This window comes from Sedimentitalea arenosa (assembly GCF_016428585.1).
In the GTDB taxonomy this organism is placed as follows: domain Bacteria; phylum Pseudomonadota; class Alphaproteobacteria; order Rhodobacterales; family Rhodobacteraceae; genus Sedimentitalea; species Sedimentitalea arenosa.
Genome location: NZ_JAELVR010000003.1, coordinates 1 through 110,682, shown reverse-complemented (window position 1 = coordinate 110,682; position 110,682 = coordinate 1). Strand labels below are relative to the sequence as shown.

Genomic DNA, 110,682 nt, shown 5'->3' with positions numbered 1-110,682 from the left:
TCGCAGAACTTGCGCGACCCGCCGCCGGGGGCCGGAATGGCGCGGATCTCGGTGCCGTCCTGTTCCAGCAGCTTGGCAAAGATCGCGAAGCCCGAGCCGCGGAAATGCTCCGAGCAGTCCTGCATCTTGATCGGGTTCCTGAGGTCGGGCTTGTCGGTGCCATACCAAAGGGCGGCGTCGCGATAGCTGATCTGCGGCCAGACCCGGTCGACCTTGCGGCCGCCGCCGAACTCTTCGAACACGCCCGCCAGCACCGGCTGGATCGCGTCGAACACGTCCTGCTGGGTGACGAAGGACATTTCCATGTCGAGCTGGTAGAAATCCGTCGGGCTGCGGTCGGCGCGGGGATCTTCATCGCGGAAACAGGGCGCGATCTGGAAATACTTGTCAAAGCCGCTGACCATGATCAGCTGCTTGAACTGCTGCGGCGCCTGCGGCAGCGCATAGAACTTGCCCGGATGCAGGCGGCTGGGCACGAGGAAATCGCGCGCGCCTTCGGGCGACGAGGCGGTGATGATCGGCGTCTGGTACTCGCGGAACTTCTGGTCCCACATGCGGCGGCGGATGCTGGCCACCACGTCGCTGCGCAGGGTCATGTTCTTCTGCATCGCCTCGCGGCGCAGGTCCAGATAGCGATAGCGCAGGCGGGTTTCCTCGGGATAGTCCTGGTCGCCGAAGACGATCAGGGGCAGCTCGTCCGCGGCCCCCAGAACCTCGAGCTCACGCACATAGACCTCGATCTCGCCGGTCGGCAGCTTGGGGTTCACCAGTTCGGGATCGCGCGCCTTGACCTCGCCATCGATGCGAATGCACCACTCGCTGCGCACCTTTTCCAGCGCCGTGAAGGCGGCGCTGTCGCCGTCGCACAGCACCTGCGTCACGCCGTAATGGTCGCGCAGGTCGATGAACAGAACGCCGCCATGGTCGCGCACGCGATGCACCCAGCCCGACAGGCGGACGGTCTCCCCGACATTGGCGGCGGTCAGATCGGCGCAGGTGTGGCTGCGATAGGCGTGCATGAGGTTCCCTCCAAGGGCGTTTGGCTGCGTCGGGCCGATACACATTGCCTGAGAGGGGAAGTCAAGAGAGGCCGCGGGTCAGCTCGAACCGGCAGGCCCGCGCGCCCTGCGCGCAGCAGGCGGTTTCGCGGCAGACGGCGTCGCCATGCACCAACACCTGATACAGTCGCGCAAAGACCGCCGCGTGCCAATCACAGATCGGGCGGTCGGCCAGTTCACCGCGCACGACCGGATTGTCGCAGATGTCGAAACAGGTGGGCGAAATCACGGTAAAGCCCCCCGATCCGGCAAAGGTCCAGGCATGGCGGTCGATCGCCTTGGCCAGCAGACGGGCCGCAAGCGGCGCGGGCAGTGCCTTCAGCAGGATCTGTGCCGCGCGGGGAATGCGGTGGGCCAGTATGTAATCGGCGGTCCCGGTCCCCGCCTCGCTCAGCAGCGCCGCCGCCCGGTCGGGCAAGGCGCGGCGCAACTGCTGATGCAGCCGTGCGGCGGGGGCCTCGTCGATCATGGTGGTGCCGTCGGGCACCGTGACGTCGGCGGCCTGCAAAAGCTGTCCGCGCAGCGCAGGGCCGCCTGCGCGGTCCAGCACGGGCAGCAGTTGCAGGATCGCATTGGGGCCGATCAGGCCGGTGTCAGACATCTTCCATCTGCTGGGCGCCGCCGCCGCAGGCTTTCACCTCGGTTCCGTCCCGCCCAGAGGCGGGCAAGCCGGTGTCGGGCATCTTGAACGCGCGTTCTTTGGCGCGTTCCTTGCCCTGCGCGCGGATCGCTTCACGCCGTTCGGCGGCGCGGGCGGCCTTGTCGGCACTGGCTTCCCAGTCCTCCATCTGCGCCTCGGCGATGGTGCGGGTCTCGTCGAAATGGAAATCAAGCTTGTTCTTGGATTGCGGCCCGGTGTAGCCGACCTTGCCCAGATCATAGAAGGTGCGCGCGAATCCGGCCTTGGCGAAGGCCTTCAGACACCCGAGCAGGTAGCGCCGGCGGAACCCGGTGCCGCGCCACGGGTAATGAAACAGCGCCTTCTTCATGTAGAAGCGGCGGTAGTTGTTCATCACCCCGTCGAGCAATTCGCCCCGCTCCATCGCCTTGGGCTTCATGATCGGGGTGACGAAATTGTAGCGGGAGAAATCGAACACCTCGACCTTGTCCTTGAGTTCCTGAAACAGCGGCGTGAAGGGCCAGGGCGTGTACATCGCCCAGTTGGCCAGATCCGGCTGCCAGTCCCAGGCCATCTTGTAGGTCTCGTTCAGCGTCTCGGGCGTTTCGTTGTCCAGGCCCACGATGAACTGCGCCTCGACCAGGATGTCAGCCTCGCGCAAGAGGCGGATCGCTTCCTTGTTTTCCTCGACCTTGGTTTCCTTGTTGAACTGGTCCAGCTTGAGCTGCGCCGCCGCCTCGGTGCCAAGACTGACATGCACCAGCCCCGCCTCGCGGTAGAACTTCAGCAACTCCTTGTCGCGCATGATGTCGGTGACGCGGGTGTTGATGCCCCATTTCACCTTGTCCGGCAGGCCGCGCGCGATCAGTTCCTCGCAGAACTGGATGAATTTCTTGCGGTTGATGGTGGGTTCCTCGTCCGCGAGGATGAAGAAGCCGATATCCTGCTCCCGGACCAGCGTCTCGATCTCGTCGACCACCTTCTTCGGGTCGCGCACGCGATAGTCGCGCCAGAACTTCCATTGCGAGCAGAACGAACAGGTGAACGGGCAACCGCGCGCCATGTTCGGGATGGCGACGCGCGTGTTCAGCGGGATGTAGATGTATTTCTCCCATTCCAGGATGGTCCAGTCCGGGTTGATCGCATCCAGATCCTTGACCGTGCTGGCGGCCTGCGTGGCGACGATCTCATCGCCATCGATGAAGGCCAGCCCCTTGATCTGGCGCCGGGTCTCGGGCCAGCCCCCGTCGCGGATGGCGCACATCAGATCGCGACAGATCTCCTCGCCCTCGCCGCGCACGATCACGTCGATCCAGGGCGCCTCGCTCAGGACCTGCTTGTACATGAAGGTCGCATGGACCCCGCCCATCACCCGCACCGCGTCCGGACAATGGAGCTGCGCCAGCCGCAACACCTCCTCCGCCTTGTAGATCGATGGCGTGATCGCGGTGACCCCGACCACGTCGGGCTTCAGTGCCGCGATCTGCTCGCCCAGCGCCCCGTCCTCGATATCGTTGGTCATCGCATCGATGAAATGGATGTCGTCGAACCCGGCCGAGCGGAGATGCCCCGTCAGGTAGGCGACCCAGGCCGGCGGCCAGCTTCCCGCGATCTCGGCCCCGCCCGAGCGATAATTGGGGTGAACGAAGAGAATACGCATGGCTGACCTCCCGGATTATCAACTCAGGATGACACACTATATGTCACTTAAACTTGACACATATCAAATCGAGAGGGGGAAAGCCGACCACGGCGGGGCCGCGGGCGGGTCGAAAGCTCCTGGCCTTCTCCTTGGGCGGTCATCGGCTCGGCAGCCTGTACCGCCCCGAAAGAAAAACGCGAAAGGGTTTCTTCTTGGTTAAAATACGGCCGCCGGAGGCGGAAAACATGCGTTGCGCCAAAGGAGTCTTCTTGCCTCCGGCGGCCGTATTTGCGCCAAGAAGAAAACAGCCGTGCCAGCGCGCCGGTAATCCCCTTGCACCTGCGTGGCCCATCCCTATAACGCAGACAATTTGTGCGCGCCCGGGGGCGGCGCGCCGACTCGCCATCAAAAAGGGGCCGCGCCATGCCGAAGAGAACCGACATCCAGTCGATCATGATCATCGGAGCCGGACCCATCGTCATCGGACAGGCCTGCGAGTTCGACTATTCCGGGGCACAGGCCTGCAAGGCGCTGCGTGAGGAAGGGTATCGGGTGATCCTGGTGAACTCGAACCCCGCCACGATTATGACCGACCCGGGCATGGCGGACGCCACCTATATCGAGCCGATCACCCCCGAGATCGTCGCCAAGATCATCGAGAAGGAGCGCCCCGACGCGCTGCTGCCGACGATGGGCGGACAGACCGGGCTGAACACCTCTCTGGCGCTCGAAGAAATGGGCGTGCTGGAGAAATTCGGCGTCGAGATGATCGGTGCCAAGCGCGAGGCCATCGAGATGGCCGAGGACCGCAAGCTGTTCCGCGAAGCGATGGACCGGCTCGGCATCGAAAACCCCAAGGCGACCATCGTCACGGCCCCCAAGGGCGCGAACGGCAAGAAGGACCTGGCCGAGGGCGTGCGCCTGGCGCTGGAGGCGCTGGAGGAGGTTGGCCTGCCGGCGATCATCCGCCCCGCCTTCACCATGGGCGGCACCGGCGGCGGCGTCGCCTACAACCGCGACGATTACGAGGCGATCTGCCGGTCGGGCATGGATGCCTCTCCCGTGGGCCAGATCCTGATCGACGAGAGCCTTCTGGGCTGGAAGGAATACGAGATGGAGGTGGTGCGTGACACCGCCGACAACGCGATCATCGTGTGTTCCATCGAGAACGTCGATCCGATGGGGGTGCATACCGGGGATTCGATCACCGTCGCCCCCGCACTCACGCTCACCGACAAGGAATACCAGGTGATGCGGAACCACTCGATCGCCGTGCTGCGCGAGATCGGGGTCGAGACCGGCGGCTCCAACGTGCAATGGGCGGTGAACCCGGTCGACGGGCGCATGGTGGTGATCGAGATGAACCCGCGGGTCAGCCGCTCCTCGGCGCTGGCGTCCAAGGCCACCGGTTTCCCGATCGCCAAGATCGCGGCCAAGCTGGCAGTGGGCTACACGCTGGACGAGCTGGACAACGACATCACCAAGGTGACGCCGGCGAGTTTCGAGCCGACCATCGACTATGTCGTCACCAAGATCCCGAAATTCGCTTTCGAGAAGTTTCCCGGCTCCACCCCCGACCTGACCACCGCGATGAAATCGGTCGGCGAGGCGATGGCCATCGGGCGCAGCATCCACGAGAGCCTGCAGAAGGCGCTCGCCAGCATGGAATCGGGCCTCACCGGGTTCGACGAGGTCGATATCCCCGGCGCACCCGACAAGGCCGCCGTCATCAAGGCGATCAGCCAGCAGACCCCCGACCGGATGCGCACCATCGCGCAGGCCATGCGCCACGGGCTGGGCGATGACGAGATCCACGCCGTCACCATGTACGACCCCTGGTTTCTCGCCCGCATCCGCGAGATCGTCGACACCGAGGCGCGGCTGAAGAAGGACGGCCTGCCCACCGACGAGGACGGGCTGCGCGCGCTCAAGATGATGGGCTTCACCGACGCCCGGCTCGGCCACCTCACCGGCCGCGACGAGGCCAACGTGCGCCGGGCGCGCCACAACCTCGGCGTCACCGCCTGCTTCAAGCGCATCGACACCTGTGCCGCCGAGTTCGAGGCCCAGACCCCCTACATGTACTCCACCTACGAAGCCCCGATGATGGGCGAGGTCGAATGCGAGGCGCGCCCCAGCGCCCGCAAGAAGGTGGTGATCCTGGGCGGTGGCCCCAACCGCATCGGCCAGGGCATCGAGTTCGACTATTGCTGCTGTCACGCCTGCTATGCCCTGACCGACGCGGGCTACGAGACCATCATGGTCAACTGCAACCCGGAAACCGTCAGCACCGATTACGACACCTCCGACCGGCTCTATTTCGAACCGCTCACCTTCGAGCACGTGATGGAGATCCTCCGCGTCGAGCAGGAGAACGGCACCCTGCACGGCGTCATCGTGCAGTTCGGCGGCCAGACCCCGCTGAAACTCGCCAACGCCCTGCAGGACGAAGGTATCCCGATCCTCGGCACCACCCCCGACGCGATCGACCTCGCCGAAGACCGCGAGCGCTTCCAGCAGCTGGTGCAGGGGCTCGGCCTCAAGCAACCCAACAACGGCATCGCCAGCACCGACGCGCAGGCCATCGAGATCGCGCAGCAGATCGGCTTCCCGCTGGTCATCCGCCCCTCCTACGTGCTCGGCGGCCGCGCGATGGAGATCGTGCGCGACCAGGCCCAGCTCGAACGCTACATCTCCGAGGCCGTCGTCGTGTCGGGCAAGAGCCCGGTGCTGCTCGACAGCTACCTCGCCGGCGCGGTCGAACTGGACGTCGACGCGATCTGCGACGGCACCGACGTGCATGTCGCCGGCATCATGCAGCATATCGAGGAGGCCGGCGTCCATTCCGGCGACAGCGCCTGCTCGCTGCCCCCCTACTCGCTGCCCGACTCGATCCTGCAGCAGATCCACACCCAGACCCACGCGCTCGCCCGCGCCCTCAACGTGGTCGGGCTGATGAACATCCAGTTCGCGGTCAAGGACGGCGAGATCTACCTGATCGAGGTCAACCCCCGCGCCAGCCGCACCGTGCCCTTCGTCGCCAAGGCCACCGATTCAGCCATCGCCTCCATCGCCGCGCGCATCATGGCCGGCGAAAAGCTGGCCGACTTCCCGATGCGCCCGCCCTATGACGTCGATGCCGATTACGACACCGTGCTGCCGCTGGCCGACCCGCTGACGCTGGCCGACCCCAACATGCCCTGGTTCTCGGTCAAGGAGGCGGTGCTGCCCTTCGCCCGCTTCCCCGGCGTCGACACCATCCTCGGCCCCGAGATGCGCTCCACCGGCGAGGTCATGGGCTGGGACCGCGACTTCCCCCGCGCCTTCCTCAAGGCCCAGATGGGCGCCGGCATGTCGCTGCCCACCGAGGGCTGCGCCTTCCTGTCGATCAAGGACGCCGACAAGACCCCCGACATGCTGGAGGCCGCGCGCATCCTGACCGATCTCGGCTTCTCCATCGTCGCCACCCGCGGCACCCAGGCCTGGCTCGAAAGCCAGGGCATCGCCTGCTCGGTCGTGAACAAGGTCTACGAAGGCCGCCCGGACATCACCGACATGATGAAGGACGGCGACGTGCAGCTGGTGATGAACTCCACCGAGGGCGCCCAGGCGGTCGAGGACTCCAAGTCGATCCGCACCATCGCGCTGTTTGACAAGATCCCCTACTTCACCACCGCCGCAGGCTCCCACGCCGCCGCCCTGGCGATCAAGGCCCAGGCCGAGGGCGACGTGGGGGTGAAGGCCCTGCAGGGGTGAACGGACATGTCGAAAGCATTTTTTGTCACACCAATTGGAAGCGATGAAAGCCCGGAAAGAAAACGCGCCGACAACGTTATGGAACATGTTTTGTCCCCTGCAATTGGCGATACGTTTGATATCCTCAGAGCAGACAAGATTGTAAAGCCGGGATCTATTACTCAAGACGTAATCGAAAACGTTTTTGAGTCCGATTTGGTTATTGCGGACCTAACCGGGTTGAATGCGAATGTTATGTATGAGGTAGGAATTCGGCATAGCTTCAATCGCCCGATCGTTCAAATCGCTCAGACCGGTGAAAAACTTCCATTTGATATTGCAAGTGAAAGAACTGTATTCTTTGACATTACCAATCTGAGCAGCGTTGCTTCAGCGAAAGAACAGATAAGAAGCGCAGCGAGCGCGGCTCTTTCGAGCGCTGATGAATATGTCGGCCCTATACAGCGCGCACTGAACACAAGCGCTGTATTTAGAGACGCTGGTGATGTTGGCGCAGCGATTGAAGCACTTGCCTACCAAATGCAGTCCTTGGCGGAGAACTACTACTTCCCTCAATCAATCGTCGAAGGCGACCGTCAAATAGATCATTTGTATTCCCTGTTTTCTGGCCTGCAACCTTATGAAGCTGATCGACTTCTTGATAAACTGAGAAAACTGTAGATGAGTGTTCAGTATTTCTTCTCGTAATCGGCTTTGCATGGAAATTCTTTCACGATCATGAGGTATGCCCTTTCAATCTTCTTCGATACTGGTCATGCTCACGCATGCTACAGAAACAGTCCATCGCCCTTGCCGACGTCCGCGTTCCCACCAAGAGGGCCAAGACGTTGGATACGGCCAAGGTGCAGGCGCTCGCGGAAGACATGATCGAAAATGGCCAGACGACGCCGATCCAAGTGCGAAGTGATGGCGCCGGCTTCATCCTGGTTGAGGGGCTGCACCGGCTCGAGGCCCTGCGCGCGCTGGGGGAAACCTCGGTCGCAGCCTATCTCGTGCAGGCCCGCCTGCACTGATCGCCGCTAGTCGCCGCCCGAGGCGTCCAGCAGCTTCGCCATGTCCCCGAACTCCGGGCGGTCGCGGTCGGCCCAGCGGTTGTCGCGGAATTCGGTCATCGTTTCCCCGCCCTCGATCAGCCCGGCCAGGCGGGCGTGCATGAAGGTGCGCAGCACGTCGTTCATCCGCGGCTGGTAGCCCGGCCCCAGCGAGCGGAAGAACTTCAGCACGTCCTGGTCGATCCGCATGGTGATCCGCGTCTTGTGGTGGCTGCGCTCGGTATAGATCTGCTCCCATTCCGGCGGGATGCGCCGCAGGTGGTTCAGATGGGTGTGCAGGTCGTATTCCAGCCGCTCCAGCGCCTCGGCGACGTAATAGGCGTTCTCGGCCTGGCGCCGGGTGCGTTTCGGTTTCATCGGGGCGGTGGCGGTCATCTCGGTCTCCTCGCTCTGGGACGCGCCCGACTCTGCGACGAAAGGGTTAACAAGCGGATGCACCACCGGTCTGCACGGCGTATGCACGCGATCTGCACGCTTGGCACACCCCCGTTTGACTTGACCTTGCGGGCGCTTTGGGTCCACATCTGCGGACCTGCGGAGGAGCCTTTCATGCACACACCCGCCATCACCGGCACCGGGGTGTTTACCCCCGATCTGACCATCACCAACGCCGAGCTGGTCGAGGCGTTCAACGCCTATGCCGACCGGTTCAACGCCGAGAACGCCGCCGCCATCGCCGCCGGCGAGGTCGAGGCCAAGGAGCATTCCAGCGAGGAGTTCATCGTCAAGGCCTCGGGCATCGAACAGCGCCATGTCATTGACAAGTCAGGGATTCTCGATCCCGCGGTGATGCACCCCCTGCTGCGCCAGCGCTCCGACGACGAACCCGCGCTGATGGCCGAGATGGGTGTGGACGCCGCGCGCAAGGCGCTCGCCGCCGCCGGGCGCGACGCCTCCGAGGTCGACCTCGTGATCTGCGCCGCCTCCAACATGGAACGCGCCTACCCCGCCGTCGCCATCGAGATCCAGCAGCTGCTGGGCGCCGGCGGCTTCGCCTTCGACATGAACGTCGCCTGCTCTTCCGCCACCTTCGGCCTGCAAGCCGCAGCCGACATGATCCGCGCGGGCTCGGTCCGTAAGGCCTTGGTTGTAAACCCGGAAATCTGCTCGGCCCATCTCGAGTGGCGCGACCGCGACTGCCATTTCATCTTCGGCGACGTGGCCACCGCCGCCCTCGTCGAACGCGCCGAGGATGCCAAGGGCCCCTCCTTCGAGATCGTCTCGACCCGCTGCGCCACCGAGTTCTCCAACAACATCCGCAACAACAACGGCTTCCTGCGCCGCTCGCGCCCCGACGGCGTCAAGGACCGGCGCGACATGCAGTTCATGCAGAACGGCCGCAAGGTCTTCAAGGAAGTGCTGCCGATGGTCAGCGCCCATATCGCCGGCCACATGGCCGATGACGGGATCGACGCCGGCGACCTGAAACGGCTCTGGCTGCACCAGGCCAACAAGACGATGAACGACTTCATCGGCAAGAAGGTCTTGGGCCGCACGCCCGAACCCGGCGAACAGCCCAACATCCTGCAGGATTACGCGAACACCTCCTCGGCCGGCTCGATCATCGCCTTCTCGAAATATTCCGACGACCTGCAGGACGGTGACTACGGCCTGATCTGCTCCTTCGGCGCGGGCTATTCGGTCGGATCGGTGCTGGTCAAACGCCACGCCTGAGCGGCGCACCGGACAGGACGTGGCGCGCGCTAATAGGCGCGCCTTTCGGCGGGGCGGTTACACGCATTCGGCCTCGAGGTTCAGCTTCATGTCGATCAGAACCTGCTGCAGCAGCAGGGTTTCCCGCAACAGGCGCTTGGCCTCGTTGAGCGAGATCGACCCGTCCCTTATCGCCTGATGGTACTCGCTCATCAGCATCGCGAACCGCTGAATCAGGGCGATCACGTCGGAATTGACGTTGCCGTTGCCCGGAGTGTTCGGGTGGCGATCGTCGTAGGACAGGGTGATCTTGCCAAAATCCGCCAGCGCCCCCGTCACATGCGGATAGGACGATACCGCCTCGAGCCTCGCGACAGCATCGACCGGAATGAAACGCTCGGCGTGTTCGTCATGGTCCGAATAATAGCGCCCAAGCGTCGCCTTGGACTTGCCGGTGATCCTGCAGGCCGCTTCAAGACCCACGTCCTTGACCAGCGCCTCGGTGTGCATTTTCAGGTAACGGCCACTATGATCCACGCCGAGTCCTCTCCTCTGCGCACCCGGCCGGTCGCGACGGGGAACCCGGCGCTTCTTTTCCCATTCCGCAGCTTAGGGCGAAATGTCATCCTTCCGCCATACCCCCGGGAAGAGGGTCGTGAAGAGTACCGGGCGGCGTGTCGCCCAGTCTGCCGGGCGGCGGGCGTGTATGAGCCCGCTGCCACTCCGGCAATCGGCCGTCTTGCGCGGCGCGCGGGCCGCGCTTAAACCCGCGCCATGGCAAAGCTTTTCTTCAACTATTCCACCATGAACGCCGGCAAGTCGACGGTTCTGCTGCAGGCCTCGCACAACTACCGCGAACACGGCATGCAGACCTATCTGCTCACTGCGCGCGTCGACGACCGAGCGGGGCCGGGGCGGATCGCCTCGCGCATCGGCATCGGGTCCGACGCCGATGTCTTCGCACCGGGCGACGATCTTTTCGCGATGGTGCAGGACCGTCTCGCACAGGGTCCCGTCTCCTGCGTTTTCGTGGACGAGGCGCAGTTTCTCGAGAAGGCCCAGGTCTGGCAGTTGGCACGCGTGGTCGACGACCTGAACCTGCCCGTCCTCTGCTACGGGCTGCGAGTCGACTTCCGCGGCGAGTTGTTCCCGGGGTCCGCCGCGCTGCTGGCCATCGCGGACGAGATCCGCGAGGTGCGCACGATCTGTCGCTGCGGGCGCAAGGCGACCATGGTGATCCGGCAGGATGCAGAGGGGCGCGCGCTGCGCGATGGCGCGCAGGTCCAGATCGGCGGGAATGAAACCTATGTCTCGCTCTGTCGACGCCACTGGCGCGACGCTGTGGGCGACCGCCCCCAAACCCAGGGAACCGAGGACTGAACTGTCGCGTTGGGTTCCTGATGCGCCTAACAGCGCAAGAAAGGAGTCCGAACCATGAGACTGCGTTACTACATGATCGTTCTGACCACGCTCTGCGTCGCAGGCGCAGCCATCACCGCCGCGCTTGCAATGGGGTTTGTCGGTTGGCCCGCCTTCGCCGTGTCCGGTGCAACAGGCCTCATCGTCGGCGTGCCGGGAGGCATATGGCTCGCCCGCCGGATCAAGAAAGACGACCCGGCCTGGAATCAACGTCGCGACGAACCGCGACCGCTGCGTGACGCGTAATTGCCTGCGGCTGGCGGATCAGTGCATCCGCCCGCCCTTGGGAACCGGGCCGTCCGGTCCGATCAACACGATTTCTCCCGTCGCGTCCGGCAGCCCCAAGACCAGAACTTCGGACATGAACGGTCCGATCTGGCGCGGCGGAAAATTCACCACCGCCATCACCTGCTTTCCGACGAGCGCGTCGGGTGTGTAATGGGCAGTGATTTGCGCGGATGTCTTGCGTTCGCCGATTTCGTCTCCAAAATCGATCCACAGCTTGATGGCCGGCTTGCGCGCTTCCGGAAAGGGTTCTGCGCGCAGTACTGTGCCGACGCGAATGTCCACCTTCAGAAAGTCCTCGAACGAAATCTCAGCCACGAGACAGCTCGCGCGCACGATCTGTCGCCGCCTTCACAGCCCGGTTCAATAGAGACGGGAAGCCGGTGTCCTCGTCCATCAGAACCTCGAGCGCGGCCTGCGTCGTCCCGTTCGGGCTGGTGACATTTACGCGCAGCTGCGCAGGGTCTTCCTCGGCGGCTTCGGCCAGCGCGCCGGCTCCGGCCACCGTGGCCTTGGCCAGTTTCATCGCCATCTCCGCCGGCAACCCCTGTGCCTCGCCGGCCGCGGCCAACGTTTCGATCAGGTGAAAGACATACGCCGGACCCGAACCGCTCACCCCCGTGACCGCGTCGATCTGCTCCTCGCTGTCAAGGCGCACGGTCTGGCCAACCGCCGACAGCAGCATCTCCGCCATGTCGAGATCCGCGCCGTCTGCCACCGCATTGCCGACCAGCGCGGTGATCCCGCGCCCGACGGCCGCCGGCGTATTGGGCATCGCACGCACGATGCGCGCACCCTCTCCCAAGGCCGCTTGAAATGCCGAAATCGGTGTGCCGGCGGCAACCGAGATGAAGACCGTATCGCCGCCGAGCGAGGCCAGCGCAGGCAGCGCATCCCCCATCATCTGCGGCTTGACCGCGATCAGCACGAGGGCCGGATCGCTCGGCAGGTCCTCGTTCAGGTGCAGCCCCTGGGCCTTGACCCAATCGGACGGATTCGGGTCGATCACCCAAACCGCGGTCGCAGGCAATCCCCGGTCGAGCCAACCGGCCAGCAAGGCCGAGCCCATCTTGCCGCAGCCCAGCAAGACAAGCCCACGCGCGGCAAGGTCCTTGATGTCCATGAAAACGCCCCTCCCCTCTTCGGTTCAGGGCTCAGGTTTACGCCCGCCCGTAGGCCTCTGCAATGGCGACCTGTATCGCCTCGCGCGGAGTCTGGTTGCCCCAGACAAGAAGCTGGATCGCCGGGTAGTAGCGCTCGGCACTCAGAACGGCGGCGCTGATCATCGTGTCGATCTGATCGGGCGTGGCCATCTGCCCGCCGCTGAGCACCAGCCCATAGCGATAAACCATCAGCTTCTGCTCGGCCCAATAGGTGAACGCGCCAGCCCAGCATTGATCGTTCATCTCGTTGATCAGGGCGTAGAGCCCCGACATCTTGTCCTCGGGCGGGTCCATCTCGAAGGTGCAGATCATCCGCAGCGTTTCGTCATAGCCCGACCAGGCAAGCGTGATCGAGTATGTGCGCCACTGCCCCTCGACGGCCATGGCGATTTGATCGTCGCCGATGCGATCGAACTCCCAATCGTGATCGGACGCGATATGTTCCACGATATCGATCGGGTGAATGTCGTCTTCCAGATACTGCTCGGAAAGGGCCATGATGCCACCTCACTGATCTCTAGCGAAGGGGACTGTGCAGCGCCCCTAGCGCTAGCTGCCTGCTCTACAGACCGGGGCGATCCCCCGTGCCCGTACAAGATATGGTGCGCCGCCAGCTCTAGTCTGACAACCCCCTATTTCGGGGGGAGCCGCAATAAGTTGTGGACACTTTGTATATTTGCCCAAAATCTCGTCTGTCTTCGCGCCTGTCCATACGCAAGGCGCGCAACGACCTGATCGTCGTTGCGCGCCTGCAAGAGCTTGGAAATTGAAATGGCGCGGCAGCGCCGCCTTGGGATCAGGCCTTGGGCTTGGGTTTCGACTTCGGCGCCGCTTTTGCCCTGGGAGCGGCTTTCGGCTTGGCGGACGCCGCCTCCAGCGCGGACATGCGGGCGGACAGCGCCTCGTTCTCCTCCCGCGCTTTCTGCGCCATCGCGCGCACCGCGTCGAACTCCTCGCGGGTGACAAGGTCACGGTCGGCGAGCCAACGGTCGAGCAACGATTTCATCGCCGTTTCCGCCTCGTCGCGCGCGCCTTGCGCCACGCCCATGGCATTGGTCATCAACTGAGAAATGTCGTCGAGTATCTTGTTGCGGGTTTGCATCTGGTATCTCCGTTCCGTGTTGCCTCCAATATGGGGAGGAACGGCCCGCCGGACAAGGTTGACTTCCCCGCCGCAGCAGAGGCATTGAAACGCCCATGCAGGCCGCACTCCGATTTCCCGATCTTTCACCCGATATCGTCTCGATCTCCGTCTTCGGGGTCGACCTGACGCTGCGCTGGTATGCGCTGGCCTATATCGTCGGCATCCTGATCGCGTGGCGGCTTGCGGTGATCGCCACGCGGCGCGTGCAGCTTTGGGCCGACAACACCCCGCCGATGCGGCCGGAGCAGGTCGAGGACCTGCTGACCTGGATCATTCTCGGCGTGATCCTCGGCGGGCGGCTCGGTTTCGTACTGTTCTACCAACCGGCCTATTACCTGCAGAACCCGATCGAGATCCTGCGCATCTGGCAAGGCGGCATGGCCTTTCACGGCGGCCTGCTGGGGGTAGTGATCGCGTCGTGGCTCTACTGCCGGCGACATGCCATTCCCGTTCTGCCCGCCGCCGACCTGATTGCCCACACTGTCCCCGCTGGTTTGTTGCTGGGGCGGCTCGCCAATTTCATCAATGCCGAGCTTTGGGGCCGCCCGACCGACCTGCCATGGGGCGTCATCTTTCCCGGCGCCGCGGCGCAGGATTGTCCGGGTGTTGTCGAAGGCCTCTGCGCCAGGCATCCGTCACAACTTTACGAAGCGGTGCTCGAGGGGCTTATTCTCGGCGCAGTCCTTCTCTGGCTGGTCTATCGCCGGGACGGGTTCAAGCGGCCGGGGCTCGTCTCGGGCACGTTCTTTGCGGGCTACGGACTCGCGCGCTTCCTCGTCGAGTTCGTTCGCCAACCGGACGCGCAATTCATCGGGCCGGGAAATCCACTGGGCCTCGCATGGCAGATAGGTGGGTATGGTCTGACCATGGGCCAGTTGCTGTCGCTGCCGATGATCGCCCTCGGTCTCTTTCTGATCCTGCGCGCGAAACGGCGCGGCACTCCATGACCCTGAAGGATCAGATCGTCCGGCGCATTCGCCAGGACGGGCCGATCAGCATCGCAAGCTACATGCGCGACTGCCTGCTGCACCCGACGCTGGGCTACTACACCAGCCGCGCCCCCTTCGGCGCCCAGGGAGATTTCATCACCGCGCCCGAAATCAGCCAGATCTTCGGCGAGGTGATCGGGCTCGCACTGGCGCAGGCCTGGATCAGTCAGGGACGTCCAACGCCCTTCACCCTCGCAGAGCTGGGCCCGGGACGCGGCACGCTCATGGCCGACATCCTGCGCGCCACACGACTGGTGCCGGGCTTTCACGACGCCGCACGGCTTGTGCTGGTCGAGGCCTCCCCCGCTCTGCGAAAAGTGCAGGCCGAGATACTGTCGCCCCATGCGCCGACCTGGTCCGAACAGGTCGAAGACCTGCCTGAGCGTGCTCTTTTCATCGTCGCAAACGAGTTTTTCGATGCGCTGCCGGTTCGCCAGTTCCTGCGCGCGGGCACAGGGTGGCGCGAACGGCGGGTCGGTGAAAAGGGCGGCGATCTTGTCTTCGGCTTGGGTCCGGCAGGCCCACAACCGACACTGACGCATCGGCTGGACGATACGGCCGAGGGCGATCTCGTCGAGACCTGCCCGTTGGCGGCCGAGGTAACAACCATACTCGCCGAGCGAATCGCGGCCCATGGCGGAGTCGCGCTGATCCTAGATTACGGCGACTGGCGCTCGCTCGGCGACACGCTACAGGCGGTGGCCGCCCATGAAACGGTCGATGCGCTGGATAAACCTGGACAGGCGGATTTGACCGCGCATGTGGATTTCGAGGTGCTGGCCAACGCCGCGCGGCGGGCGGGTTGCGCCCATACCCGTCTGACTCCGCAAGGTGTTTTCCTCGAACGACTGGGGATCACCGCCCGGGCCCAGGCCTTGTCCAAGGGATTGACTGGCGAGGCGCTCGACCAATTGGTCGCCGCACATCGCAGGTTGACGCATCCCGATGAAATGGGAAACCTGTTCAAGACCCTCGGGATCTTCCCGGCAGAGGGCACACCGCCACCCGGACTGGACCCATGACGCTGGAGATTCTCACCGCCGACCCCCTGTTGCCGCTTCGGCACGGGTTCTTCACCCGTCGCGGCGGCGCCTCATCGGGCGTGTTTTCGGGGCTGAATTGCGGCACTGGATCGTCCGACCAGAGCGAGGCCGTCTCGATCAACCGCGCCCGCGTCGCCGACGCGATGCAGATCTCACCCGATGCGCTGGTCGGGGTGCACCAGGTCCATTCGCCCGATGTGGTGACCGTGACCGAACCCCTTGTCGAGAAACCACGCGCCGACGCGCTGGTGACGGCCACGCCGGGGCTCGCCCTGTCGGTCCTGACGGCGGATTGCCAGCCGGTACTCTTCGCCGATCCCGAGGCCGGCGTGATCGGCGCGGCCCATGCGGGCTGGCGCGGCGCACTGGACGGGGTGCTCGAGGCGACGCTCGACGCAATGGAACAGCTGGGCGCGCGTCGCTGCGAGATCACGGCAGTGATCGGACCGACGATCAGCCAGCGCGCCTACGAGGTCGGCCCGGAATTTCTCGATGATTTTCTGTTGGATGACCCCGAGAACAGCCGGTTCTTCGCCGGCGGTACCGGCGACCGGATGCAATTCGACCTGCCGGGGTTCGGTCTGCACCGATTGCGGCGCGCCGGCGTCGGACACGCGGAATGGACCCGCCATTGCACCTATTCCGATTCCGCCCGTTTCTATTCCTACCGCCGCAGCACCCATGCGAAGGAGGCCGACTACGGGCGGCTGATCTCGGTCATCTGCCTTTGACGTCGTCCGCCCGTTAACCAGAGATACGGCCAATTCATTGACAATTTGACCGGAATTCGAGAAGTATTGTCGCCATGCAGACAACGTTCGCGTCAGTCTGCGTTGTCGGTGGGGGCCGACGCAGGTTCGACCGACTTTTCAAGGGCCGACCGAAATGACACTCCCAATCCCGCTGAACACGGCCTCGCGTCGCGCGATCCAGAATCACCCGGCTGGCATGGCCGATCCTGCAGCGCTGCGGGCTCAGCCTCGACCGCAATTGCGCCGCTATAGCGTATGGTCTCTGCTGCCCGGTGGAACGCTGGCCGAAACACGGCGCATCGCCCCGGCCCTGCCGATCTTCGAGGACGCATTCTGCGCCTTCTCGCGCGGCTCAATGGTCGAAACAGAGGCCGGCGCCGTGGCGGTCGAGGACCTGCTGCCGGGGGATCGCATCGTGACCCAAGACGGCGTGCAACCGCTGCTCTGGAAGGGCAGCACGACGCTCGTGCCCGGGCGTTCGGAAACGCAGGGGCGCAAGCGGCATCTGGCCCGGATCATGGCCGACGGTTTCGGTGTCCAACGCCCGATGTCCTGCGTGATAGCCGGCCCATCGGCGCGCCTGCTCCATACGCCGCCGCATCTTCGGGCGATGTGCGACGGCGCGCAGATGCTGACCCCGATACAGGAGTTCATCGACGGAATGACGGTGATCGAAACCGCCCCGCCCACGCCTGTCGAGCTGTTTCACCTGGGTCTCGCGCGGCACGCCGCGATCCGCGTCAACGGGCTGGAGTTCGAGACCTATCACCCCGGCCCCAACGCCGCGCGCCTGCTGAGCCAGGCGATGCGCCCGGTATTCCTGAGCCTGTTTCCGCATGTCGATCAGCTGTGCGATTTCGGCCCTCTCGCGTTCGCGCGGGCTGGCGATGGACAGCATGATGCGGTAAGCGCCTAGGCGCTCTTGCTCAGCCGGTCTTCGAGAATGTCGAACGGCACGCCGGGTTCATCCTTGGCGCGCCGGATCACGAGGGACGTCTTGACGCTGGCCACGTTCGGCGTGGTCAGCAACTCACCGGTCAGGAAACTCTGGAAACCGCTCAAGTCAGGCGCGACGCATTTCAGGATGAAATCCACCTCGCCGTTCAACATGTGGCATTCACGGACCAGCGGCCAGTTGCGGCACCGCTCCTCGAAGGCGCTCAGTTCCGCCTCGGCCTGGCTGTCAAGCCCGACCATCACGAAGACCTGCACCTCAAAGCCCAGTTCGCGCTCGTTGACATCCGCATGATAGCCCTCGATCAGCCCGGATTCCTCGAGCGTGCGCACCCGGCGCAGACAGGGCGGAGCGGAAATACCCACCCGCCGCGCGAGTTCCACGTTCGTCATGCGCCCGTCGGCCTGCAACTCTGCCAGGATCTTGCGGTCGATCGGGTCTAGGCGCGTCATAGCCATTTTCTGCTCCCCCGGAATTTGCGTTTGTTATATCAGCGGCGCGGGCATGCGCAATATTCTTTCGCATCCGCGCAACAATCTGTTCAAGCCGTTTGATGAATTGCACCACCCAAGATCGGGGGTTCAAGTCGGCAGACGCCGTGGATATATGCTCAATCCGACAGGCGCGCACGCACCCGCCTGCCACGGCGCGAGAAACGGGGGAAGACATGGCCGAGACACGGCATACCAAAGTTCTGATCATCGGCTCCGGCCCCGCCGGATACACCGCCGGCGTCTATGCCAGCCGCGCCATGCTGCAACCGCTGCTGGTGCAGGGAATCGAGCCCGGCGGCCAGCTGACCACGACCACCGAGGTGGAGAACTGGCCAGGCGACACCGAGGTTCAGGGCCCCGACCTGATGGTGCGGATGGAAGCCCACGCCAAGGCAATGGGCTGCGAGGTGGTGAGCGACATCATCACCGATCTGGACCTGTCAAAGCGCCCCTTCACCGCGCAGAGCGACAGTGGAACCGTCTACACGGCTGACGCCGTGATCCTGGCGACTGGTGCGCGGGCCAAGTGGCTCGGTCTGCCGTCGGAGGAGAAGTTCAAGGGCTTCGGCGTGTCCGCCTGCGCGACCTGCGACGGCTTCTTCTATCGTGGACAGGAGATCGTGGTGATTGGCGGCGGCAATACGGCGGTGGAAGAGGCGCTTTTCCTGACCAACTTCGCGAGCAAGGTGACGCTCGTCCATCGCCGCGACGAGCTGCGCGCCGAGAAGATCCTGATCGACCGGCTGATGAAGAACCCCAAGATCGAACCGCTCTGGTTTCACACGCTCGACGAAGTGGTCGGCACCGAAAACCCGTTGGGCGTCGAAGCAGTGCGGGTCAAGCACGTCAAGACCGGCGAAATCACCGAGATCCCCGCCAAGGGCGTGTTCGTCGCCATCGGCCACGCGCCCGCCAACGAGCTCGTCAAGGACGTGCTCGAGACCCACATGGGCGGCTATGTCGTGACCAAGCCCGACAGTACCGAAACCAGCATCCCGGGCGTCTTCGCCGCGGGTGACCTAACTGATCACAAGTATCGCCAGGCGGTGACCAGCGCGGGTATGGGTTGCATGGCGGCGCTCGAAGCCGAGCGTTTCCTCGCAGAACAGGACGGTTGATCCCGCGCCGAAAACATGGCGGCAATGCATCCGATGCATGGCCGCCACAATTCCCTTGAGAACAAGCAGTTTTGTCCATCTGAAGGCAGAAATCCGCGCCGAGAGGGCCCAAACGGGCAAAACCTGATTTCCATGGCTGGACTTTGGCGACCCAGCAGAGTTATGCCGCGCCCGACCGGGGCCGCCGGCACCCGTCTCTTTTCAAGCATCCAGGAATAGTCTCGATGACCATGCTCGCAAATCTCGCCCCGATCCCCGAACTCTATGTCTCCTATGACAGCGCGCAGAAGCTGAAGGTGGATGCCGGCGACCTGAAGAGCCATGACCTGACCCCGCGCCAGATCTGCGATCTGGAACTGTTGATGAACGGTGGATTCAACCCGCTCAAGGGGTTCCTGAGCGAAGCGGACTATGACGTCGTCGTGGAGAACATGCGACTGGCCGACGGCACGCTCTGGCCGATGCCGATCACGTTGGACGTGTCCGAGAGCTTCGCCGACGGGCTGGAGATCGGCGAGGACATTGCGCTGCGTGACCAGGAAGGCGTCATCCTGGCGACCATGACCGTGACCGACCGCTGGCTCCCGAACAAGTCGCGTGAGGCCGAGATGGTGTTCGGTGCGGATGACGTTGCGCACCCCGCCGTCAACTACCTGCACAACACCGCCGGCAAGGTTTACCTGGGCGGCCCCGTCACGGGCATCCAGCAGCCGGTGCATTACGATTTCCGCGGCCGCCGCGACACGCCGAACGAGTTGCGCGCCTATTTCCGCAAGCTGGGCTGGCGCAAGGTCGTGGCGTTCCAGACCCGCAACCCGCTGCATCGCGCACACCAGGAACTGACCTTCCGCGCCGCACGCGAGGCGCAGGCCAACCTGCTGATCCACCCGGTGGTCGGGCTGACCAAGCCGGGCGACGTCGATCACTTCACCCGCGTGCGCTGCTATGAGGCGGTGCTGGACAAGTATCCGGCCGCGACCACCACGATGTCCTTGCTGAACCTGGCCATGCGCATGGCCGGTCCGCGCGAGGCGGTCTGGCACGGGCTGATCCGCAAGAACCACGGCTGCACCCATTTCATCGTCGGCCGCGACCATGCCGGCCCGGGCCAGAACTCGGCGGGCGAGGATTTCTATGGCCCCTACGATGCACAGGACCTGTTCCGCCAGCATCAGGACGAGATGGGCATCGAGATGGTCGACTTCAAACACATGGTCTATGTGCAGGAGCGCGCCCAGTATGAACCCAATGACGAGATCGAGGACAAGGACAACGTCACGATCCTGAACATCTCGGGTACCGAACTGCGCCGCCGCCTGGCCGAAGGGCTGGAAATCCCGGAATGGTTCAGCTTCCCCGAAGTCGTGCAGGAGTTGCGCCGCACCCGTCCGCCGCGGTCCCAGCAGGGGTTCACCGTGTTCTTCACCGGTTTCTCGGGTTCGGGCAAGTCGACCATCGCCAACGCGCTGATGGTCAAGCTGATGGAGATGGGCGGCCGTCCGGTAACGCTGCTGGACGGTGATATCGTGCGCAAGAACCTGTCGAGCGAACTGGGCTTCTCAAAGGAGCATCGCGATCTCAACATCCGGCGCATCGGCTACGTGGCCAGCGAGATCACCAAGAACGGTGGCATCGCCATCTGCGCGCCGATCGCGCCCTATGCCGCAACGCGTCGCGCCGTGCGCGAGGATGTCGAAGCCTATGGCGCCTTCGTCGAGGTCCATGTCGCGACCAGCATCGAGGAATGCGAGCGCCGCGACCGCAAGGGACTCTACAAGCTGGCACGCGAGGGCAAGATCAAGGAGTTCACCGGCATCTCCGACCCCTATGACGTGCCGGAAAACCCCGAACTGCGGGTCGAGACCGAAGGCACCGACGTGGACAACTGCGCCCACCAGGTGCTGCTCAAGCTGGAGAACATGGGCCTGATCGCGGGCTGACCCGGTCGCATCCGAACGTGAACGGCCCGGCGGACACCCTTCGCCGGGCCGTTCACGTCTTGGCAAGACTGTCGCGGATCACCTCGACAGCGCGGCGCTCGATATCCGCATATTGGTCCAACTGCGGCTGGATCGCTCTGATCCGCGGCAGGCGCGCCTGGAAATCGCTTTCGGAGGCGGCGTGCACGGCCCGGCGCACATCTTCCTCGCTGACGCATTGTATGATGCCATCCGGGTCGATGAACCTGTCGAGATTGGGACAGCCCCAATAGATCGGTACCGTGTCGCAAAACACCGCATCCAGAAGCTTTTCGGAGAAGTAATTCGCTTCGCGGACGTTCTCGATCACGATGGAATAGCGGTATGGCGCCAGCCCATCGGATTTCTCGTCGAACGGCGTGTAACCGCGCCCCATCACGTCGACCTCCTGCCCGCTGTCGCGCACCCAATCGACCACGGCGTGGCGCAGCTTGTGCCCGGTCGTGTCCTTCTTGGAGGATGCGATGAGAGAGATCATCCGGCTTTTGTCGCGCGGCAGGTCGCGCCAGTTCGGCACCCATGTGGTGCCGTAGGGAAAGAATATGCCGTTGGGGATATCGGCCAGCAACTGTTCGTTGAAGCTGAGCACGCGATAGAAGCGCCGGTAGGTCACCCGCAGCAGGGCGAGGTGCTTGGCGTGGATGACCGACGGCTCGCCCAATACCAGCGAGATCTGCGCACGGGTCCCGCGCCGTGGGTTCAGGTGATGCATCGTCTTGGGAAAGCAGATCAGGTGGTCGGAAGGCAGCAGGTCGCCGACCGTGCGCCCAGTCAGCCGTTCGGGGCACCCGAGCGGCCAGTTCACCTCGGCAATAGGCTTGCGGCTGAGGTCCCGTCCGAGGTCGGTACCATAGGGAAGGAATCCGATGGCCGGCGCGGACGCGGTCATTGGCCAGCCTCTGGCAGATCGATCTGCCCGCGCATCAGCACATAGGCGCGCCCGGCGACCTTGATGCCCGTCATGGCATCGCTCGGGCCCAGTCGTGTGACACGCGCCTGCCCCGGACGGTCCATCCAATGGCCCTGTTCGGCGACGAAGCTGTCCTTCTCCATCAGGCCATGGTGCCAGAGATAGGCCGCCATCGCGCCCGTGGCGGACCCGGTAAACGGGTCCTCGGGCGGACTCGGCGGGGCCAGCAACAGGCGCGAGAACGTATCGCCCTCGCTGGTCGCACCGTTCAGCGTGACCAGGAACGGCTCCAGCAGATCAGTGCCATCATGGCCAAGGTCGCGCGCCAGATCGCGAAGCGCATCGACGTTCAGCCGCGCCGCGCGCAGATCCCCCTGATCGCGCAGAACCGTGACGCAGAACGCCAGCCCGGTCGATACAAGCTGCGGCGGCGTGAGGATCGCATCAGGCATTAGCCCGACCACGTGAGCGACGCGCGCCGGGTCGGGCGTTGCGCCGAAAACCGGTGCGACCTGTGTCATCTCTATCAAGTCGCCATCAAGGACGACCCGCACCAGCCCCGCCCCGGTCTCGAGCACCAGCGAGTCGCCCTTGACCAGCCCGCGCGCGCGCATCGCCGCCACGGTGGCGACTGTCGGATGCCCGGCAAACGGGATCTCGCGGCTGGCGAGGAAATAGCGAACACGGATGTCAGCGACATCGGACGGGCCGGTGAACGTGCATTCCACCAAGGACGTCTCGCGCACGACGTTCATGCAGGTCGCGGCATCAAGATCCGCACCGCCATGCACAACGGCACAACCGTTGCCACTGAAGGGTCGGCTGGTGAAGGCATCCACCCAATCGAAATCGTAAGACGCCATGGCGGCCCCCGATGGGTCGGACGAACCGCCCGGTTAGTGTCAGTGCACCGCGACGGGCGCGAAGTCGTGTTGACGTGCCAGCACGAAGGCCATGCGACGGTCGGCGACCAGCGCAAGCTGTTGCCCATCCGAGGAATGCACCGCGTAGAGGTGGCTGAGTTCGCCCGCCTCGGCACGCACTTCCTTCGGCAGATCGGCTACGTCCACCGTCTTGACGTAGACGATCGGCTTGTCCGTTTCGCTGAAATTGAATGGTGTGTCCATGACTTACCCCTTCCTGATGTTGATCGTCTGCACGACCGTTTCGGGCACGGCCCGGGTCAGGTCGACATGCAGCAGACCGTTCTCCATGATCGCTTCTCCCACCTCGACACCGTCGGCCAAAACGAACATGCGCTGGAACTGGCGCGCGGCAATGCCCCGGTGCAGGAAAATCCGGCCGTCACTGTCGTCGGACTGTCGGCCCCGGATCACCAGTTGCCGATCCTCGACCGTGATCGACAGGTCTGTTTCGGCGAACCCCGCCACGGCAAGCGTGATGCGATAGGAATGATCGGACGTCTGTTCGATGTTGAAAGGAGGATATCCGTCGTTGCCGGACTTGGAAGACCGTTCCAGCAGACGTTCCAGTTGCTCGAACCCGAGCAGGTGCGGGTATGAGCCCAGAGTGAGTTTCGACACGTTCCTAGCGTCCTTTTTCCATAAAGCGACGATACGCGCGGGCCCCGTTTCGGCGACCCGGCAGAAGAAATATGGGAAGAAAGTTCCGTATTCACAAGGTCTAGGCGAAAACATCTTATCCGCGTATCCTGTCGGTTCAGCATGCAGCGATTCCGGGGGCTTGCCGATGAATGTCCAATCCGATCTGTCAATGAAGACTGACGAGGTGCTCAAGGTCGAGCTGGAAGTGTTCCGCCGCCAGCACCGGGATCTGGACGAGGCGATTGCCGCGCTGGTCGATCGCGGGACGGCGGATCAGCTCACGCTCAAGCGCCTGAAAAAGCAGAAGTTGTGGCTGAAGGACATGATCGCCATGATCGAGGACAGGCTGACCCCGGACATCATTGCCTAGCGGCCCGATCCGGCTATAGTGCGCGCTCTTTCGGCAGCAGGGGCAAGGGCATGGCGGAACTTCGGGTCGGGATCATCATGGGGAGCCAGTCGGACTGGGAGACCATGAAGGAAGCTGCGTTGATGCTGGACAATTTGGAGGTGCCCTACGAGACCCGTATCGTCTCGGCGCACCGCACGCCGGACCGGCTGTGGGAGTACGGTCGCAGCGCCGTGCAACGCGGATTGCAGGTGATCATCGCCGGCGCTGGCGGTGCGGCGCATCTTCCCGGTATGATGGCATCCAAGACCCGGGTGCCGGTGATCGGCGTCCCGGTGCAGACACGGGCCCTGTCCGGCGTCGACTCCCTCTATTCGATTGTCCAGATGCCGCGCGGTTTTCCCGTCGCGACCATGGCCATCGGCGCGGCCGGGGCAGCCAACGCGGGACTGATGGCGGCAGGCATTCTGGCTCTGTCCGACCCCGCGCTGGCGGACCGGCTGGACACCTGGCGCGCCAACCTGTCGGCCTCCATTCCCGAGGAGCCGCGCGATGAGTGAGCCACTTTCCACCGGCGCCGTCATCGGCATTCTCGGCGGCGGCCAGCTTGGCCGCATGCTGTCGGTCGCCGCGTCGCGGCTTGGCTTCCGCAGTCATATCTACGAACCGGGCGCCAACCCTCCCGCGGGACAGGTCGCCGACCAGGTAACGACGGCCGCCTATGATGACCGCGCGGCACTGGCGCGTTTTGCCGAGTCGGTCGATGTCGTCACCTACGAGTTCGAGAACATTCCAACCCGCGCGCTCGATCTTCTGGAAACCCATCGCCCGATCCGCCCAGGTCGCGAAGCTCTGCGGATCAGCCAGGACCGGCTGACCGAAAAGACTTTTCTGCGCAAACTCGGGCTCACCACCGCGCCCTTCGCGGGTATCGTCGATATGGGTGACCTGAAGGCCGCCCTCAAGCAGATCGGCACGCCGGCGATCCTCAAGACCCGGCGGCTTGGCTATGACGGCAAGGGGCAGGCCCGGCTGCTGCGACCCGAAGACGCCGCGAACGCCCTGATCGCAATGGACGGCGCGCCGGCCGTGCTCGAAGGGTTCGTCGATTTCAGTCACGAAGTCTCGGTGATCGCAGCCCGCGGCCTGACCGGAGAGGTCGCCTGTTTCGACCCTGGCGAAAACGTGCACCGCGACGGCATCCTGCGCACAACGACGGTGCCGGCAAAGCTGACCCCCGCGCAACGGACAGATGCGATCCTGCTGGCTGCGAACATCCTGAACGCGCTCGACTATGTCGGTGTGCTGGGCGTCGAACTCTTCGTCACGCCGCAGGGCCTTGTTGTGAACGAGATCGCGCCCCGGGTGCATAATTCCGGGCACTGGACGCAGAACGGCTGCGCGGTAGACCAGTTCGAGCAGCATATCCGGGCCATCGCCGGCTGGCCGCTGGGCGGCGGTCAGCGCCACGCGGACGTGGTGATGGAAAACCTGATCGGCGACGACATGGACCGGGTGCCGCAACTGGCGCGCGACCCGGACACCGCCATCCATCTCTACGGCAAGGCAGATGTCAAACCCGGCCGCAAGATGGGTCACGTCAACCGGATCAAGCGCTCCGTCTGAGACGGACCGGCAGGCGGTCACCAGACCGCCTGCGCGCAGCGGCGAGGGCGCGCCGTGCCCGAGCCGCTGCGCCCGTTTCCCAACGCCGTTTCACGCGATGAAGCGGCGCGCGATGTCCCCGGCCATGTAGCTGATACGCCCGCCCGACAGCGTGGTGGCGACCCGCCCGGTGTCCTCCTCCAGCACCACCAGATCGGCGCGCAACCCCGGCGCAAGCCGCCCGCGATCGCCCAGTCCCAGAATCCGCGCGGGCCCGTCCGAGACCAGCCCCCAGGCATAAGAAAGATCGCATACACCGCTGCGCACCAGCATCAGCGCCGCACGGCGGGGCGAGGGGTAGTGGTAATCCGAGGCCAAAGCATCGCAGAGCCCCATCGCGACCAGGTCGACCGCGCTGACATTGCCTTTGTGCGACGCACCGCGCACGGCGTTGGGCGCGCCAAGGATGATTGAATCCCCACCACTGCGCGCCTCTTCCGCGGCCGCGAGGGTTTCGGGGAACTCGGCAATCCGCACGCCGCGCCCCCGCCAAGTGGAGCGCGTTGCCGCATCCGGATCGTCATGGCTTCCCATCCGCACCCCGGCCCGCGCCAGTTCGGCGGTCAGGCCGTCGAGCGCGGTTTGAACCGCACCCGAGGCCGCATGCATGTCGAGCAGCATCTCGAAATGCCGCTCCGGATTGCGGCCTGCCTTGAGCGCCTGACCGGTCAGGCGCAGCGGGCGCTTGCCCTGCGCCAGCCGGTCATGTGGAAGGTGATCGTTGAACACGACATAATCCACCCCCCAACTGGCGATCCGGTCCGGTAGCTCCGCATAGGCGCCCAGCATATGCGTCTCGAACCGCAGCTGCGGGATCAACGCGGTCACGAGGCTGTTGCGCGTGGCGTGAATCGCCTGAAACACCCGGTCCGCATGATCGGGCCCGCGCAGCCCACCTTCCCAACTGTAAAACTGCGCCATGACGGCGGTCGTGATCCCGTTGGCGGCCAGTTCCGCTTCGGCAGCGATCACCCCCTGTTCGATCTCGTTCATCGCACCCCGCCGGGGCGCGAGATGACGCTCGAAGCCATCGCCATGCAGATCGACGATGCCCGGCAGCACCCAGTAGCTGCTCAGATCCACGCAGCGCCCGACCGGGCCGGACTGGATCGTCCCTTCGGCCATCGACAGGCGCTCGCGCACGAGACCGACCCCTGGCATCAGGACCTTCGCCCCGACCAGGTCGAGCGCCAGGGACGTCACCTGTCGCTCTCCTGCCCCTGGTCCTCCGGGCAGTCCCCGTCCTCGCACAACCCTTCGATGGTGCCGAAAACAGCGTCCATCCACGAGATATCGGGATTGAACCGTCCGTGCTCGATGAAATGTATAGCTTCCGCGATGACCCTTGGATTGTTCATCATGAACGTGTGCGTGACCGGCAGCTCGATATGGTCCGTCATGCCGAGAACCCGTGTCGAGCGCACCGATACCTTTCCATCGTCGGGACCTTCGATCAGCGATGAAAAGAGCGGGTTCAACGTGTGTGTTCCGGCAATCACGCCGACCGGGTAATCCACAGGCGGCAGGCGACGCGGCAGGCTGGTCGGCCCAGTGCCCAGCTGCATACCCGCCGGACCATTCAGAAGGCCGAACACCGCGAGATCGCCCAGTTCATCGACCAATTCACTGCCGTGATTGGGCGGACCCAGCATGACCACGCGACCAAGACGCTCGGGCTTCTGGCGCCAGAACCAATAGCGCACCAATATCCCGCCCATGGAATGGGTCACGAAATGCACTGTCTGATCGCCGCAGGCACTTACCGCCGCGGGCACGGTCTGCTCGGCCAACTGGGGGATCGGCATGTCGGTCGAGGGATAGCCCGGACGCACGACCTGGTACCCCCGGTCCGCCAGGACCTGCTCCATGACCGCAAAGGAGGTTTCGGTCCGCGCCAGCCCGTGCAGAAGGACGATGCAATCAGCCCAGAGCCCGAGGGGCCAGATCATCAGGATGAGGGCGAGCAGCGGTTTCATGACCGCCAGATACGCTGGTTTCAAACCGGTTGGAAGTCACTTGGCCGGGGCACGCCGTCGTCCCGACAAAACGGCGAGCGCGATCCCGCCCAACACCAGCGCAGCGCCGAGTGCAAGACGCAGACTGGCTGCCTCTCCCAACAGGATGACACCGGCAACCAGCGCGATCACAGGCACCGCCAGTTGAAGGATCGCGGCGGTTGAGGGCGTGAAGCGCGGCAGAATGCTGTACCAGAGCGCGTAGCCGAGGCCCGAGGTGACGGCGCCGGACAGCATGGCGAGGCCGGTGCCGGCAGGAGACATCGTGAGCGGCGCTCCGGTCAGCGGCACCGCCAGCGCGACCAGCGGCAGCGCGACGATGAAATTGGCCGCCGTTCCGGCCAGCGCGTCGGGTTCGGTGCGCCCGGCAAGCGTGTAGATCGCCCAACCGATCCCTGCCACGATCATGAAGGCGACCCCGGAGGGCGCGACAGCCGCGCCGCCAGCGGGCCAGAGCACCCATGCAAGCCCAGCGAAGGCGATCGATGCCCCCAGGATCTGCGCGCCCGTCGGCGGCGCACCGCGCAAGGCCGCCAGCAGGAACATGGTGATCTGCACCACTCCGAACAGAACCAGCGCGCCCAGACCTGCGTCGAGCGTCACATAGGCGCTGGAAAAGCCGACCATGTAGGCCACCAACGCCAACGCGCCCACCGCGCGGCGACGCGCAACGAGCTGCAGCGAGGCCCCGCGCATCGCCACCAAGATGCCCAGCATGACCGCCCCGGACAGGACCCTAAGCGCCGCGAAACTGGCCGCGTCGATGGCCCCGCTATCGACCGCCAGACGGTTCAGGATCGAGTTGGCCGCGAAGGCCGTCATGGTCAGGGCGGACAGGAGAAACAGCTGCATGGACATCGCTTAGCGGCTGATCTGGAAAAAGAACAGCCGGGAAGATTGGGCCGAGGACAGCGCCTCGAATTCGGCGCTCTCGATCGCTCCCACCCAAGGCGACGATTCAAAGGCCGGCGCACCAAAAAAGGGGAGCCCGTTGGCTCCCCTTCTCGGTCTCTTGGACAAGAGAGGCGTGATTACATCATGCCGCCCATGCCGCCCATGTCGGGCATGCCGCCACCGGCGCCAGCGCCTTCCTTCTGCGGCTTGTCGGCCACCATCGCTTCAGTGGTGATCAGCAGACCAGCGATCGAGGCAGCGTCCTGCAGCGCGGTGCGCACCACCTTGGCCGGGTCGATCACGCCGAACTTGAACATGTCGCCATATTCTTCGGTCTGCGCGTTGAAGCCGAACTTGGGATCGTCGCTTTCGCGGATCTTGCCGGCAACGACGGACCCGTCGACGCCTGCGTTCTCGGCGATCTGACGAAGCGGTGCTTCCAGAGCCTTGCGGACGATGGAGATGCCGATGTTCTGATCGGAGTTCGCACCGGTCAGGCCTTCGAGCGTCTTGCCCGCCTGGACCAGAGCCACACCGCCACCAACGACGATACCTTCCTGAACGGCCGCACGGGTCGCGTTCAGGGCGTCATCGACGCGGTCCTTGCGCTCTTTCACTTCGACTTCGGTCATGCCACCGACGCGGATGACGGCCACACCGCCAGCCAGCTTGGCAACACGTTCCTGCAGCTTCTCGCGGTCGTAGTCGCTGGTGGTTTCCTCGATCTGGGTGCGGATCTGGGCCACGCGGGCTTCGATCTCTGCCTTCTCGCCGGCACCGTCGACAACCGTGGTCTCGTCCTTGGTGATCTGCACCTTCTTGGCCGAACCCAGCATGTCGATGGTCACGTTTTCCAGCTTCATGCCAAGATCTTCGCTGATCACCTGACCACCCGTCAGGATCGCGAGGTCCTGCAACATCGCCTTGCGACGATCACCGAAGCCCGGCGCCTTGACGGCGGCGATCTTCAGGCCACCGCGCAGCTTGTTGACCACGAGGGTCGCCAGCGCTTCGCCTTCGACATCTTCCGCGATGATCAGAAGCGGCTTCTGGCTCTGGATCACGGACTCGAGCAGCGGAACCATCGGCTGGAGGCTCGACAGCTTCTTCTCGTGCAGCAGGATCATGCAGTCGTCGAGTTCAGCGGTCATCTTGTCCGCGTTGGTGACGAAATACGGGCTGAGGTAGCCACGGTCGAACTGCATGCCCTCGACCACGTCGGTCTCGGTTTCCAGGCCCTTGTTCTCTTCGACGGTGATGACGCCCTCGTTGCCGACCTTCTGCATCGCGTCCGCGATCTGCTGGCCGATCTCGCTTTCGCCGTTGGCGGAAATCGTGCCGACCTGGGCGACTTCGGCGCTGTCGGACACGTCGCGCGACGCGGCCTTGATGGCTTCGACGACCTTGGAGGTCGCGAGGTCGATGCCGCGCTTGAGGTCCATCGGGTTCATGCCGGCGGCAACCGACTTGAGGCCTTCCTTGACGATGGCCTGGGCCAGAACCGTCGCGGTGGTGGTGCCGTCGCCGGCTTCGTCATTGGTGCGGCTGGCGACTTCCTTCACCATCTGCGCGCCCATGTTCTCGAACTTGTCTTCCAGTTCGATTTCCTTGGCGACAGACACACCGTCCTTGGTGATGCGCGGCGCGCCGAAGGATTTGTCGATCACGACGTTGCGGCCTTTGGGGCCGAGGGTCACCTTCACCGCGTCGGCGAGGATGTTGACACCCTTCAGCATGCGGTTGCGGGCATCGGTGTCGAATTTGACGTCCTTAGCAGACATTCTTGGCTTCTCCTGATGAGTTGTTTTGGGTCAGACGATCCGAGGCGTTCAGGCTGCTTTCGCGGCAGCGCTCGACTCGATGATACCCATGATGTCGGATTCCTTCATGATCAGCAGTTCTTCGCCATCGAGGTTGACCTCGGTGCCGGACCACTTGCCGAACAGGATCTTGTCGCCTTCCTTGACGTCCATCTTGATCCGGTCGCCGTCCTCGTCGCGCGCACCAGCGCCGACTGCGACAACGATGCCCTCGGCAGGCTTTTCCTTGGCGCTGTCAGGAATGATCAGTCCGCCAGCGGTTTTCTCTTCGCTTTCCACGCGGCGCACGAGCACCCGGTCATGAAGTGGTTTGAATGCCATCTTTGCAGCTCCTTAACGCTCAAAGGTTGTTTCCATGATCCGTCGGTCAGCGGACGGATCATTAGCACTCACCCAAGGCGAGTGCCAACGCCGGATAGCTAGGGAGCGTTTCACGACCTGTCAACAGGTTCGGTCACAAAAAAACGCCCGGCAGAGCCGGGCGCTTGCGTCATAGAAATTCGGGCGCGCCGGCTGCGATTACGCCGACGTGTCAATCCCGGTGCTACAATACCAGAAATCACTACCCATCCCGCCGCAGACATCGACCCGGGGAGAGGAGTGACGAAGGTGGGCGATGCCCTGAACGGGAAATCGCTCATGACCATGTCGTCTTTCCGCTCCCCGACCGATGGCTTCGGTCAATTCCGGTCCTCCCGCAGCCTTGAAGGCCATACCGCCCGCATCCACAGGGCCCGTCGTCGGAGAATTGATCGAAATGTCGGTAGATAATGTCTGACCGACGGGCGTTGACTGGTGAAACATACCGGTGGTTGTTGCGGTCAGGGCAACATCGTCATAGCTCGGTGCCACGCTGCCAACCTGGAACGCGAAAAACAGACCCGAACCGCAAATGCGCAAACCGAAATCGCATTGCGACCCAAGCGCGGGAGACGGGTAATCGTTCAAAAGCTGGGTGTGTGTGGCGGACAATGCAGCGGATGCTCCGAAACACAGGGCAAATGCGGCACCAAGAACTCTCATCACTTCCCCCTGACCACAGCGCCAAAGCGCCGAGTTCATTCATAGGCGGAAATCCGCACTTCCCGAACGCTTTTCTCCAAAATCCCCTAAAATACTGGCCAGTTTCTACCTGTCAGAGTCGCGCCGACCGGCGGCTTCCCGCTTAGATTGCACGAACATCGCCAAACTCGGCGAATCGATTTCCATCGCGGCGAATCAGTCCGACTCATCGGCTGGCTCCCAACTGTAGGCCCAGTGCCGCAACCCTTCCGATCCGGATGGCGTAAGCGCATAGACCCCGCGGCCGATGCGTTCAAACCAACCGTAGTGATTGTCGCGCATGAGCCGGGTAGCGGCGGGAACGGCGGCGGTGCGGGCAACCTCGATCCCCCTGCTCGGGCCGTGTTCGGCCAACATCGCGGCGCAGCGCAACGCGTCCTGCCGATAGCCGGTGACAATGCCGTGCCGCGTCGCGCCCCCTGCGTTCGGATCGCCTTGCAGCCGATCGAACTCGCGCAGGAGCCTCAAAGCGCGTTTCTGCGAACGTCGCAATGATTGCTGGCCCGGATCGCACAAAACCTCGGCCATTCCATCGGCGCGCACCGTAATAAGCCCGAGACCCAAGCGACGGCACAGCGCCCGATTGTCCCGCAGCGCCCGGCGCGCCGACTTGCCGGTCGGGCGCGCCACGGCAATGTAAACCAGGTCAGTGATCGCAAGACGCGCGACCGCCTGGTGGAAGAGCGCCAATGAAAAGCGCAGTTTGAGTTCGACGATCACGGGCGGTTCTTCGCCACGCCGCGCGACCACGTCCGCAGCGCCGACCTCTCCTTTGACCTCGTAGCCCTGCCGTTCGAGCAGCGCCTTGATCGGCGGATACAGCGCCTGCTCACGCAGCGGCTGATCAGCAGGCACGGGAGTCCATCCCTGATGTCGCGGACAAGAGACGACGAACAAAGCGGCGCGGATTGTCAATACAGACGAAACGCTCAGCCGCCCGCAGCGCCCCGTGGCGGCGCGCGCACTGCGCCTCGATCTGCCTGCGATTTTCCACCGTCCGCCCCGGCCTCCTGCCAAAGTGAGCCTTGTTTTTCGCGCGCGCCGCCGTCCCGTGTCAACGCACCTGAGGTGGCTTGGCTCTGACCAACGGTCGCATCCTGCGCGACGGCGGGTGACAAGCAGACGGACGGTTCCTATAAGGCGCGCGAACGACACCCCCTATTTACAGGACGAAACGCATGACCATCCAGGTTTTCGGACACAAATCTCCCGACACCGACTCCACCGGCTCGCCCATCATCTGGGCCTGGTACCTGAACGAGGTGAAAGGCACCCCCGCCGAGGCCGTGCTGCTGGGCGAACCCAACACCGAAGCCGCGTTCATGCTCAAGCGCTGGGACCTGCCCAAGCCCTCGATCATCAGTGACGTTGCCGACGACGCTCCGGTCGTGATCGTGGACACCAACAACCCCGCCGAACTGCCTGCAAACATCAACGGTGCGGACGTGCAGGCGATCATCGATCATCACAAGCTGGTCGGCGGGCTGGAAACCAAGGGTCCGATCGACATCACCATTCGCCCGGTCGCGTGCACCGCGACGATCATGCACGACCTGATCGGCGACGACATGGGCAAGATGCCCGATCCGGTAAAATGCGCGATGCTGACCTGCATCCTCAGCGATACGCTTGAGTTCCGCAGCCCGACCACCACCCCCCATGACAAGGCCGTCGCCGAGAAGCTGGCGGGCGAACTGGGTATTTCGATTCCGGATTACGCCGAAGAGATGTTCGCTGCGAAATCCGACGTATCGTCGTTCAGCGACGCCGAGCTGCTGCGCATGGACAGCAAGGAATACGAGGTCGCCGGCACCAAGTTCCGCGTGTCGGTTCTGGAAACCACCTCGCCGGCGACGATCCTGGACCGCAAGGCCAGCCTGATCGAGTCGATGAAATCCGTCGCCACCGAGGACGGCGTCGATCAGGTGCTCTTGTTCGTGGTCGATATCCTGAACGAGCAAAGCACGCTGCTGGTGCCCAACGACCTGGTGCGCACCGTCGCCGCCAAGAGCTTCGATGCGCGCGCGGAGGGCGACACTGTCGTGCTGCCCGGCGTCGTCAGCCGCAAGAAACAGATCATCCCGAATCTCAAGGTCTGATAGACCGCACGAAGAAGCACGGAGGGCACCATGAGTGCCCCCGTCCATACCAAGGGTGCCGCGCGGTGGTCGAACCCGACGCCGATGCCGCGCGATCACCCACAGACAGAGGCCACGTCGCGGGAAGAATTGGTCCGGCGCCGGGATTGAGATAAATCCCGTCCAGACCACATCAGAACGTCAGTTTGCCTGAAGGGCTGCAGGAATGAGCACACGCGACGAGACTCCATCCCCCTCAAACCCGGCCGCAAAAATCGCCGTGGTCGTGGTCCTGCTGATCGTTGTGGCGATGGCGTTCTATGCGCTGACGGACCGGCTCGCACCCTCGTCGTCGCGGGCAAGCGTATCCGCTCATGTCGTGCAGATCGCTCCCAGGATTTCGGGCGAGGTCATCGAGGTGCATGTCAGCGACGACGCGATCGTGCAGGCCGAAGATCCGCTGTTTTCGCTTGACCGTCGACCGTATGAACTGGCCGTGCGGCAGGCCGAGGCCAACTTGACCTCGACGGTGCAGAACATCGATGCGTCCAGCACCTCGCTTCTGGCCGCGCAGGCCGAGGTGACCAGGTCGCGCAGTGCTCTCGAAACCACGCGGGCGCAGGCGTCCCGGGTCATCCGCCTGGAGGAACGCGGATACGCGTCCAAGGCTCAGGGGGACGCCGCCCGCAACGAAGTCGCCGCCGCCGAAGCCCAGCTTGCCAGCGCCGAGGCCAGCCTCGAAAGCGCGCGCAAGCAGCTTGGCCCGGACGGTGAAGACAACCCTGCAATCGCAGCGGCGCAGGCTCAGCTCGAACAGGCGCAGTACGATCTGGCATCGACCACCGTCCGCGCGCCGCACTACGGCGCGGTCACCAACGTGCTGTTGTCGGAAGGCGAGTTTGTCGCAGCCGGCAGCCCCGCGCTGACCTTCATCGACGCGGGAGATGTCTGGGTCACCGTGGATCTGCGTGAAAACCAGTTGCGCGGTGTCGAAGCAGACGACACCGTGGGGCTGTTGTTCGACGCCGTCCCGGGCAGAATCTATGGCGGTCGGGTCCAGAGCATCGCCTGGGGCATCGATCCCGGGCGCAGCAACCAGGGCAGCCTGGTGGTGAACCAACCCGCCAATCGGTGGTTCGAACCGGCCCGCCGCATTCCTGTTCGGATCGAACTGGTGCTGGACGACGGGGAAGAATTCCCTGCGGTCCGCATCGGCGGCAAGGTTCATACTGTGGTTTACGCCGAAGGCACCGGCAACCCGGTGGCCTGGATCGTCGGCCTTGGCCAGCGCATCCGATCGGTCATCAGCTATCTGCACTAGGCGCGTTCCGTGTATGTGACCCCCCGGCCCGATGTGCGCGAAGACCCGCTGTTCGCGGTCCGCCTCGCGCTGATCGGAACCCTGGGTTATGCCGCGATCCCGCTTCTGGACCCGGCCCTGCCCGCCGTGATCGCCGCCCTGCCGTTGGGCATCATCGCCGGAACCCGAAAAGCCTTTGTGCCTGTCAAGGCGCTGGCGGGTCCGCTGATCCTGATCGTTCTGGTCTTCGCGATGACGTGGCTGGTCGAACACCTTGTCCCGATGCCGGCGATCTTCCTCGGAGTCATGTGGCTTCTCTACTTCCTCGGTTTCCGAGAGATTTTGCGCACCGGCACTCCGCTTGGAATGCTGGTCATCGTGGTCGTCCTGATCATGTCGGTCATGGGGATGCACGGCACTGCGACCGTCGAAGTGCTGCGCGACGACCTGGCACTCGCCGCCCTCGTCGCTCTGGTGCTCGCCCCGCTGGTCTACGCCTTGCTGCCCGCCCACACGCGCGAGGTGCAGGTGGACAATCCGCTGCCAAGCCCCGGAAACATCACCATCGGTGCCGCGATCCGCGCGACCGTTCTGCTCGGGCTCAGTTTCTGGCTCTATTCCGTGATGTCGCCGTCCGACCTGACAATGGCGCTGGTGGCCGCGATGGTGATCGTGTTTCCAACGCGCGGCATGGTCTGGGGTGAGGCGGGACAGCGCGTCCGTGCGACCCTGTTGGGCGCGGCCTGCGCCACCTTCGTGCTGTCGGTCTTCCTGCTGTCCTCCCACCTGCCGATCCTGCTGGGTCTCATCTTCCTGATCGGGCTATGGCTCGGCAACAAGATGCTGAACGGGCACCATCCCTCGATGGTATACCAGTATGCATTCTCCGTGGCCCTGTCCCTGATCGCCGGGGCGCTTTCGACTCAAGATCCGGCCTATGCCAGCTTCACGCGGATCGTGCTGACATTGGCGGGCGCGTTTTCCGCGGCTTTCGCGGTTGCCCTTCTCGACTCCCTGCTGGGCTGGCGGGATCAGCGGTCCACCTAGTTCCCGATACCCGACGGCAGCCCGGCGATTTTCCCCGCGTGTGACGCGCATGTGCTTGACAAGGTCCCGTGCCATGCCGCATCCCCACTACGTTGGTTTCTGCCTACAGGCAGATGAAAAGGGAATGCACGACGCAGCCGCCCCCGCGACCGTGACCGGAGAGGGCACCCAAGCCACTGGCCCGCAGGCCGGGAAGGCGGGTGGCCCGCAGGAAAGCAGATGCTTTCCGGAATCCGCAAGCCGGGAGACCTGCCAGCGACACTGTACGTTAACCGGGCGGGGTGCCTCGGTGACGGGTCTGGCCATTGCTTTGCCCGCCTCCTCCCCGTCTTTCATGGCCGAAAGGTGCGAGCATGAGCGATCATCCCGACGCGGCAGCCCCCGTAGAGCTTCTGGTCTGCACCACCTGTCGGCGCGGCCAGCCGACAGATGAGGACGGGCCGCGGCCCGGCGCCCGTCTGCACGAAGCGCTGAGCCGCCGGCCCCTGCCCGCGGGAGTCCGCCTGCGCCCGGTGGAATGCCTGTCGAACTGCGACAGCGGCTGTTCGGTCGTATTCCGCGGCGGACCTGCCCGCTGGACCTATGTCTATGGCAATTTCCACGAAGAGACCGATGCCGACATGATCGCCGATGTCGTGGCCCGCTATCACGCCACCACCGACGGCCTCGTGCCCTGGCGCGAACGCCCGGTCCATTTCCGCAAGAACTGCATCGCACGCATCCCCCCGCAAGGAGACTTCTGAATGTCCGACCTGTCCAAGCTGCCCGTCACCGTGATCACCGGCTTCCTCGGCTCCGGCAAGACCACCCTGATCCGCCACCTGATGCAGAATCCGCAAGGCAAGCGCCTTGCCGTGGTGGTCAACGAGTTCGGCGATGTCGGCGTGGATGGCGAGATACTGAAATCCTGCGCGATTCCCGATTGCCCGGCCGAGAACATCATGGAACTCGCGAACGGGTGCATCTGCTGCACCGTGGCCGACGACTTCATTCCGACGATCGAGGCACTGATGGCGCTGGAGCCGCGCCCGGACCACATCCTGATCGAGACCTCGGGCCTCGCGCTGCCCAAGCCGCTGCTCAAGGCGTTCGACTGGCCGGATATCCGTTCGAAGATCACCGTCGACGGCGTGATCGCACTGGCGGATGCCGAAGCGGTGGCGGCGGGTCGCTTCGCGCCCAATGTCGCCGCGGTCGACGCTCAGCGCGCCGCCGATGACAGCCTCGACCACGAAACGCCCCTTTCGGAAGTGTTCGAAGACCAGATCTCCTGCGCGGACATCATCCTGCTGACCAAACCGGACCTCGCCGGCCCCGAAGGCGTCGCGAAGGCCCGCGCGATCATCGCCGCCGAGGCCCCTCGCCCGCTGCCGGTGGTCGAGGTCGCCGAGGGCGCGGTGGACGTGCGGGTAATCCTGGGTCTTGAGGCCGCCGCCGAAGACGACATGGATGCGCGGCCCTCCCATCATGACAGCGCCGACGATCACGAGCATGACGATTTCGACAGCATCGTCGTCGCGATCCCGGAACAGAGCGATCCCGCCGACCTCGTTGCGCGCATCGAGAAACTGGCGAACGAGCGCAACATCCTGCGGGTCAAGGGCTATGCGGCGGTCACCGGCAAGCCTATGCGCCTGTTGGTGCAGGCGGTCGGCGCGCGCGTCCGTCACCAGTTCGACCGGCCGTGGAAAGCCGACGAATCGCGGCAGGGCCGGCTGGTCGTGATCGCGGAACACGACGATATCGACGCCGCCGCGATTCACGAGATCCTGACCGGCGCGCCGGTCGCCGCCGAATAGGCTGAACCCTGGGGAAAGCGCTCCGCCGATGCATGTCGTCTTTCGCGAAAGCCACGGACTGGAAGAGACCGAGACCCCGACCGACCTGGGCCAGAGCCCGGCCGATCTGGTGGTGTTGTCCTTCTCCGACAGCGATCTCGGTGCCTTCGCGAGTGGCTGGCATCGCGGCGGCGGTCCCGACGGACGGATGCCGTCGCTTCGCCTGGCCAATCTTTCGGCCCTGAAACACCCGCTGTCTGTCGACACCTATGTCGAGCGGACCCTGACGGGCGCGAAGGGCATCCTGATCCGGCTGATCGGCGGGGTGCCCTACTGGTCCTACGGACTGCAACAGGTGCAGGCGCTGGCTCAGTCGAGGGGGGTGGCGGTCGCCGTCCTGCCGGCGGACGGGCGCGAGGACACGCGACTCGATGAGATGTCCACCTTGCCGGTCTCGACCCTGCGCCGTCTCACCCATCTCTGCGACACCGGCGGCGCGGTCGCCGCACAGGCCGCGCTGGCACAGCTGGCGCTTGCTGCGGGGCTCTATGCGGGGCCGGTGCGCGGCGCAAAGGCGCTGCCGCAGGTCGGCGCATGGACCCCCGAACACGGGCTGACTTGCCCGGTCGCGGCCTTCGCGCCGGACCCCGATCACCCGCGCATCCTGATCACGGTCTATCGCGCCTACATCACGGCGGCCGACATGGCACCGGTCGAGGCTCTGGTCTCGGCATTCCGCGCACGCGGGTTCGAGGCGGCGACCCTCTTCGCTCCTTCTCTGAAGGCACCGGAAGCCGCGGTCTGGATCGCCCGGCAGGTGCGCCATCTCGCCCCCTCGGCCATCGTGAACCTCACCGCGTTTTCCGGCAAGGGCGACTCCGGCACGTCGCCGCTCGACGCCGCCGGGGTGCCGGTCTTCCAGGCGGCGCTGGCCACCTCGACGCGTGACGCCTGGGCCGGGGCCGAGCGGGGCCTATCGCCCGCCGACCTTGCGATGCACGTGGTCCTGCCCGAGGTGGATGGGCGGATCATAGCCGGTGTCGCTTCGTTCAAGCAGCCCGGCGCTCCCGATCCGGCGCTGGAATTCTCACGCTACGCACACCAGCCCGAGCCCGACCGGATCGAAGCCATCGCCGATCGGGTGGCAGGCTGGGTCCGTCTGGCCGCCACTCCGGCGAGCGACTGCGTCCCGGCGCTCGTGCTCTCCACCTATCCTGGCAAGGAGTGGCAGATGGGCCATGCGGTCGGACTGGATGCTCTGGCTTCAACCGAAGCGATCCTGGCCGATCTGGGCCATGAGATTGCCCACGTTTCGTCGCTGGCCGAGACCCTGCCCGACGCAAGCATTGCGTGGCCGCTGGAGGACTACAAGCAGGCGCTCGCCAACCTGCCCGCGCCGCTGCGCGAAGACCTGCACACAGCCTGGGGCCCGCCCGAAGACGACCCTGCTTGCATCGATGGCCAGATGCGGTTCACCGCCCTGCGGCGCGGCAAGGCCGTCGTCGCCCTGCAACCCGAGCGGGGCGCGCCTGAAACGCGCGAGGACGACTACCACGACCTGTCGCGCACGCCGCGTCACGGCTATGTCGCCTTCTACCTCTGGCTACGCCATGCGCTGAAGGCCGATGCGCTGATCCATATCGGCGCGCATGGCACGCTGGAGTGGCTGCCGGGCAAGTCGGTGGCCCTGTCTGCCGCGTGCTGGCCCGAGGCGCTGATCGGCGACCTCCCCGTGATCTATCCTTTCATTGTCAACGATCCGGGCGAAGCCGCGCAGGCCAAGCGCAGAATCGGCGCGGTGACGCTGGGCCATGTGCCCCCGCCGCTGCGCGACAGCGGCACCCCCGAGCGCATGGCTGGGCTCGAGGCGCTGCTGGACGAGTTTTCCAACGCCGATGGGCTCGACCCGAAGCGCCGCGAACGCTTGCAGGCCGACATCCGCGCCGAGGCGCGCGCCCTTGGCGTTGAGGACGATCTGGGGCTCGACCGCGCAACCTCTACCGCCGAGGCGATCACCCGGATCGATCGCTTCGTCTGCGACATCAAGGAAAGCCAGTTCGGAGATGGGCTGCACATCTTTGGCCGCGCACCTGAAACAGCGGGCACGTTCGACACCACTGCTTCTGCAGAGGCAGAGCGCGCGGGCCTGCTGGACGCGCTCGCCGGCCGCCGCGTCGCGGCAGGGCCGAGCGGGTCGCCCTATCGCGGCCGCAGCGACGTGCTGCCGACCGGGCGGAACCTTTACACCACCGACCCCCGTTCGGTGCCCACCCGCAGCGCCTACGCCCAAGGCGTCAAGCTGGCCGAGGAACTGATCCGACGGCACCTTCAGGACGAGGGCGACTATCCCAAGGGTCTGATCGTCGATCTCTGGGGGTCGGCCACGATGCGCACGGCGGGCGAGGAATTCGCGATGGCGTTGCACCTGCTGGGGGTGAAGCCCGTATGGGATAAGGGATCGGAACGGGTTTCGGGCATCGAGGTTTTGCCGATCACCGATCTCGACCGGCCCCGGCTCGACGTGACACTCAGGGTTTCGGGCCTGTTTCGCGATGTGTTCCCGACACTCTCGGCGCTTTTCGGTCAGGCTGTGCGTGCGCTCGCCGTCCGGGACGAGGCGCCCGACTGGAATCCCTATGCGGGTCGCGCCCCCGCCGCGCGGGTCTTCGGCCCGGCACCAGGCAGCTACGGGCTGGGTATGGGCGCGCTGACGGAAACGTATGATGCCGACGCCCGCGCCCGCGCCGGGGAGGCCTGGCTCGCCGCCAGCGCCTTCGCACTTGAAGGCGATCACGTCGCGCGCGACACGGACGGTATCCGCGACCGGGTGGCGCGTGCCGACGCTTTCGTCCACCTGCAGGATCTTGCGGAAACAGACCTGCTGCTGGCCAATGACTATGCCACGCACGAAGCCGGATTCGCCGCCGCCAAGGCGCAGACCGGTGGCACGGCGCGGCTCTATCACCTCGACAACACCAACCCCGCCCTGCCCCGCGCCCGCACCCTATCCGAAGAGATCGCCCGTGTCGTTCGCGCCCGCGCGGCCAACCCCGGCTGGATCAAGGGCATGCAACGGCACGGCTTTCGGGGTGCTGCGGAAATCGCCGCCACGTTGGATCACATGGCCGCCTTCGCCCATCTGGCCGGCGCGGTGGCACCGCATCTGTTCGACCTCTACCACGACGCGACGTTGGGCGACGCCGAGGTCGACGCCTTTCTCGCCCGCGAGAATCCGTCGGCGCATCGCGCCATGCAGGACCGCTTCCGCGCCTTGCTCGACGCGGGATTGTGGCAGACCCGCCGCAACTCCATCCGCGCCGCAATGGACACGCAGCCATGAGTGCGCCCGAGATCAAGGGCTGGTGCCCCGGCGCACACCGCCCGATGATGTCGGGCGACGGCCTTGTGGTCCGCGTGCGCCCGCGACTGGCCCGGCTGACCGCAGCACAGGCAGTCGGGCTGTGCGAGGCCGCGCAGCGGCACGGCAACGGCACGATCGACCTGACCAACCGCGCCAACCTGCAATTGCGCGGCGTCGCCGAGGGTTCGCACGAAATGCTGCTGGACGACCTAGCGGCACTCGACTTGCTGGATCGGGAACCGGGCCTTGAGTCCCGCCGCAACATCCTGGTGCAGCCGTTTCATGACGGAAGCGACCTGACTGCGCGATTGGCGCGGGATCTGATCGCGCGGCTGCGCGATCTGCCGCCGCTGCCCGCGAAGTTCGGCTTTGCCATCGACGCCGGAACGACACGCTGCCTTGCCGGAAACTCCGCCGACATCCGACTGGAAACCGGGTGCGACGACCGGCTGATCCTTCGGGCCGACGGGCAGGCGACTGGGTGCGCGACAACGCCCGACACCGCGATCGACGACCTGTTGGAACTGGCCCGATGGTTTGCCGCCAACTCGGACGCCGATCACCGCCGCATGGCGCAACTGGTCCGCAAGACGCCCTTGCCAGCGAGTTGGACCGGTGCCGCACCCGCCGCGATTGCACCCGATCCGATGCCGGGCGCGACACCGTTCGGCGCTCTCCTCGGCGCACCGTTTGGCCAATTGCCCGCGGGCTCGCTGGCCGACCTGATCCAGCGCAGCAGCGCGACCGCGTTGCGGGTCACCCCGTGGCGTTTGTTCCTGCTGGAAGACGCTGCGCCCACGGCGGCACGCTGTTTCGTCACCCACCCGGACGACCCGCTGCTGGTGACCGACGCCTGCGCGGGCGCGCCCTTCTGTCCCCAGGCAACGGTCACAACCCGCGAGATCGCGCGCCTGCTCGCCACCCGCGCGCAGGGCAGCTTGCACGTTTCGGGCTGTGCCAAGGGCTGCGCGCGCCCCCGCCCCGCGACGGTCACGCTGGTGGGCCGCGACGGACGTTTCGACCTTGTCCGCGACGGATGCGCATGGGATGAGCCCTCCCGACATGGCCTGACCGCAGATGACCTCCAAGCCCTGATGAGCGACCCCGATGCCCTATGAATACGAAACCGACGGCGCGGCGATCTATGCCAAGTCCTTTGCCACAATCCGGGCCGAGGCAGATCTCCAGCGCTTTGACGCGGACGAGGAGCAGGTCGCCGTCCGCATGATTCACGCCGCCGGCATGGTCGGGCTGGAAGCGCATGTGCGGTTCTCACCCGGCTTCGTGCCTGCCGCCCGTGTGGCTCTGGAAGCGGGCGCACCCATCCTCTGCGATGCGCGGATGGTCAGCGAGGGCGTCACGCGGTTCCGCCTGCCCGCCGACAACGATGTGATCTGCACCCTGCAGGACGAGCGTGTGCGTCCGCTGGCCGTCGAAATGGGCAACACCCGCTCCGCGGCTGCGCTGGAGCTGTGGCGTCCGCGTCTGGCCGGTGCGGTTGTCGCCATCGGCAACGCGCCCACGGCCCTGTTTCACCTGCTGAACATGCTGGAAGATCAGGACTGCCCGCGTCCGGCCGCGATCATCGGGTGCCCGGTGGGCTTCGTTGGCGCGGTGGAAAGCAAGGACGCGCTCTGGGCTGCACAGCCGGTGCCCTGCTGCATCGTCAAGGGCCGGCTGGGCGGCTCGGCAATCACCGTTGCCGCCGTCAATGCCATCGCGAGTCGCGCCGAATGAGCCCCGGAACGATCCACGGCGTCGGTCTCGGTCCGGGTGATCCGGACCTGATGACCGTCCGTGCCGACCGTCTGCTGCGCGCCGCGCGCCACGTCGCCTTTTTCCGCAAGCCGGGCCGGCAGGGTCAGGCACGCCGCATCGTCGAGGGGTTGCTGGCCGAGGGGGTCACCGAATACCCGATGGAATACCCGGTCACCACCGAGATCGAGGTGACCGACCCGCGCTACAACGCGTTGCTCTCGGCCTTCTACAAGGACAGCAGCGACCGCTTGCGCGTCCTGTCCGAGCGGGGCGAGAATGTGGTCGTGCTGTGCGAGGGTGATCCGTTCTTCTATGGCAGCTTCATGCATCTCTACGCGCGACTGAATGGCAAGGTCCCGGTCGAGGTCGTGCCGGCCGTCACCGGCATGTCCGGTGCCTGGACCGCGACCGGAACACCGATCACCTGGGGCGACGATGTCCTGACCGTCCTGATGGGCACGCTGCCCGAGGACGATCTGGCGCGCCGCATGGCCGATACGGACGCGCTGGTGGTGATGAAGATCGGGCGCAACTTTGCCAAGGTGCGCCGGGCGCTGGCGCGCGCCGGGTTGACCGACCGCGCCTGGCTGGTGGAGTTCGCCGCCATGCCCGAACAAACGGTGACGCCCCTGGCCGAGGCCGGAGACAAGGTCACGCCCTATTTCTCGATCGTGATCGTTCACGGCAACGGGCGGCGCCCATGAGCGGTTGGCTCAAGATCGTCGGGCTCGGCCCCGGGGACGAGTCGCTGGTCACACCCGAGGCCAACACCGCACTGGCTGCGGCAACCGACGTCGTCGGCTATATCCCCTATGTCGCGCGCGTCGCCCCTCGTGACGGCCTGACCTTGCACGCCAGCGACAACCGCGTCGAACTGGACCGCGCCCGCCACGCGCTGGACCTCGCCGTTCAAGGGCATCGCGTGGTCGTGGTCTCCTCGGGCGATCCCGGCGTTTTCGCCATGGCCTCGGCCGTTTTCGAAGCGGTGGAAGAGGGCCCTGACGCGTGGCGCACGCTGGACATCGATGTACTGCCGGGCATCACCGCGATGCTGGCCGCTGCCGCCCGCGCCGGTGCGCCACTGGGGCACGATTTCTGCGCCATCAATCTGAGCGACAACCTAAAACCCTGGGCTTTGATCGAGAAGCGTCTGCGCCTCGCCGCAGAAGCCGATTTCGCCATGGCCTTCTACAATCCACGCTCGAAATCGAGACCGGAAGGCTTCGAGAAGGCGCTCGAAACCTTGCGCACCCAATGCGGAGCCGATCGGTTGATCCTCTTCGCCCGCGCGGTCAGCCGGCCGGACGAAAGCCTGCGGATCACGACACTGGGCGAAGCGACCGCCGACATGGCCGACATGAGCACCGTGGTGATCGTCGGGTCGTCGCGGACGCGGATCATCGACAGGCCCGTCAACCCGATCGTCTATACGCCGAGGTTCACGCCGGAATGACCAAGCCATGCCAACACCTCTTGCGAAGTCGCGACCTCGTCGCGGTCGGGGATCGCGGGCCGGTCGATCATCAGAACGGGCAAGCCCAGATCGCGCGCGGCGTCGATCTTGGAGCGCGCCCCGTCCCCGCCCGAATTCTTGGACACGACCAGCTCGATCCGGTGATCCAACAGCAAGGCCTTGTCGCCGGACACGGTGAACGGCCCACGGTCGATCACCACGCTGCAGTCGGGCAGCGGCAGATGGTCCGCGGGATCGACCAGGCGCAACAGGTAGTGGTGCTGCGGTCGCACTGCGAAGGCCGCCAGATGCATCCGGCCGAGCGCCAGCATCACACGCGTCGCCGGCCGGTCGAGCGCGGCGACCGCGTCGTCGATCCCCGCCACACTCGTCCAGAGGTCGCCTTGTTGCCGTTGCCAGGCCGGGCGCGTCAGCGCGACCAGCGGCACGCCTATCCGGGCGCAGGCGGTGATGGCGTTGCGGCTCATCCCGGCGGCGAAGGGATGGGTCGCGTCGACCACATGGGTGATCGCCTCGGCCCGGAGGTATTCCGTCAGCCCGTCCACCCCACCGAATCCACCGACGCGCGTCGGCAGCGGCTGCGGGCGCGGCCGCGCAACGCGTCCGGCATAGGAGAAGACCGCGGCCAGGCGATGCTCCGCCACGACCCGCGCCAGGGCACTCGCTTCGGTCGTGCCGCCCAGAATAAGAACGTGGGGCGTGATGGCTGAGTCTCCGTGGCTGACGATCATCGGGTTGGGCGAGGATGGCCCGGACGGACTGTCGCCCGCAACCCGTGAAACACTGGCGAAAGCCGACGTCGTGATGGGCGCGCGCCGGCATCTCGACCTTTTGCCCGGTTTGGGTAGGCGCCGGATCGAATGGCCGGTGCCCTTCGAGGACGGGCTGCCCCTGCTTCTGGAGGTGCGCGGACAGCGCGTTGTCGTGCTGGCCTCGGGGGATCCATTCTGGTTCGGCGCCGGCAGCGTCATTGCGCGCCACCTGGAACCCGAGGAATGGATCGCGCAACCAGGCCTGTCGACCTTTTCGCTGGCCGCCGCGCGACTTGGCTGGCCGCTGGAATCGACCGTCACGCTGGGTCTGCACGCTGCCCCGCTGACACGTTTGCGCCCCCACTTGGCGCCGGGGATCAAGGCGATCGTACTGCTGCGCGACGGGCCTGCCGTCGCGGCACTGGCCTCTTGGCTGGACGGGTCGGGCTTCGGGGCTTCTACCCTGCACGTGATGGAAGCGCTCGGCGGGCCGCGTGAACGGGTTCGCACATTCACGGCGGACGCACCCGGTGTCGACGATGCCGCGCATCCGGTCTGTGTCGGCATCGAGATCGCGGGAGATGGCCCGGTGCTGCCGCTTGCTTCTGGCCTGCCTGACGAGACGTTCGAAACGGACGGGCAGATCACCAAACGCCCGATGCGCGCCTTGACGCTGTCGGCTCTCGCCCCGCGTCCGGGCGAACATCTCTGGGACATCGGGGGCGGCAGCGGATCGGTGGCGATCGAATGGCTACTACGGCATCCCGCCATGCAAGCCACCAGCATCGAGCCGCGCCCCGACCGAGCCGAACGGATCCAGCGAAATGCCGATGCGCTCGGCACCGACCGGCTGCGCATCGTGACCGGGACAGCGCCCGGGGCCTTGCAAGGTCTTGCGCGCCCGGACGCCGTGTTCATCGGCGGCGGCCTGTCCGACGGGATGCTGGACTGGCTGACCTCCCATCTGCCGGTTGGCACACGGATCGTCGCCAACGCGGTGACACTGGAAAGCGAGGCTTTGCTGTGTGCCGCACAAGCCCGAAATGGTGGCGACCTGATGCGGATCGAGCTTGCGCATGCGGAACCCTTGGGCCGCAAGCAGGCATGGCGCGCGACCTATCCCGTCGTTCAGTGGAGCGTGACGCTGTGATCGTCGCGGGCTTCGGATTTCGCGCCAATGCGAGTTGCGCCAGCCTTGTATCGGCGCTCGATCGCGCCGCCCAGGGGCGGCCGGTGAATGCATTGGCCGCACCGGACGACAAATTGGATGCGCCCTGCCTGCGCGCGCTGGCGGCGCAAACCGGACTGCCTGTCACGGCTGTCGCAGCGGACCAGTTGGGAGCGGTGACGACCCTGACCTTGTCTTCCCACAGCCAGGCCCACCGCAACACGGGCAGCGTCGCGGAAGCCGCCGCGCTGGCCGCCGCCGGCGCGGGCGCGCGCCTGCTCTCGCCCCGCCACGTTTCGGAAGATCGTCGCGCCACTTGCGCGCTCGCAACAACGGAGCCCTCATGACAGTTCATTTCATCGGCGCCGGACCGGGCGCGCCAGACCTGCTGACCCTGCGCGGGCGCGACATCATCGCTGCCTGTCCGGTCTGCCTTTATGCCGGCTCACTGGTGCCCGAGGAGATCCTTGCCCACTGTCCGGCAGGTGCGCGGATCGTGAACACGGCCTCCATGGACCTTCACGCGATCATCGCCGAGTGCCGCGCCGCCGAAGCCGCCGGGCAGGACGTGGCTCGCCTGCATTCGGGCGACCTGTCCGTCTGGTCGGCGATGGGCGAGCAGATGCGCCGGCTGCGCGCCGAGGGCATTGCCGTGAGCGTGACGCCGGGGGTTCCCTCCTTCGCCGCCGCAGCCGCCGCACTCGGGGCCGAGTTGACGTTGCCGGGGCTGGCCCAATCGGTGGTTCTGACCCGAACGCCGGGGCGGGCCTCTGCCATGCCCGAGGGCGAAACCCTCGCCAATTTCGCCGCCACCGGTGCGACGCTGGCGATTCACCTGTCGATCGGCAATCTGGACCGGGTGATCACCGACCTGACGCCGTTCTATGGCGCAGGCTGTCCCGTCGCCGTCGTCTATCGCGCCAGTTGGCCCGACGAACGCATCATCCGTGCGACACTGGGCACTTTGGTCGACGCCATGGACGACGGCATTTCGCGCACCGCTCTGATCCTGGTCGGGCCGGCGCTGGCGGGCGAGGGGTTCGCCGAAAGCTGTCTCTACGCCACCGATTACGATCGCCGGTATCGTCCGCAATCCGCCGACAGCCCCTGGTCGAGCTGGAGCCACGGGGATGACTAACCCACCCGGATTGCTGATCTCGGCCCCATCTTCCGGTACCGGCAAGACGACGGTCATGCTGGGCCTGCTGCGGGCGTTGGTCGAGGATGGGTTGGAAGTTCAACCCTTCAAGAGCGGACCCGACTATATCGATCCGGCCTTTCACCTGGCGGCTGCCGGTCGGGCATCGTTCAACATCGACACCTGGGCGATGGACGAGTCCCTGTTGAACGCGATAGCCGGGCGGGCCGAGGGGGCCGACATCGTGATCGCCGAAGGCTCGATGGGTCTGTTTGACGGTGTCGCCAAACCCGGCGAAACCGGGCATGGCAGCAGTGCCGAGACCGCCCTGCGCATGGGCTGGCCGGTGGTCCTGGTGCTGGATGTCGGCGGTCAGGCGCAATCGGCGGCAGCAACGGCACTGGGCTTTCGCAGCTACCTGCCCGATCTGCCCTTTGCCGGCGTGATCCTGAACCGGGTCGCCAGCCCGCGCCACGAACGGCTGACCCGGATGGGAATGGAGCGCGCCGGGCTGCCTGTGCTGGGCGTGCTGCCCCGACGCGGCGACCTGACCCTGCCCGAGCGCCACCTGGGCCTGATCCAGGCGGTGGAACATCCTGATCTTGACCGCGCGATCGCGGGCTATGCCGCCTTCCTGCGCGACCATGTCGACCTGGTCGCGGTGAAGGCAGCGGCCTCCTCGGGCCCGGAAGGGCCGTCGTCGGCCGCGCTGCCGCGGCCCCCGGCCCAGCGAATCGCTCTGGCGCGCGACGCGGCGTTCTCGTTCACCTATCCGCATCTGATCGAGGGCTGGCGCGCCGCCGGAGCAGAGGTTCTGCCGTTTTCCCCGATCGCCGACGAAGCGCCTGCCCCTGACGCGGACCTGGTCTGGCTGCCCGGCGGCTATCCCGAGCTGCACGCCGGGCGCATCGCCGCCGCCGAGCGATTCATGACCGGCCTGCGGCGGCACGCGGAAACCCGGCCCGTTCATGGCGAATGCGGCGGCTACATGGCGCTCGGCGAGGCGCTGATCGACAAGGAGGGGGTGAGCCACCGAATGGCGGGTCTTCTCGGCCTCGTCACCTCCTACGAGAAGCGCAAGTTTCACCTCGGCTATCGTCGTGCGACACTGCGCCAACCGATGCCCGGTTTCGCCCCCGGCATCAGCTTGCGGGGGCATGAGTTCCACTACTCGACCATCCTCGAGCAACCCGACGCCCCCCTGGCCGACGTGACCGACGCCGAGGGCGCGCCGGTGCCCGAGACCGGCTCGGTGCGCGGCCTTGCCAGCGGCACCTTCTTTCACCTCATCGCGAGTGCAACAAGATGAGCGGCTTCGTTTCCTTCGTCGGTTCGGGCCCGGGCGATCCCGAGCTTCTGACGCTCAAGGCGGTCGACCGCATGAAGCGCGCCGATGCGATCCTGTTCGACGATCTGAGTTCGGGCCCGATCCTGTCTCATGCCCACCAGGGGGCCGACCTGGTCGGCGTCGGCAAACGGGCCGGCCGGCCCTCGCCCAAGCAGGACCATGTCAGCCGCCTTCTGGTCGACTACGCCAGTGGCGGTGCGCGGGTGGTGCGTCTCAAATCCGGCGATGGCGGCATGTTCGGACGTCTGGAGGAAGAACTCGGCGCGCTACGAGAAGCCGGAATCGCATACGAGATCATTCCGGGCATCCCGTCGGCCTGTGCTGCCGCCGCCGCCGCCGGCATCCCGCTGACCCGCCGGCTGACCGCGCGGCGAGTGCAGTTCGTCACCGGGCACGACGTGGTGGGCCACCTGCCCGAGGATCTGAACATGGCCGCCCTCGCCGATCCCGCCGCGACCACCGTCGTCTTCATGGGCATGCGCACCTTTCCCCAGCTCGCGCGGATGCTGGTCGACCACGGGCTGCCACCCGACACGCCCGCGCTACTGGCCGAGGCTGTCTCGACGCCCGAGCAGTCCCTGCACCGCAGCACCGTCGCGCAGCTCTCCGACCGGTTGGCGCAGGCAATCAGCCCGGCCCCGGCGCTGATCCTCTATGGCCCGCTGACGGAGCATGAGGATGGTTGAGCTGTCGCTGATCGGTATCGGGACCGGCAATCCAGACCACGTGACCCGGCAAGGCGAAGCGGCGATCCGGGCCGCCGACCTGATCCTGATCCCGCGCAAGGGCGCGGCGAAATCCGACCTCGCCGAGCTGCGCGAAACCATCATCGCGCACGCCTGCGACGGCACACCGCCGCGTATCGCCCATTTCGACATCCCCGAGCGCCGCACAGAAGATGGTTACCTGCAGGGTGTGGAACACTGGCACGACGCCATCGCCCGCGCTTGGCAGGCCGCGATTGCGGGCGAAACGCCGTCGCCGCGCCGCGTGGCGTTGTTGATCTGGGGCGACCCTTCTCTCTATGACAGTTCCCTGCGCATCTTCGCACGGCTCGACCCGCGGCCATTGGTACGCGTCATCCCCGGCATCACGGCGCTGCAGGCGCTGACCGCCGCGCACGCAATCCCGATCAACGAGATCGGTGCGCCCTTCGTCGTGACCACAGGGCGACGGCTCCGCGAGGACGGCTGGCCCCCGGCTGCGAATACGGTCGCCGTGATGCTCGACGGCACCTGCGCCTTTCGTACCCTGCCGCCCGCGGACTACGACATCTGGTGGGGCGCCTATCTGGGCATGGCCGAGGAGCGGCTGATTCATGGTCCGCTGACGCAGGTCGCCGATCGGATCGAAGCCACGAGAGCCGCGGCGCGCGCCGATCACGGCTGGATCATGGATGTCTACCTGCTGAAAAAACGCCCCGCTGCGCCTGCATAACGGCACAACACCATTGCGCGAAACCGGTCTTCGCGGTTAGGTGGGGCGTCTGGTCTGTCGGCGCCCGCCGAGAGCGAAGAGGGAATATGGTGCGATCGCTTCGGCGATCCAGGCCAAAGCCGCCCCCGCGACTGTAAGCGGCGAGCGTCTGTTCGGCAAACCACTCGGGCCACCGTGCGCGGGGAAGGGGAACAGAAGCAGCGACCCGCGAGCCAGGAGACCTGCCAGGCACGAAACGAAACTCCCGTCGGGTGCGACGGAAAGGAGACATACTATGCATATCGAACCCGGAGTCGTTCACGGCGCCAAAATGGTGCTGGCCTATGGCACCGCCGCCGGTGCTGCCGGCTATTCCGCCAAGCTGATCGCGGACGAGCTCAAAACGCGCCCCGCCGCGTCCTTCGTCGCACGCAGCGTTGCTGCGACCGTGGCCGTTCTGATCTTCTTCGAGCTGCTGCCGCATTTCCCTGTCGGCATCTCCGAGGTCCATTTCATTCTCGGCTCCACCATTCTGCTGATTCTGGGCGCCGCCCCCGCCGCGGTCGGATTGGCCGCCGGGCTTGCGATCCAGGGGATGTTCTTCGCTCCGACCGACCTGCCGATGTATTTCGTCAACATCACCACCCTCTTGGTGCCGCTGTTCGCGATCCACGCACTTGCCCGCAAGGCGCTGCCGCGCGGCGTGGCCTATGTCGACCTGAAATATACTGACGTGCTGAAGCTCTCCGCAGCCTACCAGGGCGGGGTCGTCGCCTGGGTCGCGTTCTGGGCGTTCTACGGCCATGGCGCCGGAGCCGAGACCTTCGCCGCCGTCAGCGCCTTCGGTGCGGCCTACATGATGGTCATCCTGATCGAGCCACTGGTCGACCTGGCAGTTCTGGCCGGGGCCAAGTCGCTCAAGAGCCTGCAGGGTTCGGGACTGGTCACGGAGCGGCTCTACTCCGCCGCCTGATCCAAGCGACACGACGCACACAAAAGGCCCCGGTGATTTCATCGGGGCTTTTTTTTGCTCACGTTCAGCGCGCGACGGCCAGCAGGCCAGCGACATCCAGATGGGTTTCCAGGTGATCGGCCAGCGCGTCCAGCGTCGTTTCGACCGAAACGTCATAGGCGAAGCCGGATGGCGCGACGCCAAGCTCGGCAAGAAAAGCGCGCCGGAAGTCGTCGTGCCGGAACAGACCGTGCAGGTAGCTGCCCATGATCCGGCCATCTGCGCTGACCGCGCCTTCGTCCTTGCCATCGATGCGCGCGAACGGCCGGATGCAATCCGGGCCATTGGTCTGGCCGATATGGATTTCATAGCCCTGAAACGCCTGGCCCGATCCGACATGTTCGGCCTGCACCCGAGTCAGCCGCTTTTCCGGCGCCATCACCGTCGTCACGTCCAGCAGGCCCAAGCCCGGCATGTTTCCCGGCGGCCCCTCGATACCCGCAGGGTCCGAAACGGACTGCCCCAGCATCTGGTAGCCGCCGCAGATTCCCAACACGCGACCGCCCCGCCGCACATGCGCGGCGAGATCGATATCCCACCCCTGCGCGCGTAGAAAGGCTAGGTCGCCGCGCGTCGACTTGCTGCCCGGCAGGATGACGAGATCCGCATCGCCCGGGATCGGTTGCCCCGCGCGCAGCATCGTCACGCTCACACCGGGTTCCTGCGAAAGCGGATCGAGATCGTCGAAATTGGCGATCCGCGAGAAGCACAGGCAAACCACGTGCAACCCGACCGCGCGGGGGGCAGTGGCGATGTCCAAAGCATCCTCGGCCGGCAGTTTCCACGCGTCGGGAAACCAGGGCAAGACACCGAACCCTTGCCATCCGGTACGCGCGGCGATCAGATCGTAGCCGTCATCGAACAGACGCGGATCCCCGCGGAACTTGTTGATCAGAAACCCCGCAACGGTCGCTGCATCCGCGGGCGGCAGCACCGCCTGCGTCCCGATCATCTGCGCGATGACGCCGCCCCGATCGATATCGCCCGCAAGCACGACCGGCACATTCGCCGCCACGGCGAAGCCCATGTTGGCAATGTCACCCGCGCGCAGGTTCACCTCGGCGGGGCTGCCTGCGCCTTCGACGATCACGAGGTCATGCGCTGTCTTCAGTCGTGTGAAGCTCTCCAGAACCGGCGCCATCAGCGAGGGTTTCAGTGCCGCGTAGTCCCGCGCCCTCACCGTCGCCTTGTGCCGCCCCTGCACCACCACGTGCGAGCCGACATCGGTTTCGGGCTTCAGCAACACCGGGTTCATGTCCGTGACCGGCTCGAGCCCGCAGGCCAGTGCCTGCAATGCCTGCGCCCGACCGATCTCGCCGCCATCCACCGTGACGGCGGCATTGTTGGACATATTCTGTGGTTTGAAGGGCGCCACCGACAACCCGCGCCTTTTTGCCGCACGGCACAGACCGGCCACCAGCATCGATTTGCCGACGTTGGACCCCGTGCCCTGGATCATGAGCGCCGGCATATCGGCTCAGAACTCCACGCCTTTCTGAGCCTTGATCCCGTCACGGAACGGATGCTTCACAAGCGCCATTTCCGTGACCAGGTCTGCGGCCTCGATCAACTCGGGCTTGGCGTTGCGCCCTGTCAGGACCACGTGCGTCATCTCGGGCTTTTCGGTCAGCAGGAAATCGACCACCTCGTCGATATCGAGATAGTCATATCGCAGCGCTATATTGATCTCGTCCAGCAGGACAAAGCGGATATCAGGGTTGCGGATCAGGTCCTTGGCCTTGGCCCAGCCCGCCTGTGCGGCGGCGATATCGCGTTCCCGGTCCTGCGTTTCCCAGGTAAAGCCTTCGCCGGAAATCACGAACGTGCATTCCTCGGCAAAGCGGGTGCGCAGGAACTCGGCTTCGCCTGTCACCCAGTTGCCCTTGATGAACTGCACCACCGCGCAGGGCATCCCATGGGCGATGCAGCGCATGATCATCCCGAAGCCCGAGGAGGACTTGCCCTTGCCGGGGCCGGTATGGACGATGATCAGACCCTTTTCGTCGGTCTTGCCCTCCATCATCCGGTCGCGCGCCGCCTTGATCTTCTTCATCTTCTCGCGGTGGCGGGTGTTCTCGTCGTCGGTCATGATGCCTCCCCGGTGCTGTGTCGAACCGTCCCTACACCAGTCCAAACCGGATTGCGATTGCCAATTCCGCACCGGAAACCTAGGATTTGGCACAGGAAAACAGAGGATTTCGCTTGTGCTGCCCGAGACCATGAAAACCATCGAGATGCGTGAACCGGGAGGCCCCGATGTGCTCGGCACCGGCAGCCGGGATCTGCCCGAGGCAAGGTCCGGCGAGGTGCTGGTCCGGGTCATCGCCGCCGGGGTGAACGGTCCCGATCTGGTGCAGCGGCGCGGCCACTATCCGCCGCCAAAGGGGGCCTCGGACCTGCTGGGCCTCGAAGTGTCGGGCGAAATCGTCGCGCTGGGTGATGGTGTGACGGGATGGGCCGTGGGCGACCGCGTCTGCGCGCTGACCAATGGCGGCGGCTATGCGGAGTACGTCGCCATCGACGCCGGCCATTGCCTGCCGATCCCCGAAGGCGTCAGCGACATCGACGCCGCCGGACTGTGCGAGACCTATTTCACCGTCTGGAGCAACCTGTTCCACGACCAGAAGGTGCCCAAAGATGGGCTGTTGCTGGTCCATGGCGGCGCGGGCGGCATCGGGTCGACCGCGATCCAGCTCGGCAAGGCAATGGGTCTCAGGGTCTTCACCACCTGTGCGGGCGCGGAGGATTGTGCCTATGCCGAGGGTCTTGGTGCTGACCGAGCGATCGACTTCAACGAGGAGGACTTCGTCGACATCGTGCGCGAGGCCGGCGGTGCGAACCTGATCCTCGACATCATCGGCGGCGACTACGTGGCGCGCAACGTCAAGGCCGCCAGCCCCGACGCGCGCATCGTGCAACTCGCCTTCAACGCCGGCTCGAAGGTGGAAATCAACCTGATGCCGATCATGCTGAAACGGCTGGTCTATACCGGGTCGACCCTGCGATCGCGACCCGAGTCCTTCAAGACGACCATCGCCGCCGAGTTGCGCGAAACCGTCTGGCCGCTATTCGCCAGCGGTGCGCTGAAACCGCAGACCTACAAGGTCTTTCCCTTCGATCAGGCGACCGAGGCCCATGCGATGATGGAAAAGGCCGCGCATCGCGGCAAGATCCTGCTGGTCCCGTCGCAGTGATCAGGCCCGCCAACGCCCCCGGCAGGTTCAAACTTTTTCTGAAGGGTATTCAATGAACAGATTTCTCGCGCGCGCCATGTCGGTCGCCCTGATCGCCGCCCCTGGACTGGCACTGGCCCAGGACGGCTGGACCGGCTTCTATGTCGGGGGTCATATCGCGGCCACGGACACCGAGGTGTCCTTTGCAGGGCTGGGAACCAGTGAAAACTCCACGGGTTTCGGTCTGCATGCCGGGTACAATCACAACCTGAACGACCGTATCGTGCTGGGCGGCGAGTTGAGCCGTGGCAAATTGGAATATTCCGATCTGGCGTTTGACGAAGACCTGACCAGCGAACGGGTCAAGATCAGGCTCGGCTACACGACCGGATCCGCCCTGTTCTACGGGGTGGCCGGGTATGCGCGCATCAGCGACAGTGACGAAGACGAGGATGGGCACACACTCGGCCTCGGCGTCGACTACAAGCTCACGAGCAACGTCTTGCTCGGGGCCGAGCTTATGTATGATTCGTTCAGCGCAGATGGCATCGACCTCGACGTGACGTCGCTCAGCTTCCGGGTCTCCTACCGGTTCTGACCGGGTCTTTCCCGATCAGCTTCGCCCCCAGCGCCCGACGGTAAAGCGTTGCTCGGCTGCGACGTCCAGAGGCTCGGCATCGGCGAGGTCGTGAGAAATGTGCGCAACCTTGTTCTGCCGTGCCGCAAGAGTCTGGCAGATGCCTTCCAGCGACAGCCCTGCCAGAAAACCCTCCCGCTCGAAGGCGCAAAGGCCGTCCCGCGTCTGGGCCTGCACCTGTGCGGTTTCGGCATCGGCAAAGGTGACGTTGGCAACCCGCGTCACGCATTCCGACAGGATGTCCGGCCCCGGCGGGTCGCCGGGCAGCATCAGCGTCTCGGGGCTTGTCGCCTCGATGTCGATGTTGCGATAGGCTGCCATGCTGCGCAGGCAGGCAGGGTCAAGGATCGTGATGCTGTCATTCCAGCCGAATGCGGCAGTGCGCGGCCGTTCACCCAGCGGCACCGCGTTGTCGAGAAACTCGAAATGGATCTTCTGGTTGGTTTTCTTGACCCAGTTGAAGAACAGTTGCGGCATGCCGATGTTGGCTTCGACATTGAAATGCAGCATGTCGTCCAGTGCCTTGTAACGCCCGGTCTTCAAGCCCCGCTGCCAGGCGCGCTCGACCGTTTCGGCCGGGGGCGTGATCATGAAGAACAGATAGACCGTATCGGCGAACCGGCTGAGCAGCGTGCCACCCGGTTTCTGGAAGGGTGCCGGCATGAAACTGTCGAAGCGGAAGCGGTCGACCAGGACATGCGGCATCTCGGACCGGGCGGCCTTGCCCTCCATGTAGCCGTCGATCTTCTTGTCGATGATCTCAAGCTCCTGGGCCGTCAGCGACGCCGCGTATTTCGCATGATCGCCGAGGCTGTCGTAGTCCAGCAGGAACTTGCGGCAGTAGTCGGGGCTGACCTTGGCAAAATCCTCCCACGGCACACCCAGCCTGTCGGCCAGTTCTCGCTGCAGGGGACGCAGGGTGCTCTTGCCTGCGCCGGGCCCGCCCTTGACGCTCATGAAGAGCGGTGCGGACTGGAACGGAAGGATACGATAACCCTCGGCTCGTGCAGCCTCGCGGATCATCGGCTGAATCATCTGGCCGATCCGCTGGCTGCCATAGGTGTTGCACACCCGGTTTGCCGCCCACCGCACGACCATGTCGCGGTCGCCGACCAACCGGCCGCGTTGCCCGACGATGCCACCGACAATGGTCAGCAGCCCGCGCAGACAGGCGATTTCGAACGCGTCACCCCCGGCATCCACCTCGGCCTGCCAGTCCAGCAGCGCCTGGACCTCGGCGGATTCGCCCTCGGAAGGCCGGGGCTTGGCCCCGGTGAGCCGCGCCAGCAAGCCGGGGGACGCTTCTGCCCCGTCGCCTCGCCGGTCGAGGTCCTTGTCGAGCCGCGCCGCCAGCTTTTCCTCGACCCGGACACGCAACTTGGTGAATTCGCGATCGAGCATCGGCATCTGAGGCTCGATATACTTTTCCAGAATGGTCGCCGCCATGCCGCGCAGGTTCTCGCCCAGTTCCGGATAGTCCGGACCGTCCGGCACGTTGATGTCCGCCATCAGGCGGATCAGCAATTCGTGCCGTACCAGCCGGCTGGCGGTAAAGGCGTTCATCTCGGCCGGCTTGCGCCCGCAAAACTCAGCCGCCTCCTTCGCCTCGGCATAGGACACTTGCGAATTCTCCGGCCTGTAGAGCGTGACCAGTGGCATCAAGTCGGACGGAATCTCCGAAGTCAGCCCCGGATTCCAGGCATGATACGCGTCACTCATGGCACTTCCCTTCTTGGCGTCAGGCCAGGATCAGGCCTCGTTTGTCCGCGTTCCGCGCAACTTCGTCATGATTGCCTTGAACAGCGGCAAAAGGATCAGGATCAGCGCGATGATGGTGATCGGTCCGGCAATCGGACGGGTCAGGAACACCGTCGCGTCACCCGAGGAGAGCAGCAGCGACTGGCGCAGCGTCGGCTCGGCGATCGGACCCAGCACGATGGCCAGAACCGCAGGCGCCAACGGATAATCGAGCTTGCGCAGGAAGAACGCGCCGAGCCCGAAGATCAGCATCAACCAGACGTCGAACATGTCCTGGGTCGCGGCGTAGCCACCGACGACCGACAGCACGAAGATCAGCGGCGCCAGCACGGTGAACGGCATCCGCAGCATCCAGATGAACAGCGGGATGAACGCCAGGTTCACCAGCAGGGCGAAGACGTTCGAGATATAGAACGACCCGATCAGACCCCAGACGAAATCCGGCTGGTCGGTAAACAGGCGCGGACCCGGCGTCAGCCCCCAGATCACCATGCCCCCCAACAGGATCGCCGTCGTCGGCGAGCCGGGAATACCCAGCGTCAGCATCGGCAGCATCGATCCGGTCGAGGCCGCATTGTTCGCCGCTTCCGGGGCCGCGACCCCGCCGGGGTGGCCCTTGCCGAACTCCTTGGGGTTCTTGGCGACCATCTTGGCGACGCCATAGGACATCAGTGACCCCGGTGTCGCCCCCGCAGCCGGCAGGATGCCCACGAAGAAGCCGAGGAACGACCCGATCATGGTCCCTTTCCAGCCCCGCCGCATCCCTTCCTTGGAATCCCGCACGATGCCTTTCAAGCTCATCTTGGCCTCGGTGGTCGTGACCTCGCCGCGGGTATTCTCGATGGTCCAGATCATCTCGCCAATGCCGTAGACCCCGATCGCGAGAACGAGGAAGCTGATGCCCTTCATGAACCCGTTGATGTCGAACAGCACGAGACGCGGTGCCCCCGAGATCTCGTCAAAACCGATCGCGGCAAAGACGAGGCCGAGGCAGATCGACAGGATCGTCTTGGGAATGTCGTCACCGCCCAGCCCGACGAAGGTTGCAAAGGCCAGCAGCATCAGCGCGAAGATCTCGGGCGGCCCGAAGATCAGGGCGACGGTGGCCAAGAGCGGTGCAAAGACCGTGAAGAGAACGTTGGAGATCGTGCCGCCGATGAAGGACGCAAGCGCCGCGGTAACCAGTGCCAGGCTGGCGCGCCCGCTCATTGCCAGAGGGCGACCGTCGAAGGTGGTGGCGACCGCGGTCGATGCTCCCGGAATGCCCAGCGTGATCGAACTGATGGCGCCGCCATACATCGCGCCGTAGTAGATCGCCGCGAGGAAGATGATGGCCGAGTTGGGCGGCACGAGGAAAGTGATCGGCAACAGGATCGCGACCCCGTTCACCGAGCCGAGCCCCGGCATCGCGCCGATGAACAGTCCCAGCGTCACACCGAGCAGGATCAGCATGACGTTGATCGGCATGAGGGAGACCATCACCCCGTCCGACAGAAGACCCAAGATTTCCATGCAAAGCCCCTTCCCGATTCACTTACGCGGTTGGCGGTGGATCAGTAGATGATTGAGTAGAGATAGTTGTAGAACGGCTCGGTGAAGCTCAGGCCCTTTGGCATCGTGATGCGCATGAGCCCTTCGAAGAAGAAGAAGAAGACCATCGGCAGCAGCAGCGACAGGCTGAGCGTCAGCGTCCAGCTGTGCCGGCCGAGGAACCGCAAGTAGTAGAACAGGAAGACCGCCATCGCGCCATACATCGAGATGATGTCGACCAGCGCGATGAAACCCAGAAGCCCACCGCCGACCAGAACGATCGTGCGCTTGCCATAGCCATCCAGCAGCACCTCATCGGACTGACTGGGGGGCGATGTGCGCCGCCACCAGTTGAACGCGATGATCCCGGTGCAGATCAGCATGATTGCCGACAGCCAGAACGGCCAGGCTCCGCCGCCGGGCCCTTCGCCCGTGATGTAACCGACATCCAGTTCGGTGCTTTTGTACATCATGTAGATGGACAGGAGGGCCAGAACGCCCGCCGTGACGATTTCTGCGAGGCGCATCCGGCCCTCCTGTGAGTGTGTGTATCGGATCAGTGCCGGAGCGGGACTATTCGCCCATCGCCGCCAGCAACTCCTTGTGACGTTCGACCTGGGTCTGCCAGTAGGCTTTCTGCTCGTCCGGGCTCATCCACAGCGGCGACAGGCTTTCCGTCGTCATGTAGTCCTGCCATTCCTGGCTGTCGTAGATAGTCTTGAACAGGTCCTGGTAGTAGGCAGCCGCCTCATCCGACTGTCCCGGCGCACCGACAACGGCCCGCTGGTTGTAGTAGCTGAAGTCATGCCCCTTTTCCTTGAGCGTCGGCACATCCGGGAAAGCCGGCATGCGCTCGTCCGAGAAGGACAGGAGCGGCACCACGTCGCCCGCGGCGTAGAACCCCTTGGTCTCGGCCGGGTTGTTCACCGTGGCCATGATCTGCTTGCCGGCCAGGTCCTTGGCCACCGCGCCGCCGCCCTTGTAGGGGATGTACTTGATGTCCAAATCGAAGGCCTGCTCAAGGTAGGTGATGACCAGGCTGTCTTCCTGTCCCTTGCCGGTACCGCCCATGATATAGTCGCCCTTCTTCACCTCTTCGAGCCATTGCTCGAAGCTGGTGATGCCGCTGTCCTTGTGGACCCACAGCACGAAGGGGTCGACGCCCATCATCGCGATCGGGCTGAAGGTCTGAACGTCGATGCCGAGGTTCTCCTGGCGCAGCGGCGTGGTGAAGAACGAGTTCAGCGTCACAAGAATCGTGTGGTCCGGGTCGCTCGCGCCGTTCAGCGCGATCAGTGCCTCGGCCCCCGATCCGCCACCCTTGTTGTTGGGCACCAGCGGACGGTTGGTCAGGTCCTTCTTCTCGGCCACCGACTGGATGAAGCGGGCGATCTGGTCCGCGCCGCCACCGGCACCGGCCATGATGACGAAGTCGACCGGCTTTGTCGGCTCCCAGGCCGCCGCGGGTCCTGCGATCATCCCTGCCAGAGCGGTCGCTCCGGCCAGCTTCACGAACAAGCGTTTGGTTATTTTCATTCTATCCTCCCAGGATATCGTCTGTCTGACACGAAAGCGTCGCGTCGCGCCGGTCGCCGTTGTGTCGGCGACTCCTTGATTCATAAGGTCTTCTCCTCCCAGCCCCTAATGCTGCTTCAATGCACCAGGATCACCGGCATCCGGGCGTGGTCCACGATATGCTGCGTGTTCCCGCCAAAGATCGTCTCCTTCTCGTGGCTATCGCCGTAGGCGCCCATGACCAGCATGTCCGCACCCAACTCCGCACTGGCTGCCAGCAACGCCTTGCCCACCTTGCCGCTGCCTTCGAACCGGTGAATCGCCGCATCGATGTCATGCGCCGCAAGATACGCCACCAGGTCCTCCGCGGTCGCCGAAACCGGCTCTCCACCGGAGGACAGAACCGTCACGCGCGCCGCCGAGCGCAGGACCGGCAAAGCCATCGTGACCGCCTTTGAGGCTTCCAGCGAGCCGTTCCAGGCAACCGTCACGTGACGCCCCAGTTCCGTCGGCGCCTCGACCCCGTTGGGCACCATCAGGACCGGTCGCCCGGTCCTGAACAGCGCCGCCTTGAGCGAATTCGCCCCCAGATTGCGGTCGACATCGGGCTGGGGCACCGCGATCAGGTCGGCGAGCCGGCCGTGACGGCGGATCACGTCGACCATCTTCCCGGCTTCCTCGACCCAGCCGACCGTGGCGGTCTCGCCGCCATTGGGCACATCCTGAAACGTCAGGTCCAGCTTTTCGGCCAGCGCCTGAAGTTCGCGCTTCATGCTTTCTTCTTCGGTATCCGCAAGCTCCTCCGCCTGCTTGAGCATCTGCTTGCGGAACATCGCCGGCAGCGGAACGCCATAGGGCAGCATGTCCTGCGGACGCGCCCGGCAATGGGCGATCACGATATGGCTCTTGTTGCGATGGGCGAGCGCCGCGGCATGGGCGATGACATTGTCGCCCTTGCCGTCGCCGCGCACCGGCACCAATATCTTGCGGATCATGACGCCATTTCCCTAGAACAGGCCTTCGATCTGGCCGTTGTCGTTGAGCATGATGGTTTCGGATGCGGGGGTTCTGGGGAGGCCCGGCATGGTCATGATCTCGCCGCAGATGACGACGATGAAGCCGGCGCCGGCGGAGAGGCGGACTTCGCGGATCGGGACCGAATGGCCGGTGGGGGCGCCGCGGCGGTTGGGGTCGGTGGTGAAGGAATACTGGGTCTTCGCCATGCAGACCGGCAGGTTGCCGTAGCCCGCGTCCTCCCACTGTTTCAGCTGGTCGCGGATCTTCTTGTCGGCCAGCACCTCGTCGGCGCGATAGATCCGCTTGGCGACCGTGTTGATCTTGTCCAGCAGACCCATCTCGTCAGGATAAAGCGGCGAGAACGCCGCCATGCCGCTGTCGGCCACCTCGGCGACCCGGCGGGCGAGGTCCTCGGACCCTTCGCTGCCCAGTTCCCAGTGCCGGCTCAGCACCGCCTCGGAGCCGTGCTTGCGGACATAGTCCTTGACCGCGTCCACCTCGGCCTCGGTGTCGGTGACGAAGTGGTTGATCGCCACCACCACCGGCACGCCGAAGCTCTTGAGGTTCTCGATGTGCCGGCCCAGGTTGGCACAGCCGTCCTTGACCGCCTGCACGTTTTCACCGCCCAGGTCGGCCTTGGCGACGCCGCCGTTCATCTTCATCGCCCGCACCGTGGCGACCAGCACCACGACGCTGGGCGCGAGCCCCGCCTTGCGGCACTTGATGTTCATGAACTTCTCGGCCCCCAGGTCTGCACCGAAGCCCGCCTCGGTCACCACGTAGTCGCAGAGCTTCAGCGCCGTCTTGGTCGCCACGACCGAGTTGCAGCCATGCGCGATGTTGGCGAACGGGCCGCCATGCACGAAGGCCGGGTTGTTTTCCAGCGTCTGCACCAGGTTCGGCTGCATCGCGTCCTTCAGCAGCACCGCCATCGCGCCATCGGCCTTGATGTCGCGCGCATAGACCGCGCTGCGATCGCGCCGGTAGGCCACGATCATGTCGCCCAGGCGGGTGCGCAGATCGTCGAGATCCTTGGCCAGGCACAGGATCGCCATGACTTCGGAGGCCACGGTGATGTCGAAACCCGACTGGCTGGGGAAGCCGTTGGAGACGCCGCCGAGGCTGGTCACGATGTCGCGCAGCGCCCGGTCGTTCATGTCCAGAACCCGGCGCCAGACCACGCGGCGCTGGTCGATCTCGAGATCGTTGCCCCAGTAGATGTGGTTGTCGATCATCGCGGAAAGCAGGTTGTGGGCGCTGGTGATGGCGTGGAAATCGCCGGTGAAATGCAGGTTCATGTCCTCCATCGGCACCACCTGGGACATGCCGCCGCCCGCGGCGCCGCCTTTCATCCCGAAATTCGGGCCCAGCGAGGCCTCGCGGATGCAGATCATAGCCTTCTTGCCGATCCGGTTCAGACCGTCGCCAAGACCCACCGTCGTCGTCGTCTTGCCCTCGCCCGCCGGCGTCGGGTTGATCGCGGTGACCAGGATCAGCTTGCCGTCCGGGTTCCCGGCACTGCGCGCGATGAAATCCGCCGACACCTTCGCCTTGTCATGCCCGTAAGGCACAAGATCCGCCTCACCGATCCCAAGCTTCGCCCCAATCGCCTGGATCGGCTCCTTAACCGCCTCACGCGCTATCTCGATATCCGTCTTGAATGTCATGGTCTTCCCTTACTCTCCCAGGGTGTCGCCGACGGTCAGCCCGGCGGCCTTGGCCCAGTCGGCGGCGGGCTGTTTGCCGCCACCGGCCGGTTTGACACGTTTCAACAGGATGCGGCCGCCGATGCACTGCACGGTCACTCCTTCGTCCGAGATATCAATGACTCGCGACGAGACACCGTCACCCGCGACCCGCGCGGCATCGAAAACGCCAAGCTCGGCCCCGTCATGGGTTGTCCAGGCGCCCGGCGCCGGGTTGGTGCCGCGGATCAGGTCATAGACCTGCTTGACCGGCTTGTTCCAATCGACCTTGGCATGCTTTTTCGTACAGCGGCGTTCGTAGGTCGCCTGGCTTTCATCCTGCTCGATATGCGGCGGATTGCCAGACCGGAACAGGTCACAGACCTGCAGCACCGAGTCGACAGCCGCGGGATAGATCTTCTTGAAATACAGATCGATCACCGTGTCGTCCGGACCGATCTCGCATTCCCAGTTGAGCAGCACGTCGCCCTCGTCCAGCCCGTCGGTCGGATAGAACCACGAGAATCCCGATTTCGTGTCACCCATGATGATGGGCCAGTTCACCGCCGACGGGCCGCGATACTTGGGCAGCAGCGAGGGATGGAAGCAGATCGAGCCCTGTTTCGGCGTGTCGCGCGCGGCCTCGGGCACGAAAACGTTGACGAAGGCCATGACCATCAGATCGGCATCGAACCCGGCCAGTTCGTCGATCGACGCCTGGTCCTTGAAATGGGCGGGTTGCCGGACTGGCAGTCCTTTCTCCAATGCGAATTCCTTGATTGGATCAACCGGCTTGCCCTCGCGGTCGGGCTCGCAATAGACCGCGACCACTTCGTCGGTTCCGGCATCCAGAATTTTCGCCAGCGCGTCCTTGCCGAACGCCTGTTGACCCATGACGATGACTCGCATCGGCCCCTCCCCTTACTCTGCCGCCTGGCGCTTGACGTCTCCGACCGCCCCCGAGCCGATGACTCGCTCGAGATCCTCGCCGGTATAACCCAGCACCTGCGACAGTATTTCCTCGGTGTGCTCGCCCAACAGGGGCGAACGCGTCACATGCACTTCGCTATCGGACAATTTGATCGGGCAGCCGACGCTGATGTACTCGCCACGTTCCGGATGATCGACCTTGACCAGCGTACCGGTCGCATAGAGCCCCTCGTCCTCGGCGATTTCCTTCATCGACAAGATGGGACCGACCGGGATGTTCAGCGGGTTGCAGATGTCCATGACCTCGAACTTGGTCTTGGTCATGGTCCATTCCTCGATCCGCGCGAAGATCTCGTTCAGCTTGTCCAGCCGCTCGGGCGGGGTGGCGTAGCCTTCGGCGGTCTTCCAGTCCGGCTCGCCGATCACGTCGCAGATCGCCTCCCAGACGGCAGCCTGGGTGATGAAATAGGTATAGGCGTTGGGGTCGGTCTCCCATCCCTTGCACTTGAGGATGCGCCCGGGTTGCCCGCCGCCACTGTCGTTGCCGGCCCGCGGGGTCGCCTCGCCGAAGGGGATGCCCTCGCCATACTGGCTGTATTCCTTGAGCGGCCCTGCAGCCAGACGCTGCTGATCGCGCAGTTTGACGCGGGCGAGGTTCAGAACTCCGTCCTGCATCGCCGCCGACACCTTCTGACCTCGCCCGGTCCGTTCGCGCTGGAACAGCGCGGTGACGATCCCTAGACACAGGTGCAGGCCGGTGCCCGAGTCGCCGATCTGCGCGCCCGTGACCAGCGGAGGGCCATCGCGGAAGCCGGTGGTCGAGGCCGAGCCGCCGGCGCATTGCGCGACGTTCTCGTACACCTTGCAATCCTCGTACTTGCCGGGACCGAAGCCCTTGATCGAGGCCATGATGATGCGCGGGTTGATCTTCTGGATGTTCTCCCAGGAAAACCCCATCCGGTCGAGCGCGCCCGGGGCGAAGTTCTCGACAAGAACGTCGCATTCCTCGATCAGCCGGGTCAGGATCTCCTTGCCGGTCTCGTTCTTCGAATTGAGCTCGATCGAGCGCTTGTTGTGGTTCAGCATGGTGAAATATAGGCTGTCCGCGCCCGGCACGTCGACCAGCTGCTTGCGCGTCGCATCCCCCACACCGGGGCGTTCGACCTTGATCACGTCGGCGCCGAACCAGGCCAGCAACTGGGTGCAGGTCGGCCCCGACTGAACGTGGGTGAAGTCGAGCACCTTGATGCCGTCTAATGCTTTCATGTGTCTTGTCCTGTTCTTGTCGTCATTTACGCGCTTGGGGATAGAGCTTCTGCGCCACCACCGACTGCGGGTTGAGGTTTCCGATGTTGCCGCTTTCCTTGCCGGCGGCCGGGTCGATGGCCGCATTGACCAATGTCGGCTTACCGCTCGCCAGGGCTTCGTTGACCGCGCGGCGCAACTCGTCCGGGGTGGTGACCCACGCTCCGACGCCGCCGAAGGCTTCCATCATCTTGTCATAACGCGCATCCGGCACGAACGAGGTCGTGGCCGGATCGTCTCCGCCGCCCCAGTTCTCGCCGTCACCGCGGTAGATGCCGTTGTTGTTGAAGACGACCACGCAGACCGGCAGCTTGTAGCGGCAGATCGTTTCCACCTCCATCCCGCAGAAGCCGAAGGCACTGTCGCCCTCCACCGCCAGCACGGGTTTGCCGGTCTCGATGGCGGCCGCGATGGCTGCCCCCATACCGATGCCCATGACGCCCCAGGTTCCGACATCGATGCGGTGGCGCGGCTTGTGCACGTTGATGATCGAACGGGCGAGGTCGAGCGTGTTCGCACCCTCGTTTACGAGGATCGTGTCGGGCTGTTCGGTGATGACCTGCTTCAACACCCCCAGCGCGGCGTGGTAGTCCATCGGAATATTGTTGTTCTGCAACCGCGCGGCCATCTTCTCCATGTTGGCCTCGGCCTTGGAATGCACGAGATCCAGCCACTCCTTGGGCGGCGCGATGCCCTCGCTCTCCATCGCGTCGATCAACGCGCGGGCGCAGGAGCCGACATCGCCCACGAGCGGTGCGGCGATCTCGACGTTGCTGTCCATCTCCTGGGCGTCGATATCGATCTGGATGAAGCGCTTCCCACCCGGCTCGCCCCATTGCTTGCCCTTGCCGTGGCTGAGCAGCCAGTTGATCCGTGCGCCTAGCATGATAACGACGTCGCTGTCCTTCAGCACCAGCGAACGGGCGGCGGCCGCGCATTGCGGATGGGTGTCGGGCAGCAGACCCTTGGCCATCGACATCGGCAGGAACGGATACCCCGATTTCTCGACCAGTTCGCGCACCGTCTCGTCGGACTGGTCATACGCAGCCCCCTTGCCGATCACGATGAGGGGGCGCTTGGCCTCCTTCATCACGCCGATGGCGCGGGCGATGGCGTCAGGTGCCGGGGTCTGGCGCGGCGCCGGATCGATCACCTTGACAAGCGACTTCGCCCCCTCGGCCGCGTCCATCACCTGGCCCAGCATGGCGCCCGGAATGTCGAGATACACGCCGCCGGGCCGACCACTGACCGCGCTGCGGATGGCACGCGCCACGGCGATGCCGATATCCTCGGCATGGTTCAACCGGTACGCTGCCTTGCAGAAGGGCCGCGCCATGGCGAGCTGGTCCATTTCCTCGTAGTCGCCCTGCGCCAGGTCGACGATTTCACGCTCGGACGAGCCCGAGATCAGGATCATCGGCCAGCAATTCGTCGTCGCGTTCGCCAGCGCGGTCAGCCCGTTCATGAAGCCCGGAGCCGACACCGTCATGCAGACGCCCGGCTTCTTGGTCAGGAACCCCGCGACCGAGGCCGCGTAGCCTGCGTGCTGCTCGTGCCGGAACGAGATCACCCGCATGCCCTGTGCCTGCGCATAACGGCCCAGGTCCGTGATCGGAATTCCCGGAACGTTGTAGATCGTCGTGATGTCGTTCAGCTTCAACGCATCAATCAACAGATGAAAGCCATCCGTGACCTCCGCCCCGGCCTCGAGTTCAACGACGTTGGACTGTGTCATTCTCTTCCTCCCTTGAAACCGGCCCGCGTCATCCAGCCTCCGAGCGCGACGCGCCCAAGCTTTCCATCCGGGTCCAGGTCTTGCTGATGTGGTCGTGCAGGCGCATCGTGTGCTCGCGCACCCGGCGTGACGCCAGGTCGCCGTCACGGGCCTCCAGCGCCTCTATGATCTCCATGTGGTCGGCGACCGACCTTCGTGCCCGGTCGCTCTCGCCCATGGCGCGGCGGCGGATCGCTTGCATGTGCATGAACAGTCCGTCCGCCGTGCGCTTCAGCAGGCCACAACCCGACAGTTCGAGAATGGTCTGGTGAAACCGGATGTTTGCGTCCGAATACTCCTGCAACTCGGCCCTCACCGCGTCGCTGCTGTGATGCATCGCGAACTTGCGCAGCGCCTTCAGATCGTCGTCGCTGGCCCGCTCGGTCGCCAAGCGGGCCGCCATGCTCTCCAGCGCCGCCCAGGTGACGACCATCTCGAGCACCTCGTCGCGGCTCTTGCGCAGCACGAAGACACCCTTGCGCGGCAGGATCTCGACCAGCCCATCCTGCGCCAGCCGTGCCAGCGCCTCGCGGATCGGGGTTCGCGAGATGCCCAGCCGCTCCGCCAGCTGGCGCTCGTCGAGCCGCAGGTCCGCGTCGGCTTCGTAGATGTCCATCGCCAGGATCGCGTCCCGCAACACCTCGAACGTGTGATCCTTCAGCGTGAAGTTCACCGAGATCGGATTGAGGCTGTCGCCGATCGACACGAATCACATCCCTCCCAAGATGTCCGAACACCGATTCGATGAGGTGGCCGTCTCTGTATCTGGTATACCATACACCCGACTTGCAATGCGTCAATGGGTGAAAAATCCTTGGTTTCCAGCTTGGAACCTTGACAATCCACTTCTTGGTATACCAGATGCCAGAAAACTTTGCCCGCCCGTGACGACCCAATCCACCGGACTTCGTTCCGATTCGGACATGTCGGCAACAGGCGGCAGACCGCGCCAGATCCAAGGAGGCACGCCCCGATGAATATCCACGAATACCAGGCCAAACGCCTTCTCGCGGGCTTCGGCGCACCCGTCGCGCGCGGCGTTCCGATCGCCGCGCTCGATGAGGCCGAGGATGCCATCGCACAGCTTCCGGGGCCAGTCTGGGTGGTCAAGAGCCAGATTCACGCCGGCGGGCGCGGCAAAGGCAAATTCAAGGAACTACCCGAAACCGCCAAGGGCGGCGTCCGCGTGTCCTTTTCGCCCGACGAGGCTCTGGCCAACGTGCGCGAAATGCTGGGCAACACGCTGGTGACGAAACAGACCGGCCCGGCCGGCAAACAGGTCAATCGCCTCTATCTCGAGGCCGGCGCCGAGATCGACCGCGAGCTCTATCTCTCGCTGCTGGTTGATCGCGAAACCGGCAAGACCTCCTTCGTCGCCTCGACCGAAGGCGGCATGGACATCGAAACCGTGGCCGAGGCAACGCCGGACAAGATCCACACCATCGGCATCACCTCATCCAGGGGCGTGACCGACGCCGACACCGACTGCCTCTCAGACGCGCTCGGCCTCGAAGCCGCCACCCGGGATCAGGCCAAGGCACTGTTCCGGGCGCTCTACACCGCCTTCACCGAAAAGGACATGAGCCTGCTCGAGATCAATCCGTTGATCGTGACAAAGGCGGGTGACATCCAGGTGCTCGATGCCAAGGTCTCTTTCGACGGCAACGCGCTCTTCCGCCACCCGGAACTGATGGAGCTGCGCGACGAGACCGAAGAGGACGCCAAGGAGATCGAGGCTTCCAAACACGACCTCGCCTATATCGCACTGGACGGCGAAATCGGCTGCATGGTCAACGGCGCGGGCCTCGCCATGGCGACGATGGACATCATCAAGCTCTACGGCGCCGAGCCCGCCAACTTTCTCGACGTGGGCGGCGGCGCGACCAAGGAAAAGGTCACCGAGGCGTTCAAGATCATCACCTCGGATCCGAACGTGAAGGGCATTCTCGTGAACATCTTCGGCGGCATCATGCGCTGCGACGTCATTGCCGAAGGCGTCGTGCAGGCGGTGCGCGATGTCGGGCTGACCGTGCCGCTGGTGGTGCGGCTCGAAGGCACCAAGGTCGATGAAGGCAAGGCGATCCTGAACGGCAGCGGGCTCGACGTGATCGCCGCCGACGATCTGGACGACGCCGCACAAAAGATCGTCAAGGCGGTGAAGGGGTAAGCCAATGTCCATTCTGATCGACAAATCCACGAAAATCATCGTGCAGGGCCTCACTGGCAAGACCGGCAGCTTTCACACCGAACAGGCGCTGGCGTATCACGGCACGCAGATGGTTGCAGGCACCCATCCCGAGAAGGGCGGCAGCACCTGGACCGGCAGCAACGGAGAAACCCTACCCATCTATGCCAGCGTGTCCGAGGCCAGGGAGGCCACCGGCGCCTCGGCCAGCGTGATCTACGTCCCGCCTGCGGGCGCCGCCGCTGCCATCGAAGAAGCCATCGATGCGGGAATAGAACTGATCACCTGCATCACCGAAGGCGTGCCGGTGCTCGACATGGTGCGGGTCAAGGAAAAGCTGAAGGATTCTCCCAGCCGACTCGTCGGCCCAAACTGCCCCGGCCTGATGACCCCCGATGAATGCAAGATCGGCATCATGCCGGGGTCCATTTTCCGGAAGGGCTCGGTCGGGGTCCTGTCGCGCTCGGGAACGCTGACCTACGAAGCGGTCTACCAGACCACCATGGCGGGTCTGGGCCAGTCCAGCGCCGTCGGCATCGGCGGCGATCCGGTCAAGGGCACCGAGTTCATCGACATCCTCGAACTGTTCCTCGCCGATGACGACACCCACAGCATCATCATGATCGGCGAGATCGGCGGCTCTGCCGAAGAAGACGCCGCCCAGTTCCTGATCGACGAGGCCAAGCGCGGGTGCAACAAACCGGTCGTCGGCTTCATCGCCGGGCGCACCGCCCCGCCGGGGCGCACCATGGGCCATGCCGGCGCGGTGATCTCGGGTGGCAAGGGGGGAGCCGAAGACAAGATCGAAGCGATGACCGCCGCCGGCATCCGCGTCGCGCCCTCGCCCGCCAAGCTGGGCGAAACGCTGGTCGATCTGCTCGGCTGAACCGTACGGCGCAAGATCGCGGCGCTGGTTCCGGGTGCTTACCTCGCCAACAGGAAAGTCATATTATTTCCCAAAGAAGCCGAATTTTGCAACTTAACAACGCTGTTGCAGGGTGATACCACCGCCCAAATCCGTTCCGGCCCGACGCCTGGCGCAGGGCTGCACCGAAACGAAAGGAATTTCTCGATGGCCTACAAAATCCTGATCCTCGGCGCGTCCTACGGCTCGCTCCTTGGCACCAAACTTCTGGCGGCGGGCCATGACGTGACGCTTGTCTGCCGTGACCAGACCGCCGCGCTGATCAATGACAAGGGCACCGAAGTGCGCATCAAGCTGCGCGACGAGGACGAGCATCGCAGCTTCTTCTCGGGCGAACTCGCAGGTCGGCTCGACGCGACAACCCCCGAGGCCGCCCAGCCGCAGGACTATGACATGGTCTGCCTCGCCATGCAGGAGCCGCAATATTCGCACCCCACCTTGCGCGAACTTCTAGGCCGAGTCGCCGCGGCCCGCGTGCCCTGCATGTCGATCATGAACATGCCCCCCCTGCCTTACCTACGCCGGATCCCCGGGCTCGACGGCGACGGGCTCGAGGCTGCGTTCCAGAACTCCGAGATCTGGGTGCCGTTCGATACCGCCCTGATGACGCTCTGCTCGCCCGATCCCCAGGCCTTTCGCCCGCCCGAGGAACCCGCGAACGTGCTGCACGTGGGCCTGCCGACCAACTTCAAGGTCACGCGGTTCCACGATGCTGCCCATGACGCGATTCTCGACACGCTGGAACGCGACATCGACGCCTACCGCATCGACGGCAAGGACGTTCCGGTGAAACTGCGGGTCTTTGACTCGCTGTTCGTTCCCTTTGCGAAATGGAGCATGTTGGCCACCGGCAACTATCGCTGCATCACCCCCGACGGCCCCCGCGCGATCCGCGACGCGGTACATGGCGATCCAGCCAAGTCCGAGGAAATCTACAACTACGTGCGCGATCTCGTGGTCAAGCTGGGCGCCGATCCCCAAGACATGGTGCCCTTCGAAAAATATGCCAAGGCGGCCGAGAACCTGCTCAAACCCTCGTCCGCCGCACGCGCGGTCTATTCCGGCGCCACGGCGATCGAGCGGGTCGACAAGCTGATCATGCTCACCGGCCGGGCAATCGGGATGCAGCATCCCGAAATCGACGCGACCGTTGCGTTGGTGGACGCCAAACTGGCCGAAAACGTCCGCGCCGCCAATTGAGGCCGAAACATTCGTGATTTGGCATGGATTCGGAAAAGACTGTCCGGAACGCGGACTGCAATCATGGCGTGTGCTTCCCATCTTACTGTCGAGCGGGGGAAAACCTCGCCGCAGTAACGAGTAAGACGACTTCGTAACAATTGCTGGCCCACGCATTCGCGTGGGCCTTCTGCTTTTTTTGGCCGTCAGCCTGCGAGACTGCCTGAGTCCCATGCACCAAGACAGCATCCAGTGTCATTGCGACTGTTCGGCTCGTCGGTTGATCGGCTTCTGGGCATCCGATCAGTCCGGGCGATGCATGCGACCGAACCCCACCGATCCATGTTCAATTTAATGGGGTGCAGAACGGTTGATGCGGTCCGCCGGCGTGAACGTCGACGGGCCAAGACCCATCGCGATGGCATCCGCTCCACCCAACGCCTTATCCTACCGTTGCCTCGGATCTGCTTTAGCGCGGGCGTAGCATGTCCAGTTGAATATCCAGGAGCCGCAGTCCCTCTTTGACAAGGCAAAAGCCGCGCGCGCCCAAAGTCCATCGGATCGCAACTCCCTGCACCAGAGATGAAAACAGAAGCGCGGCATCCTCCGCATCGACATCGCGGCGCAGATCCCCCGTCTCCTGTTGATCGCGAAGCGCCGCAACCAGGCGCGCCTGAAACGTGGAAAGAAGCCCGCGAAACACGTCCCTCAGTGCCACGTTGTCCACCTGCAACTCGCGCGAGAACAGGATGGATGGCAAGGCCGGCGTCCGCGCGATGGCGGTCAGTTGTGACTCGATCACCGCTTTCAGGCGCGTTTCCGGCGTGGCGGCCCGCGCCTCGGCCGCGGCCCAGTCCTCGCGCAAGCGCGCCGCGATATCCTCTGCCACGGCGAGCCAGAGCGCGCCCTTGGTCGGAAAATGCCGAAAGATCGCCGGTTGGCTCAACCCGACCGCGCGGGCCACATCCGTCGTGCTGAGACGATCCGGGCCGATCTCGTCCGCCAATCGCAGCACTTCGGCCACGATCTGCACCTTCCGATCCTCTGCCTTCAGACGCCCTGCCATGCAAACACCTCTTGTTAGTGATAACTAACTAACATATACTGATGACACCCGCAAACCCTATTCCGAGTTGCAGGATTCCGACTGAAAGGCTCCGCCATGCGCACCGACACCGCCCCGACCGGCTATTCCCGCCTCCAGATCGCGCTACACTGGATCGTGTTCATTCTAATCGCGCAGCAATACCTGCTTCACGAGGCCATATCCGCCGCATGGGATCGCATCGGCGAAGGACTCGACGTCGCGTTCGATCCGCTTGTTCTGGCCCACGTGGCCGGCGGTGTCCTCGTGCTGATTCTTGTCGTCTGGCGCTTGGCGTTGCGCGCCCAGCGCGACACGCCCCCGGCAATCGAAACCGGCAAGGTGCAGACACTGCTGGCCAAGCTCACGCATATCGGTCTCTACGCTCTGATGATCGTGATGCCGATCAGCGGGTCGGTTGCCTGGTTCGGCGGCATCGAAGCGGCGGCACTGGGGCACAACGTTATGAAGATCGCCCTACTTGCGCTTGTCGCCCTGCATGTCTTCGGGGCGCTCTATCACCAACTGGTCCTCCGCGACGGGACGCTGGCGCGGATGCGTCGGCCGTTGGGCTGACACCATGCGCCTTGCGCCCCTCCTCGCGCTGCCACCCATAGCGCTCGGCATCGCCGCGGCAGTCTGGATGATTTCGTCCTCCGAAGGCCCCCGACAGATCGAGGACGGCACGCCTGCGCTCCCTGTGAGGGTCGAAACCGTCAATTCGCGGGACATTCGCCCCATCGCCATGGCCTGGGGCAATTTGCGCGCAGCGGACACCTGGATCGCCGTGGCCGAGGTGCAGGGGGAAGTCGTCTGGCACCACCCCGATCTGGACCCGGGCCGCCTGATTCCGGCAGGGACCGAGGTGCTGCGCGTCGACCCTACGGACTACCAACTCGCACTCGCGCAGGCCGAGGCCGATCTTGCGGCCTTCCGTGCGGAAGCCGCGCAACTGACCGCCGAGGCGACCAACACCACCCGCATTCTCGAGCTTGAACGCGAACGGCTCGCGCTGGCGGAAGCGGATCTCGCGCGCACGCGCAGGCTGACGGAACAGGGAACAGCCGCACAGGCCCGCGCAGACGAGGCGGAGCGCGCCACCATTCTGGCACGTCGCACCGTGGCGGAACTGGAAAACACGCTGGGCCTCGTGCCCTCGCGTGAGGCGCGGATCGCGGCCCAGACCGCCCGGACGCAAGCCGCGCTGGACCGTGCGCGTCGGGCACTCGACCGAACCATCCTGACCACGCCCTTCGCTCTGCGCGTGACCGAGGTCAACGCCGAACGCTTCCAGACCGTCGCGCCCGGCCAGGTGCTGATCCGCGCCGACGGGATCGCGACAGCCGAAGTGGTGGCGCATATCCCGATCGACAGCTTTCGCCGCCTTGTGTCGAACCTGCCCGGGGCGGTCACCCTCGACGATATGATGCGGGACATGCCCGCCACTCAGATCGACGTGACGCTCAGCCCCTTGTCCGACCCCACGCAGGATTGGCCCGCCCGGGTGAGCCGGCTCGAGGCCGCGCTCGACGCGCGCGCCCGCACAGTGCCCGTGGTGGTGACGATCGACGCGCCATACGCTGGCGCCGACCCGCCGCGCAGGCTGCCACTGGTGCCGAACATGCAGGTGCAGTTGGCTTTCGTCGGGACGCCGCTGACCCGGGTGATCACGATCCCCGAGTCGACCCTTCACGCCGGGACGGTGCGCGTGGCGGGGCCCGATGACCGGCTGGAACTGCGCCCGGTCACAGCCACCTTTGCCCAAGAGGGACGCGTGATGATTTCCAGCGGACTCGCCGAGGGCGACCGCGTGGTGCTCGACGACATCGCACCCGCCATTCCCGGCATGGCGCTGCTGCCCATCGAGACCGCCGAATGATCCGCTGGTTTACCGGGCACCCCACGGCGAGCAACCTTCTGCTGCTGTTATTCCTGGCCGCCGGTCTGTTTGCGGCTCCCGGACTGCTGCGCGAAACCTTCCCCGATTTCCGCGCCGTCGAAGCCGAAATCACCATCCCATGGCGCGGTGCCGCCGCGGAAGACGTGGAAAGCGCCCTCTGCGCACCTCTCTGGGACGGGGTGCAGGGCGTCGAGGGGCTCGACACCCTGACCTGCACCGCGCAGCCCGGCCGCGCCCGTGCCGTCGCGACCATGGCCGACGGCACCGACGCCTTGCGTTTCGTCAATGCCCTGTGCACCGAGGTTTCGGCGATCGATACCTTTCCGGACAGTGCCGATCCGGCCATCACCCGAGAGTTGCACCGCACGGATCCCGTCACGTCCGTCGCCGTTTCGGGCGATCTGCCGCTGGGCGAACTCGACCTTTACGCTGACGCCTTGTCGGATCGCCTGTCCGCCCTGCCCGGGGTCGCGACGGTCACCCGGTCGGGCCTCGGGACACGCACGCTCAGGGTTTCTGCGCGCGCAGCGGTACTGGAAAGCCACGGGCTGACACCGGCTTCGCTGGCCGCCGCCATCGCCGCCCAGAACATCGATCTGCCCGCCGGCACGCTGGAGGGCGACGGCACGGACCTGACCCTGCGGTTCACCGCCGAGCGGGACACCGCCGGCGCGCTTGCGACGATCCCGGTTCTGGTGCTGGGCAATGGCGCGACCCTGACACTGGGCGACGTCGCCGAAATAGAAGAAAGCTTCGAACCGCCGCATGACCGCGCCTTTCTGGATGGCGCTCCGGCCCTCCTGATCGACGTCGCCAAGGCACTGGACGCCGACGCGCTGCGCGTGCTCGACGACGTGACAGAGGTGGTGGCCAAAGAGACGGCGGTTCTTCCGGACACGCTCAGGGTCGAGGTCGTGCAGGATGTGACCTCCATCATCCGTGACCGGTTGCTGATGCTGGTGCAGAACGGCGTGATCGGCCTTGTTCTGGTCGTGGCGGTTATGAGCCTGTTCTTCCGACCCGGCTTCGCGATCTGGGCCGCGATGGGCCTGCCCGTCGCCTTTGCCGGCGCCTTCTTCTGGATGGCGTTGACGGGGCTCAGCCTGAACATGATGACGCTGGTGGCGCTGCTGATGGCGATCGGGATCGTGATGGACGATTCCATCGTGATCGCGGATTCCATCGCGGTGCATGCCGCCAAGGGGACAACGGTGGAAAACATAGCCGCAGGGGTCGCCGCCGTGGCGCCCGGTGTCATCTCGTCTTTCCTGACCACTCTGGCCGTGTTCCTTCCGCTGGCCTTTCTGGCCGGGGAACTCGGCGCCGTGCTCGAGGTGTTGCCGGTCGTCCTTCTGGCCGCCCTCGCCGCCTCGCTGGTCGAGGCATTTCTGATCCTGCCCCATCACCTCAAAAGCGGGTTGAAGGAAACCGCTCCGACCCGCTTCCGCCGCCGCTTCGATGCAGCCTTTGGCGCTTTGCGCGAGCGCGGCGTGGGGCGTCTGGCCGATACCGCGATCCGCTGGCGGTGGATGGTCGCCGGGCTGGCCATTGGCGCGCTGATCGTGACGGTCGGAGCGCTCGGCGGTGGCGTCGTCAAGCGCGAGGCGCTGCCGAACATCGACGGCGATGTACTGGAAGCCCGGCTGATGCTGCCTGCGGGCTCCCCGCTCGCGCGCACGACCGAGGCGGTCTCGCAGGTGGAGCAGGCGCTTGACCGCGTGAACGCCCGCCTCACGCCGGAGCAGCCGGAGGCGCAACCGCTGGTGATCCGGCGCATCACCCGCATGGGCCGCAACCTGTCCGCGGGCGAGTCCGGCGCCCATGTCGCCACAGTCGCGGTGGACCTTCTAGGCGCTGAAACGCGCACCAGCACGCTTGACGAAATCATAACGCTCTGGCGAGCCGAAATCGGGCCGTTGCCAGGCGTGCCTTCGCTGATCCTCACCGAGCCGGGGATCGGCCCGCAGGGGATCGCCGTGGAACTGCGCCTGACCCATCCCGACCTGGCCACACTCGAGACCGCCGGCCGCGCCGCATTGGCCGAGTTGCAAAGCTATGCCGGCGTGCGCAATGCCATCCTCGACCTGCGCCCTGGCGCGCCCGAGGTGCGGCTGAACCTGTCGCCCGGAGCCGAAGCCCTTGGGCTGACGGCCAGCGACGTGGCGGCACAATTGCGCGCTGCGTTCCTCGGAACACAGCTTACCGAGATTCGGCGCGGCGATCTTGCCTGGGATATCGACGTGCGGCTCAGTGACGACGACCGTGCCACCCGCGCCGATCTGACCACGTTCGAAATCGCGCTGCCCGGCGGCGATACCGTGCCACTGGCCACCGTCGCCACTTTTACCGAGGCGCGGGGGTGGGGCAGCATCAACCGCCGCGACGGTCTGCGCACTCTGACCGTTGCGGCCGACGTGGACGGGCGTGTCGGCAACGCCGACGCGATCACAGCCCGGCTGGCCGACGGGTTCCTGCCGGACCTCGCCACCACGATTCCCGGCCTCGATTTCGAAATCGGCGGCCAGGCCGCGAATTCGGCGGAAACGGTGGGCTCCATTCTCCGGGGATTCCTGATCGGCCTCGTCGGTGTCTATATCGTGCTCAGCTTCCAGTTTCGCAGCTATGTCGAACCGCTCATCGTGATGGTCACCATCCCGTTGGCATTTCTGGGGGTGATCTGGGGGCATGTCCTGATGGGCTACAACATCTCGATGCCGTCGCTCGTAGGCGCGGCCTCGCTTGCCGGCATCGTGGTGAACAACGCGATCCTTCTCGTCGGAGTGATCAAGGTCCGTCGCGCAGAGGGGTTGTCGGCCACGGCCGCGGCCGGAGAGGCGGTGCGGTCCCGCTTCAGGCCGATCTTCGTGTCAGTCTCGACCACCATCATGGGCATGGCGCCCCTCCTGCTGGAAGGCTCGACCCAGGCACAGACGCTCAAACCGCTGGTGATCGCGGTCGTCTTCGGCCTCCTGGCCGCAACGGTGCTGGTCCTGCTCGTGCTCCCGGCGTTCTACGCCGTACTCGACGACTTGCGTCCGAACCGGTCTACACATCTGCATTGACGGCACACAAAAGGAAAAATGGCGATCCCGGGAGGACTCGAACCCCCAACATCCTGATTAGAAGTCAGGTGCTCTATCCAGTTGAGCTACGGGACCGCTGGCGCCGGTTTTGCCGCAGCTTCCGGCGCAGGGCAAGGCCTCAGAGCCGCAAAGTCATGAAATGGCTCAGCGGATCGGAACGGTAGTTCCCGAAGGGAGAGCAGGTCACGAACCCGGCTTTACCATAGAGCGCACGCGCCGCGGCATGCGCCGGCCCCGATCCCGTCTCGAGGTTGAGCCGCGGCAGGCCCTGCGCCCGTGCCGCGCCGATCAACGCCTCCAGAACACGCCGGGCCACACCGCGCCCCCGCGCCTCGGCCGCCGTGTGCATCGACTTGATCTCGCCATAGCCGTCGCAGGTTTTCAGCGCCCCGACCCCCACCAATACCGCGTCTTCGCGCAGGCCCAGCAGCACGACGCCAGGCGCCATCAGCGCATCCGTGGGCAAGGCATGACAGCTTTCAGGCGGGGTCTGCGCCTGCATCTGTGCCAGGTGACGCGCCAACAAGGCCCGCACATCCGCCGCCTCGGGCGAGACGACCGCGACCGAAAGACCGCTCAGTGGGTCCAGACCCCGCGCCGGTTGGTGGCGAAATTGTCGCCATAGCCACCGGGGCGCACGTTGGGCTTGCGTTTCTTCGGTTCGAACACCTCGGCCTCGATCCCCTTGGCCTGCGCGTATTCCAGCGCAGCTTCCTTGGTGTCGAACCGCAGACGCACCTGGCTCTGCATGTCGCTGGACGAGGTCCAGCCCATCAATGGGTCCACCTCGCGCGCGCTGGCCGGTGCGAAATCCAGCACCCAACGCTTGGTCTTGGCGGTCCCCGAGGACATCGCGGTGCGGGCGGGCTTGTAGATACGGGCGCGCATGAGAGGCTCCTTGAAACGTCTCACCGCTTATCCGAAATTCGCACGCAACGGGCAAGGGTCCAAATGCCGCGCCACTGCCCCCACACCAGAACCGCGATACATACGAATCCCGCCATCGTTCGACCCGAGAATGCCATCAAGGCTTGAACCCGGCACCAAACACCACAACTCTGTAGGTCTGCCCCCGGAGAGCCCTTCATGCCCCACGTCCATACCGACAGCTCGATGCCGATGATGCAATCGCCAGCCGCCCCGCGAGAGAAGCTCGAAGGCGGCAAGCGCTTCGTGATGAAGACCGAGTTCACTGCCGCGGGCGACCAGCCCACCGCCATCGCGGACCTTTCGGCCGGGGTGCTCGACGGCGAACGCAACCAAGTGCTGCTGGGCGCGACCGGCACCGGCAAGACCTTCACAATGGCCAAGGTGATCGAGGAGACCCAGCGCCCGGCGATCATTCTCGCCCCCAACAAGACCCTCGCCGCGCAGCTCTACGGCGAATTCAAGAGCTTCTTTCCCGACAACGCGGTCGAATATTTCGTCAGCTTCTATGACTATTACCAGCCCGAAGCCTACGTCCCGCGCAGCGACACCTACATCGAGAAGGAAAGCCAGATCAACGAACAGATCGACCGGATGCGCCACTCCGCGACCCGCGCGCTTCTGGAACGCGACGACGTGATCATCGTGGCCTCGGTCTCCTGCATCTACGGCATCGGCTCGGTCGAAACCTATGGCGCGATGACGCAGGACCTGGTCGTCGGCAAGGAATACGATCAGCGCAAGGTGATGGCGGGGCTCGTCGAACAGCAATACCGCCGCAACGACCAGGCCTTCCAGCGCGGCAGCTTCCGGGTGCGCGGCGACTCGCTGGAGATCTTTCCCGCACACCTCGAGGACCGCGCCTGGAAACTGTCCTTCTTTGGCGAAGAGCTGGAAAGCATCACCGAATTCGACCCGCTCACCGGCGAAAAGACCGACACGATGGACAAGATCCGGATCTACGCCAACAGCCACTATGTGACGCCGAAACCGACGCTCACCCAGGCGATCCTGAACATCAAGGCCGAGCTGCGCACCCGGCTCGACCAGCTCGTCTCCGAAGGCAAGCTGCTCGAAGCACAGCGGCTCGAGCAGCGCACGAATTTCGACATCGAGATGCTCGAAGCGCAGGGGTTCTGCAACGGGATCGAAAACTATTCGCGCTATCTCACCGGGCGCGCACCGGGCGAACCGCCCCCGACCCTGTTCGAATTCATTCCCGACAACGCCATTGTCTTCGCCGATGAAAGCCACGTCTCGGTTCCCCAGATCGGCGGCATGTACAAGGGCGACCACCGGCGCAAGTTCACGCTGGCCGAACACGGCTTCCGCCTGCCCTCCTGCATGGACAACCGCCCGCTCAAGTTCGAGGAATGGGACGCGATGCGCCCGCAATCGGTCTTCGTCTCCGCCACCCCGGCGAAATGGGAAATCGAACAGACCGGCGGCGTCTTCACCGAACAGGTGATCCGCCCCACCGGCCTTCTGGACCCGATGGTCGAAATCCGCCCGGTCGACATGCAGGTCGACGACCTTCTGGACGAGGTGCGCAAGGTGGCCGATGCGGGCTTCCGCACCCTGGTCACGACCCTGACCAAGCGCATGGCCGAGGATCTGACCGAATACATGCACGAACAGGGCATCAAGGTGCGCTACATGCATTCCGACATCGACACGCTGGAACGCATCGAGATCCTGCGCGACCTGCGCCTTGGCGCGTTCGACGTGCTGGTCGGCATCAACCTGCTGCGCGAGGGGCTCGACATTCCGGAATGCGGTCTGGTGGCGATCCTCGATGCCGACAAGGAGGGCTTTTTGCGCTCCGAGACCTCGCTGATCCAGACCATCGGCCGCGCCGCGCGCAACGCCGAGGGCCGCGTCATAATGTATGCCGACCGGATCACCGGGTCGATGGAACGCGCGCTGGCCGAAACCGACCGCAGGCGGGCCAAGCAGATCGCCTATAACCAGGAACACGGCATCACCCCCGCCACGATCAAGAAGAACGTCGAGGACGTGATGTCGGGCCTCTACAAGGGCGACACCGACATGAGCCGCGTCACCGCCAAGATCGACAAACCCCTGCACGGCGCCAACCTCGCCACGGTGCTCGACGGGCTGCGCACCGACATGCGCAAGGCGGCGGAGAACCTCGAATTCGAGGAAGCCGCCCGCCTGCGCGACGAAATCAAGCGGCTGGAAGCGGTCGATCTGGCCGTGTCTGACGACCCGCTGGCAAGGCAATACGCGGTGGAGAAGGCTTCGGAAGCCGCCGTGAAGTCGCGCGGCCGGTCAACGGCTGGCCGACCGGGGCAACGGGGCGGAAATGTAAAGCGGCGGGGGCGCAGTTGACACGTACGCTCACTTGGTGAACCTTGAGCCATATTGAACTTTTGAATAACGATTTCATTTTGCATGGATGGAGATAAAGACCATGAGAACCTCACTAGCTTGCGCCAACACTTTTCTTTGGGCGAGTTTGGTTCCTACTGCTGCGCCTGCCAATCCTCAGTTTGATCTTAACGTGGTGGTTTGCCGAGATTATAAATCTGGTGAGTTTCTTGAGTGCAACAAGATTGAAAGGCTAACCGTGGGGGACGCCTTCGTACGAATGCATGCCGTTCTACAGATAGATTGGCTTGTTTCGGAAGATCGGAGATCAGAGAAAGATATATTCCTCCGATGGGAGTTCAAACCATCAGACGGCGAGCCAGTGATATTATCCAATCATAGAAGCAATGATGATTACACATGGGAGCCGAGGACATACAATGATCCAACACGATGGGTTGTAAATCAGAGAGCGTGGCCGACGGCACCAGGAACTTACACTTTTTTTGTGTATGACAACCCTGCCGAACCCAAAAAGTTCTTGAAAAGTGTAATAGTTGAGGTTGTAGAGCAGGGAACTTAGAAATGAGAATAGGTATCCTTTTTGCCATCTGTCTTATTCTCGGTCCAGCACACGCTCAGGATACTGACGATCAAGAGTTCTCTGCTCTTACACAGCAGCTGCGGGATCTTGCAACCGATTTGGATCGCGAAGACGGCGCCATACGTGCTGATATTGAACGTTTGCGAACTACTTTTGACCGGCTTAGTAGAGAGTTCTCAAATTTCGATCGGGAGTATGAGGAACTCGAGAATTTCTTGGCACAGTCTGCATCATTGGAAGCGCGGATCACGAAATTGGAATCTAGTCTCGGAACGATTCAGATGTCCGCAACTAATGCTGAAGCTATATCAAAATCGATGCGCTGGATAGTTGCAATCGTTTCGTTTTTGATTACAGCAATGACAGTTGTGTTTGGGCTTCTCTTCTCGCAGAGGTTTTTGAACTTGCAAACAGATGCAAGGGTCGCTCACGAAGTTCTTGCTCGCATTGAGAAAAGTATGGACGATGAAAGAAAGGGGGAAAGAGAAGATCGTGCCGAAATGCGGGAGACCGTGTCACAAGTCAAAAAGTGGTTGCAAGAACAAGAAAGCTAAGAAGCGTTCTAAACCGCACAGGAACTGAAAGATACGTGCTATCTCACCCACGAACGATACTACTATCAGTACCGCATGGACAAGTTGACTGTCAAAAAATGTCTTTGAAGCCCTGACGACAATCCCGCAACGCTCCTTAATCTCCCGTCACGCCAGAAGCGTGCTTGCGGCACGCCGGGTGAGAGAGTGGGTCAAGGCATCCGCCACCTTAACCAATTGAAAATAGACCTTTACCCATCCGGAAACCGGATTGTTTCGCGCGCGAAATAAATCTCTGCAAGCCCTTGATCGGACAGGATGTGCCTTGGGCCGGATGCGCGGGGGCGGCCGCACTGCGCGGCGAATGCGTTAACGCCGCCCCCGAAGTTGCATCAGATCGGCGCGCAGACCGTTGCGCCGGTCTCGGTCGTCGCGAGCATGTATCCCACCGCGCAGCTTGCGTTGCCGGCCTTGTCAAAGGTCGGTTGCAGGTACACCGGTTCGGGCTCTTGGGCGCAAGCCCCGAGCAGCAGGGCGGCAGCGAACAGCGCGACGGTTGGGGTCTTCATGGTCATGTCCTTTCTTCATCCTTGCATCGGCCCGCAGGCAGGTTCCCACGCCCCGACCCTTCTACGATAACACAGATCGGACAGGTTTGCTCGCCGATGCGCGAAACACCGCGTAGGATCGCGCATCCGAAATCGAGGCCGCAACGAAAAAGGGCGGCCACTTGCGTGACCGCCCCCAATCTCCGCCGATGACTTATCAGCTGTCTTTCTGCTTGCGGCGGCGCGCAACCCCAAGACCACCCAGTGCGGTCAGCAGCAGCAGACCCGCTGCCGGAACCGGAACCGGTGCGATGCGACCGTCACCGACGATGCTGATGCGGATCGCCAAGTCATCATGGTTGTCGTCATCGCCCGCGCCGGAGTCGTCGAACCAAAGGTCCCAAGCGAGACCCGAGGTACCCGACGGGTTACTCACCAGCGTCGCGAAGAAGTTGATGTCAGCTCCACCAAGCCGGTCGTCCGGGTTGGACCCGTTCACTGCCTCGCCCGGCGTTCCGCCGCCCGACGTAGTGAATTTGAAGTCCAGAAGGCCGTCGGCCACATTGGCAACCTGTGTGGTCGCCCCCGTCAGGCTGAAGCCGTTGCTCTGACCGCCGGTCGAGAACAACTCGGCACCCTGGAAGAAGAACTTGTTGGTAAAGCCTGCTTCCTTGCCGAGATACTGGAACTCGAGCGTGGTCGTTCCACCGCCGCCGAACAGGTACAGGTCGGCCCCGAAATAACCATCCCGCGTCGGCGTGCCGTAGATGGGCTGAACCCCTTCGTTCACCGCGTTGCCAGTTCCTGGAATATCACCGAATGTCAGCGCAGACGCGCCAGTTGCCAGCGCAGCACTCAATGCCGCTGCGCCAATAGTCGTTGTTAGAAATGTCTTGATTTTCATATCTCATGACCCCTTTACGAAAGTGCACTCTCACATGCAGATCATAGTGGGAACAGCGGATTCGAGTCAAAGGTTTATTGATTTTGATCAATGGTCCGACAGGCAGATGTGACCTTCTTTTTTGCCATTGAAATCTAAAGCTTACTAGATTTTCACCTTAAAGGAGAATCGATTCTTTTCGGCTCGCCACACACCAAATCCAGCCTCTTGCTCTGTCCGGCGATCCCGGCCTCCCCGTCCCGCACTTGCCGCCATAGAAAGCCCGAAATTCCCATTCCGACGGCCACGAGGGCGCGCGATCCGTGGCGACAGATCTGACCACAACGGACATCCTGCGCAAACCATGTTCGCCGCTTCGGATGGCGACAAACCGCCCGCGTCGACGCCCCAATTGGTCGGGTATTCCCGCCTTGCCGCCCTGGGACCCGCCGCGCAGACTGATCCCGTCTTCCGCGTTTGGAGAGGTTTCATGACAAGTGTTCTGTTCGGCTTCGGCTTTTCCCTGTTCACCGCGATTGTGGTGATCTACGGCGACTACCTCATCAAGATCGCCGCCGATGGCAGCGCCGTCGGAACGCGGCTGCTGGTGATCGGCTGCCTTCTTTATGCTTGCTCGGCGGTCCTGTGGTATGTCTCGCTTCTGCACATCACGCTCGCGCAGGCCGGCGTCGCGTTCTCGATGTTCACGCTGATTGCGCTGGCGACGCTTGGCGCCGTGGTCTTTGACGAGCCGCTGCAGCGGCGCGAGATCGCGGGGATCGGCTGTGCCCTGCTCGCCATGGTCCTGATGGTGCGCGTCGCCTAGTCGGACCTTTCGGGCCGCACGAATTTCGCGCCGCCGACGAACCGCGTCTGTGCTGCGCGCTGCACCGAATTGCGCGGCTCAGCATCGCGCCGCGCCCCTTCGCGCCGGGAAGCTGCGACCACAGGCGGCGCATCGCAGGCCACGCCGTCACCGTCCGGATCGTTGCGGGCATGATACCCGGGCGCACCGCGATCGGCCGGCGCGAGGCCCACGCGATAGGCGCTGTCGCAGCCCATACGGGCAGCGAGGTGCATCAGCGCCAGTTGCGGCTCATACGGGCTGGTGCGCATGTAGAGCGAGGCTGCCACCCCCAGCGCGAGCCCCGGAACGGCCAGCAGCCGCAGCAGGAAACGCAGCGGCGACAGAGCCCGCGCACGCTCCCGCTCCGCCCGTCGATGGCGCCGCACGATGCGGGGATGCACCCGGTCGCCGGTGATGTCCGTCGGTACCATTTCCCCGAACTGCCCGACCAATATGGCGCCTTGATGGCAGCCGCACGACAAAGGATCGTCAGGAGTGGTTTCAGCTTTGCCGAGAAGCCCTGTAGGCTGGCACCGACATCGAAAGGATCGACATGCTTCGCTTGCTGCCCGCCGCTCTCATACTGCTCTTCGCCGCCGCGCCCGGTCTGGCGCAAGGCAATGCCGCCTATGGCGATGCGGCGGGCCTGAACCCACGCACCACCAACGGCGTGGTGCGAATGCTCGACCACGGCCTGCGCCAGTGCCGGTCGCTCGACTCGGTCTATCGCTATGACTGCTACCGGCAGAATTACAGCGACGCTGCACGGAGGTTGGACGGAAATGCCGCCTACGCCCCCGCCGCCGCCGCGCTGCGCCAAGTCGAATCTGCGCTGCAATCTGTGCTGCGTGCCAATGCCGACCCCGCTGCCGCTCCTGTGCGGCAACGCGGGCGGACCTACACTGCGATCACCACCGACGCGGTGCCGCAATCCCGCGCAGCATTCACCCGCGCACTGGATCAGGCCCGCACGCAGTTGCTGAGGTCGCCTGAAGGTACAGGCGACCACTTCGCCCGCATCGCCAGCAGGCTTGATTCCGACAAGGTGTTTCTGCGCTCCTGAGCGCTAGCGCACCACGTGCACCGCACAGCGCGCGTGGCGCACCACCTGCGAGGCTGTCGAGCCCAGCAGCAGATCCTGCATACCGGGACGGTGCGACGCGATGATGATCAGGTCGGGCCCGTTTTCCTCTGCCCAGTCCAGGATCGACCGTCCGGAATGGCCCTCGATCACGACGCCCCGCGCGTTCGGCAACTCAGCGGCCAGGTCGTTCAACTGTCCCTGAATCGCCTCGCGTGCCTCGCGCAGGTAATCCGCCGGCATGTAGGAAATCGCATAGCCGGGAATGTGCTCGACGACGTGCAGCAGCGTGATTTTCGCATCGGGCGTCGCCAAGAGTTTGGCCAGCTTCAACGTACCGCTGGTATCGCGATCGGCGTCAAACGAAATCGGAACGAGAATGTTGTGATACATGAGAGGACTCCCTTACCTGTCATCCCGATACTGCACCCGGGCAAGAGGGCTGGCAATGACACAGATCAGACCAGCCGCGCCCGGGCATCAGAAATCGAAGATCTCCTCGAGAAATCCGCCCTTGCGCTTCTTCTTGTACGGTTTGCCATGGCCGCGATCATCCTCGTAGAGCGGCGCGGCAGCCTGCGGCGGGGGTGGTGGAGGAGCGACGGCGGCGCTGCGTTCGATGATCTTGTCGAGTTCGCCCCGGTCCAGCCAGACGCCCCGGCATTGCGGGCAATAGTCGATCTCGACCCCGTTGCGGTCGGACATCACAAGGGTGGTTCCATCAATCGGACACTGCATCGTCATCTCCTGTTGTTGTTCAGGCGATATGGCGATGGAGCCCTTTGGATTCAATGCCCTGCCGTCAGCCAAAACTCGCGGCAACGTCATACATGACCGGCTCGAACGAGCGGCACAAGTCGTTGATCTTTCGGTTGCGGGCGCGCATCTCGTCACTGCGCAGCATGGCCTGGAAGTCCTCGCGCCGGGTCCATTGCGAATAGTTCGCGATCCGGGTCTGGGCGTCGTTCACATGCAGGCTGGCAGCGATGAAGCCGGGCTGTTTGCTTATGAAGTCGTTGTAGGCACCGGTCAGCGCATCCAGCAGGTCCTGGCATGTGCCGGGCGAGGTTTCGAACGTCGTGATGACGGTCTGGACGGGGTTGTCCTTGGAAATGGTTTGCATGCGCTCCTCCTTGGCCTGAGCCCTTAGTCTATCACAGCTGATCCAGCCGCGCCTGCACTTCGCGCACAAGGTTCTCGACCTCGGCGCGGGCCGGACCCTTGGGGGCCTCGGGCGCGGCGCGGCCCTGTCCGAGCGTCTCGGCATAGACCACACGGTTGGCCATCGAGGTTTCGGCGATCTCGGCGGCCAGTTCGGCGGCCTTGGCGCCCACGTCCTCGGCCAGGCGCGTGCCGGCGCGACTGCGCGTCATGACGATCAATGCCGGCTTGTCCTCGCGCAGCGCCAGGTCAAGGACCGACTCGACCGCCCAGAGGTCGAGATGCGAAGTCGCCACCGGTACCAGCACCAGGTCGGCAGCCCGCAGCGCGGGACGCAGGTCGCTGTCGGCCTTGGGCGGCGTGTCCACGATCACGATGTCATGGTCCTGCGCCAGCTTGCGGCATTCATACGAGGCTCCCCACGCCGAAGCGGTAGAGAAGGTCAGCCCCGGCTCCTCCAAGGTGTCCAGACGGGTCATGAACCAGCGCCCGGCGCTGCCCTGCGGGTCGGTGTCCATTAGTGCGACCGATTTTCCGGCCCGAACAAACCCGACCGCCAGGTTCACCGCCAGCGTGGTCTTGCCCGACCCGCCCTTTTGTTGCGCAATGGTGATGACCCGCCCCATCCGATCCCCCATGAGTGCCGCGTTGCAGGATATCCGGTCGGCGCAGTGACGCAATGGCCAAAAGACCGCGCCGACGCATCCCCGGTAACGCCCTGTTAACCAAGCCTGCCGATGTTGGCCTTTGGAGGGTGCGTGATGCACAAAAAGCTGGCGGTCCTGCTTCTGTGCGCCCTGGGCGCGCCCCCGGCCATGGCCGGTGCCTGGCTGCGCGAGCACAAGACCGCCTTTTCCGCCATCAGTTCGACAGTGCGAGGCAACATCACGGTGCCGCTGGAGAACGAGAACAGCTTCTACCTGGAATACGGGCTGACTCCGTTCCTGACGCTCGGCGCGGACCTGAACGAAAAGCGTGGCCTTGCGGCCCACGCTCTGCTGTTCGCTCGCCTGCCGCTGGGGAAGCCGGACTGGCGGACGCGCTATGCGATCGAATTGGCCGCCGGCACGCATATGTGGCGCAATGAGTGGTTTCCGATGTACAAGCTTGCCTTCGCGGTCGGGCGGGGGTTCGAAACCCGATGGGGCAACGGCTGGATGGCGCTTGAAACCGCCTACGAGGTGCGCACCGGCCTCACCGACCCGGCCATCAAGCTCGACGGCGTGATCGGCATGTCCTCGGGCTGGCGGGTGCGCCCGTTGCTCAAGATCGAAACCGCGCAGATCGCGGACAGCCCCTTGGCCTGGGCGGTGACCCCCGGCGTGATGTTCGACGTCGGCAAGAGCACCTGGATCATCGGGCTGGAACGGCGCAAGGCCTTGCAGGAGACCTACGGCATCACCTTCGGGTTCTGGCGCAACTTTTGATGCGCGGCTTGACCACCAAGGGGCGCGCGTTACGCTCGCCGTCATGACAGATCCGATCCGCCCCACCGACGACGCCGCCCGCGGGCTTGCCCGCGATCTCATGCGCGACGCCCGCATCGCCGCGCTTGCGGTGCTGACGCAAGGGGGCGCACCGATGGTGACGCGGGTCGCGTTCGGGCTTTGCCCCGCCGGACGCCCGCTGACACTGGTGTCGGACCTGTCGGCCCATACAGGAGCCTTGCGCGCGAACCCCACCTGTTCGCTGCTGGTGGGAGAGGTTTTGCCGCGTGGCGACCCGCTCAACCAGCCACGTCTGACGCTTCAGGCACAGGCTGCATTCCTGCGCCACGACGACCCAGAATATGACGAAATGGCCGCGCATTATCTGCGCGACCATCCCAAGGCCAAGCTCTACATCGGGTTCGCCGACTTTTCATTTGTCCTGTTCCGGATCGACCAGGCGCATCTCAATGGCGGCTTCGGCAAGGCATTCGCCCTGACCGCTGCGGATCTCGGCCTGCCGGGCGGCTGATCAGGTATCCATGCGCACCGTCACCGCGACCGTGCCGCGCACGGGTTCGCTCCAGACGAGATGCGCCTGGTTGCCAGCCGGCCCCTGCTCGGTACGCGCGAAAGGCAGGGAATGGTTCGTCGCACCAGATCCGTTCTGGATCTGATCCTGCGGCTGCACTGACTCGACCCGGCGCACACGCCCGCCGAAGGGCAGTTCGCCGCCGGTTCCGATCAGCCATGTCTTGGCCAGGCTGCCTTCGGTGTGATCGAGCCTCAGCGGGTTGAAAGCCTGCTGCTGAACGTTGTGATAGGTGTTGGCCGCAAACGTCAGGTGCTTGGTACGGGTGAAGTCCAGATCGGAAAAGCTCGTATCGATCCGTTCCACCCGGTCGATTGCCCCGTTCAGACTGCGGAACTTGTTTCCGCTGATCGTCACCCCGTTCAGGAAATGCCCGGTGCCGTGCGGCTTGACCACTATGAAGCTGAACCAAGGCGCGACATCGCCGCACAGCATGATGTTGTCGGTGATGCTCATCGCGCTGAACGAGAAGCCAGTGCTAAAGTCGGGCGTGGGGTCCCTCTCGTTGGTCCATTCTACCGAGCAATTGTCGATGTAGTTGCCGGTGATCGTCGAACTGTTGAAATTGCTCGCCATCACCAGGCCGGCCGTGCGCACGCCCGCAGGCACCTCGTCGCCCTGGAAGAAGTGATTGCCCAGCACCACGGAATTCGAGCCGCCCAGCAGCGCGAAATGCTTGAACCGCGTCGCCCGGTTGTTTCGAAGCTTGGCGTCGTTGGCGTTGACGTTGATCGCGACCGAGCTCCGCTCTGGCACGGTCAGCGAATCCTCCGAGGACAGGAATTGGCAGCGATCGATCAGGATGCCCTGACAGCCGGTCCCGATCGAGGTGACGCCACGGTCCTTTGGGCGGCTGATGAAACAGTCGCGCAGGTGAAACGTGCTGCCGGTCGGCGCCAGCCGGATGCCGCTACACAGCCCGCCGCACTGGAACTCGATATCGCTCAGCGCGAACTGACTCAGTTGGCTGAATCCGCTGAAATCCAGCATGTATTTGAAATCTGTGAAGGTGAAGTTCTGGGTGCCTTCCGCGTCGAACAGCGGCGCATTCAACGTGATCTCGCCCGCGCCGACGTTCTTGGACCGTACATAGATCTCGCGCCCGACCCCGCTGCCCTCCACCAGCGCCCCGATGGCGATATTGGCGATATTGGCGACGTTGGTCAGCTTGCGAGGGTCGCTCGCGGAATAGGTGGCCTGCGCCGTGATCTTCGACGCGTCCCATGCCGCGCCACCGATTGCGGTCAACTGGCCGTTGCGGATCACCCGACGGGTAGCGTAGGTCGTCTTGTTGGGCACGGCGGCCTGCATGTCGATCGGCGCGGTGACCGTCACTTTCCGCCCGCACATGTCGAGCGATTCATGATCCGAGTTGTTCAGAAGCGCCTGGAAGGCCTTGCCGAAAGCCAGTTCCTCGTCGCCGAAGGCCGCGATATAGCTCGGCAGGTCGAAGCTCTTGCTCAGGATCAGCATCTTGTCCGCGGACATCGTGACCGTGCCCTCGAAGGTCACCGGTGCGTTCAACGACACGTTCTCCGCCAACCTGTAGACACCTGCCGGCACCAGGATGCGCCGACCCGCCGCGGCGTTGTCGGCAGCTTCGAAGGCCGCCGAGTCGTCGGTCGCGCCGTCCCCGACTGCGCCATAGTCCCGCACGTCCACCACGTTCAACATGTCGCGCAGGAATGCGCTGGTGATATCCTCGATCACCAGGTCGTCGATCCGCACGATCCCGCCGTTCTGCCCGGTCAGGTCGAGGCCGAAATGCCCATAGATCGCCTGCGGGCCCCAGGCCATGTCGACGCCTCCCCGTGCGCCCGGCCCCACGATAGCCGACACCTCGACCACGTTGCCATAGGTCGCAAGCGTTTCGGTCGGGCCGACTTCGATCACATCGTTCACATGCGTGCCGCCGGCCCCACCGGCCCAGCCGGCAATGCGCACGCCCGGCAGACTGCCACCGATCGCCTTCACCCGCGCGGTGATCCGCAGGTAACAGCCCGGCAGCAGCGGGGTCTCGCCCATGTAGCGCACCTTTTGCACCGCAGCGGTCTTCTGCAATTCGAGACAACCACCGAAATCCTGGTCCGCCGGCACGAGGGCCGCGTTGATCGCCCCGTCATAGCTGCTCGATCCCGGGGTGCCGTTGCCGCTGGACCAGACATCCAGCCCGTTCGCGAATGCGGGCGGCATCAGCAGAACGCCGTCGGTGATTGCCTTGTTCATCCAAATCCCTTTCCAAATACCACGCGCCCGGGTCGGTCCCCGGCGGCCAAGCCGTGCTGCCCGGGATTGCCCCGAACGCGTCGGATGAGATATTCAAGAAGGGTTAAGAGCCGCTCACACCACCGTCACGGTAACCACGCAACGCATGCGGTCTCAGGCACTGGCGCCTGAGCTGTCCAAAACCTGCACAGCGTTGATCTTCCAGCCGCTTTCCTGTTCGATCATCTGATAATCGAGAATATGCGCCCGCCCTTTGCCGTCGGTGATCATCACCTTCTGCCACACTGCGCCCGAGATTTCGCGAAGCTCCAGAAACCGAACGTTCGACGGCCGCCAGACCATCGGATACCCGCCCTTTACCATCGCGCCGAAACTCTCCGGCGTCCGGAACACGCGCTGGATGTTGGGGCTGGCGAAGGAGAAGGCACGGTCGAAATCGTCCACGAGGAAGGCTTCGATCTGTCCTCCGATGGTGGCTTCGATCTCCGCGTTCTGCGCTTGGGCGGCGCCTGCCAACCCGATGATGACGGCTAGGGACATGAACAATTTCCGCATGGGCAATCCTCCGAATGGACTGCCCATGGAAATAGGCGAACCGCCGTACCGGTCAAATCTACCGTGTCAGGCCAACTCGCCTTTCAACGCCCGGTCGATCAGCGCCACGGTTTCGTCCACGCCGTAAAGCGCGATGAACCCACCGAACCGCGGACCCTGGCTTGCACCCAGCAGTACCTCGTAGAGCGCCGTAAACCAGTCGCGCATCGGATCGAACCGGTCGCGGCCGACCGAATAGACGATCGATTGCAGCGCCTCGTCCTCGATCCGTCCATCATAGGCCGCCAGTTCCGCCCGCAGCGCGAGCAACGCCTCGCGCTCCTGCTCCGTCGGCGCGCGGTATTGGCGCGTCGGCTTGACGAAATCGTTGAAATAGCGCACCGCGAAACCCGCCGCCGCGTCGAGATCCGGATGGCTTCTGGCTGTCGCGTCAGGCGCGTAGCGTTTGATGAAGCCCCAGAGCTGTTCCTTGTCCTCCGCGCCCGACACCGAGGCCAAATTCAACAGCATCGCGAAGGGCACGATCAGCGTGCTCTCGGGAACATCGCCGCCGTGAATATGCCAGACCGGATTGTTCAACTGCGCCTTCACGTCCTGCGCCGGATAGGCCCGCAGCTGCTGGTGGTATTCATCCACGGCCTTGGGAATGACGTCGAAATACATCCGCTTCGCCGTCTTCGGCTTCTGGTACATGAAATAGGACAGACTCTCGGTGCTGGCATAGGTCAGCCATTCGTCGATCGACACGCCATTGCCCGAGGACTTGGAAATCTTCTGCCCGTTCTCGTCAAGAAACAGCTCATAGGTGAAATGCTCAGGCGGACGTTCCCCCAGCACCCGGCAGATGCCGTCATAGATCGGCGTGTTGGTCGAATGGTCCTTGCCATACATCTCGAAATCGACCCCCAACGCCGCCCAGCGGGCCCCGAAATCGGGCTTCCATTGCAGCTTCACGTTGCCGCCCGTCACCGGCAGGGTCCACTCGCGGCCCTCTTCGTCGTCAAAGGTAATTTCGCCCTTTGCGGCGTCGACATGCTTCATCGGCACATAAAGCACCCGCCCCGTTTCAGGATGGATCGGCAGGAAGATCGAATAGGTTTGCCGCCGCTCTTCACGCAGCGACTTGAGCATGATCTTCATGATCTCGTCATAGCGCTCGGCACAGCGCAACAACACCGCGTCGAATTGGCCGGATTTGTAGAACTCCGTCGCGCTGATGAACTCATACTCGAACCCGAATGTGTCGAGAAACCGCCGCAGCATGGCGTTGTTATGATGACCAAAGCTCTCGTATTCGCCGAACGGGTCCGGCACGCTGGTCAGCGGCAGTTGCAGGTATTCGGTCAGTTTTTCCGGGTTGGGCACGTTTCCCGGTACCTTGCGCATCCCGTCCAGATCGTCGGAAAAGCAGATGAGCTTGGTCGGAATGTCGCTGATCACCTCGAATGCCCGCCGGATCATCGTCGTGCGCGCCACCTCGCCGAACGTGCCGATATGCGGCAGCCCCGACGGCCCGTAGCCGGTTTCGAACAGCACATACCCCTTTTCGGGCGGCGCCTTCTCGTAGCGTTTCGCGACCCGGCGCGCCTCATCGAACGGCCAGGCCTTGGACGCAAGGGCAGCTTCACGCAGATCAGACATGTGACACTCCGGTAGGATCGGTCGCGCGTCGGACACGGCAATGGATCGTGCGCGCCGATACGCGACAGGTGAAGAGACGCGCGGATGCGCGCGATGGTGCCGCTTTCCCTATTGCGCCGCCCCCGTTCCGTCAACACGGCACGCCGGGGATTGTGCTGCGCCTGCCACATCCATATTCTGCAATGCAACAAGGCTCAGCAAAAGGAAGTGCCCGGTGTCCGACAGTACAGAAACGGCGCTCAGCGCGCAGGACTGCCTCGTTGCGCTGATGATCGCCATCTCCGCCTCGGACGAAAACATGCGCACCGCAGAATTGGTCAAGATCCAGTCCTCGGTGAACATGCTGCCGATCTTCGCAAACTATGACATCGACCGCATGAAAGCGACTGCACAGGTGGTTTTCGACCTTTTCGAACAAGAGGACGGACTGGATGCGTTGTTCGGGCTGATCCGCGAAAACCTGCCACAACGGCTGTTCGAAACCGCCTATGCTCTGGCCTGCGACGTGGCCGCGGCCGATGGCGCGCTCGGTGAACAGGAACTGCGGATGCTGGAAGAGATGCGTTACGAGTTGAACATCGATCGCCTGCACGCAGCCGCGATCGAGCGCGGCGCGCGCGCACGCCATGTTACCTGACGGTAACAGAATCCACGGTTTTGCGCACCCGATCGGCGGTCTCCCGCCGGTTTAAGCTGGAATTGGCCGAAATCTTTTTCGAGCTGAAGATGGAACTTGAAAAGCCGCCCCGGAGTTAAGACATGAGGTCCAACTCGACTCATGCCTTGTCATGAAGTGTTCGGGTCGGATCAACAAAAACGCACCACTAGGAGCAGACTCTAATGAAAATGACGACTACAGCCCTCGCCTTGGCATTTGCAGGTACCGCAGGCGCAGCTTTCGCCGGCAACACCGATCCGGCACCGGTCGATCCGGTTATCGTGCCGGTCGCCCCCATCGCCTCGTTCTGGGAAGGCGGATACGTGGGTGCCCAACTCGGCTACGCGTTCAGCGACTTCAACATCGACAGCAATATCATCAGCGACTTCAATGAAGACAACGTGATCGGCGGTATCACCGCGGGTTATCTCTGGTCGCTCGGCAACGGTTGGTATCTCGGCCCGGAATTCCAGTATGATTTCACCGACATTTCTGTCACGGAACAGGCTACTGGTGTCACCACCAGCCTCGACGCTGTTGCCCGCCTGAAGCTGATCGCCGGTTACGAACTGGGCAATGGCATGCTCTACGGTAGCGCTGGTTTCGCTTATGCGGATTTCGACAGCCCCACCAATGTGCTGGATTTCGACTCCGACAGCTACGTCCTCGGTCTTGGCTATGACTGGCGTGTTGGCGAAAATTGGACCGTTGGTGCGGAATACATGTACCAGACCTTCAGCGGTGCCGGCTCTACCGGTGGCGACTTGGATCTGAACTCGATCTACATCAAGGCGGCATACCGCTTCTGATCCGATAAACGATCACTGCAAGGGGGCTCGGGTCACATTCCGGGCCCCTTTTTCGTGCGCTATGCTCAACTGCCGTAGAGCGTTCCCCAGCGTTCGATCAGCTTCTGCTGCACCTGCTTGGCGCGACGGTTCCAGCCCCGCGCCCCCTCGGGCCTCTCACGCTCGGCACGCGTCAATTGCCCGCGCCGCCGCGAATCCGCCGCGAAGATGGCAAAGGCGAGTTCCGTGCCATCGGATGCGGTCATGTAACCGCCCAGCCCCGAGACGAAATTCAGCGTTCCGGTCTTGGCATCCACCTTGATCGGGTGGTCACGCATCACCCGCCCCCCTGAATCCCGCAGGCCGAACGGTTTGAGCAGCGGCCGCAGTCGGTTGTCCTGCCGAGCCGCCACCAACGCGCCGACCAGGTCCTGCGCGGTCATCTTCGACGCATCCCCCAGACCTGAATGATCGACCAAGCTGGTGCCGCGCATCCCGAACCGCTCCGCCGCCCATCGGCTCATGGCGGCGCCTGACTCTGCCAGCGAAGCGGGCCGCGCGCCCGCCGCCACGCTCGCCGTCATGCCGACCATCTCGGCGGTCAGATTGGTGGAATACTTCAGCATATCTTGCAGGATCGGCTCGAGCGGTTCGCTCTGATGGGTCACCAAGACGGTACCGCCTCCGGCCAGCCGACTCACCCGCGTCGCCGATTGCAGCACGATCCCCTGCGCCCGTGCCATGGTGCGGAACACGTCGCCGGCATAGGCCGCCGGGTTGCGCACCGGCAACCACCGCGCGCCGCCATTGCCCAACGCGCCGCTGGCGACGGTCCAGCGGTCGATACCGTCCTCTCCGGCATAGGTATAAATCGGAAGGCTGCGCGCCACGACCTTCATCTGCACCATGGTCACGTCGGGACGGTACTTTCCGGTGCGACCGTCCATCGAAACCGCATAGCCCTTGCCCGCGCGGCGCCACTCGAAATGCACCCTGTTGAAGTTGAGCGCGATTCCCGACACTGCCGGGCTATAGCTGACATGATCGGGCTGTCCCGGGTCTATACTGCGCACGTAGGGCAGCGCCCCGTCAAGAACTTCGAAGGCGCCACGCACCTCACGCAGCCCGGCCTGTTTCAATTGTCCCGCCATCTTGGCCAGTTCGTCGGGTGTCAACGTCGGATCGCCCCCACCCGCGAGGATCAGGTCGCCGTCGAGGATTCCGTCGCGGATCGGCCCGGTGGCGATCAGCCGAGTGGAAAACCGATACTCCGGGCCGAGGACCTCCAACGCGTAGAGCGCGGTGAGCGCCTTGGCCACGCTCGCCGGCGGCAGGCCGCGCTCGCCATTCGCGGCCTCAAGTTCCAGTCCCGTGTCCACATCCGCCACCGCACAGACTACCTCGCCGCTCAGCCCGGCGCGCGCGATCAGCGCGTCCAGCCCGCCGCCCGCGAGTCGTGCGAAATCTGCGCCGCGCATCTGCGGGCGCAACGACACCTGCGGCGGACCAGAAAGGGCAGTCCCCGGCACCGCGAAGGCCGTCAAGCCGGCAAGAAAGCTTCTGCGCGTCGTCGCGCCTCTCATGGCTGTATCGTCCACGCTGTCGTCATGGTGGCACTAAAGCGCAGGATCGCCGTCCAAACAAGCGCGAGTTTTCCCCTCACCCAATCAAGTTCAGGTTGTGCCGCGCCCCATCCGCTCGCGGATCGCGGTCGAACTCAGATCCACCATCGGCACGTTGACGAAACACCAGGCCGGCGCCTCCGCCCGGCCTAGCGTCTGGCTCGCCGTCGCGTTGATCCGGTTGGCGCGGTAGATCCGCGCCGCCGGCGACATCCGCGCCGAGATCCGATCGCCGGGCCGCGCCAAAACTCCGACCGGCACACTGTCCATAATCGCGCGCCAGTCGCGCCAAAGGTGCAGCTGCGCGAGGTTGTCCGCCCCCATCAGCCACACGAACCGCACACCGGGAGAGATCGCCCGCAGTCGGGCGAGCGTGTCCGCCGTCACACGCGTACCCAGCCGCGCCTCGATATCGGTCACGTCCACACGCGGGTCTTGCATCATCGCCCGCGCCGCAGTCATCCGCTCGGCCAACGGCGCAGGTCCGCGCGCCTTCAGCGGATTGCCGGGGCTGACCAGCCACCACACCCGGTCCAGCCCGAACCGCTTCAAAGCCTCGCGGGTGATATGCACATGCCCCTCATGGGGCGGATCGAAGGATCCGCCCAGCAGGCCGATGCTCTGGCCCGGCCTGACAAGGGGCATCCCGGGAAACATGGCCCCGCTTTAACTGCCCCCAAGACGGGATTGTCCAGCGAAATTCATGCCATCGTGGCGCAGACGGCACCGCTCTGGTATGCTCGGCATGTTTTCGAATACGACAATTTCAGCACCCCGCGTCAAAAGGAAATTCGACGTGAAAGACTTGATCGAAGCCATTATCAAGGGGCTGTCGTCCTATATTCCGATGCTGGTTTCGGTGGTCGCCAATCCCAAGATCAACATCCCGCGCCTCGTGATGGAGCCGTCCGAACCGCTCCGCCACGCGCTGGTCTTCTGTGGGATCAGCATCGGCATCGCCTTTCTCGCGCAGGCGCCGCTGCTGGCCGAGGGCCAGGATTTCGCCACAGTCGCGGGCGCTCTCTTCGTGGTCAAGCTATTCGAAATCCTGCTGTTCAACGCGGCGCTGATCCTGGTGTTTCGACTGGTCGGCGGCACCGGCACGTTCGAGCAGACCCTGATCGCGTCGATCTACATCGCCAGCCCGATCTACCTGTTTCTCGTCTTCGGGCAGATCATCGCGATGGGTATCCTCGCCGGCGCGGACCCTCTCATTGCACAGATCTGGCGCTATGGCGGGCTCGACTTCGCCTCCACGCAATGGGCCGACTTCAGTCGCGCAAATATGGCCGAAGCCTATGGGCTGATGGCGCTTGCGCTCATCACCTTCGTGGTGGCCATCACTTGGTACATCTATTGCTGGAGCATCTATCGTCGGTTGCACGCTCTGTCGCGCCAGCGCTCGCTGCTGGCTTACCTGCTCGCCTTCGTGCTGTTCTATTGTGTCGGCTTCCTACGCTATCTCGCGGTGCTCGGACTGAACTCAGGCGAACTGCCCGGCATCAATTGAGGCGCAAGGCCCACCGCAAGATCCTCTCGACAGGCCGCAGGCCGCCCCGCTAGAATCGCACCATGCGCACATTTCCCCTCATCTTGGCCTGTCTCGGCCTGCTGGTGCAGCCGCTTGCAGCGCAGATCGGCATCGCCACCGCCCCCGCGCTGTCCAACGGGCAGGCCCGAGATGACCGCGCCACGGCCAGCCACAACGCCGTGGTCTATCTCGGCCATTGCTCGGGAACGCTCATCACCGAGTTCATCGTGCTGACCGCCGCCCATTGCGTCCCTGCGCAATTCCGCGCTCCGCGTCCGGCGACCGACAGCGCGCCCCGATGCGCCGCCCTGCCGGACCAGCATGGCTTGCAAGGCGGGGCTTGGCAGGATCCGTTCGAGTGGCAACCGATCGACATTCGCAAGACCGTCTCGGTTGGCTTTGGAGCCGGGCGCGATGACCTGCGCATGGCAGTCAAAGTTCGCGCCTACAGCCTGCCGCTCTGCGCTGACGTTGCCTTGCTGCAGCTGGTCCGCCGCGTGCCTCCGGCGCTGGTGACGCCGATGCAGGTGCTGGCCAAGCCGCCAGCGGCCGATCTCGACGCCTTCCTGCGCAGCGCGGACATGCGCTATGCCGGCTGGGGCCTCGGGGAACGTGCCGCGCGGGACCTGCCCCGCCGCCAAACTGGGCGCGTTTCCTACTGGGACCGCAATGCCTGCCACCTTTTCACCCTTCCTCCCGAACGCGCACATGGTGCCCGCGTCGTCCAAGGAGACAGTGGCAGCCCGCTGATCCTACGGCTGGACGGACGCGACGTCGTCGCCGGTGTGCTGTTCGGTAGCGGATTGCCCGACCCCGATATCTGCGGCCTGCCGCTCCTGCGCCCACCCGCGCGCCACGGCACCTACACGCCCACCTTCCGCAACTCACTCCCAGGAACCGATGCCACCGATCTCGCCGCTTGGATCGCTCATTTCGCATCCAAAGCCACGTGGGAACCGGAACCGTCCACCGCTCTGGAGTGAGCAAATCAGCGTCTTGCCAACCGTGGCAATTCACAGAAAAATTGCAGCGGTAATTGCCGCTAGGTCACTTTGACCACCCTCCCGAGTTTCAGCTTTCTATTCCCCAATGGAACCCATCCAATTCCGCCTCAATTCGTTGAAATCTGAAATTCCATTTTCTAGCGTTTCCCTACGGAATAAAGAGGGAAAAAATGAATATCACGAAATCGACCTGTCTTGCACTGGCCTTCAGCGTCGCAGCCGGCACTGCCGGTGCTGCCGTCATCACCTCTCAGGACTTCAGCACCAACCCGGTCCTGTCTGATACACAGGCTCCTGGCGCCTGGTACACCGACCGTTACGCCCCGGAGAGCTTCTCGTCCGAAACTTTCATGGGCGACGAACGCCTCGCCGTGACCATTTCGGAAGCCGACAACGCCGCAGGCCGTCCGAGCGGTCAATCCAATGTCTTTTACAACACCCAAGGCCGCAAATTCGACATCACGGGCGCGACGTCGCTTTCGATCGACTTCTTCATTGATAGCGCCTTTGAAAACGCGCAGGGCCGCATTGGCGGTGTATGGGGCGCAGCGGTCGACGGCACCAACACGATCACCAGCTATCCGATCATCGAATTCTTCGACAACCAGTTCCAGGTCTACACATCCGACACCGCCAGTTGGATGGCGGTCGGCACCCAGACCGGGTTCGCCTATGACAGCTTCGCCAACCTGGAGATCGCCATCGACAGCGCCAACGACCTGTTCAGCTTTTCCGTCGACGGCGAACAGCTCTACTCCGGTGCCGCCTCGGGCAGCCTCTTCTTCGACACCGTGATCCTGCAGAACATCAACACCGACGCCGGCGTTGATCGCACGATCTATTTCGACAACCTGGTCGCCACCAGCGAGATGGCCCCGGTCCCGCTGCCTGCCAGCCTGCCGCTGCTGCTGGCAGGGGTTGGCGGTCTCTACGCGCTGCGCCGTCGCAAGCGCACCTGATCCGCGAGTGACCTTACACCGAAGGCCGCCCCACCGGGCGGCCTTTTTCGTTCCCCACGGCGAAACCCACCTCACGCATTGCAGTTTCACCCGCGCTTGACTAGATCACGCAGGTCAACGCCCACCAGCAGGAGAACCCCATGGCCGCCTATCAATACGTCTACCACATGCAGGGTGTGTCCAAGACCTATCCCGGTGGCAAGAAATGCTTCGAGAACATCCACCTGTCCTTTCTGCCGGGCGTCAAGATCGGCGTCGTCGGCGTCAACGGCGCGGGCAAGTCCACCCTGATGAAGATCATGGCCGGGCTCGACACCGACTTCACCGGCGAAGCCTGGGCCGCCGAAGGCGCCAAGGTCGGCTACCTGCCGCAGGAACCGCAGTTGGATGAGTCCCTGACGGTGCGCGAGAACGTCATGCTGGGCGTGGCCGAAAAGAAGGCCAAACTCGACCGCTACAACGATCTGGCGATGAATTATTCCGACGAAACCGCCGACGAGATGGCCGCTCTGCAAGACCAGATCGACGCCGAGAACCTTTGGGATCTCGACAGCCAGATCGACGTTTCGATGGAGGCCCTGCGCTGCCCGCCCGACGATGCCGATGTGAAAACCCTCTCGGGCGGTGAACGCCGCCGCGTCGCGCTTTGCAAGCTGCTGCTCGAAGCCCCCGACATGCTGCTGCTGGACGAACCGACCAACCATCTCGATGCGGAAACCATTGCCTGGTTGCAACAGCACCTGATCGACTACAAGGGCACGATCCTGATCGTCACCCATGATCGCTATTTCCTGGACGACATCACCGGCTGGATCCTTGAACTCGACCGCGGCCGCGGCATTCCCTACGAAGGCAACTACTCCGCCTGGCTCGAACAGAAGGCCAAGCGGCTGGAGCAGGAAGCCCGTGAGGACAAGTCCAAGCAGAAAACGCTGGAGCGCGAACTGGAATGGATGCGCCAGGGCGCCAAGGCGCGGCAGGCCAAGTCCAAGGCGCGGATCAAGTCCTACAACGAGATGGCCGAAACGTCCGAGCGCGAGAAACTAGCCCGCGCCCAGATCGTCATCCCCAACGGCCCGCGTCTCGGCTCCAAGGTGATCGAAGTGAACGGCCTGTCCAAGCACATGGGCGACAAGCAATTGATCGAAAATCTCGACTTCTCCCTGCCGCCCGGCGGCATCGTCGGCGTCATCGGCCCCAACGGCGCCGGCAAGTCGACCCTGTTCAAGATGCTGACCGGGCAGGAAAAACCCGATGCCGGCAGCATCGAATACGGCGACACGGTGGATCTCTCCTATGTCGATCAGTCCCGCGACGACCTCGCGCCTGACGACACCGTGTGGGAGGCGATCACCGGTGGCGCCGAACTGATCCAGCTCGGCGATGCCGAGGTCAATTCCCGCGCCTATTGCTCGTCCTTCAACTTCAAGGGCGGCGATCAGCAGAAGAAGGTCGGGCTCTTGTCAGGCGGCGAACGCAACCGCGTCCACATGGCCCGGCTGCTGAAGGAAGGCGGCAACGTGCTGCTCTTGGACGAACCGACCAACGATCTCGACGTCGAAACCCTCCGCGCGCTCGAAGACGCCCTCGTCGATTTCGCCGGCTGCGCCGTGGTCATCTCCCACGACCGGTTCTTCCTCGACCGCATCTGCACGCATATTCTCGCGTTTGAGGGCGACGCCCATGTGGAGTGGTTCGAGGGGAACTTCGAGGATTATGAAGAGGACAAGAAGCGGCGGCTGGGCGCAGACGCGCTGGAGCCGAAGCGGTTGAAGCACAAGAAATTTACCCGCTCAGGCGGGTAAATTGCTTTGATGCGCGAAAGCGTGTGCTCAGCAAATGCGGGCGCACACTGCTATAGTTTACCGTCCGCTAATTTAAGCCAATCCGACTGCAGGAAACGGAAACACACGAGATGAATACTATACTGGAGTGGCTCAACGAAAACGCGAGTGCTCTTGGAGTGGTTTTGATCGCCTGCCCGCTTGCTTGGACTATGATCCAATGGTTTTTGATCAAACGATCAGAAGAGCGGGACCGCCAGTTTAAGGTTTACCACATGTTGGTGAAAGAGCTCGTTCAACCCGACGAAGAAGGCTCAATTTACTTGGATCGGCAAATCGCTGTTGTGTTTGAATTGGAGAGATTAAAAGAGTACCGAAAACTAAGTGTAAGAATTCTCAAAGGCTTAAGAGACCGATGGTCAAAACTGGCCAGTGTGAACACTCCATTTCAAAGACTTATTGATCAAATCGACGAAACCATAGCTGAACTCGAAAAATGACTCGCCAATCTAATGCGAGGCAAGCGCAAGAAAGAAAATTATAGGGCGCGGTGAAAGCCAACAAAACCACTGCGAGTGAAAGCGCGCCCGTCCGCGGGTCGAAGGCCGTCTTACAATCTGTCCAGTGGACAGATTGCGGCCGTAGAGGGCTGAAAGCCCCGGGGGCGTGAAACGCGCCCGCCCATGGGGGCGGACGGGCGCGGCGAAAACGCGGGGCGTTTCCGCTGGGCGCATCATTCCCAACGTTCCATTTCAGCGTGGCCTCTCATTCATTGCTGCACAATGAACTGCCGGCTGACGCCCTCGCAAAGCGAGGGCTCAGGCGCTTCCGCAGGGCGCATCATACCGAGTGTTTCAAGTCCGCGCGACCTCTGGCGCGTTGCTGTGCACCATGATGAGGGCTTGCGCCCTTGCTGCGCGACGACGCATACACCAAAGGGCGCCCGTTGGGACGCCCTTGACACCTTGGCGGCACGCACACGCCGCGATTTGGAGGGCTGACCGGGGTCAGCAGGTCAGGATTTCTTTTCCGGTTCCGGTGCTGCGGCCGGCGCTTTGCCGTCTCCGGTCTTTGGCGCGTCGGTCTTCGGGGTATCCGCGGCGGCTTTTATCGCCTCGGTCTTTTTCGACAGGTCCTTGAAGGACATGATGTCAATCCTTTGATCGCCGAAGGAACATACCCCCGACCTTGCAGAGATGGCCCTGCCCGCGGCGCGTTACAATGCCCTGACACAAACCAACCTACCGCCGGGCGCCGACAAGATCGGACCTCAGCCTTCCGCCCAGCGGACGATGTCGGCTTCGCGCATCGCGCCCGATTGGCGTCTGACCTCGCGCCCACCGGAAAAGGCCACCATCGTCGGGATCCCCCGGATGTTGTAGGTCGCGCCAGCGGCCTGGTGGTCCTCGGTGTTCAGCTTGACCAGCCGCGCCCGACCCGACAGCGTGCCCGCAGCCTTGGAGAATTCCGGCGCCATCATCCGGCACGGACCGCACCACGGCGCCCAGAAATCCGCGACCAGCGGAAGCTCGTCATTCCGCGCCGCCTTGGCCAGGATCGCCGGGTCGACGTCGACCGCCTTGCCGGGCATCAGTTTCGCGCCGCAGGTGCCGCACGTGGCGCCGGCATCCAGCCGCGCCTCGGGTACCCGGTTCAGTTGCCCGCAGTGAAGGCATGTCAGTTTCTTGCCCGCCATCTCGCATCTCCGCTTTGGGGGTCATCACATTCGATAAATCATATAGGAAGACACGCCCCAGGCGGCAAGTGATCGACATCCGCAAAACGGTGGCGCGAAGAGGTTGGCAGACGCGGGACAAGTGCGGTCTCACCGCCCAACCGAAAGCACTTGCCCGACTCGCGCGATTCTGCCATATGGGCAGCGCTAACGTTATCTTTTTCGACCCACTGTCTCCTCCCTCACACGGCGGTCAGTCTTCGATCCAGACCAACCACGCCGGGCTGCCGCACTTCCGCGGGCAGCAAACTTAAGACAGGAGACCACGGATATGGCCACTGGCACCGTGAAATGGTTCAACTCTACCAAAGGCTTCGGCTTCATCGCACCCGATGGCGGCAGCAAGGACGTTTTCGTCCACATTTCCGCTGTTGAGCGTGCTGGCCTCACCGGCCTCGCCGACAACCAGAAAGTCACGTTCGACATCGAAGCAGGCCGCGACGGCCGCGAGAGCGCGACCAACCTGGCGCTGGCATAAGCCTGACGGCTTCGGCCGAAACGACAGGAAAGGCGGGCCCGGTGCCCGCCTTTTTCTTTTTTCGTTCAGATGTTTGAGCACTCAGACGGCGCGCGCGAAGCGTGGCTCAAGAGCCGCATATCGCAAGAGCTCGCCGCGCAACCCCATTGACCGAACCTTCACACAGGCCGATTATACCGGGTGTCCCGGAAACAACCTGTTGAGAATGGTCATGATTTCACGTCGCTCGTTTCTCGCCGCCGGTTCCGCCGCGGCCCTTCTGCCCCGGTCGGGCAAGGCCCAGGCGGCCGAATTCGACCCGACCCCGCAATATGTGCGCATCAAGAAGGATTTCCTGCCCGGGCAACTCCTGATCCTGCCGCGCTCCTACTACCTTTACTTCGTGACCGAACCGCGCAAGGCGATCCGCTATGGCTGCGGTGTCGGCAAGGCCGGGTTGGAATTCACCGGCACCGCCACGATCGACGTCAAGAAGGAATGGCCCACCTGGCGCCCGACCCAGGAGATGATCGAGCGCGATCCGCGCACCTATGCGCGGTTCAAGGACAACGACTATATCCAACCCGGTGGTCCCGACAATCCTCTGGGCGCGCGCGCCCTCTACCTGTTCCAGAACGGGGTCGACACCTATTTCCGCATTCACGGCACCACGCAGCCGAACACCATCGGCCAGTCGGCGTCCAACGGCTGCATCCGGATGCTGAACGCGCATGTCATCGACCTCTATGAGCGCGTGCCGATCGGAACGGTCGTAACCGTTCTCTGACGGGGCACCGGGGCGGATGCTGCTGCCCATCACCCTCCTCGTGATGGCGGTCGCGCTGAGCCCCGATGCGCCGGCCAATGCCCAGCCGAATCCCGACGATCTGGCGCTGGTCAAGGAAGAACTCGCCCGCCTGCAGTACCTCTCCTTTGCCACGGAACGCGAATATTGCGGCTATCTCGGCGAAACGCGCGACGGCCTGACCGTGACCCCGGTGGTCCGCGGCGGGCATGACGGCTGCACGCCGGTCCTGCCTGACAGCGAGATGAGACTGATCGCCTCGTTCCATACCCATGGCGCTTACGATCCCGATGTGCCGGCCGAATTTCCTACCGCGCAGGACCTGCTGAGTGACGCACAGGAAGGCGTGGATGGCTATGTCGCGACGCCGGGCGGACGACTCTGGTTCATTGATGGTGCGGCCGGACACGCCGTTCAGATTTGCGGGCTCAACTGCCTGCCGCAGGATCCGGACTTTAACGCCGGAGATGACGGCGTGATCCTGCAGAGCTATCGCCTGCGCGACCTGCTCCGGATGGAAAACTCACACTGAAGCATGATCAGCTTTCACCTGCCTCGATGCGGGCGACGAGATCCAGCACGACAGGTCCCAGCGCCTCGACGATGCGGTTCACGCCGTCGGGATTGGGGTGAATGCCGTCAGCCTGCATGAACTGGCGCATCTCGGAGGGGTCGGCAGTCTCGCCTTCGATCCCGGCAAAGAAGCTTTCTGCGTAAAGCGTGCCGAACCTCTCCGATAGATCGGGATAGATCGAATCGAATTCTGCCTTGTAATCGGGCCCGAAATTTCCCGGGGCCTGCATGCCCACGACCAGTGTATCGACATCAGCCTGTCGGGCGGCCTGCAGAATCTTCTCAAGATTGGCCCGACTCGTGGCCGGATCAAGCCCTCTCAGCAGATCGTTGCCACCAAGCGCCACGATCAACCCGTCGACATCGGGCGTCAGAGTCCACGTCACGCGCGACGCGCCGCCGGCGGTCGTATCGCCCGACACGCCCGCATTGATCAGGACCACGTCGGCACCGTTCCTCTGCAACCACGCTTGAAGGCGTGGCACGAACCCGTCCTCCTGATGCAACCCGTAGCCTTGCGTCAGGCTGTCGCCAAGCGCGGCGATGGTCACCGGCTCGGCGTTGGCCGAGATGCCACATAAAGAAAGGACAATTCCGAACAATTGCTTGCGCATGCCGCTGGTCGCTCCATATGCCTTCTGAACATAGTGAAAGTTGCCTGGCCGATGACCGACCCGATCCTGTCCCTTAAAGATGCCTCTTTGTCGCTGAATGGCAATGCCGGCCCCGTCGATATCCTGCATTCAATCACGCTGGACGTGGCAAAGGGCGAAACTCTCGGGCTGATCGGACCATCCGGATCGGGCAAATCCTCTCTCCTGATGCTGATGGGCGGGCTGGAACAGGCTACCAGCGGCAGGATCACGGCACTGGGACAAGACCTTACCGCGATGGACGAGGATCAACTCGCCCGGTTCCGGCGCGACCACATGGGCGTGGTGTTCCAGTCCTTCCACTTGATCCCGACCATGACCGCATTGGAAAACGTGGCGACGCCGCTTGAACTGGCGGGCGCACCGGACGCCTTCGACCGTGCCGCGGCCGAACTCGAGGTGGTCGGGCTGTCCAGTCGCGCCAATCACTACCCCGCCCAGTTGTCGGGCGGAGAGCAACAGCGCGTTGCGCTGGCACGCGCCTCCGCTCCACGCCCGCATATCCTGCTCGCCGACGAGCCGACAGGCAATCTCGACGAGACCAATGGCGCGGCGATCATGGATCTTCTGTTCGATCTTCGCGACAGCCATGGCGCGACCCTGGTGTTGGTGACCCATTCCAACGAGTTGGCCGCGCGCTGCGACCGGGTGATCCGGTTGCGGGACGGCCAAATTGCGCCTGAAACCGCACGCAAGGCCGCCGAATGAGCCTGCGACTCGCCGCCCGCTTCGCGCGCCGGGAATTGCGTGGTGGCCTGCACGGCTTCCGCATCTTCCTCGCTTGCTTGACGCTGGGCGTGGCCGCGATCGCGGCGGTCGGTTCTGTGCGGACCGGTATAGAGGCCGGGCTTGCGCGTGAAGGTGCTGCGCTTCTCGGCGGCGACGCCGAGATGCGCTTCACCTACAGGTTCGCCAACGAGGCCGAGCGGATCTGGATGCAGGACACAGCGACAGCCCTGTCCGAAGTGGTCGATTTCAGGTCGATGGCCGTGGTCGAGCGCGACGGTGAGGCCGAACGCGGCCTGACCCAAGTCAAGGCCGTCGATGCCGCCTATCCGCTGGTCGGCACGCCCAAACTCGACCCAGAGATGGATCTGCACACGGCGCTGGCGGGCACCGATGACCTACCCGGCGGCGTGATGGACCGTGTCCTGATCGACCGGCTGGGCCTGTCGATCGGCGACCGTTTCCGTCTTGGCACGCAGGACTTCGTTCTGATGGCGACGCTCGTGCACGAACCCGACGGCGCGGCGGACGGTTTTGGTCTTGGGCCGCGCACGCTGGTCGCGACGGCCGGCCTGTCGGGCTCGGGCCTTCTGGAACCCGGGACGTTGTTTGACACCAAGTACCGCATGACCCTCCCGCCCGACACCGACCTTGACGCCGTGTCCCGCGAGGCGCGCGCACGGTTCGAAGGCACCGGCCTGCGCTGGACCGATGCCCGCAACGGCGCGCCCGGCGTCGCTGAATTCGTCGACCGGCTCGGGTCCTTTCTCGTGCTCGTCGGGCTGTCCGGGCTTGCGGTCGGTGGCGTCGGCGTCGCCGCCGCCGTCCGTGCCTATCTTGCCGAAAAGACGAGCGTCATCGCCACGTTGCGCACTCTGGGGGCGGACCGGTCGACGATTTTCCAGACCTACTTCATCCAGATCGGCATCCTGTCGATCTTCGGCATTTTCCTTGGCCTTGTTCTCGGCGCACTTGCCCCCGTCCTGCTGGCGCCGCTGATCGAAGCCCGCCTGCCGATTCCTTCGGCTTTTGCGATATACCCCGCTCCTCTGGCCGAGGCCGCGATCTATGGTCTGTTGACTGCGCTGGTCTTCACGCTCTGGCCGTTGGCCCGTACAGAGGAAGTGCGCGCCGCCACCCTGTTTCGCGATGCCTTGTCGACCTCGCGTCTGTTGCCGCCCTTCAAGTATCTCGTGACCATTGCGCTCGGGCTGATGCTGTTGGTGGGTCTCGCGGCCTTCTTCAGCGGAACCGCACGGCTGACCCTGTGGACGACCGGCGGGCTGGCCTTCGCATTGGCGTTGCTGGCCGTTTCAGCGCTGGGAATCCGTGCTCTCGCCCGGGCGCTCGGGGTCGCCGCACGTGGCCGGCCGGCTCTCAGATGGGCGCTTTCGGCGATCTCCGGTCCGCGCGAGGGCGCGGCCTCGGTCGTGTTGTCGCTGGGGTTGGGCCTTTCGGTCCTCGCCGCAGTGGGGCAGATCGACGGAAACCTCCGAACGGCCATTTCAGGCAACCTTCCCGATCTCGCACCGTCCTATTTCTTCGTGGATATCCAACAGGACCAGATCGACGGCTTCACCTCCAGGCTCGCCGAGGACTCCGCCGTCAGCCGTGTCGAAACCGCGCCGATGCTGCGCGGCGTCGTGACCCGGATCAACGGCCAGCCCGCGCGCGAGGTGGCGGGCGATCACTGGGTCGTGCAGGGCGATCGTGGCCTAACCTATGCAGATACCCTGCCCGACAACACCCGGCTGACCGCGGGAACATGGTGGGGCGAGGAGTATGACGGCGCACCGCAAATCAGCTTCGCACAGGAAGAGGCGACTGAAATGGGCCTCTCACTGGGCGACACGCTCACCGTTAACATCCTCGGGCGCGACATCGAGGCAACGATCACCAGTTTCCGCGAGGTCGACTTCTCGACCGCCGGCCTTGGCTTCGTTCTGACGATGAATCCTTCGGCACTCGCGGGCGCGCCGCACAGCTTCATTTCCACGGTCTATGCAGACGAGGACGCCGAAGCCCGTATCCTGCGCGATCTGGCCAATGCCTATCCCAACATCACGGCGATCCGGGTGCGCGATGCCATCGACCGTGTGTCGGAGGTGCTCGCCGGTCTGGCCGCCGCGACATCCTACGGTGCCGCGGCGACGCTGCTGACCGGATTTCTCGTTCTGATCGGTGCTGCGGCTGCGGGCGAACAGGCCCGCACCTTCGAGTCCGCCATACTCAAGACGCTGGGGGCAGCGCGGCGGCACATTCTGGCCAGCTTCGCCCTGCGCGCGGCGATCCTCGGCGCCGCAGCCGGCTCGGTCGCGCTGGCCGCCGGCATCGCGGGTGGGTGGGCCGTCAGCCATTTCGTGCTCGACACGGATTTCACTGTGATCTGGTCGTCGGCGCTGTTCATTGTGTTCGGCGGCGTCGCCGCGACCCTGCTGGCAGGCCTCGCCTTTGCCTGGCGACCTCTCTCCGCTCCGCCGGCCCGCGTCCTGCGCGGGCGCGAATAAACCGCCCTCAGTGCGTGCAACTGACCTGCGGGCGCAGGATGTCGATCAATTTCGGATTGTCGCACACCAACGATCGAAGCGAAATGTCATCCAGTGCGGCATAGAAGGCCTGCGCCGCATCCGACAAGGCGACCCGCAGACGGCAAGCGCTCACCAAAGGACAGGTGTTGTCCGCATCCGCGAAGCACTCCGCGATCGGCAGAGGTCCTTCGATATCGCGGAAGACGTCTCCGATCCGGATGGCGCTCGCCTCGCGCGCAAGGCTCATGCCACCGTTGCGGCCCCGCTGGGTGTGCAGATATTTCAGCTGGCTCAACTGGTTGATCACCTGCGCCAGGTGGTTCTCGGAGATGTTGCAGCAATCGGCAATCTCCGCCTTGGTCACCAGACGATCCCTGTTGGCTTCGCAATACATCAGCAAACGAACGGCGATATTGGTCCGCTTCGTGATTCGCACGGGAACTCTCCTTGCGTGGTTCCGATTGCACTTTGTCGCACATCACGACAAAAAGCAGTTTGACTTACATCAATCGTAACCGGGAACACATGCCCGCAGATCCCTACTTCTTCGGCTATGGCAGCCTCGTGAACCGCGTGACCCACGATTTCGCCGATGCCCACCCGGCCGTCCTGACCGGCTGGGCACGCGCCTGGCGCCATACCGACCTGAGGCCGGTGGCCTTTCTGACCGCGATCCCCATGGAAGGCAGCCGGATCGACGGCATGATCGCCCGCGTGCCGGGGGCAGATTGGGCCGCGCTGGATGAACGCGAATGGGCGTATGACCGGGTGCCCGCTCACGACGCGGTCAGCCACGACCTCACTGCGGATCCGGAGATCGCGGTCTATGCCGTGCCCGAGAGCCGGCATTCCGCTCCGACCACCCGCTATCCCATCCTCATGAGCTATCTCGACGTCGTGATCCAAGGCTATCTGCGGGAATTCGGCCGGCCTGGTGTTGATCGCTTCATCGCCACGACCCGCGGCTGGGAGGCCCCGATCCTGAATGATCGAGCCGAGCCGCGCTACGCTCGTCACCAGCAACTGTCCCGTGACGAGACCGGCCTGGTCGACAGCCTGCTCGACGAGCTTGGCGCGCAAATCGTTCCCGATACTCGGCGCGGCTGACCGTATCGGCTTGGTTCCGGTGTCGGGAACCCGACAAGTCGCGGGGTCGCTGGGGCCTAGCCCCGTGCACGAAGGGTCTGAAGCAACGGCAGCAGCGCCGCCATTTCGGGCCCGCGTTCCTGCCCGGTCAGGGCCTTGCGCAGCGGCATGAACAGGGCCTTGCCCTTGCGTCCCGTCGCCTCGCGCACCGCGCCGGTCCAGCTGGCCCATGTTTCGGAGTCAAAGGGACGCTCCGGCAACAAGCCCATCGCTTGCTCGACGAATTCGCGGTCATCTGCGTCGATCAGCGGTTCAGCTCCGTCACGGCAAAGTTCCCACCAACCCTCGAGGTCCTGCAGCGTTGTGATGTTGTCCCGCGCCATGTGCCAGAACGGCTCGGCCAAGTCCTCCGGCACGCCAAGTGCCTCCACCTCGGCGCTGACGCGTTCCAGCGGCTGAATCTGCAACCAATGCGCGGTCAGCGGAAAAAGGTCCTCGACGTCGAACTTGGTTGGTGCGCTGCCGAACCGGCCGATATCGAAGCCGTCGATCAAGGCCGCCATGTCGGTCTGCAATTCGACCGGATCGCTCGACCCCAGCCGCGCCATCAGGCTCAGCAGGGCCATCGGCTGAACGCCGCGCGCACGCAGATCCCGCAGCGCCAGTGTTCCCAAGCGCTTGCTCAGCGCCTCGCCCTGCGGGCCGGTCAGCAGCGAATGATGCGCAAAGCGCGGAACCGTTCCGCCGAGCGCGCGAATGATCTGGATCTGGGTCGCGGTGTTGGTCACGTGGTCCGACCCACGCACAACATCCGTCACACCCATCTCGGTGTCATCGACGACCGAAGCCAGCGTGTAAAGCACCTGTCCATCGCCACGGATCAGCACCGGATCACTGACGCTGGCGGCGTCGATCGAGATGTCGCCAAGGATGCCGTCCTGCCACTCGATGCGCTCGTGATCGAGCTTGAACCGCCAGACCCCCTGTCCGCGCTCGGCCCGCAGAGCCTCCTTCTCGGCCTCGCTCAACGCCAGCGCGGCACGGTCATAGACCGGCGGCTTACCCATGTTGAGCTGCTTCTTGCGTTTGAGGTCCAGTTCGGTCGGGGTTTCGAACGCTTCGTAGAACCGCCCCATCTCGCGCAGCTTGTCGGCCGCAAGCGCGTAGCGGTCGAGCCGCCGGGACTGTCGCTCCACGCGGTCCCAATGCAGACCGAGCCACGCCAGGTCCTCCTTGATCGCGTCGACATATTCTTCTTTGGAGCGCTCCGGGTCGGTATCGTCGATCCTCAGGATGAACGTGCCGCCCGCCTTGCGGGCGATCAAGTAGTTCATCAGGGCCGTGCGCAGATTGCCGACATGAATATAGCCGGTCGGGGACGGAGCGAAACGGGTGGTGGTCATCGGAGCCTCCTGTTGGCGGTCTGTTGTCACAGCCCCGGGCTTTTGTCCAGCGAGCATGCCCGCAGGGTGATTCTCGGCCTTCATCAAGAGGAAAGGCCGCCCCCCGGGAGGAGCGGCCTTGTCCTTTTCTGATGTCCCGCCCCGCGGCCAGACTTGGTTCTTCGGGGCGGAGATCGCTCGGCGCTTACTCGATGATTTTGGAGACGACGCCGGCTCCGACGGTGCGGCCGCCTTCGCGGATGGCGAAGCGGAGGCCGTTTTCCATCGCGATCGGGGCGATCAGCTCGACGCCGAAGCTCACGT

Annotated in this window: 113 protein-coding genes, 1 tRNA gene, 1 pseudogene and 2 riboswitches (1 of these 117 only partly in view); of the genes and pseudogenes, 59 read left to right on the top strand and 56 right to left on the bottom strand. The window is 64.2% G+C overall.

Features of this window, described 5'->3' with window-relative positions; genetic code table 11:
- From aspS to bchE, 3 genes are all read right to left on the bottom strand, one after another.
- Positions 1-1,019 carry the 5' portion of an aspartate--tRNA ligase gene (gene aspS, locus JF290_RS05200; protein WP_199023707.1) on the bottom strand. Its footprint begins 970 nt before the window's first position, so only the first 1,019 of its 1,989 coding nucleotides appear in the window; it begins with the start codon at positions 1,017-1,019; the stop codon falls past the left edge of the window.
- A 61-nt stretch (positions 1,020-1,080) separates the two neighbouring features.
- On the bottom strand, positions 1,081-1,659 hold the full coding sequence (gene bchJ, locus JF290_RS05195) for a bacteriochlorophyll 4-vinyl reductase (RefSeq protein ID WP_199023706.1): 579 nt from the start codon (positions 1,657-1,659) through the stop codon (positions 1,081-1,083).
- Positions 1,652-3,337 (bottom strand): magnesium-protoporphyrin IX monomethyl ester anaerobic oxidative cyclase, encoded by a 1,686-nt coding sequence (gene bchE / locus JF290_RS05190; protein ID WP_199023705.1) that lies wholly within the window; start codon positions 3,335-3,337, stop codon positions 1,652-1,654. The genes bchJ and bchE overlap by 8 nt, the downstream gene beginning before the upstream one ends.
- Before the next feature lie 405 nt (positions 3,338-3,742).
- Between bchE and carB the strand changes: the two genes are divergently transcribed.
- The 3 genes from carB (at position 3,743) to JF290_RS05175 (ending at position 8,088) form a co-directional block, all read left to right on the top strand.
- On the top strand, positions 3,743-7,075 hold the full coding sequence (gene carB, locus JF290_RS05185) for a carbamoyl-phosphate synthase large subunit (RefSeq protein ID WP_199023704.1): 3,333 nt from the start codon (positions 3,743-3,745) through the stop codon (positions 7,073-7,075).
- Between the two features lie 6 nt (positions 7,076-7,081).
- On the top strand, positions 7,082-7,735 hold the full coding sequence (locus tag JF290_RS05180; RefSeq protein WP_199023703.1) for a hypothetical protein: 654 nt from the start codon (positions 7,082-7,084) through the stop codon (positions 7,733-7,735).
- Between the two features lie 104 nt (positions 7,736-7,839).
- A complete protein-coding gene (locus tag JF290_RS05175; protein WP_199023702.1) occupies positions 7,840-8,088 on the top strand; it encodes a ParB N-terminal domain-containing protein in 249 nt (82 codons plus the stop codon).
- 6 nt (positions 8,089-8,094) lie between these two features.
- Here JF290_RS05175 and JF290_RS05170 read toward each other — a convergent pair whose 3' ends face one another.
- Complete coding sequence (locus tag JF290_RS05170; RefSeq protein WP_199023701.1) at positions 8,095-8,502, bottom strand: BrnA antitoxin family protein; 408 nt, start codon at positions 8,500-8,502, stop codon at positions 8,095-8,097.
- A gap of 174 nt (positions 8,503-8,676) precedes the next feature.
- Here JF290_RS05170 and JF290_RS05165 point away from each other — a divergent pair, with 174 nt between their 5' ends.
- Positions 8,677-9,801 carry a beta-ketoacyl-ACP synthase III gene (locus tag JF290_RS05165; protein ID WP_199023700.1) on the top strand — a complete coding sequence of 375 codons (1,125 nt, stop codon included), beginning with the start codon at positions 8,677-8,679 and terminating at the stop codon, positions 9,799-9,801.
- A gap of 57 nt (positions 9,802-9,858) precedes the next feature.
- On the opposite strand, the gene JF290_RS05160 is transcribed toward JF290_RS05165, so the two are convergent.
- Positions 9,859-10,290 (bottom strand): hypothetical protein, encoded by a 432-nt coding sequence (locus tag JF290_RS05160; RefSeq protein ID WP_199023992.1) that lies wholly within the window; start codon positions 10,288-10,290, stop codon positions 9,859-9,861.
- A gap of 264 nt (positions 10,291-10,554) precedes the next feature.
- Between JF290_RS05160 and JF290_RS05155 the strand changes: the two genes are divergently transcribed.
- Positions 10,555-11,160 (top strand): thymidine kinase, encoded by a 606-nt coding sequence (locus tag JF290_RS05155; RefSeq protein ID WP_199023699.1) that lies wholly within the window; start codon positions 10,555-10,557, stop codon positions 11,158-11,160.
- Between the two features lie 54 nt (positions 11,161-11,214).
- Positions 11,215-11,445, top strand: a complete 231-nt coding sequence (locus JF290_RS05150) for a hypothetical protein (protein ID WP_227363868.1) — start codon at positions 11,215-11,217, stop codon at positions 11,443-11,445.
- 18 nt (positions 11,446-11,463) lie between these two features.
- Here the strand turns inward: JF290_RS05150 and JF290_RS05145 are convergent, their stop codons facing one another.
- The 4 genes and pseudogenes from JF290_RS05145 to JF290_RS05130 form a co-directional block, all read right to left on the bottom strand.
- Positions 11,464-11,802: a tRNA-binding protein gene (locus JF290_RS05145; protein ID WP_199023698.1), complete on the bottom strand. Its 339-nt coding sequence runs from the start codon at positions 11,800-11,802 to the stop codon at positions 11,464-11,466.
- Positions 11,795-12,607 carry a pyrroline-5-carboxylate reductase gene (gene proC / locus JF290_RS05140; RefSeq protein WP_199023697.1) on the bottom strand — a complete coding sequence of 271 codons (813 nt, stop codon included), beginning with the start codon at positions 12,605-12,607 and terminating at the stop codon, positions 11,795-11,797. Before proC ends, JF290_RS05145 begins: the two co-directional genes overlap by 8 nt.
- A 37-nt stretch (positions 12,608-12,644) precedes the next feature.
- The gene (locus tag JF290_RS05135; protein ID WP_199023696.1) at positions 12,645-13,145 is read right to left on the bottom strand and encodes a type III secretion system chaperone family protein; all 501 of its coding nucleotides are present in this window, start codon (positions 13,143-13,145) and stop codon (positions 12,645-12,647) included.
- Positions 13,146-13,512: 367 nt separating this feature from the next.
- A pseudogene (locus JF290_RS05130) lies at positions 13,513-13,749 on the bottom strand (accessory factor UbiK family protein); the annotation flags it as partial.
- Between the two features lie 95 nt (positions 13,750-13,844).
- Between JF290_RS05130 and lgt the strand changes: the two are divergent.
- From lgt to JF290_RS05110, 4 genes are all read left to right on the top strand, one after another.
- Positions 13,845-14,738, top strand: coding sequence for a prolipoprotein diacylglyceryl transferase (gene lgt / locus JF290_RS05125; protein ID WP_199023694.1), 894 nt, complete (start codon positions 13,845-13,847; stop codon positions 14,736-14,738).
- A complete protein-coding gene (locus JF290_RS05120; RefSeq protein WP_199023693.1) occupies positions 14,735-15,802 on the top strand; it encodes a class I SAM-dependent methyltransferase in 1,068 nt (355 codons plus the stop codon). The genes lgt and JF290_RS05120 overlap by 4 nt, the downstream gene beginning before the upstream one ends.
- On the top strand, positions 15,799-16,554 hold the full coding sequence (gene pgeF, locus JF290_RS05115; protein WP_199023692.1) for a peptidoglycan editing factor PgeF: 756 nt from the start codon (positions 15,799-15,801) through the stop codon (positions 16,552-16,554). Before JF290_RS05120 ends, pgeF begins: the two co-directional genes overlap by 4 nt.
- A 154-nt stretch (positions 16,555-16,708) precedes the next feature.
- Positions 16,709-17,491: a Hint domain-containing protein gene (locus JF290_RS05110; RefSeq protein WP_199023691.1), complete on the top strand. Its 783-nt coding sequence runs from the start codon at positions 16,709-16,711 to the stop codon at positions 17,489-17,491.
- Here the strand turns inward: JF290_RS05110 and JF290_RS05105 are convergent.
- Complete coding sequence (locus JF290_RS05105; RefSeq protein WP_199023690.1) at positions 17,488-17,988, bottom strand: Lrp/AsnC family transcriptional regulator; 501 nt, start codon at positions 17,986-17,988, stop codon at positions 17,488-17,490. The genes JF290_RS05110 and JF290_RS05105 overlap by 4 nt on opposite strands.
- Before the next feature lie 209 nt (positions 17,989-18,197).
- On the opposite strand from JF290_RS05105, the gene trxB reads away from it, so the two are divergent.
- Positions 18,198-19,142, top strand: a complete 945-nt coding sequence (gene trxB, locus JF290_RS05100) for a thioredoxin-disulfide reductase (protein WP_199023689.1) — start codon at positions 18,198-18,200, stop codon at positions 19,140-19,142.
- A gap of 224 nt (positions 19,143-19,366) precedes the next feature.
- A complete protein-coding gene (locus tag JF290_RS05095) occupies positions 19,367-21,082 on the top strand; it encodes a bifunctional sulfate adenylyltransferase/adenylylsulfate kinase (RefSeq protein WP_199023688.1) in 1,716 nt (571 codons plus the stop codon).
- A gap of 52 nt (positions 21,083-21,134) precedes the next feature.
- Here the strand turns inward: JF290_RS05095 and JF290_RS05090 are convergent, their stop codons facing one another.
- Genes JF290_RS05090 through JF290_RS05075 form a run of 4 tightly spaced genes read right to left on the bottom strand, consistent with a single transcriptional unit; the run spans position 21,135 to position 23,575 of the window.
- Positions 21,135-22,010 carry a glycosyltransferase family 10 domain-containing protein gene (locus JF290_RS05090; protein ID WP_199023687.1) on the bottom strand — a complete coding sequence of 292 codons (876 nt, stop codon included), beginning with the start codon at positions 22,008-22,010 and terminating at the stop codon, positions 21,135-21,137.
- The gene (locus tag JF290_RS05085) at positions 22,007-22,894 is read right to left on the bottom strand and encodes a PhzF family phenazine biosynthesis protein (RefSeq protein ID WP_199023686.1); all 888 of its coding nucleotides are present in this window, start codon (positions 22,892-22,894) and stop codon (positions 22,007-22,009) included. The genes JF290_RS05090 and JF290_RS05085 overlap by 4 nt, the downstream gene beginning before the upstream one ends.
- Positions 22,895-22,933: 39 nt before the next feature.
- The gene (locus JF290_RS05080; RefSeq protein ID WP_199023685.1) at positions 22,934-23,158 is read right to left on the bottom strand and encodes a DUF1150 family protein; all 225 of its coding nucleotides are present in this window, start codon (positions 23,156-23,158) and stop codon (positions 22,934-22,936) included.
- Positions 23,159-23,161: 3 nt separating this feature from the next.
- Complete coding sequence (locus tag JF290_RS05075; RefSeq protein ID WP_199023684.1) at positions 23,162-23,575, bottom strand: Hsp20 family protein; 414 nt, start codon at positions 23,573-23,575, stop codon at positions 23,162-23,164.
- Between the two features lie 166 nt (positions 23,576-23,741).
- On the opposite strand from JF290_RS05075, the gene JF290_RS05070 reads away from it, so the two are divergent.
- Genes JF290_RS05070 through JF290_RS05060 form a run of 3 tightly spaced genes read left to right on the top strand, consistent with a single transcriptional unit; the run spans position 23,742 to position 25,571 of the window.
- Entirely contained in the window at positions 23,742-23,966 is a 225-nt protein-coding gene (locus JF290_RS05070) for a YdcH family protein (RefSeq protein WP_199023989.1), read from the top strand.
- A gap of 50 nt (positions 23,967-24,016) precedes the next feature.
- Positions 24,017-24,505: a 5-(carboxyamino)imidazole ribonucleotide mutase gene (gene purE / locus JF290_RS05065; protein WP_199023683.1), complete on the top strand. Its 489-nt coding sequence runs from the start codon at positions 24,017-24,019 to the stop codon at positions 24,503-24,505.
- Complete coding sequence (locus JF290_RS05060; RefSeq protein ID WP_199023682.1) at positions 24,498-25,571, top strand: 5-(carboxyamino)imidazole ribonucleotide synthase; 1,074 nt, start codon at positions 24,498-24,500, stop codon at positions 25,569-25,571. Before purE ends, JF290_RS05060 begins: the two co-directional genes overlap by 8 nt.
- Positions 25,572-25,661: 90 nt before the next feature.
- Here the strand turns inward: JF290_RS05060 and JF290_RS05055 are convergent, their stop codons facing one another.
- The 7 genes from JF290_RS05055 to JF290_RS05025 form a co-directional block, all read right to left on the bottom strand.
- On the bottom strand, positions 25,662-26,813 hold the full coding sequence (locus tag JF290_RS05055; RefSeq protein WP_199023681.1) for an alpha-D-ribose 1-methylphosphonate 5-triphosphate diphosphatase: 1,152 nt from the start codon (positions 26,811-26,813) through the stop codon (positions 25,662-25,664).
- Positions 26,810-27,586, bottom strand: a complete 777-nt coding sequence (locus JF290_RS05050; protein ID WP_199023680.1) for an alpha/beta fold hydrolase — start codon at positions 27,584-27,586, stop codon at positions 26,810-26,812. The genes JF290_RS05055 and JF290_RS05050 overlap by 4 nt, the downstream gene beginning before the upstream one ends.
- A 36-nt stretch (positions 27,587-27,622) precedes the next feature.
- Positions 27,623-28,477 carry a DMT family transporter gene (locus tag JF290_RS05045; RefSeq protein WP_199023679.1) on the bottom strand — a complete coding sequence of 285 codons (855 nt, stop codon included), beginning with the start codon at positions 28,475-28,477 and terminating at the stop codon, positions 27,623-27,625.
- A gap of 179 nt (positions 28,478-28,656) precedes the next feature.
- Positions 28,657-30,300, bottom strand: a complete 1,644-nt coding sequence (gene groL / locus JF290_RS05040; RefSeq protein WP_199023678.1) for a chaperonin GroEL — start codon at positions 30,298-30,300, stop codon at positions 28,657-28,659.
- A 48-nt stretch (positions 30,301-30,348) separates the two neighbouring features.
- Entirely contained in the window at positions 30,349-30,660 is a 312-nt protein-coding gene (gene groES, locus JF290_RS05035) for a co-chaperone GroES (protein WP_199023677.1), read from the bottom strand.
- Between the two features lie 198 nt (positions 30,661-30,858).
- Positions 30,859-31,362: a hypothetical protein gene (locus JF290_RS05030; protein ID WP_199023676.1), complete on the bottom strand. Its 504-nt coding sequence runs from the start codon at positions 31,360-31,362 to the stop codon at positions 30,859-30,861.
- A 195-nt stretch (positions 31,363-31,557) separates the two neighbouring features.
- Entirely contained in the window at positions 31,558-32,256 is a 699-nt protein-coding gene (locus JF290_RS05025; RefSeq protein WP_328701205.1) for a DUF2161 domain-containing phosphodiesterase, read from the bottom strand.
- Positions 32,257-32,579: 323 nt separating this feature from the next.
- Here JF290_RS05025 and JF290_RS05020 point away from each other — a divergent pair, with 323 nt between their 5' ends.
- From JF290_RS05020 to cobJ, 10 genes are all read left to right on the top strand, one after another.
- Positions 32,580-33,500: a manganese-dependent inorganic pyrophosphatase gene (locus tag JF290_RS05020; RefSeq protein ID WP_199023675.1), complete on the top strand. Its 921-nt coding sequence runs from the start codon at positions 32,580-32,582 to the stop codon at positions 33,498-33,500.
- Between the two features lie 205 nt (positions 33,501-33,705).
- Entirely contained in the window at positions 33,706-34,800 is a 1,095-nt protein-coding gene (locus JF290_RS05015; RefSeq protein WP_199023674.1) for an HlyD family secretion protein, read from the top strand.
- A gap of 9 nt (positions 34,801-34,809) precedes the next feature.
- Positions 34,810-35,826 carry an FUSC family protein gene (locus tag JF290_RS05010; protein ID WP_199023673.1) on the top strand — a complete coding sequence of 339 codons (1,017 nt, stop codon included), beginning with the start codon at positions 34,810-34,812 and terminating at the stop codon, positions 35,824-35,826.
- Between the two features lie 76 nt (positions 35,827-35,902).
- A riboswitch (cobalamin riboswitch) is annotated at positions 35,903-36,097 on the top strand.
- An 82-nt stretch (positions 36,098-36,179) separates the two neighbouring features.
- Positions 36,180-36,569 (top strand): DUF1636 family protein, encoded by a 390-nt coding sequence (locus JF290_RS05005; protein ID WP_199023672.1) that lies wholly within the window; start codon positions 36,180-36,182, stop codon positions 36,567-36,569.
- Positions 36,570-37,625: a cobalamin biosynthesis protein CobW gene (gene cobW, locus JF290_RS05000; protein ID WP_199023671.1), complete on the top strand. Its 1,056-nt coding sequence runs from the start codon at positions 36,570-36,572 to the stop codon at positions 37,623-37,625.
- Between the two features lie 28 nt (positions 37,626-37,653).
- Complete coding sequence (gene cobN, locus JF290_RS04995) at positions 37,654-40,944, top strand: cobaltochelatase subunit CobN (protein WP_199023670.1); 3,291 nt, start codon at positions 37,654-37,656, stop codon at positions 40,942-40,944.
- Positions 40,941-42,083 (top strand): cobalamin biosynthesis protein CobG, encoded by a 1,143-nt coding sequence (locus JF290_RS04990; protein WP_199023669.1) that lies wholly within the window; start codon positions 40,941-40,943, stop codon positions 42,081-42,083. The genes cobN and JF290_RS04990 overlap by 4 nt, the downstream gene beginning before the upstream one ends.
- Positions 42,073-42,702 (top strand): precorrin-8X methylmutase, encoded by a 630-nt coding sequence (locus tag JF290_RS04985; RefSeq protein WP_199023668.1) that lies wholly within the window; start codon positions 42,073-42,075, stop codon positions 42,700-42,702. The genes JF290_RS04990 and JF290_RS04985 overlap by 11 nt, the downstream gene beginning before the upstream one ends.
- On the top strand, positions 42,699-43,427 hold the full coding sequence (locus JF290_RS04980) for a precorrin-2 C(20)-methyltransferase (protein WP_199023667.1): 729 nt from the start codon (positions 42,699-42,701) through the stop codon (positions 43,425-43,427). The genes JF290_RS04985 and JF290_RS04980 overlap by 4 nt, the downstream gene beginning before the upstream one ends.
- On the top strand, positions 43,424-44,176 hold the full coding sequence (gene cobJ, locus JF290_RS04975; protein WP_199023666.1) for a precorrin-3B C(17)-methyltransferase: 753 nt from the start codon (positions 43,424-43,426) through the stop codon (positions 44,174-44,176). The genes JF290_RS04980 and cobJ overlap by 4 nt, the downstream gene beginning before the upstream one ends.
- Here the strand turns inward: cobJ and JF290_RS04970 are convergent.
- Positions 44,149-44,928, bottom strand: a complete 780-nt coding sequence (locus JF290_RS04970; RefSeq protein WP_199023665.1) for a cobalt-precorrin-6A reductase — start codon at positions 44,926-44,928, stop codon at positions 44,149-44,151. The genes cobJ and JF290_RS04970 overlap by 28 nt on opposite strands.
- Between JF290_RS04970 and cbiE the strand changes: the two genes are divergently transcribed.
- From cbiE to JF290_RS04935, 7 genes are all read left to right on the top strand, one after another.
- Positions 44,900-46,099: a precorrin-6y C5,15-methyltransferase (decarboxylating) subunit CbiE gene (gene cbiE / locus JF290_RS04965; RefSeq protein ID WP_199023664.1), complete on the top strand. Its 1,200-nt coding sequence runs from the start codon at positions 44,900-44,902 to the stop codon at positions 46,097-46,099. The two genes, JF290_RS04970 and cbiE, sit on opposite strands and share 29 nt — an antisense overlap.
- A complete protein-coding gene (locus tag JF290_RS04960; RefSeq protein WP_328701204.1) occupies positions 46,081-46,464 on the top strand; it encodes a cobalamin biosynthesis protein in 384 nt (127 codons plus the stop codon). Before cbiE ends, JF290_RS04960 begins: the two co-directional genes overlap by 19 nt.
- Positions 46,461-47,255, top strand: a complete 795-nt coding sequence (gene cobM / locus JF290_RS04955; RefSeq protein WP_199023663.1) for a precorrin-4 C(11)-methyltransferase — start codon at positions 46,461-46,463, stop codon at positions 47,253-47,255. Before JF290_RS04960 ends, cobM begins: the two co-directional genes overlap by 4 nt.
- The gene (locus JF290_RS04950) at positions 47,248-48,564 is read left to right on the top strand and encodes a cobyrinic acid a,c-diamide synthase CobB (protein ID WP_199023662.1); all 1,317 of its coding nucleotides are present in this window, start codon (positions 47,248-47,250) and stop codon (positions 48,562-48,564) included. Before cobM ends, JF290_RS04950 begins: the two co-directional genes overlap by 8 nt.
- Positions 48,561-49,289, top strand: coding sequence for a uroporphyrinogen-III C-methyltransferase (cobA, locus tag JF290_RS04945; RefSeq protein WP_199023661.1), 729 nt, complete (start codon positions 48,561-48,563; stop codon positions 49,287-49,289). Before JF290_RS04950 ends, cobA begins: the two co-directional genes overlap by 4 nt.
- Complete coding sequence (gene cobF, locus JF290_RS04940; RefSeq protein ID WP_199023660.1) at positions 49,282-50,040, top strand: precorrin-6A synthase (deacetylating); 759 nt, start codon at positions 49,282-49,284, stop codon at positions 50,038-50,040. The genes cobA and cobF overlap by 8 nt, the downstream gene beginning before the upstream one ends.
- A 33-nt stretch (positions 50,041-50,073) precedes the next feature.
- Positions 50,074-50,283, top strand: a riboswitch (cobalamin riboswitch).
- A gap of 31 nt (positions 50,284-50,314) precedes the next feature.
- Positions 50,315-50,992, top strand: a complete 678-nt coding sequence (locus JF290_RS04935; protein ID WP_199023659.1) for an energy-coupling factor ABC transporter permease — start codon at positions 50,315-50,317, stop codon at positions 50,990-50,992.
- 64 nt (positions 50,993-51,056) lie between these two features.
- On the opposite strand, the gene JF290_RS04930 is transcribed toward JF290_RS04935, so the two are convergent.
- Positions 51,057-52,502 carry a cobyric acid synthase gene (locus tag JF290_RS04930; protein ID WP_199023658.1) on the bottom strand — a complete coding sequence of 482 codons (1,446 nt, stop codon included), beginning with the start codon at positions 52,500-52,502 and terminating at the stop codon, positions 51,057-51,059.
- Positions 52,503-52,508: 6 nt separating this feature from the next.
- Complete coding sequence (gene cobO / locus JF290_RS04925; RefSeq protein WP_199023657.1) at positions 52,509-53,120, bottom strand: cob(I)yrinic acid a,c-diamide adenosyltransferase; 612 nt, start codon at positions 53,118-53,120, stop codon at positions 52,509-52,511.
- Positions 53,121-53,250: 130 nt separating this feature from the next.
- Here cobO and JF290_RS04920 point away from each other — a divergent pair, with 130 nt between their 5' ends.
- Positions 53,251-54,225: an NAD(P)H-quinone oxidoreductase gene (locus JF290_RS04920; protein ID WP_199023656.1), complete on the top strand. Its 975-nt coding sequence runs from the start codon at positions 53,251-53,253 to the stop codon at positions 54,223-54,225.
- Between the two features lie 52 nt (positions 54,226-54,277).
- Positions 54,278-54,802: a porin family protein gene (locus JF290_RS04915; RefSeq protein ID WP_199023655.1), complete on the top strand. Its 525-nt coding sequence runs from the start codon at positions 54,278-54,280 to the stop codon at positions 54,800-54,802.
- A gap of 15 nt (positions 54,803-54,817) precedes the next feature.
- Here the strand turns inward: JF290_RS04915 and JF290_RS04910 are convergent, their stop codons facing one another.
- The 10 genes from JF290_RS04910 to JF290_RS04865 all read right to left on the bottom strand — a co-directional run bounded on the left by JF290_RS04910 (position 54,818) and on the right by JF290_RS04865 (position 67,061).
- Positions 54,818-56,560 carry a DEAD/DEAH box helicase family protein gene (locus JF290_RS04910; RefSeq protein ID WP_199023654.1) on the bottom strand — a complete coding sequence of 581 codons (1,743 nt, stop codon included), beginning with the start codon at positions 56,558-56,560 and terminating at the stop codon, positions 54,818-54,820.
- Positions 56,561-56,590: 30 nt separating this feature from the next.
- Positions 56,591-58,111 carry a tripartite tricarboxylate transporter permease gene (locus JF290_RS04905; RefSeq protein ID WP_199023653.1) on the bottom strand — a complete coding sequence of 507 codons (1,521 nt, stop codon included), beginning with the start codon at positions 58,109-58,111 and terminating at the stop codon, positions 56,591-56,593.
- A 41-nt stretch (positions 58,112-58,152) separates the two neighbouring features.
- Positions 58,153-58,656, bottom strand: coding sequence for a tripartite tricarboxylate transporter TctB family protein (locus JF290_RS04900; RefSeq protein WP_199023652.1), 504 nt, complete (start codon positions 58,654-58,656; stop codon positions 58,153-58,155).
- A gap of 46 nt (positions 58,657-58,702) precedes the next feature.
- The gene (locus JF290_RS04895; RefSeq protein WP_199023651.1) at positions 58,703-59,665 is read right to left on the bottom strand and encodes a Bug family tripartite tricarboxylate transporter substrate binding protein; all 963 of its coding nucleotides are present in this window, start codon (positions 59,663-59,665) and stop codon (positions 58,703-58,705) included.
- Positions 59,666-59,781: 116 nt separating this feature from the next.
- Entirely contained in the window at positions 59,782-60,639 is an 858-nt protein-coding gene (locus JF290_RS04890) for a universal stress protein (RefSeq protein WP_199023650.1), read from the bottom strand.
- A 12-nt stretch (positions 60,640-60,651) separates the two neighbouring features.
- Positions 60,652-62,328, bottom strand: a complete 1,677-nt coding sequence (locus JF290_RS04885) for a formate--tetrahydrofolate ligase (protein ID WP_199023649.1) — start codon at positions 62,326-62,328, stop codon at positions 60,652-60,654.
- A 9-nt stretch (positions 62,329-62,337) separates the two neighbouring features.
- The gene (locus tag JF290_RS04880) at positions 62,338-63,255 is read right to left on the bottom strand and encodes a methionyl-tRNA formyltransferase (RefSeq protein WP_227363900.1); all 918 of its coding nucleotides are present in this window, start codon (positions 63,253-63,255) and stop codon (positions 62,338-62,340) included.
- A gap of 12 nt (positions 63,256-63,267) precedes the next feature.
- Positions 63,268-64,542, bottom strand: coding sequence for a formyl-CoA transferase (gene frc / locus JF290_RS04875; RefSeq protein ID WP_199023648.1), 1,275 nt, complete (start codon positions 64,540-64,542; stop codon positions 63,268-63,270).
- Positions 64,543-64,564: 22 nt separating this feature from the next.
- Positions 64,565-66,316, bottom strand: a complete 1,752-nt coding sequence (gene oxc, locus JF290_RS04870) for an oxalyl-CoA decarboxylase (RefSeq protein ID WP_199023647.1) — start codon at positions 66,314-66,316, stop codon at positions 64,565-64,567.
- Between the two features lie 28 nt (positions 66,317-66,344).
- Positions 66,345-67,061, bottom strand: coding sequence for a GntR family transcriptional regulator (locus tag JF290_RS04865; protein WP_227363902.1), 717 nt, complete (start codon positions 67,059-67,061; stop codon positions 66,345-66,347).
- A 267-nt stretch (positions 67,062-67,328) separates the two neighbouring features.
- Between JF290_RS04865 and sucC the strand changes: the two genes are divergently transcribed.
- From sucC to JF290_RS04850, 3 genes are all read left to right on the top strand, one after another.
- Positions 67,329-68,522 carry an ADP-forming succinate--CoA ligase subunit beta gene (gene sucC / locus JF290_RS04860; RefSeq protein ID WP_199023646.1) on the top strand — a complete coding sequence of 398 codons (1,194 nt, stop codon included), beginning with the start codon at positions 67,329-67,331 and terminating at the stop codon, positions 68,520-68,522.
- A gap of 4 nt (positions 68,523-68,526) precedes the next feature.
- Positions 68,527-69,426 (top strand): succinate--CoA ligase subunit alpha, encoded by a 900-nt coding sequence (gene sucD / locus JF290_RS04855; RefSeq protein WP_199023645.1) that lies wholly within the window; start codon positions 68,527-68,529, stop codon positions 69,424-69,426.
- Between the two features lie 186 nt (positions 69,427-69,612).
- Positions 69,613-70,665, top strand: a complete 1,053-nt coding sequence (locus JF290_RS04850) for a ketopantoate reductase family protein (protein WP_199023644.1) — start codon at positions 69,613-69,615, stop codon at positions 70,663-70,665.
- A 448-nt stretch (positions 70,666-71,113) separates the two neighbouring features.
- Here the strand turns inward: JF290_RS04850 and JF290_RS04845 are convergent, their stop codons facing one another.
- The gene (locus JF290_RS04845) at positions 71,114-71,710 is read right to left on the bottom strand and encodes a TetR/AcrR family transcriptional regulator (RefSeq protein ID WP_199023643.1); all 597 of its coding nucleotides are present in this window, start codon (positions 71,708-71,710) and stop codon (positions 71,114-71,116) included.
- A 96-nt stretch (positions 71,711-71,806) separates the two neighbouring features.
- Here JF290_RS04845 and JF290_RS04840 point away from each other — a divergent pair, with 96 nt between their 5' ends.
- The 3 genes from JF290_RS04840 to JF290_RS04830 are packed head-to-tail and all read left to right on the top strand — an operon-like array spanning position 71,807 to position 76,690.
- Positions 71,807-72,304 (top strand): cytochrome b, encoded by a 498-nt coding sequence (locus JF290_RS04840; protein ID WP_199023642.1) that lies wholly within the window; start codon positions 71,807-71,809, stop codon positions 72,302-72,304.
- Between the two features lie 4 nt (positions 72,305-72,308).
- On the top strand, positions 72,309-73,607 hold the full coding sequence (locus tag JF290_RS04835; protein ID WP_199023641.1) for an efflux RND transporter periplasmic adaptor subunit: 1,299 nt from the start codon (positions 72,309-72,311) through the stop codon (positions 73,605-73,607).
- On the top strand, positions 73,604-76,690 hold the full coding sequence (locus JF290_RS04830) for an efflux RND transporter permease subunit (protein WP_199023640.1): 3,087 nt from the start codon (positions 73,604-73,606) through the stop codon (positions 76,688-76,690). Before JF290_RS04835 ends, JF290_RS04830 begins: the two co-directional genes overlap by 4 nt.
- A gap of 19 nt (positions 76,691-76,709) precedes the next feature.
- Here the strand turns inward: JF290_RS04830 and JF290_RS04825 are convergent.
- The 3 genes from JF290_RS04825 to JF290_RS04815 all read right to left on the bottom strand — a co-directional run bounded on the left by JF290_RS04825 (position 76,710) and on the right by JF290_RS04815 (position 77,599).
- Positions 76,710-76,786: transfer RNA gene (locus JF290_RS04825), tRNA-Arg, on the bottom strand.
- Between the two features lie 43 nt (positions 76,787-76,829).
- Positions 76,830-77,246: a GNAT family N-acetyltransferase gene (locus JF290_RS04820; protein WP_328701203.1), complete on the bottom strand. Its 417-nt coding sequence runs from the start codon at positions 77,244-77,246 to the stop codon at positions 76,830-76,832.
- Positions 77,247-77,287: 41 nt separating this feature from the next.
- A complete protein-coding gene (locus JF290_RS04815) occupies positions 77,288-77,599 on the bottom strand; it encodes an ETC complex I subunit (protein WP_199023639.1) in 312 nt (103 codons plus the stop codon).
- A 198-nt stretch (positions 77,600-77,797) separates the two neighbouring features.
- On the opposite strand from JF290_RS04815, the gene uvrB reads away from it, so the two are divergent.
- Together uvrB and JF290_RS04805 are read left to right on the top strand one after the other, a co-directional pair.
- Positions 77,798-79,990, top strand: coding sequence for an excinuclease ABC subunit UvrB (gene uvrB, locus JF290_RS04810; protein WP_328701202.1), 2,193 nt, complete (start codon positions 77,798-77,800; stop codon positions 79,988-79,990).
- A 564-nt stretch (positions 79,991-80,554) separates the two neighbouring features.
- On the top strand, positions 80,555-81,127 hold the full coding sequence (locus JF290_RS04805; protein WP_199023638.1) for a hypothetical protein: 573 nt from the start codon (positions 80,555-80,557) through the stop codon (positions 81,125-81,127).
- Positions 81,128-81,498: 371 nt separating this feature from the next.
- On the opposite strand, the gene JF290_RS04800 is transcribed toward JF290_RS04805, so the two are convergent.
- Positions 81,499-81,675 carry a hypothetical protein gene (locus tag JF290_RS04800; protein ID WP_233155157.1) on the bottom strand — a complete coding sequence of 59 codons (177 nt, stop codon included), beginning with the start codon at positions 81,673-81,675 and terminating at the stop codon, positions 81,499-81,501.
- A 196-nt stretch (positions 81,676-81,871) separates the two neighbouring features.
- Positions 81,872-82,558: a VPLPA-CTERM sorting domain-containing protein gene (locus tag JF290_RS04795; protein WP_199023636.1), complete on the bottom strand. Its 687-nt coding sequence runs from the start codon at positions 82,556-82,558 to the stop codon at positions 81,872-81,874.
- Between the two features lie 469 nt (positions 82,559-83,027).
- On the opposite strand from JF290_RS04795, the gene JF290_RS04790 reads away from it, so the two are divergent.
- Complete coding sequence (locus tag JF290_RS04790) at positions 83,028-83,363, top strand: hypothetical protein (protein WP_199023635.1); 336 nt, start codon at positions 83,028-83,030, stop codon at positions 83,361-83,363.
- Here the strand turns inward: JF290_RS04790 and JF290_RS04785 are convergent.
- Positions 83,360-83,815, bottom strand: coding sequence for an excalibur calcium-binding domain-containing protein (locus JF290_RS04785; RefSeq protein ID WP_199023634.1), 456 nt, complete (start codon positions 83,813-83,815; stop codon positions 83,360-83,362). The two genes, JF290_RS04790 and JF290_RS04785, sit on opposite strands and share 4 nt — an antisense overlap.
- A gap of 122 nt (positions 83,816-83,937) precedes the next feature.
- Between JF290_RS04785 and JF290_RS04780 the strand changes: the two genes are divergently transcribed.
- Positions 83,938-84,447, top strand: coding sequence for a hypothetical protein (locus tag JF290_RS04780; protein ID WP_199023633.1), 510 nt, complete (start codon positions 83,938-83,940; stop codon positions 84,445-84,447).
- Between the two features lie 3 nt (positions 84,448-84,450).
- Here the strand turns inward: JF290_RS04780 and JF290_RS04775 are convergent, their stop codons facing one another.
- From JF290_RS04775 to parA, 4 genes are all read right to left on the bottom strand, one after another.
- Positions 84,451-84,858 (bottom strand): universal stress protein, encoded by a 408-nt coding sequence (locus JF290_RS04775; RefSeq protein WP_199023632.1) that lies wholly within the window; start codon positions 84,856-84,858, stop codon positions 84,451-84,453.
- 87 nt (positions 84,859-84,945) lie between these two features.
- Positions 84,946-85,203 (bottom strand): TFIIB-type zinc ribbon-containing protein, encoded by a 258-nt coding sequence (locus JF290_RS04770; RefSeq protein ID WP_199023631.1) that lies wholly within the window; start codon positions 85,201-85,203, stop codon positions 84,946-84,948.
- A gap of 64 nt (positions 85,204-85,267) precedes the next feature.
- A complete protein-coding gene (locus JF290_RS04765) occupies positions 85,268-85,588 on the bottom strand; it encodes an antibiotic biosynthesis monooxygenase family protein (protein WP_199023630.1) in 321 nt (106 codons plus the stop codon).
- 31 nt (positions 85,589-85,619) lie between these two features.
- Positions 85,620-86,264 carry a ParA family partition ATPase gene (gene parA / locus JF290_RS04760; RefSeq protein WP_227363918.1) on the bottom strand — a complete coding sequence of 215 codons (645 nt, stop codon included), beginning with the start codon at positions 86,262-86,264 and terminating at the stop codon, positions 85,620-85,622.
- 123 nt (positions 86,265-86,387) lie between these two features.
- Between parA and JF290_RS04755 the strand changes: the two genes are divergently transcribed.
- Together JF290_RS04755 and JF290_RS04750 are read left to right on the top strand one after the other, a co-directional pair.
- Positions 86,388-87,053, top strand: a complete 666-nt coding sequence (locus tag JF290_RS04755) for a hypothetical protein (protein WP_199023629.1) — start codon at positions 86,388-86,390, stop codon at positions 87,051-87,053.
- A gap of 43 nt (positions 87,054-87,096) precedes the next feature.
- The gene (locus tag JF290_RS04750) at positions 87,097-87,585 is read left to right on the top strand and encodes a HugZ family pyridoxamine 5'-phosphate oxidase (RefSeq protein ID WP_199023628.1); all 489 of its coding nucleotides are present in this window, start codon (positions 87,097-87,099) and stop codon (positions 87,583-87,585) included.
- On the opposite strand, the gene JF290_RS04745 is transcribed toward JF290_RS04750, so the two are convergent.
- From JF290_RS04745 to JF290_RS04735, 3 genes are all read right to left on the bottom strand, one after another.
- Complete coding sequence (locus JF290_RS04745) at positions 87,586-89,871, bottom strand: glycosyl hydrolase family 28-related protein (protein WP_199023627.1); 2,286 nt, start codon at positions 89,869-89,871, stop codon at positions 87,586-87,588.
- Between the two features lie 153 nt (positions 89,872-90,024).
- A complete protein-coding gene (locus JF290_RS04740) occupies positions 90,025-90,411 on the bottom strand; it encodes a DUF4864 domain-containing protein (protein WP_233155156.1) in 387 nt (128 codons plus the stop codon).
- A gap of 81 nt (positions 90,412-90,492) precedes the next feature.
- Positions 90,493-92,067 carry a lysine--tRNA ligase gene (locus tag JF290_RS04735; protein ID WP_199023625.1) on the bottom strand — a complete coding sequence of 525 codons (1,575 nt, stop codon included), beginning with the start codon at positions 92,065-92,067 and terminating at the stop codon, positions 90,493-90,495.
- 268 nt (positions 92,068-92,335) lie between these two features.
- Here JF290_RS04735 and JF290_RS04730 point away from each other — a divergent pair, with 268 nt between their 5' ends.
- Both JF290_RS04730 and JF290_RS04725 read left to right on the top strand, forming a co-directional pair.
- Positions 92,336-92,704, top strand: coding sequence for a tellurite resistance TerB family protein (locus tag JF290_RS04730; protein WP_199023974.1), 369 nt, complete (start codon positions 92,336-92,338; stop codon positions 92,702-92,704).
- Positions 92,705-92,907: 203 nt separating this feature from the next.
- A complete protein-coding gene (locus JF290_RS04725) occupies positions 92,908-93,534 on the top strand; it encodes an outer membrane protein (protein ID WP_199023624.1) in 627 nt (208 codons plus the stop codon).
- Positions 93,535-93,599: 65 nt separating this feature from the next.
- Here the strand turns inward: JF290_RS04725 and dacB are convergent, their stop codons facing one another.
- Together dacB and JF290_RS04715 are read right to left on the bottom strand one after the other, a co-directional pair.
- Complete coding sequence (gene dacB, locus JF290_RS04720; protein WP_199023623.1) at positions 93,600-95,096, bottom strand: D-alanyl-D-alanine carboxypeptidase/D-alanyl-D-alanine endopeptidase; 1,497 nt, start codon at positions 95,094-95,096, stop codon at positions 93,600-93,602.
- 90 nt (positions 95,097-95,186) lie between these two features.
- The gene (locus JF290_RS04715; protein WP_199023622.1) at positions 95,187-95,792 is read right to left on the bottom strand and encodes a nicotinate-nucleotide adenylyltransferase; all 606 of its coding nucleotides are present in this window, start codon (positions 95,790-95,792) and stop codon (positions 95,187-95,189) included.
- Between the two features lie 139 nt (positions 95,793-95,931).
- Between JF290_RS04715 and JF290_RS04710 the strand changes: the two genes are divergently transcribed.
- The 5 genes from JF290_RS04710 (at position 95,932) to JF290_RS04690 (ending at position 100,913) form a co-directional block, all read left to right on the top strand.
- Positions 95,932-96,645, top strand: a complete 714-nt coding sequence (locus tag JF290_RS04710; protein WP_199023621.1) for a hypothetical protein — start codon at positions 95,932-95,934, stop codon at positions 96,643-96,645.
- Positions 96,646-96,707: 62 nt separating this feature from the next.
- Positions 96,708-97,649 carry a trypsin-like serine protease gene (locus JF290_RS04705; protein ID WP_199023620.1) on the top strand — a complete coding sequence of 314 codons (942 nt, stop codon included), beginning with the start codon at positions 96,708-96,710 and terminating at the stop codon, positions 97,647-97,649.
- 191 nt (positions 97,650-97,840) lie between these two features.
- The gene (locus tag JF290_RS04700) at positions 97,841-98,629 is read left to right on the top strand and encodes a VPLPA-CTERM sorting domain-containing protein (RefSeq protein ID WP_233155154.1); all 789 of its coding nucleotides are present in this window, start codon (positions 97,841-97,843) and stop codon (positions 98,627-98,629) included.
- 140 nt (positions 98,630-98,769) lie between these two features.
- Positions 98,770-100,434, top strand: coding sequence for an energy-dependent translational throttle protein EttA (ettA, locus tag JF290_RS04695; RefSeq protein ID WP_199023619.1), 1,665 nt, complete (start codon positions 98,770-98,772; stop codon positions 100,432-100,434).
- Positions 100,435-100,544: 110 nt separating this feature from the next.
- Positions 100,545-100,913, top strand: coding sequence for a hypothetical protein (locus JF290_RS04690; RefSeq protein ID WP_199023618.1), 369 nt, complete (start codon positions 100,545-100,547; stop codon positions 100,911-100,913).
- Between the two features lie 515 nt (positions 100,914-101,428).
- On the opposite strand, the gene JF290_RS19680 is transcribed toward JF290_RS04690, so the two are convergent.
- Both JF290_RS19680 and trxC read right to left on the bottom strand, forming a co-directional pair.
- The gene (locus tag JF290_RS19680) at positions 101,429-101,560 is read right to left on the bottom strand and encodes a hypothetical protein (protein ID WP_255626029.1); all 132 of its coding nucleotides are present in this window, start codon (positions 101,558-101,560) and stop codon (positions 101,429-101,431) included.
- A gap of 123 nt (positions 101,561-101,683) precedes the next feature.
- On the bottom strand, positions 101,684-102,109 hold the full coding sequence (gene trxC / locus JF290_RS04685; protein ID WP_199023617.1) for a thioredoxin TrxC: 426 nt from the start codon (positions 102,107-102,109) through the stop codon (positions 101,684-101,686).
- A 310-nt stretch (positions 102,110-102,419) separates the two neighbouring features.
- Between trxC and JF290_RS04680 the strand changes: the two genes are divergently transcribed.
- The 3 genes from JF290_RS04680 (at position 102,420) to JF290_RS04670 (ending at position 103,942) form a co-directional block, all read left to right on the top strand.
- Positions 102,420-102,626: a cold-shock protein gene (locus JF290_RS04680; protein WP_027263247.1), complete on the top strand. Its 207-nt coding sequence runs from the start codon at positions 102,420-102,422 to the stop codon at positions 102,624-102,626.
- A gap of 211 nt (positions 102,627-102,837) precedes the next feature.
- Positions 102,838-103,392 (top strand): L,D-transpeptidase, encoded by a 555-nt coding sequence (locus JF290_RS04675; RefSeq protein ID WP_199023970.1) that lies wholly within the window; start codon positions 102,838-102,840, stop codon positions 103,390-103,392.
- A gap of 16 nt (positions 103,393-103,408) precedes the next feature.
- Positions 103,409-103,942, top strand: coding sequence for a DUF4329 domain-containing protein (locus JF290_RS04670; RefSeq protein WP_199023616.1), 534 nt, complete (start codon positions 103,409-103,411; stop codon positions 103,940-103,942).
- A 7-nt stretch (positions 103,943-103,949) separates the two neighbouring features.
- Here the strand turns inward: JF290_RS04670 and JF290_RS04665 are convergent, their stop codons facing one another.
- Entirely contained in the window at positions 103,950-104,597 is a 648-nt protein-coding gene (locus JF290_RS04665) for an arylesterase (protein WP_199023615.1), read from the bottom strand.
- A gap of 51 nt (positions 104,598-104,648) precedes the next feature.
- Between JF290_RS04665 and JF290_RS04660 the strand changes: the two genes are divergently transcribed.
- Together JF290_RS04660 and JF290_RS04655 are read left to right on the top strand one after the other, a co-directional pair.
- On the top strand, positions 104,649-105,344 hold the full coding sequence (locus JF290_RS04660) for an ABC transporter ATP-binding protein (RefSeq protein WP_199023614.1): 696 nt from the start codon (positions 104,649-104,651) through the stop codon (positions 105,342-105,344).
- Positions 105,341-107,869 (top strand): ABC transporter permease, encoded by a 2,529-nt coding sequence (locus JF290_RS04655; RefSeq protein ID WP_199023613.1) that lies wholly within the window; start codon positions 105,341-105,343, stop codon positions 107,867-107,869. The genes JF290_RS04660 and JF290_RS04655 overlap by 4 nt, the downstream gene beginning before the upstream one ends.
- A 7-nt stretch (positions 107,870-107,876) precedes the next feature.
- Here JF290_RS04655 and JF290_RS04650 read toward each other — a convergent pair whose 3' ends face one another.
- On the bottom strand, positions 107,877-108,326 hold the full coding sequence (locus tag JF290_RS04650) for an RrF2 family transcriptional regulator (protein WP_199023612.1): 450 nt from the start codon (positions 108,324-108,326) through the stop codon (positions 107,877-107,879).
- Positions 108,327-108,415: 89 nt separating this feature from the next.
- Between JF290_RS04650 and JF290_RS04645 the strand changes: the two genes are divergently transcribed.
- The gene (locus JF290_RS04645) at positions 108,416-108,997 is read left to right on the top strand and encodes a gamma-glutamylcyclotransferase (RefSeq protein ID WP_199023611.1); all 582 of its coding nucleotides are present in this window, start codon (positions 108,416-108,418) and stop codon (positions 108,995-108,997) included.
- 56 nt (positions 108,998-109,053) lie between these two features.
- On the opposite strand, the gene gltX is transcribed toward JF290_RS04645, so the two are convergent.
- Together gltX and JF290_RS04635 are read right to left on the bottom strand one after the other, a co-directional pair.
- Positions 109,054-110,379: a glutamate--tRNA ligase gene (gene gltX / locus JF290_RS04640; protein ID WP_199023610.1), complete on the bottom strand. Its 1,326-nt coding sequence runs from the start codon at positions 110,377-110,379 to the stop codon at positions 109,054-109,056.
- A gap of 184 nt (positions 110,380-110,563) precedes the next feature.
- Positions 110,564-110,682, bottom strand: a 119-nt coding sequence (locus JF290_RS04635) for an EF-Tu C-terminal domain-related protein (protein ID WP_199023609.1), incomplete at its 5' end; no start/stop codon positions are given.

Excerpts from the sequence above, each read along its gene's own strand:
- bchJ (WP_199023706.1), bottom strand. The coding sequence starts at position 1,659 with ATGTCTGACACCGGCCTGATCGGCCCCAATGCGATCCTGCAACTGCTG.
- bchE (WP_199023705.1), bottom strand. The coding sequence starts at position 3,337 with ATGCGTATTCTCTTCGTTCACCCCAATTATCGCTCGGGCGGGGCCGAG.
- carB (WP_199023704.1), top strand. The coding sequence starts at position 3,743 with ATGCCGAAGAGAACCGACATCCAGTCGATCATGATCATCGGAGCCGGA.
- JF290_RS05180 (WP_199023703.1), top strand. The coding sequence starts at position 7,082 with ATGTCGAAAGCATTTTTTGTCACACCAATTGGAAGCGATGAAAGCCCG.
- JF290_RS05175 (WP_199023702.1), top strand. The coding sequence starts at position 7,840 with ATGCTACAGAAACAGTCCATCGCCCTTGCCGACGTCCGCGTTCCCACC.
- JF290_RS05170 (WP_199023701.1), bottom strand. The coding sequence starts at position 8,502 with ATGACCGCCACCGCCCCGATGAAACCGAAACGCACCCGGCGCCAGGCC.
- JF290_RS05165 (WP_199023700.1), top strand. The coding sequence starts at position 8,677 with ATGCACACACCCGCCATCACCGGCACCGGGGTGTTTACCCCCGATCTG.
- JF290_RS05160 (WP_199023992.1), bottom strand. The coding sequence starts at position 10,290 with ATGCACACCGAGGCGCTGGTCAAGGACGTGGGTCTTGAAGCGGCCTGC.
- JF290_RS05155 (WP_199023699.1), top strand. The coding sequence starts at position 10,555 with ATGGCAAAGCTTTTCTTCAACTATTCCACCATGAACGCCGGCAAGTCG.
- JF290_RS05150 (WP_227363868.1), top strand. The coding sequence starts at position 11,215 with ATGAGACTGCGTTACTACATGATCGTTCTGACCACGCTCTGCGTCGCA.
- proC (WP_199023697.1), bottom strand. The coding sequence starts at position 12,607 with ATGGACATCAAGGACCTTGCCGCGCGTGGGCTTGTCTTGCTGGGCTGC.
- JF290_RS05135 (WP_199023696.1), bottom strand. The coding sequence starts at position 13,145 with ATGGCCCTTTCCGAGCAGTATCTGGAAGACGACATTCACCCGATCGAT.
- lgt (WP_199023694.1), top strand. The coding sequence starts at position 13,845 with ATGCAGGCCGCACTCCGATTTCCCGATCTTTCACCCGATATCGTCTCG.
- JF290_RS05120 (WP_199023693.1), top strand. The coding sequence starts at position 14,735 with ATGACCCTGAAGGATCAGATCGTCCGGCGCATTCGCCAGGACGGGCCG.
- pgeF (WP_199023692.1), top strand. The coding sequence starts at position 15,799 with ATGACGCTGGAGATTCTCACCGCCGACCCCCTGTTGCCGCTTCGGCAC.
- JF290_RS05110 (WP_199023691.1), top strand. The coding sequence starts at position 16,709 with ATGACACTCCCAATCCCGCTGAACACGGCCTCGCGTCGCGCGATCCAG.
- JF290_RS05105 (WP_199023690.1), bottom strand. The coding sequence starts at position 17,988 with ATGGCTATGACGCGCCTAGACCCGATCGACCGCAAGATCCTGGCAGAG.
- trxB (WP_199023689.1), top strand. The coding sequence starts at position 18,198 with ATGGCCGAGACACGGCATACCAAAGTTCTGATCATCGGCTCCGGCCCC.
- JF290_RS05095 (WP_199023688.1), top strand. The coding sequence starts at position 19,367 with ATGACCATGCTCGCAAATCTCGCCCCGATCCCCGAACTCTATGTCTCC.
- JF290_RS05090 (WP_199023687.1), bottom strand. The coding sequence starts at position 22,010 with ATGACCGCGTCCGCGCCGGCCATCGGATTCCTTCCCTATGGTACCGAC.
- JF290_RS05085 (WP_199023686.1), bottom strand. The coding sequence starts at position 22,894 with ATGGCGTCTTACGATTTCGATTGGGTGGATGCCTTCACCAGCCGACCC.
- JF290_RS05080 (WP_199023685.1), bottom strand. The coding sequence starts at position 23,158 with ATGGACACACCATTCAATTTCAGCGAAACGGACAAGCCGATCGTCTAC.
- JF290_RS05070 (WP_199023989.1), top strand. The coding sequence starts at position 23,742 with ATGAATGTCCAATCCGATCTGTCAATGAAGACTGACGAGGTGCTCAAG.
- purE (WP_199023683.1), top strand. The coding sequence starts at position 24,017 with ATGGCGGAACTTCGGGTCGGGATCATCATGGGGAGCCAGTCGGACTGG.
- JF290_RS05060 (WP_199023682.1), top strand. The coding sequence starts at position 24,498 with ATGAGTGAGCCACTTTCCACCGGCGCCGTCATCGGCATTCTCGGCGGC.
- JF290_RS05050 (WP_199023680.1), bottom strand. The coding sequence starts at position 27,586 with ATGAAACCGCTGCTCGCCCTCATCCTGATGATCTGGCCCCTCGGGCTC.
- JF290_RS05045 (WP_199023679.1), bottom strand. The coding sequence starts at position 28,477 with ATGCAGCTGTTTCTCCTGTCCGCCCTGACCATGACGGCCTTCGCGGCC.
- groL (WP_199023678.1), bottom strand. The coding sequence starts at position 30,300 with ATGTCTGCTAAGGACGTCAAATTCGACACCGATGCCCGCAACCGCATG.
- groES (WP_199023677.1), bottom strand. The coding sequence starts at position 30,660 with ATGGCATTCAAACCACTTCATGACCGGGTGCTCGTGCGCCGCGTGGAA.
- JF290_RS05030 (WP_199023676.1), bottom strand. The coding sequence starts at position 31,362 with ATGAGAGTTCTTGGTGCCGCATTTGCCCTGTGTTTCGGAGCATCCGCT.
- JF290_RS05020 (WP_199023675.1), top strand. The coding sequence starts at position 32,580 with ATGACCATCCAGGTTTTCGGACACAAATCTCCCGACACCGACTCCACC.
- JF290_RS05015 (WP_199023674.1), top strand. The coding sequence starts at position 33,706 with ATGAGCACACGCGACGAGACTCCATCCCCCTCAAACCCGGCCGCAAAA.
- JF290_RS05005 (WP_199023672.1), top strand. The coding sequence starts at position 36,180 with ATGAGCGATCATCCCGACGCGGCAGCCCCCGTAGAGCTTCTGGTCTGC.
- cobW (WP_199023671.1), top strand. The coding sequence starts at position 36,570 with ATGTCCGACCTGTCCAAGCTGCCCGTCACCGTGATCACCGGCTTCCTC.
- cobN (WP_199023670.1), top strand. The coding sequence starts at position 37,654 with ATGCATGTCGTCTTTCGCGAAAGCCACGGACTGGAAGAGACCGAGACC.
- JF290_RS04990 (WP_199023669.1), top strand. The coding sequence starts at position 40,941 with ATGAGTGCGCCCGAGATCAAGGGCTGGTGCCCCGGCGCACACCGCCCG.
- JF290_RS04985 (WP_199023668.1), top strand. The coding sequence starts at position 42,073 with ATGCCCTATGAATACGAAACCGACGGCGCGGCGATCTATGCCAAGTCC.
- JF290_RS04980 (WP_199023667.1), top strand. The coding sequence starts at position 42,699 with ATGAGCCCCGGAACGATCCACGGCGTCGGTCTCGGTCCGGGTGATCCG.
- cobJ (WP_199023666.1), top strand. The coding sequence starts at position 43,424 with ATGAGCGGTTGGCTCAAGATCGTCGGGCTCGGCCCCGGGGACGAGTCG.
- cbiE (WP_199023664.1), top strand. The coding sequence starts at position 44,900 with ATGGCTGAGTCTCCGTGGCTGACGATCATCGGGTTGGGCGAGGATGGC.
- JF290_RS04970 (WP_199023665.1), bottom strand. The coding sequence starts at position 44,928 with ATGATCGTCAGCCACGGAGACTCAGCCATCACGCCCCACGTTCTTATT.
- cobM (WP_199023663.1), top strand. The coding sequence starts at position 46,461 with ATGACAGTTCATTTCATCGGCGCCGGACCGGGCGCGCCAGACCTGCTG.
- JF290_RS04950 (WP_199023662.1), top strand. The coding sequence starts at position 47,248 with ATGACTAACCCACCCGGATTGCTGATCTCGGCCCCATCTTCCGGTACC.
- cobA (WP_199023661.1), top strand. The coding sequence starts at position 48,561 with ATGAGCGGCTTCGTTTCCTTCGTCGGTTCGGGCCCGGGCGATCCCGAG.
- cobF (WP_199023660.1), top strand. The coding sequence starts at position 49,282 with ATGGTTGAGCTGTCGCTGATCGGTATCGGGACCGGCAATCCAGACCAC.
- JF290_RS04935 (WP_199023659.1), top strand. The coding sequence starts at position 50,315 with ATGCATATCGAACCCGGAGTCGTTCACGGCGCCAAAATGGTGCTGGCC.
- JF290_RS04930 (WP_199023658.1), bottom strand. The coding sequence starts at position 52,502 with ATGCCGGCGCTCATGATCCAGGGCACGGGGTCCAACGTCGGCAAATCG.
- cobO (WP_199023657.1), bottom strand. The coding sequence starts at position 53,120 with ATGACCGACGACGAGAACACCCGCCACCGCGAGAAGATGAAGAAGATC.
- JF290_RS04920 (WP_199023656.1), top strand. The coding sequence starts at position 53,251 with ATGAAAACCATCGAGATGCGTGAACCGGGAGGCCCCGATGTGCTCGGC.
- JF290_RS04915 (WP_199023655.1), top strand. The coding sequence starts at position 54,278 with ATGAACAGATTTCTCGCGCGCGCCATGTCGGTCGCCCTGATCGCCGCC.
- JF290_RS04910 (WP_199023654.1), bottom strand. The coding sequence starts at position 56,560 with ATGAGTGACGCGTATCATGCCTGGAATCCGGGGCTGACTTCGGAGATT.
- JF290_RS04905 (WP_199023653.1), bottom strand. The coding sequence starts at position 58,111 with ATGGAAATCTTGGGTCTTCTGTCGGACGGGGTGATGGTCTCCCTCATG.
- JF290_RS04900 (WP_199023652.1), bottom strand. The coding sequence starts at position 58,656 with ATGCGCCTCGCAGAAATCGTCACGGCGGGCGTTCTGGCCCTCCTGTCC.
- JF290_RS04895 (WP_199023651.1), bottom strand. The coding sequence starts at position 59,665 with ATGAAAATAACCAAACGCTTGTTCGTGAAGCTGGCCGGAGCGACCGCT.
- JF290_RS04890 (WP_199023650.1), bottom strand. The coding sequence starts at position 60,639 with ATGATCCGCAAGATATTGGTGCCGGTGCGCGGCGACGGCAAGGGCGAC.
- JF290_RS04885 (WP_199023649.1), bottom strand. The coding sequence starts at position 62,328 with ATGACATTCAAGACGGATATCGAGATAGCGCGTGAGGCGGTTAAGGAG.
- JF290_RS04880 (WP_227363900.1), bottom strand. The coding sequence starts at position 63,255 with ATGCGAGTCATCGTCATGGGTCAACAGGCGTTCGGCAAGGACGCGCTG.
- frc (WP_199023648.1), bottom strand. The coding sequence starts at position 64,542 with ATGAAAGCATTAGACGGCATCAAGGTGCTCGACTTCACCCACGTTCAG.
- oxc (WP_199023647.1), bottom strand. The coding sequence starts at position 66,316 with ATGACACAGTCCAACGTCGTTGAACTCGAGGCCGGGGCGGAGGTCACG.
- sucC (WP_199023646.1), top strand. The coding sequence starts at position 67,329 with ATGAATATCCACGAATACCAGGCCAAACGCCTTCTCGCGGGCTTCGGC.
- sucD (WP_199023645.1), top strand. The coding sequence starts at position 68,527 with ATGTCCATTCTGATCGACAAATCCACGAAAATCATCGTGCAGGGCCTC.
- JF290_RS04850 (WP_199023644.1), top strand. The coding sequence starts at position 69,613 with ATGGCCTACAAAATCCTGATCCTCGGCGCGTCCTACGGCTCGCTCCTT.
- JF290_RS04845 (WP_199023643.1), bottom strand. The coding sequence starts at position 71,710 with ATGGCAGGGCGTCTGAAGGCAGAGGATCGGAAGGTGCAGATCGTGGCC.
- JF290_RS04840 (WP_199023642.1), top strand. The coding sequence starts at position 71,807 with ATGCGCACCGACACCGCCCCGACCGGCTATTCCCGCCTCCAGATCGCG.
- JF290_RS04835 (WP_199023641.1), top strand. The coding sequence starts at position 72,309 with ATGCGCCTTGCGCCCCTCCTCGCGCTGCCACCCATAGCGCTCGGCATC.
- JF290_RS04830 (WP_199023640.1), top strand. The coding sequence starts at position 73,604 with ATGATCCGCTGGTTTACCGGGCACCCCACGGCGAGCAACCTTCTGCTG.
- JF290_RS04815 (WP_199023639.1), bottom strand. The coding sequence starts at position 77,599 with ATGCGCGCCCGTATCTACAAGCCCGCCCGCACCGCGATGTCCTCGGGG.
- uvrB (WP_328701202.1), top strand. The coding sequence starts at position 77,798 with ATGCCCCACGTCCATACCGACAGCTCGATGCCGATGATGCAATCGCCA.
- JF290_RS04805 (WP_199023638.1), top strand. The coding sequence starts at position 80,555 with ATGAGAATAGGTATCCTTTTTGCCATCTGTCTTATTCTCGGTCCAGCA.
- JF290_RS04800 (WP_233155157.1), bottom strand. The coding sequence starts at position 81,675 with ATGAAGACCCCAACCGTCGCGCTGTTCGCTGCCGCCCTGCTGCTCGGG.
- JF290_RS04795 (WP_199023636.1), bottom strand. The coding sequence starts at position 82,558 with ATGAAAATCAAGACATTTCTAACAACGACTATTGGCGCAGCGGCATTG.
- JF290_RS04790 (WP_199023635.1), top strand. The coding sequence starts at position 83,028 with ATGACAAGTGTTCTGTTCGGCTTCGGCTTTTCCCTGTTCACCGCGATT.
- JF290_RS04785 (WP_199023634.1), bottom strand. The coding sequence starts at position 83,815 with ATGGTACCGACGGACATCACCGGCGACCGGGTGCATCCCCGCATCGTG.
- JF290_RS04780 (WP_199023633.1), top strand. The coding sequence starts at position 83,938 with ATGCTTCGCTTGCTGCCCGCCGCTCTCATACTGCTCTTCGCCGCCGCG.
- JF290_RS04775 (WP_199023632.1), bottom strand. The coding sequence starts at position 84,858 with ATGTATCACAACATTCTCGTTCCGATTTCGTTTGACGCCGATCGCGAT.
- JF290_RS04770 (WP_199023631.1), bottom strand. The coding sequence starts at position 85,203 with ATGCAGTGTCCGATTGATGGAACCACCCTTGTGATGTCCGACCGCAAC.
- JF290_RS04765 (WP_199023630.1), bottom strand. The coding sequence starts at position 85,588 with ATGCAAACCATTTCCAAGGACAACCCCGTCCAGACCGTCATCACGACG.
- parA (WP_227363918.1), bottom strand. The coding sequence starts at position 86,264 with ATGGGGGATCGGATGGGGCGGGTCATCACCATTGCGCAACAAAAGGGC.
- JF290_RS04755 (WP_199023629.1), top strand. The coding sequence starts at position 86,388 with ATGCACAAAAAGCTGGCGGTCCTGCTTCTGTGCGCCCTGGGCGCGCCC.
- JF290_RS04750 (WP_199023628.1), top strand. The coding sequence starts at position 87,097 with ATGACAGATCCGATCCGCCCCACCGACGACGCCGCCCGCGGGCTTGCC.
- JF290_RS04745 (WP_199023627.1), bottom strand. The coding sequence starts at position 89,871 with ATGAACAAGGCAATCACCGACGGCGTTCTGCTGATGCCGCCCGCATTC.
- JF290_RS04740 (WP_233155156.1), bottom strand. The coding sequence starts at position 90,411 with ATGTCCCTAGCCGTCATCATCGGGTTGGCAGGCGCCGCCCAAGCGCAG.
- JF290_RS04735 (WP_199023625.1), bottom strand. The coding sequence starts at position 92,067 with ATGTCTGATCTGCGTGAAGCTGCCCTTGCGTCCAAGGCCTGGCCGTTC.
- JF290_RS04730 (WP_199023974.1), top strand. The coding sequence starts at position 92,336 with ATGATCGCCATCTCCGCCTCGGACGAAAACATGCGCACCGCAGAATTG.
- JF290_RS04725 (WP_199023624.1), top strand. The coding sequence starts at position 92,908 with ATGAAAATGACGACTACAGCCCTCGCCTTGGCATTTGCAGGTACCGCA.
- dacB (WP_199023623.1), bottom strand. The coding sequence starts at position 95,096 with ATGAGAGGCGCGACGACGCGCAGAAGCTTTCTTGCCGGCTTGACGGCC.
- JF290_RS04715 (WP_199023622.1), bottom strand. The coding sequence starts at position 95,792 with ATGTTTCCCGGGATGCCCCTTGTCAGGCCGGGCCAGAGCATCGGCCTG.
- JF290_RS04705 (WP_199023620.1), top strand. The coding sequence starts at position 96,708 with ATGCGCACATTTCCCCTCATCTTGGCCTGTCTCGGCCTGCTGGTGCAG.
- JF290_RS04700 (WP_233155154.1), top strand. The coding sequence starts at position 97,841 with ATGAATATCACGAAATCGACCTGTCTTGCACTGGCCTTCAGCGTCGCA.
- ettA (WP_199023619.1), top strand. The coding sequence starts at position 98,770 with ATGGCCGCCTATCAATACGTCTACCACATGCAGGGTGTGTCCAAGACC.
- JF290_RS04690 (WP_199023618.1), top strand. The coding sequence starts at position 100,545 with ATGAATACTATACTGGAGTGGCTCAACGAAAACGCGAGTGCTCTTGGA.
- JF290_RS19680 (WP_255626029.1), bottom strand. The coding sequence starts at position 101,560 with ATGTCCTTCAAGGACCTGTCGAAAAAGACCGAGGCGATAAAAGCCGCC.
- trxC (WP_199023617.1), bottom strand. The coding sequence starts at position 102,109 with ATGGCGGGCAAGAAACTGACATGCCTTCACTGCGGGCAACTGAACCGG.
- JF290_RS04680 (WP_027263247.1), top strand. The coding sequence starts at position 102,420 with ATGGCCACTGGCACCGTGAAATGGTTCAACTCTACCAAAGGCTTCGGC.
- JF290_RS04675 (WP_199023970.1), top strand. The coding sequence starts at position 102,838 with ATGATTTCACGTCGCTCGTTTCTCGCCGCCGGTTCCGCCGCGGCCCTT.
- JF290_RS04670 (WP_199023616.1), top strand. The coding sequence starts at position 103,409 with ATGCTGCTGCCCATCACCCTCCTCGTGATGGCGGTCGCGCTGAGCCCC.
- JF290_RS04665 (WP_199023615.1), bottom strand. The coding sequence starts at position 104,597 with ATGCGCAAGCAATTGTTCGGAATTGTCCTTTCTTTATGTGGCATCTCG.
- JF290_RS04660 (WP_199023614.1), top strand. The coding sequence starts at position 104,649 with ATGACCGACCCGATCCTGTCCCTTAAAGATGCCTCTTTGTCGCTGAAT.
- JF290_RS04655 (WP_199023613.1), top strand. The coding sequence starts at position 105,341 with ATGAGCCTGCGACTCGCCGCCCGCTTCGCGCGCCGGGAATTGCGTGGT.
- JF290_RS04645 (WP_199023611.1), top strand. The coding sequence starts at position 108,416 with ATGCCCGCAGATCCCTACTTCTTCGGCTATGGCAGCCTCGTGAACCGC.
- gltX (WP_199023610.1), bottom strand. The coding sequence starts at position 110,379 with ATGACCACCACCCGTTTCGCTCCGTCCCCGACCGGCTATATTCATGTC.